The organism is Terrirhizobium terrae (assembly GCF_030323265.1).
GTDB lineage: Bacteria > Pseudomonadota > Alphaproteobacteria > Rhizobiales > Rhizobiaceae > Neorhizobium.
In genome coordinates this window covers 1,818,187-1,933,064 of the sequence record NZ_CP104992.1, presented here as the reverse complement: position 1 = coordinate 1,933,064, position 114,878 = coordinate 1,818,187, and the positions used below count along the sequence as shown (strand labels likewise).

Genomic DNA, 114,878 nt, shown 5'->3' with positions numbered 1-114,878 from the left:
CGATCCGGGAGGGCGAGGCCCGCGCCGTCTCCTCCGCCCATGTCGTCGCGGCCCATATGGAATGGATGATGGAGGCGAGCGACCTTGCGTTGCGCCGCATCGAAGTCGCCATTGGCGGGCGGCCGATCGACAGTTCCGCTGACCTGATCACCGACCTGGAACGGGCGGTCGGCGAGCTTCCGGCCGGCTTCCAATATGCGCTTCTCGATCAGGACGGGCAGATGCGCTATTCGAGTGCTGCCGATTCCAGCCTGCCCGATCATGGCGAGCGAGCCTATTTCCGCCGGCTCAAGGAAGGGCAGGAGCCCTCACCTTCAGCCGCCTGCTCGACAACGAGCGCGCCGGAAAGCCCTCCTTCATCATCGCCCGGCGGATCAGCAACGGTCCCGAATTCAGCGGCGTCGCCTCGATCACCATCCCGAACGACAATCTCGACCGTTTCTGGGCCTCGATGAATCTCGGTCCGAACTCGACGATCTCCGTCATCCGCGACGATGGCTGGCTGATCGCGCGGCGCCCGCCGGCGATGCAGCCGGTCGACCTCAGCAAGACCGAGTGGTATCCGCTGACCCGCGAGAAATCGACCGGATTCTACCACAACCCGGTATCGCAGATCGACGGCTTCTCCCGCATCGTCGCCTTCTGGAAGGTGCCGGACTGGCCGCTGATCGCGCTTGCGGCGATCGAGCGGCAGGAAGTGCTGGACCAGTTCTGGAGCAATCTCTTCTCCGATGCCCTACTTGTCGTGCCGCTGATGGCGATCCTCGTCGGGGCGTCCTTCTGGATCTATGTGCTGCTCTACAAGACCGCGACGCGCAACGACGAACTGGAGCAGGCGCTGGAACGAAACCGCTTCCTGCTGCGCGAAATCCATCATCGGGTGAAGAACAATCTGCAGGCCGTTCTGGCGCTTCTGCGGCTGCAGAAGCTACCGGTCGAAGCGCGGGAGGATATGTCGCGGCGCATCGGCGCGATGATTGCCGTCCACGAGCAGATCTATACGACCGACCAGTTCGAGGAGGTCGAGGTGGCGCCCTATGCGACGCGGCTGATCTCCGACATCGCCTCCGGCTACGACATGCCGGTGGAGCTCGATCTCGACCTCGAGCCGATCGCACTCGACCGCGAACAGGCGCTGCCGCTCGGCATGATTATCAACGAGGTCGTGTCCAACGCCTTCAAATACGCCTTTGACGGTCGCAACGCCGGCAAGCTGACCGTCCACCTCCGACGCGAGGAAAACCAGCTTCGGCTGACCATCCGTGACGACGGGCCTGGTGTCGCCGAGGATGCCCGCACCAATGGCATGGGCACCAAGCTGATCACCAGCTTCGTGCGCCAGCTCGGCGGGCAGTCGTCGATGGAGAACGACGGTGGCGCCGTCTTCACATTGACCGCGCCGCTTGGCGATGTCGCCGAGAAGGACGCCGCCTGAGCGTCCTTTGCCTTACGCGTTGCCGATGAAGATGCCGGCCGCCAGTACCAGTGAACCGCCGAAGACGACCTGGAAGACCGCCCGCATGAACGGGGTTTCCATGTAGCGGTTCTGGATGAAGGCGATCGCCCAGAGTTCGAAGAAGACCACGATCGCCGCTACGATCGTCGCCGTCCAGAAGTGCGGGATGAGATAGGGCAGCGCATGGCCGAGACCGCCGAGCGCCGTCATGATGCCCGAGGCGAGGCCACGCTTGATCGGTGAGCCGCGACCGGAAATTTTGCCGTCGTCATGAGCCGCCTCGGTAAAGCCCATCGAAATGCCGGCACCGACCGAAGCCGACAGGCCGATCAGGAAGGTGGACCACGTATCACCCGTCGCGAAGGCTGCCGCGAAGATCGGTGCCAGGGTCGAGACCGAGCCGTCCATCAATCCGGCAAGGCCCGGTTGAACATAAGTGAGGATGAACTGGCGGCGCGCGCCTTCATCCTCCTCGCTGCGGGTCTCGTCGGAGACGTGCTTCTCGGCCAGCATGCGGGCAATGTCCTCATGCCCCTCTTCGGCCAGCGCCAGATCGCCGAGCAGCTTGCGGGTAGAAGCGTCGGAAACGCGTTTCGTCGCCTCGCGATAGAAGCGTGCCGCCTGCTCCTCCATCGCCTCGGCCTCCGCCCTCACCGTATCGAGGGCCAAATTCTTGCGCAGCCAGGTCGGCTTGCGGGTGTAGAAGCCCTGAACATGCTCGCGCCGGATCAGCGGGATGCGCTCGCCGAAACGCGACCGGAACATCTCGATCAGCATGTTCTTGTGAGTCTGCTCGACCTCGGCCATGTCCTCGAAGACTTGCGCGGAAGCCGGATACTCGTCCTTCAACCCATCCGCATAGCCGAGATAGATGCGCGCATCCTCTTCTTCGGATGCGATGGCAAGGGCGAGGATTTCCGGTTCGGACAGGCTATCGAACGGCCGGCGGGAGGACGGCAGGATGCGGCTCAACATGAATGACTCCACTTAGAATAATTCTAAACTAAGCCGATCGAGCGGATATTTCAACCATCCTGTATTGAGCGAGGTCGCCATCGTTCTGATCATTCAGAGGCTATGCCTGCCGCGCAACTTCCCGAAAGAATTTCGCCCGGTGAAGTAATATATGAGAATTTCTACTTGCTCCCGAAGAAACAAACAGCTTATGAGCAAATCCGATGCGCCGGGATGGGGCGCACGCATTCATGGGGAGGCATTTTATTTCATGAACCGCAGACATTTCTTCCGCCAAGCCGCGACTGCAGGTGTCGGCGCCGCCGCCGCAACAGCTCTGGCTGCACCGGCAATTGCCCAGGAAAGCCCGAAGCTCACCTGGCGCATGACCTCGTCCTTCACCAAGAATACCGATATTCTCTGGTCGGCGAGCACGGACATCGCCCAGAGCGTCAAGGAAGCCTCCGACGGAAATTTCACCATCAACACCTTTGCGGCCGGTGAAATCGTGCCCGGCCTGCAGGCTGCCGATGCCGTGTCCAACGGCACGGTCGAAATGGCCCACACCTGCTCCTACTACTATATCGGCAAGGATCCGACCTTCGCGCTCGGCACAGCCGTTCCTTCGGCCTCAATGCCCGCCAGACCAATTCCTGGTTCACGATCGGCGGCGGCAACGACCTGCTCAACGAATTCCTCGCCGGCCACGGCCTTTACGCCCTGCCTGCCGGCAATACCGGCGCGCAGATGGGCGGCTGGTACCGCCGCGAGATCAACACGGTCGCCGACCTCAACGGCCTCAAGATGCGCATTGCAGGCCTTGCCGGCCAGGTGATGCAGAAGCTCGGCGTGACCCCGCAGCAGATCGCCGGCGGCGATGTCTATGCAGCGCTCGAAAAGGGCACGATCGACGCCACCGAATTCGTCGGTCCCTATGACGACCAGAAGCTCGGCTTCGTCAAGGTCGCCAAATATTACTATTACCCGGCATGGTGGGAAGGCGGCCCAGCCGTCCACGCCTTCTTCAACCTGGAAAAATTCAACGCCCTGCCGAAGAGCTACCAGCGCATGCTCAAGGATGCCTGCGCCAACGCCAACCAGAACATGCTGGCCCGCTACGACGCGCATAACGCCAAGGCGCTGCGCCAGCTCGTCTCCGAAGGCGCGGTGCTGAAGCCGTTCACGTCGGAAATCCTGGAAGCCAGCTACAAGGCCGCCCAGGAAGTCTATGCCGACATCAACGGCAAGAATGCTGCCTTCAAGAAGATCTACGACAGCCAGCAGGCCTTCAAGAAGGACGGCTATCTGTGGAACCAGATCGCAGAATACAGCTACGACACCTTCATGATGACGCAGCAGCGCAAGGGCACGCTGTGATATCTGAATACGGTCTTTTCTGACTGCGAAGCCCGGACATCGCTCCGGGCTTCGTGTTTTTAAGCCTTTGGCGGTAAATCCCTATTTTCAACGGGGTTTCGGCTTGTTCTCGCCAAACCTATGCGATTAACAGACGGCCATAATCTCAAAGGCTTTTCACCACGCACGGGAGGAAGACATCCATGGATCGCAGGCACTTCATCAAGCGGGCGACGACGGCCGGCATCGGCGCCGCGGCATCGACCGCGCTTGTTGCCCCCTTGGCGGCTCCCGCGATCGCTCAGGAGAACCCGAAGATCACCTGGCGGATGACCTCGTCCTTCCCGAAAAGCCTCGACATCATCTTCGGCGCCGGCAACGAACTGGCGCAGATCGTCCGTGATGCGACCGACGGCAATTTCAACATCCAGACCTATGCCGCCGGCGAGCTCGTGCCCGGCCTGCAGGCCGCCGATGCAGTGGCCAACGGCACGGTCGAAATGGCCCATACCTGCTCCTATTACTATATCGGCCAGGACCCGGCCTTTGCGCTCGGCACCGCCATTCCCTTCGGGCTCAATGCCCGCATGACCAATGCCTGGTTCGAAAACGGCGGCAACGACCTGATCAACGAATTTCTGGCGCCGCGCGGCCTTTATGCGCTGCCGGCCGGCAATAGCGGCACGCAGATGGGCGGCTGGTTCCGCAAGGAAATCGTCACGATCGACGACCTCAAGGGCCTCAAGATGCGCATTGCCGGTCTCGCCGGACAGGTTCTCTCGAAGGTCGGCGTCACACCGCAGCAGATCGCCGGCGGCGACGTCTATGCGGCGCTCGAAAAGGGCACGATCGACGCCACGGAATTCGTCGGCCCCTATGACGACCAGAAGCTCGGCTTCGTCAAGGTCGCCAAGTATTATTACTACCCGGCATGGTGGGAAGGCGGCCCGGCCATGCATGCCTTCTTCAATCTGGAAAAGTTCAACGCCCTGCCGAAAGGCTACCAGGCGATCCTGAAGGCCGCCTGTGCCGCTGCCAATACGAGCATGCTTGCCAATTACGATGCGCAGAACGCCACCGCACTGCGCAGGCTCGTCGCCGAAGGCGCGGTCCTGAAGCCGTTCAGCCGCGATATCATGGAAACCTGCTTCAAGGCGGCGATGGAAGTCTATGCGGATCTCTCCGAGAAGAGCCCGGCCTTCAAGAAGATCTACGACCACCAGCAGGCCTTCAAGAAGGACGCCTATCTCTGGTCCCAGGTGGCGGAATACAGCTACGACACGTTCATGATGATGCAGCAGCGCAACGGCGCACTCTGACCATCCTCTCTTTTACGAATAAAGCCCGGCGCACCTCGCCGGGCTTTATTCGTTTCGCTTACCTATTCCCGTCGCGGAGGAATTAATTCCGCTATTTCATTGATATTTCCGGGCGGCACCCCATATTAGCTTCAACGAGATTTCAACGGGCCGCTGCGCCGATCTTCGGCGCATCTTCAGCCGGCATCGTTGAATACCACTCGCTTCTCCTGACCGCGGATGTACCGGCAGTGAGAACAAGCGAGTGGTCCCGGAAAGGTCGGGTCAGCCCGGCCTTTTTGTTTTTCACCGGGCCGTTTCAGACCGGAAAGGATATATTTTGCAGGTAATCGTCAGGGACAACAATGTCGATCAGGCCCTTCGGGCGCTGAAGAAGAAACTGCAGCGCGAAGGCGTGTTCCGTGAAATGAAGGCGCGCAGCGCCTATGAAAAGCCGTCCGAGAAGCGCGTCCGCGAAAAGGCCGAGGCCGTTCGCCGCATCCGCAAGCTCGCACGCAAGAAGATGCAGCGCGAGGGCCTTCTGCCCGCGCCGAAAAAGGCCGCCCGCACGCGCTGACGCTTAATTCCCTATTGTCCGCCAAGCCTTCAGGAAGGAAGAGATCATGACCGCCATCAAGGAAGAACTCGCTACTCCCGTCAAGCTTTCCTCTCGGGAAAAGGCTGCGGTGACGGACGAGACCGCGCGCGCCATCATCGCTGCCGAGGTCAATTCACGCGAGGAAAAGACCGAAAGGCTGAGGCTGCTTCGTCTCCAGCGCGAGGCGGCAGAAGCGGAAAGCGCACCTCCAAAGCGCAAGGCGCGCAATCCGAAGGATCACTGATCCTCATCCCAAAAGGCCCGGCAATGCCGGGCCTTTTGCTTTTTCGGCACCTTGGTCGTCAGCCCTGGGCGGGCTGCAGCTTCCGGTCCTCACGGCCCGGCAGAGGCGGGAAGGCAAGCGCGATCACCACCGCAGCGAGGCCGACCAGCGCCGAGCCCCAGAACAGCCAGTTGTAATTGTTGAAGGCATCGAAGGCCCAGCCGCCGGCGAGCGGTCCGAAGGCCATGCCGATGCTCGACAGCATCGAAGCGGCGCCAAGCACAGTGCCGAGGATCTTCGCGCCGAAATATTCCCGCGCCAGCACCGCATAGAGCGGCATGACGCCGCCATAGGTGCCACCGAAGATGATTGCCAGCAGGTAGAAATGGGTGAGATCGGTCGCCAGCGTATAGGCGGCGATGACAAGCGCCTGGATCAGCAGCCCCGCCATCAACACGGGCTTCACGCCCAGCCGGTCGGCAAGCACCCCGTAAACGATGCGCCCGCCAAGACCCGCCGCGCCCTCGACGCTGTAGATCGACACGGCCGCCATCGGCGTGACGCCGCAGAACATGGCATAGCTCACCATATGAAAAATCGGCCCGGAATGGGCGGTGCAGCAGGCAAAGAAGGTGAAGGCGAGCGCCAGGAATTGCGGCGAACGGAACACCTTGCCGAGCGGCATGCCGGCGCCTTCAGCCTGCGGACCATCGGCGACCTCAGCCTCCGCCGGCGGATTGCGCACCAGAAGCACGGTCGGCAGAAGGATCACCCAGGCGCCGATGCCGATGACCAGCATGGCGGTGCGCCAATCGCCGAATTCGGTGATCAGCAGGCGCGCCAGGGGCGAGATCGTCATCGGCGCCATGCCCATGCCGGCCGAGACGAGCGAGACGGCAAGGCTTCGCTGCGTATCGAACCATCGCATGGTGAGCGAGATCATCGGCGCCATGAAGGCACTGGCGGAGAGGCCGACAAGGCAGCCATAGGTGAACTGGAATGCAAGCAGGCTCTCGACCCGGCTTGCCAGAACCAGCGACAGCCCGGCCAGCAGCGACCCGATCAACACGACGATCCGCGTGCCGTAACGATCGCTCGCAGCACCCCAGAGAAAACTCCCGAGGCCCATGACGATAAAGTTCACCGTCATCGCGCTCGAAATCGCCGCATGGGACCAGCCGGTCTGGCGCGCGATCGGCTCCAGAAACACCGCAAGCGAGAACATCACCCCAACCGCCACGCAGCCCATCAGGCCGCCGGCAAACACGATCACCCAACGATAGCTGCTGCCCATTTTCTGCCTCCCGTTTCGCCATCTTCAAGGCGAGCGATCTCGCCACGATACACCAAGGACGGGTGAGCGGCAGGGCTGCCGACAGGGGACGAGATAATTTTTGAAGCAGCTTGCTATGGTCGCAGCGCCGCCACCTCCTCCTCCGTCATGCTCGGCCTTGTGCCGAGCATCTGCTACGTCTCGGCCGCTGCAACATCGGTAGATCCTCGGGACAAGCCCGAGGATGACGACCTTGGGGAGCAAGGGCCATCCAACGAAAAGGCCCCGCACGCGGCGGGGCCCTTCGAAACTCAATGAGACATGACGTCAACTACCGCTATTGGTCCGGTTGCTGCCGACGTTGTGGTTCATCGACGACGTCTTACCGTCCGGGTTCTGGCCGTAATAGGTACCACCCAAGTGGCCGCCGGCACTGGTGTTTTCCACCTGGCGCTTGGCGCGTTTTACGGCTGTCTGTACGTCACTTTTACTCATATCTGTCCTCCAGCTTTAAGGTTGGTGACACTGGTCCAACCCTTCACATCCAGAACTGTTCCGAATTTTTCTGGCCTTTTGCGCCTCGCCCCCGCTTGACCGGCACCATCATGCGGCCTATTTGGAAACGATCATTTCCAAATTGAGTTTACGCCTATGAGCCTTGGCATCGATATCGGCACGACTGCCCGTTCCGCCGGCCGCCCGCGCGAATTTGACATAGACACCGCGCTCGACAAGGCGATCTCGGTCTTCACCGAACGCGGCTATCACGGCACCTCGATCTCGGACCTGCGCGACGCGATGGGGCTGACAGCCGGGAGTTTGTACAAGGCCTTCAAGGACAAGCGTGCCATCTTCCTTGCTGCCTTCGACCGCTACAAGCAGGTGCGCAACGCCGCACTCGACGAGGAGCTGGCGAGGGCATCGGACGGGCGCGACGCCGTCTATCGCATGCTTTGCTTCTATGCCGAGAACGCCCATGGAAAATCGGGCCGCCACGGTTGCATGGCGGTCGGCGTCGCGGTCGAAATGGCGGTGTTCGACGACGAGGCCGCAGCCAGGGTCGGACGCTCCATGGATCGCTTCGAAGAGACGTTCGAAGCGCTGATCCGTCGCGGGCAGGAGGATGGTTCGGTCAGCCGATCGATCGAACCGAAAGCGACGGCGCGGCTTTATCTTTCCGTCGTGCAGGGCCTTCGCGTGCTCGGCAAGACGAGTCCCAGTCGGGAGGAGACCTTTTCCGTGGTCGATGTGGCGATGAAGCTGCTCGACTGAACCCATTTCCATTGCATGCAAGGACACCCTCCATGACCAGCCCGTCCGTAGCGCTCGATGCGCCGGCAAGACATTCGCAGATGAGCGCCGCGCTCACCTTCATCATGGCCGCAGCCTGCGGCCTGATCGTCGCCAATCTCTATTATGCCCAGCCTCTGGCCGGCCCGATCGCCGCCGCCATCGGCCTGCCCCCGCACCTGACCGGACTCATCGTCACGCTCACCCAGATCGGCTACGGCATCGGCCTGCTGTTCATCGTGCCGCTTGGCGATCTCGTGGAAAACCGCCGGCTGATCATCACCATGATCGGCGCCGCCACGATCGCGCTGATCGCCGCCGGCCTTTCCACGGCCGCCATTCCCTTTCTTCTCGCCTCGCTGGCAATAGGCCTTGCCTCCAGCGCCGTGCAGATGATCGTGCCCTTTGCCGCAAGCCTCGCGCCCGAGGAGCATCGCGGCCGGGTGGTCGGCAACGTCGTCAGCGGCCTGATGATCGGCATCATGATGGCGCGACCGGTCGCAAGCTTCGTCACCGGCCTCTCCTCCTGGCATACGATCTTCTACCTGTCGGCCGCGGTGATGATCGCTCTCGGCTTCATCCTCGCCACCCGCCTGCCGAAGCGCGTACCCCATACGAAAATGTCCTATGGCGGCCTGATCGCCTCGCTCGGCACGCTCTATGCCACGCAGCCGGTGCTGCGCCGCCGCTCCTTCTACCAGTTCTGCCAGTTCGCCGCCTTCAGCCTGTTCTGGACGGTGACGCCGCTCGTGCTCGCCGGACCGGCCTTCCACCTGAGCCAGGCGGGCATCGCCATCTTCGCGCTGGTCGGTGTTGCCGGCGCCATCGCCTCGCCGATCGCCGGACGCCTGGCCGACCGTGATCTCGGCAAGCCGGCCACGGCGCTCGGCATCCTCTCCGTCGCGATCGCCTTCCTGATCACCCATATCGCCCCGGAAGGCTCGACCGTTGCCCTGCTGCTTCTCGGATTTGCCGCCGTGCTCCTGGATTTCGGCGTAGCGATGACGCTCGTCATCAGCCAGCGGGCGATCTATTCGCTCGGCGCCGAGCTTCGCTCGCGGCTGAACGGCCTGTTCATGGCGACTTTCTTCGTGGGCGGCGCGCTCGGCTCGGCTGTCGGCGCCTGGGCCTTTGCGGAAGGCGGCTGGCTCTTCGCCTCCACCATCGGCATCGCGCTGCCGGTCGTCGCACTCGCCTATTTCCTCGGCGAGCGGAAGCCCCGCCGGCACAAGGCCTGACAAAACCCTGCCAATAATTAAACGACCTCGATTGCGTTCGAGGTCGTTTATCCTTTCAGCCTCTCTCATGGTCGCAGCCGTTCTCCAACAAGGCGAGGCTCCCATGAAACTGACAGTCCCTATCTTTGCCCTGGCGCTCTGCGCCTCGGCGGTCACAGCCCCTGCCGCCGATCCCATCGGTGTGCGCAAGATCAGCGTCGTCACCCAGGATTATCCGAGGCCGCTGGCCGTCACCGTCTGGTACCCGGCGAAGGCGGGTGGCGAACAGATCCCCGCCGACGACAATCCTATCTTCGAAAGCTCTTCCGCGCAGAAAGATGCAGCCGTTGCGAACGGTCGTTTTCCGCTCGTGCTCCTTTCACACGGCTCCGGTTCACGAGTTGACGGCATGGCGTGGATTGCCGTGAAACTCGCGGAGGCCGGCTTCATCGTCGCCGGCCCCAACCACCCAGGCACAACCAGCGGCGATTCCACGCCCGCCGCCACGCCTAAGATCTGGGAGCGTGCCCAAGATATCTCGAAGACCATAACGGCTCTGTCCGAAAGTTCTCGGTGGGGGCAGCAATCAATCCGGCTCGCATAGGTCTTCTGGGCTTCTCGCTCGGCGGCTCCACGGCGATGGAACTTGCCGGTGCTCGCGGCTATCTTCCTGCCTATGTCCGTTACTGCGACAAAAACCCCGAGATGATGGATTGCAGCTGGTTTGCCGGCGGCCATGGTTATGCGGCCGGTGAACGGGTGGATGTCGAACCGTTGCAGCTTTCAGGCATCGACAAGACCCGCTTCGAGCAGCAGAACCGTGACGCACGCATCGTCTCCGTCGTCGCGGTGGATCCCGGCCTTGCCACCACGTTTCAAAAGGACAGCGTGGCGGCGATCGACGTGCCGGTCACGCTGATCAATCTCGGTGGTCCGGGGCAAATCCCGCTCGGTGTGCGCTCCGACCGGTTGGCGACAGCGATACCCGGGGCGTCCTATGCGCAGGTTGACGGCGCGGATCACTTCAGCTTCCTGCCAGTCTGCAAGCCGGCTGCCCCGGCATTCTTGAAGTCGGTCGGCGAGGTGGATCCGATCTGCGATGAGACGGCACGTCCCCGCACGGATATTCACGCGGAACTCAGCCGGCTGATTGTCGACGCCTTCAGGAAAACGCTGCAGGCAGACAATTGATTGACGAACGAGGCGGGCTGCCCGCCTTGCTCATCCAATCCGCTTGTAGAACAGCGTCGTGCCACAGAGACCACCCTGCGGCCAGAGCGCGTAATCGGGAATAACGCCGACGCGCTCCCAGCCGAGGCGCGGGTAGATGCCTTCCGCATCGCTGCCGGTCGCGGTATCCAGCACCAGCAGCGTGCGACCGCGGCCGGCCGCCTCTTTCTCCACCGCTTCCGTCAGCTTGCGCGACAGGCCGAGACCGCGGGCGGAACTGTGGACCATCAGCTTCATCAGATCGCCGCGATGGGGCTGGTTCGGCTTCGACGCGAGCCCAATCTGCACCGTGCCGACGATGCGACCATCGACCTCCGCCACGCCGAGAATGATGCCGCCCTTCTCCACCTGGCCGGCTATATCCTGCCAGTAGGCCACCCCATCCTTCGGCTCGAAGGGCAGCATGAAACCGAGCGACGAACCGCCATTGATGCAGTCGGACAGGACTTCGCAGAGATCCGGAATGGCGGCGCGCGCGCCTGTCGCGTCGAGAATGCGGATGATGGCGGTCATGCGGGGTTCCCTTGTCTTTGTCTCAGCGTCCGCGATTCAAAATCACCGCGTAGCGGGCAGGCTTGTCGGATGGATTGTGGAAGTCGAAAGCGTCGCCGATATCCATGAACAGGCAATCGCCGGCTTCGAGATGATAGGTCGCCTCAGGCAGCACCATGTCGAGCCGGCCTTCGAAGACCCAGATATGCTGGGTCATCACCCGGCTCTCCTCACGCGGCGGAAAGCTGACGCGGCTGCCAGCCGGAAAATCCACCTCGACGATATCCACCGGGCTCGGCATGCCGGCGGGGGATACCGAGCGGCGTAGGTAGCCGGTTGCCGGATCGCGCCACAGCTGCTGTGCCTCGCGCCGGGAAAGCCGCGAGGCCGGCCGGTCGTCATCGGCGAAGAAGGCCGACAGCGTCAGGCCCAGCGCTTCCGAAAGCCGGGCCAACAGCGCCGCCGTCGGGCTCGTTTCCGCCCGTTCGATCCGCGAGATCATTGCGCGGCTGACGCCAGAGCGCTCGGCGAGCTGGTCCAGCGTCAGCCCCGCCTTTTCCCTCAGCTGCTTCACGCGAGCGCTGATCGCCTCGGCAATGTCCCGATCCTGATTTTCCATGATCTGAGATTTTCATTCTCATATGATGGAGTCAAGTCCTCGGGTTTGGCGCTTTGGACTTAGCGTCTGAAAATTATCGCCGGTGGCGTTTGTGCGATAGCTCATGGACATATTGTTGAGCTAAGGAGGCGGAACGAACCGCTCTCATGAAGCGGTCCTCCGGAGAGTATCGCATGACGGGTCAGGCCCAGGTCAGAGTTTCGCCCTTGTCGATTGCCAGCATCGTCATTTCCATGACGATCGCCGCGATCGGCAGCGGCATCATGTTCGCCTATGTGCCCTTCATGCTGACCCGCACGGATACGTCCTGGGCGGCGGGCGCGGCCGTCACCGCGGTCGCTTTCGGCGGACTGGTGGGCTGTGTCGTCGGCGGACCGCTGATCAAGCGCGTCGGCCATGCGCGGCTGTTTTCCTGCTCGATGGCCATGGTCATCATCGCCGCCGTACTGATCGCCGCAGATCTGCCCGCCTATGCCTGGATCTTCGCCCGCGGCATCTATGGCGCTGCCGCCAACGTCAATTTCATCATCGCCCAGAGCTGGCTCAACCATGCCGCGTCGAATGAATGGCGTGGCAAGGCCATGTCCTTCTTCTACATGGCTTACGTCCTCGGCCTCGGCTGCGGCGCCTGGCTGTTCGGCCAGATCCCGACTGACGGCAATCTGGCGCCGCTTGCGGTCGTGTTCTTCACCGCCATCGCCATCCTGCCGATCGGGCTCACCCGCCTGCCCAACCCGCCGGCGCCGGCGCGTGTCAATGTCGACATCCCGATGGCCTGGAAGATCTCGCCGGTCGGCCTCGTCGGCGTTCTGGCCTCGGGCGGTCTTTCCATGGTGGTCCAGGGCTATGTGCCGATCTACGCCTCGACCAACGGCGTTTCGCAGACCGATGTCGCGCTGCTGATGTTCGTCATGCAGACCGGCCTGCTCTTCGTGCAATATCCGCTCGGCATGCTCTCGGACCGGATGGACCGACGCTATGTGCTTCTGATCACCTGCATATTGATCGTGATTGCCGGCTGCGGCGCCTTCCTCTCCTCGTTCTCGCATCTCTATCTGCTGATGATCGTCTTCCTGATCTTCGGCGGCGCTGTGGAGACTGTCTATTCGGTCGGCAACGCGCATGCCAATGACCGCGCCGATCCCGGCGATTTCGTGCCGCTCTCCTCGACCCTGCTCGTCGCGTGGTCGACGGCTGCGACGATCGTCCCGCTCGCCGTTACCATGCTGACGCCGGTGCTCGGCGACCGCACCTTCATCGTCGCCGCCATCCTGGTGGCAATTGCCTATGCCGCCTTCATTCTGCAGCGCCTGACGGAACGCGGGCCGGCGCCCGAAGAAGAGCGCGAAAGCCACGAGGTGCGCAGCGCGCAGCTGCCAAATGCCGCCATCCTGACCGAGCCGGGTGCCGCCCAGGCGCAGGCGGAAGCGCAAGCCCAGGCAGAGGCCCAGATAGAGACACAGGCACAAACGGAGGCTCAGGCGGAAGCCCGCGACAGCTGAGCCACCCCTCTGCCCGGGCGGCATCGTCAACAAAGCGTTATCTTTCCCCTTTGCGGCAGGGATCTCGCACTGCTATATGCGCGAGCCATGAGCACCTCGTCCCGCACGCCCCTTGACCATATCCGCAACTTCTCGATCGTGGCCCATATCGACCACGGCAAGTCGACGCTGGCCGACCGTCTGATCCAGACGACCGGCGGCCTTGCCGAACGCGACATGTCGGAGCAGGTCCTCGACTCGATGGATATCGAGCGCGAGCGCGGCATCACCATTAAGGCCCAGACGGTTCGCCTGCATTACAAGGCGAACGACGGCGAGACCTACATCCTTAACCTCATCGACACGCCCGGCCATGTCGACTTCGCCTACGAAGTCTCGCGCTCGCTGTCGGCCTGCGAAGGCTCGCTTCTCGTCGTCGACGCCTCCCAGGGCGTCGAAGCCCAGACGCTCGCCAACGTCTACCAGGCGATCGACAACAACCACGAGATCGTCACCGTCCTCAACAAGATCGACCTGCCGGCGGCCGAGCCAGACCGGATCAAGGACCAGATCGAGGAAGTGATCGGCATCGACGCCTCCCAGGCGGTACTCATCTCGGCCAAGACCGGCCTCGGCATTCCCGACGTGCTGGAAGCAATCGTCCACCAGTTGCCACCGCCGAAGAGCGAGTTCGGCGAAAAGGGCCCGCTCAAGGCGCTGCTCGTCGACAGCTGGTACGACACCTATCTCGGCGTCATGGTTCTGGTGCGCATCATCGACGGCGTGCTGACCAAGGGCATGACCATCCGCATGATGGGCACGGACGCCAAATATCAGGTCGAGCGCGTCGGCGTGCTGACGCCTAAGATGCTGGCGGTGGATTCACTCGGCCCTGGCGAGATCGGCTTCATCACCGGCTCGATCAAGGAAGTGGCCGATACCCGCGTCGGCGATACGATCACCGAAGACAAGCGCCCGACGGCAACCGCGCTGCCGGGCTTCAAGCCGGCCCAGCCGGTCGTCTTCTGCGGCCTCTTCCCGGTCGATGCGGCCGATTTCGAAGACCTGCGTGCGGCGATGGGCAAGCTTCGCCTCAACGACGCGTCCTTCTCCTTCGAAATGGAATCGTCCGCCGCGCTCGGCTTCGGCTTCCGCTGCGGCTTCCTCGGCCTGCTGCATCTGGAAATCATCCAGGAGCGCCTTGAGCGCGAGTTCAACCTCGACCTCATCGCGACCGCCCCTTCCGTCGTCTACCATCTCCACATGACCGATGGCACGATGAAGGAGTTGCACAACCCGGCCGACATGCCGGACGTGGTCAAGATTTCTTCGATCGAGGAGCCGTGGATCAAGGCGACGATCCTGACGCCGGACGATTATCTCGGCGGCATCCTGAAACTCTGCCAGGACCGTCGCGGCATCCAGACGGAACTCACCTATGTCGGCAAGCGCGCCATGCTCACCTATGAGCTGCCGCTCAACGAAGTGGTGTTCGATTTCTACGACCGCCTGAAATCCATCTCCAAGGGCTATGCCTCGTTTGACTATCACCTGCACGGCTATCAGGAGGGCAACCTCGTGAAGATGTCGATCATGGTGAACGGCGAACCGGTCGATGCGCTCTCCATGCTGGTCCACCGCTCGGCCGCCGAAAAGCGTGGCCGCGACATGTGCGAAAAACTCAAGGACCTGATCCCGCGGCACATGTTCAAGATCCCGATCCAGGCCGCGATCGGCGGCAACGTGATCGCCCGCGAAACGATCTCCGCCATGCGCAAGGACGTGACCGCCAAGTGCTACGGCGGCGACGCCACCCGCAAGCGCAAACTTCTGGACAAGCAGAAGGAAGGCAAGAAGCGCATGCGCCAGTTCGGCAAGGTCGACATCCCGCAGGAAGCGTTCATCGCGGCACTGAAGATGAAGGACGATTGAGGCGACCAAAGGCAGACGGCGGATACCGCCGTCTGCCTTGTCGTTCATACGGGACGCAAAGCGCCTCTACCTGGGAAATGGCACAACAAGTTTGGCCAGGCGCTTAGCGCTCGCGCATCGCATAGCCCAGGTTGTTCATCGGCCTCACATCAACCCGCGGTCGGCACCGGGGTGTTGAGCAGCTGCTGCTCCCAGAGATAGGCGATGCCGCTGCCGGCGGCGTGCTGTTTCAGGATTTCCGTCATCTCTCCGGCCGTGCCGAGGCGTGCCCAGTCGCGCTGCCATTCTGCGGCCAGCGCCAGCCATGTCATCATGTTCACGCCCGCCCGGATCATGCGCTGGATGGCAACCTCATGAGCCTCGGTCGAAACCGCGCCCGATGCATCGGTGATGACGGTCACATCCCAGCCCTCACCGGCGGCCTGGATTGCCGGCATGGCGACGCAGATTTCCGTCCACAGCCCGGCAATGATCAGCTGCTTGCGGCCCGTCGCCTTCACGACATCCACCACCTTCTTGTCTTCCCAGGTGTTGATGAAGGTTCGGTCGATCACCTCCTCGCCCGGAAACACGTCGGTGATCTGCGGGAAGATGAGGCCGCCGCGATCGGCGATGACGCTGGTGACGATGGTGGGAACGCCGAAGGCCTTGGCCGACTTCGCCAGCGCCGTCGCATTGTTGACGACCATATGCGGATCGTGACTGTTCACATTGGTCAGCTGGTATGGCTGGTGGTCGATCAGGACGAGGACGGAATCTTCGGGACGAAGAAGCGAAGCCAGGCCGTTGCGAAAGGTCATGAATATATCCTCCACTGTCGATTTACGGGTGTGATCGTTCTGTCGGCAGGTCTGCGCTGACAGCGGCGCCGCCTGCGAGGCGGACACTGTCATTCCGGCTTTCGATACGGTAGCCTCCAATTCTGACAAGCTGTGTTGCAGAATGAGGAACACCGGATGGATATCGAAGATCTAAGGACATTCGTCGAGCTTGCCGATGCGGGCGGTGTCACGCCCGCCGCCCGGCGGCTCGGCATCTCGAAATCCATGGTCAGCCGGCGGCTGGCCCGGCTCGAAGCGGATCTCGGTATTCAACTTGTTGCCCGCACAACGCGCGGTGCCGCCCTTACCGAGGCGGGGACGGCGTTTCGCGAACACGCGGCAAAAGCCTGCGCCGAGATCGATCTCGCCCGGGAAACGATCCTGCCCGCCGGCGATCTCTGCGGCCGGCTGAGGATCGCCGCGCCGCTGTCCTTCGGTCCGAACTACTTTGCCGCGGTGTTCGCGCAGATGGCGCTGCGACATCCGCAACTGCATATCGATGCGGCCTATAGCGACCGCTTCGTCGACCTCATCGCGGAGGGTTTCGATTGCGCAATCCGGGTCGGATACCTGCCGGATTCAAACATGATCGTCCGGCGCGTCGGCCCGCTTTACGGCAAGCTTGTAGCAAGCCCCGACTATATCCGGGCGCATGGCGCACCCGAGACACCGGATGAACTTTCTGCCCATCAGGCCCTGATGCAGGGTATGGAGGCCTGGCAGTTCATGGATGGCGAGAAGACTATCACCGTCTATCCGCGCGGTCGTTTCAAGGCGGACAATGCCATGGCGCTCGCCGCCGCCGCATTGGCGGGAGTGGGCATCGCCTGGATCCCGGACGGCGTGACGCAAGAGCATATCGCATCCGGCGCTCTCGTTGCGGTCATGACCCGCTATCCGCCTCCGCCGGCCGGCATCTATGTCATCCGTCCGCCGGGGCAGCATCCGGCGCGAAAGATCCGGGTTCTCACCGAAATGCTGCTGGAATGTTTCGAGGAAACCGCCTCCCCCATGCAGGCAGGCCCCTAGGGGAGGATCGCCAAATCATTTGGCCAGCTCACTCTCGGTACATGGCTGCACCGCATCGGAGAACGGTTCAGGCCTGCTCCGGACATCAAAGCGCGCGGCGCTCCGGCGGGATCATGCCGTTGGGCGTCAGCCCGTCCACCGCATCCGGCAGGCTTTTTGCCAGCCGCTGCAGCACCTCGTCTTCGGAAAGTCCGGTCTTTTCGGCTATTTCGCGCAAAACGTCCGGTCCCAGCGCCTGCTGCAGATCGCTGTCCTCGATCGGCTCGTTGGCGCCGGTATTCACCCAGCTGTCGGCCTTTTGCCCCTGCCCTGCCTGGCGGAACTGATCGACGAGATCGGTCAGCCCACCGTTGAGGATCGAGCCGAGGCCCGCGCCTCCGAGAATGCTGCCGAGCCCGCCGAGCCCGCCGCTCGAGCTGCCGCCCAAGCCGCCCAAGCCACCCGTCAGGCCACCGAGAATGTCATCCAGCCCGGGCATGCCTGAACCGGATGTGGATTGGCCTGTCGAAGCGGACGAAGTCTGCCCCGGAAAAGGCGATCCCGGAGATGCGGCCTGCCCGCCGCCTCCATTCGGCTGCGGCATGCCGCCTTCGGTCGCTCGTTTGATGAATTCGCCGATCTTGTCCCGGTTCTGGTAGCCGGCGACGGCCAGAACCGCCAAGAGCGCCTTCAACGATCCGCTTGCCATGATGCGCCTCCCTGCGCTTTTTCCTGAGCCCGTTCGGCCCTCCCAGCGGCGGCAACCCGTTATGGACTGCCGCCGCCGCTCCCGGTCCGCCTTGCCTCGTGCCGCCTGCGCGCCGGCTTTCCGGGGGTAACCGCTATAGATCAAAGCGCCCGTCTTTGATGGGCCCTACTTCAATGCGTCTGGGCGCGTGCCGAGCGCGCCTCGAAGACCATGTTGAACGGCGTTTCCGTCGTGCGGCGGAAATGCTGGAAACCGGCATCCATCGCCACCTTGCGCAATTTCATCTCGCCGGCCTGGGCGCCGAGCCCCAGCCCCACATCCTGCGACAGCGAGGCCGGGGTGCAGATCATCGTCGAAGCGCCGTAATAGACCCGGCCGACCGGGTTGAGATTGTCCTTCAGCCGGTCATGGGCAAAGGGTTCGACGATCATCCAGGTGCCTCCATCCGCCAGCGTGTCGCGCACATGCCGCGCGGCGCCCACCGGATCGCCCATGTCATGCAGGCAGTCGAACATGGTGACGAGATCATAGCCGCCATTGCCGTCGCTCTTCGAATAATCAGCGGCCGAACTCTGCCGGAAGGTCACCCGGTCGGCGACGCCCGCCTCCTCGGCTGCCGCGTTGGCCCGGTCGATCGACGGCCCATGATAGTCGAAACCGGTAAAGCGGGCTGCGGGAAAGGCCTTGGCCATCAGAATGGTCGAGGCGCCATGGCCACAACCGACATCGGCCACATGGCCGCCCTGTTCCAGCCTCTCCTTCACGCCGGCAAGCGATGGGATCCACTCGTTGACGAGATGGGTGTTATAGCCGGTGCGGAAAAACCGCTCGGTGCCGCGAAACAGGCAGTTGCTGTGTTCGTGCCAGCCGACGCCCTTGCCGCTTTTGAAAGCCTCCGCCAGCTTCGGTTCGTCCATCCACATGGATTGCACGATATCGAAGGCGCCGACGAAATAGGCCGGGCTGTTCTCGTCGGCAAAGATCATCGCCTGTTCCGGCGTCAGGCTGAATTTTTGGGTGCTGTCGTCGAAGGTGACATAGCCCGCCGCCGCCTGGGCGCTCAGCCATTCCTGCAGGTAGCGCTCGCGCACATCGGTTCTGGCGGAAAGTTCCGCCACAGTGCGCGGCTCGCCGTCCGCCATCGCCTTGTAGAGACCGACCTGATCGCCGAGCACCACGAGCGCACCGGACATCGCGGCGCCGACATCATTGACCAGCCGTCCCACAAGTTCATCGAGTTTCTGCATATCAGGCTCACGCATGGACGCCTCCCCGGCACATGATGAGATAATGGCAGTTTACGCCCTTGCCGCCGATCCGGCAAATCAAACCGTGGACTTACACGCTCCGGTCATCAGCCGAATGGCGTAGGTTCTTCGGCATGTCGTCAAATTCTTAAACACCTCACCCTGTTCGCCAGGCGGCGGGAGATAGAGCTGCCAAGAAGACGGGCCGCAACAGAATTGCGGTGTGAGGCATGATCTCCGCGTGCAGACCTATCCCCCTCACCAACAAAATCTAGCACAAGGGAAGAGGTGAGCGCTGAGAGTGCCACACGTTTTCTCTCCCCTTGCGGGAGAGAATGGGATTTCAAGATCTTAGCCGCAGGCTAAGTCTTAGAAATCGCAAGAGAGGGGCTCAATGCCGGCGGGGACGATCTTGCCCCTCTCCTGAAAAATCTAGCACTTAGCTCGTCAGCTAAGATGCTGATTTTTCTTCCTCTCCCGCAGGGGGAGAGGCAGGCCCGCACAAAATCTCATCCCACTTCATCCACGCCCCTTTTTGCCGTGCCTACAATCCCCCCGTCCCGTCGCGGATACACCGGAAGGCGTTCCGGCGAGGCGGGGCCGGCACTGGTGATGAAGGGACGACGTGAACCTTCCTCATCGGGGTCCGTTGAGAAAATGGTTGCCCTCCGACGACCGGGAGGCGCGGGATGAAAGTCGGACCGACATTCCGCATCACTTCCCTTATGGCGCGTCGGGCGTGCCTGTGAGGCATTAGAGGGTGGCGGGATGGCGCCATGGGGCGTTCGCGAACATTCTCGGATGTTCGGAAACCGTGGCGCAGGTGGATGACGTGGCCCAAGGTCGTCATGGCCCGGGTCGGGTTCCGTAAAAGGGCGTGCATGACACTCGCACATGAGACACGCCCCCATGCCCACTGTCCCGCTCACCGCAGAGCAACCGGAGTTCACGGATAAAAACTGCCGAACGGGGCGCTGAGAGGTGTCACTTTAAACTAACTTTACGAGGCAGCTTTCAGCGCCCCGGCCGACTTCGGGTTAAACCCGAGGATCAAAAAATGCCAGAGATCGCCAAGGGCGGACTCCGTCCCGCGTTCACTGAACACATCGGAAGCAAACCTATGACGACCACCCAGCCGACCACCCTAGATTTTGGACTTGAAACCCCTTGGAAAAAAGCGCTTCTGATCCATATAAGCGCGGCTTATTGCATTCTCATGCGTTTGGGGACTTCATGAACCATCAGGTCGTATCCGCCCATTGGCCGATTGGCGGAGGCGAGGCAGGGGATCTCGTGCGGCAGTTCGACTGGTCGAAGACCTCGCTCGGGCCGATCGATGCATGGCCGCAGAACCTGAGGATCAAGGTCAATTCCATCGTCAACTCACCCATTCCGCAGGTGCTGATGTGGGGTGACGACCATGTTATGATCTATAATGACGGCTATATAGAGATCGCCGGCAACTACCATCCCCGCGCACTCGGCGACACAGTCCCCGGCATCTGGCCGGAGATCTGGGACTGGAACAAGAAAATCCTGCAGGCCGGCTTCCGCGGCGAAGTGCAGGCGTTTCGCGACCAGGTGATGACCCTGCATCGCCACGGCACACCGGAAGACGTGGTCTTCGATCTCTTCTATACCCCGATCTATGACGAGAGCGGCAAGGTCGATGGCGTGCTCTGTACGGTGCTCGAGAATACCGAGAAGGTGAAGGCCGTGGGCGAACTCGCCCAAAGCCGCGAGGAATTGAACCGACTGACCAATGCGCTGCCGATCCTCGTCGGCTTTCTCGACCGCGACCATGTCTACCGTTTCGCCAATGAAGGCTATTCCGAATGGTTCGGCCTGACGGCGAGCGAGGTGATCGGCAAACATGCGCATGATGTCATCGGACAGCGCTATTACGATGCCCGCAAGCCTTTGCTCGACCAGGCCATGGCCGGCGAACGCATCATTACCGACACCATGATCCGCCGCCCCGATGGGGTCGATCGCATGGCCGAGGTCCGTTACCTGCCGCGCCATACTGCCAAGGGCGAGATCGACGGCATCTATGTGCTGATCATCGATATCGAGGATCGCAAGCGCTCCGAGATCGCGCTTCTTCGCAGCAACGAGCGCTTCCGCGCCGCGGTCAATGCAATTCACGGCGTGCTCTGGACCAATACGCCGGACGGTCGCATGGTCGGCGATCAGCCGGGCTGGGCCGCACTGACCGGCCAGAATGCCGACGAGTACCAGAATTACGGCTGGGCAAATGCCGTCCACCCCGAAGATCGGGCAGGTTCGGTCGCCAGCTGGCAGGCCGCCGTCGCGTCCAAGTCGACCTATATCTGGGAACACCGGGTTCGCCGCCATGACGGCGCCTATCGCACCTTCGCGATCCGGGGCGTGCCGATCATCAATGCGACCGGCGAGATCGAGGAATGGGTCGGTGTCCATACCGACATCACCGTGCAGCGCGAGGCGGAAGCGAGCCTGCAGGAACATGCGAGCGACCTGGAGCGCCAGGTTCGCCATCGCCTGCGCGCCGAAGAGCAGTTGCGACAGCTGAACGAGAGCCTTGAGGCTCGGGTCGAGGCCGAGATGGCCGAACGCCGTCAGGCAGAGCGGGCATTGCAGCAGGCCCAGAAGATGGAATCGATCGGTCAGCTGACCGGCGGCGTCGCCCATGACTTCAACAATCTGCTTCAGGTCGTCGCCGGCAACCTGCAACTTCTCGCCAAGGACATTGCCGGCAACGAGCAGGCGGAAAGGCGCGTCGCCAATGCACTCGCCGGCGTCAATCGCGGCGCCAAGCTCGCCAGCCAGTTGCTCGCTTTCGGTCGTCGCCAGGCGCTGGAACCGCGCGTCATCAATATCGGACGTTTCATCGCCGGCATGGACGATCTCCTGCGCCGCTCGCTCGGCGAGGCGGTCGAGGTCGAGGTCATCGCCAGCGGCGGACTGTGGAACACCTATGCCGACCCGAACCAGGTCGAGAACGCGCTCCTGAACCTCGCCATCAATGCCCGCGATGCGATGGCCGGCTCGGGCAAACTGACGATCGAAGTCGGCAATGCCTTCCTCGACCAGGATTACGCCCGCACCCATGCGGAAGTGATGCCGGGCCAATATGTTCTGCTTGCCGTCACAGATACCGGCGCCGGCATGACGTCGGATGTACTGGAGAAAGTGTTCGAGCCCTTCTTCTCGACCAAGCCGGAAGGCAAGGGAACCGGGCTCGGCCTGTCGATGGTCTATGGCTTCGTCAAACAGTCGGGCGGCCATGTGAAGATCTATAGCGAAGTCGGTCAGGGCACGACGGTCAAGGTCTACCTGCCCCGCTCGGTGGCAGACGAGGATCGCGAAGTTCTGGTCCAGGCCGGACCGGTCGTTGGTGGCAATGAAACGGTGCTCGTGGTCGAAGACGACGAGGAGGTCCGCACCACCGTCATCGAAACGCTGACGGATCTCGGCTACCGGGTGCTCTCCGCCAAGGATGCGATGGCCGGCCTCAACGTGGTCGACAGCGGCATCCCGATCGACGTCATCTTCACCGACGTCGTCATGCCGGGGCCGTTGAAGAGCCGTGAAATGGCCCGCCGCGCCAAAGAGCGGCTGCCCAATCTCGCCGTGCTGTTCACCTCGGGCTATACCGAGAATTCCATCGTCCATGGCGGCATTCTCGATGCCGGCGTCGAGCTTCTGTCAAAACCCTATACGCGGGAAGCGCTTGCCCGGCGCATCCGCCATGTGATCGGCAACCAGAAGCAGGTCGAGCAGGCCACGGCGCCGAAAGCGGAAGGCACCACACCCGTCGCCGCTGCATCGGATGAAGCAAGAAAACTGAAAATCCTGCTGGTCGAGGACGATTTCCTGATCCGCACCAATACCGCCGAGATGCTGGCCGAATTCGGCCATGAGGTGATCGAGGCAGGCAACGGGCGCGAAGCACTAGCTGAACTGACGTCTGCCGAGATCGACGTGCTGATCACCGATGTCGGACTTCCCGATATTGACGGCGGCGAACTGGCCCGCCAGGCCGTTGCCCTGAAGCCTGGCCTCGGCGTCATCTTCGCCACCGGAGAGAATCGCAAGCCGGAAGGTTCGCCGCCGGATGCCGGGCTGCTGCGAAAGCCCTATGCGGAGCAGGATATCGCCACGGCGCTGGACGAGGTTATCGCCAAACTCTAAAGACCGGCTATTGCGCGGTGGGATGAGGCAGGTCGGACGGGGTGATCCATACCCTGCCGTCGAAGGCGATCTCGCCATGGTCGAGCTTGCGGCTGGCAATCGTCTCGATCAGGCCGAGCTTGGATCGGACATCACCGATCAGGCAATCATTGACGACACAAATCGCATGTCGCGAAACGTCCTCCTGCATCAGGACGAGTGTATGATGGGCGGTCTCGATAATCCGTCCGGGCAGCGTCACAAGCGTCATGCTCTGCTCCTTGCCAATGGGTTTCTGGAAGACATGGCCAAGGCAGGAGGGTCGGCCAACAGGGTTAACAAAAGGTTAACAATCGAGGCTAGATACAGCCCCTGCGCGCAGACTTGACAATTGTCATAAACCGCAAGTCGAAAAACCTAACCCATTGGATTATATGTATATTAACGGAGTCGATCTAAGCTCTCAACATATGCACGAAGTATCTTTTGCGTCTCTACTCCAGGGTTTTGTCATATGTCGCTGTTTTCATCCAGTTCAGACCAGGTATTGACCGCGCTTGATCTGTCGATGGCCATCATCGAGTTCGATATCGAGGGCCGCATCCTTAAGGCAAACAAGAATTTCTGCGACCTGATGGGCTACCAGCCCGCCGAGATCGTCGGAAAGCACCACAGCCTGTTCGTCGACCCTGCCTACGCCAGGTCACCGGAATACGCAGCCTTCTGGAACGACCTCAGGAAGGGACAATTCTTCTCCAGCGAGTTCAAGCGCGTTGCCAAAGGTGGCGAGGACGTCTTCATCCGCGGCAATTACAATCCGGTGAAGAGCAGCAGCGGCAAAGTGCTGAAGGTCGTCAAATTCGCCAATGACATTACCGAGAGCAGGCTGCATGCGATCGATACCGACGCCAAGATAGAGGCGATTTCCCGTGCCCAGGCGACGATCGAATTCAATACCGACGGCACGATCATCACCGCTAATGAGAATTTTCTGTCGACGCTCGGCTATTCGCTCAACGAGATCGTCGGCCGCCACCATCGTCTTTTCGTCGATGCGAACCATGCGGCATCGACCGATTATGCAAGGTTCTGGGAGCGCCTGCTCTCGGGCGAATTCGTCGCCGGTGAATTCACCCGCGTCGGCAAGGGCGGGCGCCCTGTCTTCATCCAGGCATCCTACAATCCGGTCTTCGGTGCGGATGGCCGGGTGCTCAAGATCGTGAAATTTGCGACCGATGTGACGAGCCGGGTTGAAAATGTCGAACGCCTCGCTGCCTGCCTGACCAACATGGCACATGGTGACCTGTCGCAGGTCATCGACCAGCCGTTCATTACCTCGCTGGAAAAACTGCGCGTCGACTTCAACACGGCATCCGCCAGACTGCGCGCAGCCATGGCTGACGTGGCACGGAACGCCAAGGCCATCGCATCGGGATCGCGCGAAATCCGTAACGCCGCCGACGACCTCTCGCAGCGAACCGAACAGCAGGCAGCCTCGGTCGAGGAGACAGCCGCAGCGCTTGAGGAAATCACCACGACCGTGAAGGATTCAAGCCACCGCGCGGAAGAATCAGGCGCGTTGGTCAATCGCGCGAAGAGCGATGCCGAAAAGTCGGGCGAGATCGTGCGTCAGGCCATCCAGGCGATGGATTCCATCGAGACTTCGTCGCGCGAGATTTCCAACATCATCGGCGTGATCGACGAGATCGCCTTCCAGACAAACCTCCTGGCGCTGAATGCAGGCGTCGAAGCGGCACGCGCCGGCGAGGCCGGCAAGGGCTTTGCCGTCGTCGCCCAGGAAGTGCGCGAACTCGCCCAGCGCTCCGCGGCTGCCGCCAAGGAGATCAAGACGCTGATCAACGCTTCGAGCGATCATGTCGCGAACGGCGTACAACTGGTCAGCAAGGCGGGTTCCGCCCTGCAGGAGATCGGTGGCCATGTCCATCAGATCAACTCCGACATTCTCGCCATCATCGACGCCTCGCGCGAGCAGTCGGTGGCGCTCGGGGAGATCAACAAGGCGGTGAACCAGGTGGACCAGGGCACCCAGCAGAACGCCGCGATGGTGGAGCAGCAAACGGCCGCAAGCCGCAGCCTCGCCCAGGAATCGCAGGCACTGTTCGCATTGCTCGACCAGTTCCGTTTCGGTCAGGCGGTCGGCCATGACCTCGAAGCTGCGCCGCAGTCAGCGCCCGCGTCCATTCCCTTCGCAGCCAGACAGACGGCACGTACCGCCACATCAAGTGCTCCATCGCGAACTGCCGCACCGTTGCGGACATCCGGATCCGCAGCGCTTGACGTCGACCCGGGCTGGGAAGATTTCTGATCCGGCCTGTCGATTAGGAACACAGGATCCGTCACGAGAAAAGGCCGCCCGCAGCAATGCGGACGGCCTTTTTGTTCAGTTCAATGCAGTGACTTACTGCTGCGGGGCGCTGTTGCCACCACCCGTAGCCGGGGCGGCCGGAGCAGCAGGTGTCGCCGGAGCCGGGCTTGCCGGTGCGGCAGGTGCTGCCGGGGCCGGAGCAGGCTCAGCGGCCGGCGCGGTCGTCGATGAGGTCGTGGTCGGATCGGTCGAAGAGCCACCCATCTGAGACCAGACGAAAGCGCCCACGACGATGACCGCGAGGACTGCGACCCAGCCCATCCAGGAAGAGCTGCTCTTGCGCGGCTCTACCGGGGTACGCAGGTCAGGACGGTTGTCATTCGGATTAGGATCATAAGCCATTTCGTTTCCTCCATTTCCGGCAGGTAAAATGCTCGTGACGCGAGATTGTTCCAAGCTGACCCATTTCTTTCGGTTGTAGGATCATGGGAATGGCCTTTGGCGGCCAAAGCGAATAGGACGTTTCCGGTCCCCAATCTGCAGAGGAGTCGTGTCGCATGGAGCCCATTCGTATCGGTATCATCGGCCTCGGACGCATGGGCCGCGCCATGGCGACCCGTCTCGCATCCCAGGGTCTTCCGGTTACGGGCTGGAGCCGCAGCGGCATGCCGGCGGACCTTGTTGACAGCGGCGTTGCCGACGCGAATGACCTCAACACCCTCGCCGAACGATCCGACATTATCATCCTCGCATTGCTGGATGATGCCGCCGTCGATGCAGTCGTCGGCACGCTGGAAACATTCGATCTGGCCGGAAAACTGATCGTCGACACCAGCACCGTCAGCCCCTCACCCTCGCCGCCCACCGGCCGGCGATGGAGAAGGCGGGTGGTCGCCTACTCGATGCGCCAATTTCCGGCGGGCCGGAAATGCTGCTTGCCGGCAAGGCCGGTTTCTATATCGGCGGCGCGGACGAAGATTTTCGCCGCTTCCTGCCGGTCGTCGAGATTCTCTCCGACCGCATCCACCATGTCGGCGCGCTCGGCCATGGCGCGGTGGCGAAGCTGATGAACAACATGATGCTGAGCGGCATGTGGGAGAGCCTCAAGGAAGCCCTGCTGCTCGGCGGCAAGGCAGGGCTCGACCGCGCCAGGATGATCGACGTTCTCTCCGGCAGCCCGGCCGCAAGCCCGGCGATGAAGGGCCGGCTGCCCGTCGTGCTGGGTGAGACCGATGCCGTCGGCTTCCCCGTCTCCGGCGTGATCAAGGATGTCAGCGTGGTGCGCGATTTCGCCGCCGAGATCGATGTGGCCATTCCGGCAATGAAGGCGGCGCTCGCAAGTTTCGAGGGTGCTGCCGCGGCAGGCTTTGCCGATGCGGATCTGGCGACCATGGTAAAGCTTGCGTTCGATGGCGCAGCGTCGGGTGCCAAGGCACCCGCGGCAAATGCCGCAAGCGACAAGTCGCGCATCACCATTCTCTACTGCACCCAGTGCAACTGGCTGCTGCGCGCCGGATGGATGGCGCAGGAACTGCTGCAGACATTCGGCGATCAGCTGGGCCAAGTCGGGCTCATTCCGGGAACCGGCGGGGTGTTCGAGATCCGAGATCGACGGCGCGCTCATATGGGAGCGCAAACGCGATGGCGGTTTCCCCGGTCCGAAGGAGCTGAAACAGCGGGTGCGCGACGTGATCGACCCCGACCGCGACCTCGGCCACCTGGACCGGCATGCCGCCAAAATCGAGGCCGGCAGCGGTCTCTGAGAAGCGGTCCGAAAAGTTTTTCGACAACTGACACAGAAACTTCAAAAACCCGGTTGACAGCGACGGGCAGCCCCCGTACATCGCTCTCCGTCGCCCAGATGGCGGAATTGGTAGACGCGCCAGCTTCAGGTGCTGGTATCCGAAAGGATGTGGAGGTTCGAGTCCTCTTCTGGGCACCATTCCCATTGATAATGCTTAGTAATTGGCCCGCTTGCGGGCCTTTGCTATTTCTGGCTCAGGCTTGGCATGAGCGCCATTTCCAGCCCCGGAAGCAGCCCTCGCGCGTCACACGGCACATCTTGCAAATTCCCCGGAATGACGTCATGGATAGGGTGAAGAACCGATCGATCAGGGGCAGACGGTTGTGACCAACGAGACGCTCAAGGGCCTCTTTCTCGCGCACCAGGGCGAACTCCAGGCCTATCTGATGAAACAGTTGCGGAATGCGGAAGCCGCCGCGGACCTGACGCAGGAGACGTTCCTGCGCTACGCGGAACGTGCGCCGGCCGCCGTCGCATCGATCGCCAACGAGCGCTCCTATCTCTACCGCACGGCCCATAACCTTGCCGTCGATTATGTGCGCCAGCAATCCCGTCGCCGGACCGACCTGACAGCGGGGGAAGCGTTTTCCGATATCGCCGACGACCGGCCGAACCTGGAAGAAGAAACGGCGGCACGTCAGAGGCTGGCGCAGATTTCTGCCACGCTGGCCGAACTGCCGGAGCTGACGCAAAGGATCTTCATCCTGAACCGGGTGGATGGCCTGACCTATGCGCAGGTCGCCGAGCGGCTTTGCATCTCAGACAGCAGCGTGCAGAAGCATCTCGCCAAGGCGCTTGCCCACATCACCAGGCGCTTGCGCGACACAAATTCAAGATAACGGGGCCGGGCGGCTTTCCCTTTACCGGATCAGCGGGCGTCAGACGTCCTATTGCCGGAAGAGGCTCATCACCGGACCAAGACGACATGCAGGACGACAAAGTGGGGCAGAGCGAAGACCGGCAGGAGATGATCGACGAGGAGGCCGCCCGCTGGGTCGTGCTTCTCGGCGGCGAAACCGTGCCCGATACGGACCGGCGCGCCCTGCAGCAATGGCTGGACGCCGACCCGCGCCATAAGGCCGCCTTTGCTGAAGTGAGCGGGACCTGGCAGGAACTCGGGCTGATGGGACAGCTTGGCTCCATCCCTCAGCCGAACCATAAACCAACGTATCAGCGGGCCGAGCGGCCGGTGCGACACATTCCGCCTGCGCCTCGCTCCGTTGCGGCGGGAGCGCCGCAACGTCGGAAACCTGCGATGCTCAAACATGCCTTGGCGCTGGCGGCCTGTCTCGTAGTCGCGGTGACGGCGACCGTCTTCTGGTACGGCAATCCTACCGTGCTGCTGACCGCCAATTACAGGACGGCGCCGGGCGAGAGCCGGACGATTACCCTGTCGGACGGCTCGATCGTAGACCTTGGTTCGGACAGCGCACTTGCCGTCGACTTTTCCGACCGGGAGCGGCGCGTCGAGCTTCTGTCCGGCCGCGCCTATTTCACGGCCGCGCCAAAGGCGGGCCCCGAAGTCCGGCCCTTCGTCGTCGCAAGCTCGATCGGCACGGCGACGGCCATCGGCACGCAGTTTTCCGTCGACCGGATCGACGAGGCCGTCGAGGTGGCGGTTGCCGAGCACAGCGTTTCGGTCGGTCTCGACGACGGCACGAAGGTGAGCGTGATGCTCAACGAGGGACAGTCGGTGCGCTATGCGCCGGAAAGCGGCCTCGGCGTGGTGGAAACGAAGAACATGGACCAGGCGACGGCCTGGCGACGCGGCAAGATCATCTTCAGCGACGTGCCGCTGTCGCGCGTCATCGCCGAGCTCAACCGCTACCGGCGCGGCCGGATCGTCATCGCCTCCGACAGGCTGGCGAGCCTGAAGGTGAGCGGCGTGTTCGACACCAACGATCTGCCAAACGCGCTCGGCCGCATCGTCCGCGAGCTTGATCTCAGCATGTCTTCCGTGCCGCCGCTCGTCACCGTGATCTATTGACGAGTGCCGATAACCAGGCCTCGGAAATTTTTCCGAAAAAATCTTTACTGAAAAAGATGACTGGATTCGTCTTATTTTCAGCGCACCTCAGAATTGAAGGGGTCGCAGGGGATATTCGAGTACCAGGGGCATTTCAGATGGGCATTTTCGGGGAAGGCCGGGCGCAGGTTCCGGCCATGTTGCGGCTGTTGGGGACGGCCAGCATACTGGCATTGACGACAGGCGTAGTGCTTGCGCCGGCGCCGGCAGAGGCCCAAGGGACGACGGGGCGGGTCGCGGCGGCGATGGTGTCGCTCAATATTCCGGCGCAGGATCTCAACGGTGCGCTCCTCTCCTTCGCGGACCGGGCCGGCGTGCAGGTGTTCTACGACACGGTGCGGGTGCGCGGCCTCAGGAGTCAGGGCATCAACGGGACTTATACGGCGGCGGAAGGGCTTTCGCGCCTGCTGGCCGGTACCGGGCTTTCCTACAGCTTCACCGGCAATGCCTTTACCATCGGAACGCCCGGGCAGGCGGCGGATACGGCAGGCGGTGACGCGACCAACCAGCTGCAGCCGATCGTCATCCAGACCGACCGGAAATTCGGCGCGACGGACGGCTATGTCGCCGAACAGTCGCTGACCGCGACCAAGACCGGTGCAGCGCTGATCGAGACGCCGCAATCGATTTCCGTCGTCACCCGCAAGCAGCTCGACGACCAGAATGTCCAGACCGTGTCACAGGCACTGCGCTACACGGCCGGCGTCACGCCGGAATCGCGCGCCGGACGCTACGACTATCCGAACATTCGCGGCTTTGGCGCGCCCGGCGGTTCGGATGCCAATTTCGTCGGCCTGCTGGATGGCATGCGCCTGCCGAAGGGACTGTATTACATCGCGCCGTCGATCGATCCCTATCTGCTGGAACGGGTGGAACTGCTGCGCGGCCCTCCTCCGTTCTCTACGGCGCGATCAATCCCGGCGGTGTGGTCAACCTGTGGAGCAAGCGGCCGACCGAGGAGCCGCTGCGCGAAGTTGAACTGCAATACAGCACATTCGACCGCAAGCAGGCGGGTTTCGATTTCAGCGGGCCGGTGACGGAGGACGGAAGCCTGCTCTACCGCCTGACCGGCGTCGCGCGGCATGCCGACACGCAGATCGACTTTACCGAGGACGAGCGCTACACGATCGCCCCGGCCGTGACCTGGAAGCCGGACGAGGATACGAGCCTGACCGTGCTCGGCCATATCCAGAACGATCCGAGCTCGGGCGCCTTCACCTATCTTCCCTACGAGGGCACCGTCGTTTCGACGCCGGACGGGTTCCGCTTCGACCGCGACTTCTACGAGGGCGATCCGGATTTCGACAAGTCGCATCGCGAGCAGAAATCGATCGGCTACGAGTTCGAGCACCGCTTCAACGATGTCTGGACCGTGCGGCAGAACCTTCGCTACATGGATCTCGACTACCATTACCGCTCGGTCTACGAGACCGGCTGGAATGCCGATTACAGCGAATTAACGCGCGCGACGATCGAATCTGTCGAGAACGCATCGGGCTTTACCGTCGATACCAATGCCCAGGCGGAGTTCGACACCGGAGCTCTGCACCATACCGCTCTCTTCGGCATCGACTATCGCCACAACAAGGCGGATTATCTGGTCGGCATGGGCGGGGCACCGAACCTGAACGTTCGCAATCCCGTCTACGGCGTGGACATCCCTGCCCTCGATCTCATCTATACCAGCGATCAGAGGATCGAGCAGGTCGGGCTCTATGCTCAGGACCAGATCAAGATCGGCAACCTGACATGGCTGGCCGGCCTGCGCTGGGACAGCGTCGACATGGACACCAATTCGGGCACCGTTGGCGGTGGTTCGAGCGGCATGTCTCAATCGGACAATGTCTGGACCTGGCGTACGGGCCTCGTCTACCAGTTCGACAACGGCATCGCGCCCTATGCGAGCTATGCGACATCCTTCGAGCCGGTCAGCGGTGTCGACCTGGAAGGCCGGCCGTTCAAGCCGACGGAAGGCGAGCAGTTCGAAATCGGCGTCAAATATCAGCCGACGGGATGGTCGGGCTTCCTGCAGGCTTCGCTGTTCGACGTGACGCAGACGAACATGCGCACCGCCGATCCGAGAGACCCGATGAATACGATCCAGACCGGCGAGGTGCGCTCGCGCGGCCTCGAACTCGAGGCACATGCGAACATCACCGACGATCTCAGCATGATTGCCAGCTATTCCTATATCGACATCGAGGTGACGAAGGACTCGACCTATCAGGGCAAGACGCCGATCGGGGCGCCGAGCCATCTCGCTTCGCTGTGGACGAATTATGTCGTGCCGACCGGGGCGCTGGAAGGGCTGAGTTTTGGCGCCGGCGTGCGTTATGTCGGCTCGTCGCAGGGTGACCCGACCAATGTGATCGAGGTGCCCTCCTACACGCTGGTCGACGCGGCGCTGCGCTACGACTTCGGCGCGCTGGACCCGAAATACAAGGGCACGACGCTGTCGCTCAACGCGGCCAACCTGTTCGACAAGGAATATGTCGCATCGTGCTGGAACCAGACCTCGTGCTTCTACGGCAACGGCCGGACGATCACGGCCAGCCTGAAGGTTCGCTGGTGAGAGGTATCGCCAGCAGACTAGGAAGACAAGGACCGGGAGGATGCGGAGCGATCCGCGCCCTCCTCTACCTGTTTCTCTGTCTTCTCGGGGCGGGCGATGCGCTTGCCGCACCTGTCGAGTTCACCGATATGGCCGGGCGGCAGGTCAGGCTCACGGACGCCCCGAAGCGGATTGCGCTCGGCGACGGGCGGCTGCTGACGGCCTTTGCGCTCATCACGCCGGAACCGGTCGCCCGGGTGATTGCTTCGACCGACAATCTGAGGCGGTACGACCCTGCGACTTACGACGCCTATCTCTCAAAGTTTCCCGCACTCGCAGATGTGACCGATCTCGGCCCGCCATCGACCGATCTTTCCGCAGAGGGGCTGCTGTCGGTGGCGCCGGATCTTGTGCTGCTGCCGCTCTGGCTGCATAGCGACCGGAATATCGAGGAGACGCTGGCGGCAGCCGGGGTGCCGGTTGCCTATGTCGACTTCTTCTCCGATCCGGTGGCCGGATTGCCCAAAGCCCTGCGCATCATCGGAGCGGTGCTGGAGCGACGGGAGCAGGCGGAGGCCTATCTCGCCTTTGTCGAGCAGCATATGGCGACGATCCGTCAACGGCTGGCGGATGCCGCTCCGAAGAGGCCGAAAGTCTTCCTGCATGCCCGCTCGGCGGACTGGGATTGCTGCTGGTCTGCGACCGGAAAGGTGGGCGAGATCATTGCCTTTGCCGGCGGCGACAATATTGCCAGCGGGATGATGGGTGGGCAGACCGGGCAGCTCAGCCTGGAATTCGTGCTAGGCGCCGACCCGGATGTCTATATCGCCGCAGCAAGCTCGGGAGCCAGCCGGCCGGGGGACTTTCCGATCGGGCAGGGCGTGGCGGAAGCTGATGTGCAGGCGGCGCTGCAGGCCATCCGCAGCGAGCCGGCGCTCGGGACGCTTACTGCAGTGACGAAGGGTAAGGCCCATGCGCTGTGGCTGTTCTTCTTCCAGTCACCGACCTACGTCGTCGCCGTCGAGGCAATGGCGAAGTGGTTTCACCCGGAGCTGTTTGCTGATATCGACCCCGCCCGCACGCTGGCAGATATCAACAGCAGCTATCTGTCGGTGCCTATGACGGGGACGTTCTTGGCGGATATGGAGCTTTAGCGCGATCGCTCAGCGGGGCAGGAAATGGGGGCTGATGCCGGGGACCCATTCGGTGCTGGGCATCTGGGTGCCGGTATAGGTCGTGCCATTGGCGGCCTTGCAGTGATAGAGCCGTGTCGGAACGTTGTCCCAGCGGAAAGGATCGTTCCGGCTGCGCGTGCGGGACGTGTATCCTATGCTGCTGGTGCATTTGTAGTCGTCAGGCTTCACCTGCTGCCCTTGCGGCACGACGCCGGGCAGACTTTCGAAATAGGGGCCCATCGACCGGCCGAAGGGATTGCCGTCCGCGGCGAAGACCACCGAGGGGACGGCCGCCAGGATCAGCACGACGAACATCACGGCGGGCAATATCCAAGCACCTTTGAGCATATGACTGAACTCCATGACCTGATCTGCGATCAATGACCCTGTGACCCGGGGACCCTGTGATCCGGCCCTGCGTCTCATCATAGAGATAGGGGCAAGATGTGGCGGATGCCATGAAGGCCAAGCCAACATTCTCGTGAAGGCCGGTCCTTGACCGCGGCAGTGTGGCCGTATGGCGTCAGGTGACGCGACGATAGCCTGTCGGCTGCTCATAGAGCCAGCCGATGCGTTTGACCGCCGCCTCGAAATTCTCCCGCGAGACCGTCATGGTGTGACCATTGGCATGCAGAAGCGTCGCCTCGTCTTCCATGATGCCGACATGGCCCTTCCAGAAGACCAGATCGCCGCGGCGCAGGTCGCCCCTGTCGATCTGCTCGCCGAAGGAAGCCTGCATGTCGCTGTCGCGCGGCGCCTTTCGCCCGACCATCATCAGGGAAAGCTGCACGAGGCCGGAGCAGTCGATGCCGAAGCCCGAGCGGCCGCCCCAGAGATAGGGCGTCTCGACGAAGCGGGCGGCGACGGCGACGTAGTCTTCGCCGGCCGTTTCGCTGACCGGGATGCAGTGGGCGGCGATGACGGCGCCGCCATCGGCCAGCAGGAAATAGCGGGTGCCGCGGGTTTCCGCCTCGCCGACCACGGTGACGAGGCTTCCCATGGAGAGGGCCTTCGTCACCGGCTTGCGCAGTTCCGCTTCGGGATAGACAAAGGTGCGCGGTGCGGCGATGCGATGGGTCGGTTCGACCGGCGCGCCGATCATCTCTTCCGGCAGATAGCCGACATAGCCGTCGAAATCAGCCTGGACCCAGGCGAAGCCGTTCGCCCGGTCGAAGACGCGCAGGCTTTCGCCGCGCAAAAGCTCGGTATCGATACCGCGGGCGAGATCGGCATGGGGGCGAAGGGCGCGACCGGCCACACGACCGATGCGGGCTCGCCCTTGACGAAGCGGGCCGCCTCGACCCTGCCCTTCAGCGTTTCGGCTGCGAGGTCCGGCCGGAAGGCATTGAGGCGTCTGTCCAGTTCCATGGTGCAATCCTTCAAGAAGCGATGCTTCTTCCTTCGCGCATGATCAGGTCGCCGAGCCGTTCGAGATAGAGGGCGCCACCGACGGTTCGTTTTATCACGACATTGCGGCGATCGCGATCATCCCGCTCGCGGGTGACAAGGCCCATCTCGCCCATCGTGTCGAGCGCACGGGTGATGACCGGCTTGGTGACGCCGAGTGTCGAGGCCAGGCCACGAACGGTGTGGGGCGGCGGAACCATGTAGATATGCAGCAGGATCGCCATCTGCCGAAGGGTCAGGTCATGGGCCTCGCCCCTGACCTGTTGCAGCGATACGCGATACCAGAGCCCCAGGGCTTCCGTCGCCGACAGCTCAACCGACATTTCGATACTCCATACCGATGCCGATCCTAGAGCCAAACTGTTACCGGTGCGTTTTCAACCCTTCTTGCCGGCCATGTCGCGGATGACGCGGTAGAGTGCGCGGATGGCGAAAGCCTCGCCACCGACGGGTGCATGGGGCTTTTCCGCAAGGTTCCAGCCGTAGATGTCGAAATGGATCCAGCTCTGGGCCGCCGTGACGAAGCGCTTGAGGAAGAGGGCCGCAGTGATCGAGCCGGCCATGCCGCCGGAAGGCGAATTGGTAATGTCGGCTGCGCGGGAGCGGATATCCTTGTCGTAGCCCATCCAGAGCGGCATGCGCCAGACGGGGTCGGCCGCATCGCGCGCCGCAACCTGCAGCTTGCCGGCGAGCGTCTCGTCATCGGTGAAGAAGGGCGCAAGTTCGGGGCCGAGCGCGGTGCGGGCAGCGCCGGTCAGCGTTGCCATGTCGATTAAGAGATCCGGCGGTGTCTCGTCGGCATAGGCAAGTGCATCGGCAAGCACGAGGCGGCCTTCGGCATCGGTATTGTCGATCTGGACAGTAATGCCCTTGCGGCTCTTGTAGATATCACCCGGACGGAAGGCATTGCCGGAGACGGAGTTTTCGACCGCCGGCACCAAGACCTGCAGATCGACCGCGAGGCCGGCATCCATGATCATCAAGGCAAGGCCGAGGACATTGGCAGCACCGCCCATGTCCTTCTTCATCAGCGCCATATTGGCGGCGCCCTTGAGGTCGAGACCGCCGGTATCAAAGCAGACGCCCTTGCCGACCAGCGTCACCCGCGGATCGCCCTTCTTGCCCCAGCGCATTTCGAGCAGGCGGGGCGCGGAGACGCTGGCGCGGCCGACCGTGTGGACGAGCGGGAAATTGCGTTCCAGCAGATCATCGCCGACGGTGGAGGTGACGGTCGCGCCGTAATGTTCGCCGAGCGCGCGGAAGGCTGCCTCCAGTTCGGCCGGGCCCATGTCGTTGGTCGGCGTGTTGATGAGATCGCGTGCCAGGAAGATGCCGGCGAGCTGTCGCTCGATATCGGCGGCATCGACGCCCTCAGGCATGGCGAGGCGGACATCCTTCGGCTTTTCCGACTTGTATTTCGCAAACGAATAGGAGCCGAGACCGAAGCCGAGTGCGAGATGTTCGGCATCGACGCCGCTGGCCGTTACCGACCAGTCACCGGACGGCAACTGCTTGAAGAGCTTGCCGGAGAGAAAAGGCATGTCCCGCGCATCGCTGCCGAGACCGAAGAGCGCGCCGGCGACGCTGCCGCCCTCGCCCGGGATAGCGAGCAGGGCTCCGGCATCCGCCTTGAAGCCCGCGGCCCTCGCCCATTCAACAGAGCCGGACGGGACCGCGCCGCCGTCGAGATCGGCGGGCGTTACCGCCGTGACCGGCCTCGTGGCGACACCGGCTGGGCTGAAGACGGACGGGCGGGAGATGTGCTGGAAAGGGGTCATGGCGGGTTGCTCTGGGCTTTCACTGGTGTCCGGTACGCATGTCCGGAATCACTGATCTTAACGGTCCGTTAGGGTTAACAGTTTATTGCTGAAGGTGAAATGCGCCACCCGTTACTGTCGTCACAAGACGGCACCGACATTGGATCGACGAGACCCCGATGACCGCAGCTGCAAAGACCCCGCTTACCACCATGGCACGCGCCGCGATCTTCCTCTGCCTGGCGGTCGCCGTGACTGGCTGCGCCTCGACCAAGCGCGACAATGACAACCTGACGACCGGCTCTATCCCGAAAGTCTCCTCGGCGCCGCTAGACGGCATGAATGCGGCGGAGCTTGCAGCCACCGAAAAGGCGGTCGGCGGCGCCTATGTGAAGGATCCGAAGAACCGGGATGTCGGCCTGCGCTATGCCACCATTCTCGGCATGACCGGCAAGCATGCCCAGGCGCTTGCCGTGATGCAGCAGGTGGCGATCGCCCATCCGACGGACCGCACGGTGCTCGCCGCCTACGGCAAGGCCCAGGCGGGTGCCGGACAGCTGGAACAGGCGCTTTCGACAATCGGCCGCGCCCAGACCCCGGACCACCCGGACTGGCGGCTGATTTCGGCGGAAGGTGCCGTGCTCGACCAGCTCGGCCGCTCCGACGAGGCCCGGCAGAAATACCGCATGGCGCTGCAGACCCAGCCCAACGAGCCAAGCATCATGTCGAACCTCGGCATGTCCTATGTGCTTTCCGGCGACCTGAAGACGGCGGAAACCTATATGCGCGACGCGGCAAAGCAACCGGCGGCCGACAGCCGCGTGCGGCAGAACCTTGCACTCGTCATCGGCCTGCAGGGCCGCTTCTCGGAAGCCGAGCAGATCGCCCGACAGGAACTATCGCAGCAACAGGCCGACGCAAATGTCACCTATCTTCGCTCGATGATGAGCCAGCAGAATTCCTGGCAGAAGCTTGCCGCAAACGACAAGGCCAAGTCGGCGACGAACTAGGCCTGCCCTTCCCGTCCTCCTCAGGCCCTCCCCGCCCGGGGTTGAGCTGAACCACCGCATCGCGCATAGTCGGAAGACACCACGGTTCTCGTCGTGAGCGCCGTGGCCCGCCTTATGCACCAATCACGATGCGGAGCCCTCATGGCCGATACCGAAACGACGCCGATCTCCGGCACCGTCACCCTCAATTCGGCCGACAACTTGCGCATTCTGCTGCTCCAGCTTCCTCGCCTGTCGCTGAGACTGATGATCTTGATCATCATCATCTTCGGGCTCGTGGGAGCGGCCGCAATCGCCTTTGATAACCGCCTCTCTTTCACCGAAGCGCCGTTCGAAGCGATAAGCTTTGCATTTCGGCAGCTCTGGCCCTTTGCGACCGGCAGCTTCTTCTTCGGCCTTTTCATCATGCTGATCACCAGTATGCTCAAATGGAACCGCTTTCCCGAGCAGAACAAGATCATCACATACACTGCCACCGAGCTTGGCATGACCACGACGGATGCTGCCGGAGCTTCGATCCACGTGCCGTGGTCGATGGTCAGGAAATCGAGGCGGACGAGCCGCTATATATTGATGGAAACGAAGCCGGGCGCTTTTCGCTTTGCGCCATTCAGCGCGTTTTCAGCCGATGACGGCGAGAGGCTCTGGCAGCTTGTCCGCGCTCACACGCCGGTCGAATAGATCGCGGCAGCGATCAAGAACGGGAAGCGCGGTGAGAAAGATGTTGAGCGCGTTCGCTATGTCACCATTCTGGGCATGACCGACAAGCACGCCCGGGCGCTTGCCGTGATGCAGCAGGTGGCGATCGCCAATCCGACGGATCGCACGGTGCTCGCGGCCTATGGCAAGGCCCAGGCGGGTGCGGGACAACTGGAACAGGCGCTTGCCACGATCGGCCGCGCCCAGACCCCGGACCACCCGGACTGGCGGCTGATTTCGGCGGAAGGTGCCGTGCTCGACCAGCTCGGCCGCTCCGACGAGGCCCGGCAAAAATACCGCATGGCGCTGCAGACCCAGCCCAACGAGCCAAGCATCATGTCGAACCTCGGCATGTCCTATGTGCTTTCCGGCGACCTGAAGACGGCGGAAACCTACATGCGCGACGCGGCAAAACAGCCGGCGGCCGACAGCCGCGTGCGGCAGAACCTTGCACTCGTCATCGGCCTGCAGGGGCGCTTCTCGGAAGCCGAGCAGATCGCCCGGCAGGAACTGTCTCAGCAGCAGGCGGATGCCAACGTCACCTATCTTCGCTCGATGATGAGCCAGCAGAATTCCTGGCAGAAGCTTGCCGCCAACGACAAGGCCAAGTCGGCGACGAACTGACAGGCGGAAATCTCCGCCTAGCCACGACTGTAAAAGGGCCACAATCGCAGCAGAACGATCCGCCAGACAAGCGGGAACACAAGAGATGCGAACATTTCTGAAGCGGTCTGCAATGGTGGCAGGCGGATCGTTGCTCAGCCTCGGCCTCTATCTGGGCTATCTGCACGCCAGCGGCAACTTCCACGAGGTCATACCCGGCGAGCTCTATCGCTCCGCCCAGCCCTCCGCCAGCCAACTCTCGGCTTATATTTCCCGCTACGGGATCAAGACGGTCATAAATCTGCGCGGCCCAAGCAATCGGGACTGGTACAAGCAGGAAGTCGCGGTCACCTCTGCCTTGGGCGCCCGGCATTTCGACTTCCAGATGTCTGCGGGCCGTCAGTTGACGGCAGCGGAAAGCCAGCAGTTGATCGCGTTGTTGCGCTCTGCGCCGAAACCTCTGCTCATACACTGTATGGCCGGCGCCGATCGGACGGGGCTTGCCTCCGTCGTCTATCTCCAACAGGTTGCGAATGTCGACGAGGAGACGGCCGAGTGGCAGCTCTCGCCACTTTACGGGCACGTCGCCCTGCCCTTTTTTAACGCGTGGGCGATGGACGAGACCTGGGAAGCGCTGGAGAAAGTGATCGGGCTTCCCAGCTGACGGAACTGAGTTGCCTGTTCAGGCGGATCAGAAGCGGTCGGCGACCTGGATGCCGGCCGGGCCGAGAATGACGGCGACGAGGACCGGGAGGAAGAACAGGATCATCGGTACGGTCAGCTTCGGCGGCAGCGCCGCGGCCTTCTTCTCCGCCTCGTTCATCCGCTCGTCTCGGCCTTCCTGGGCAAGAACGCGCAAGGCTTGGGAAACGGGCGTTCCGTAGCGATCAGCCTGGATGAGCGCCTGAGCGACGGCGCGGACGATATCGAGCTGGGTTCGGTTGCCGAGATTTTCCAGCGCCGTGCGGCGATCCTGGAGGAAGGACAGCTCGGCCGTCGTCAGCGCGAGTTCTTCGGCAAGTTCCGGCGACTGCGTGCCGATTTCCTCGGCCGCGCGACGCATGGCGGCCTCGATCGAGATCCCGGATTCAACGCAGATCAGCATCAGGTCGAGTGCATCGGGCCAGGCGCGCTTGATCGAGGCCTGACGCTTGTTCATCCTGTTGGAGACGTAGATATTCGGTGCGTAGAAACCGAGATAGGCGAAGCCGACGACCGCGATGATGCGGATGCCCATGGGCCTGGACGCGAGATTTCCGAGCGCGAAAACCCATATCGCGGCGGCGATCAGGAACAGGAAGGGCAAGAGGAAGCGCGCAGTGAGAAAAATATTGAGCGCATTCTGGCTTCTGAGGCCCGCAGCCCGCAGCCTGTTGATCGTACCCTGATCGACCAGGGCCTCGCGTAGATTGAAGCGTTCGACGATCTTGCGGGCCGAGCGGTTGTTCTGCGTGCGCAGCGTACCTTTGGAACTATCGGCGCTCATGCGGGCCCGCTCGCGGGCACGCAGTTCTTCCCGCTCAGTCGACACGGCCTTCATGCGCTTTCCGAGATCTCCCCGCTCCATGTAGGGCACGGCGAGCGAATAGAATGTCGCGAAGACGGCGACTGCGACGAGGATCGCCAGCAGGGTTGCGGGATCGGTGATGGTTGCTGCCAGATCTTTCATCAACGCCCCCTCAGATGTCGAAGCTGATCATGTTGCGCATCACCAGGATGCCGATCGACATCCAGATGCCGGACACGAGCAGAATGAAATGGCCACGCGGATCGGTGAAGATGATCGAGATATATTCCGGCGACGTCAGGTAGACGAGCAGCGAGACGATGAAAGGCAAGGCGCCGATGATGACGGCCGAAGCCTTGGCTTCCATCGACAGCGCACTCACCTTGGCCTTCATCTTGCGGCGCTCACGCAGGACCTTGGACAGGTTGCCGAGCGCCTCGGACAGGTTGCCGCCCGCCTGGCTCTGGATGGTGATGACAATCGAGAAGAAGTTGACCTCGGAGAGCGGCATGGTCTGTAGCATGCGCGCGCAGCCTTCCGGTATGCTGAGGCCGATCTGCTGGGATTCAACGACGCGCTGGAACTCGCGCTTCACCGGCTCCTGCCCATCGGATGCGATCAGGCGGATGGCATCGTTGAGCGGCAGGCCCGACTTGATCGAGCGGACCATGACGTCGAGCGCGTTCGGAAACTCCTCCAGAAACTTGTTCTGACGGCGCTTGACCAGAAAGCCGATAACCCAGCGCGGCAGCCCGAAGGCAAAGACGAAGCCAATGCCCAGGGCCGGCAGCGGCGCGAGGCCTGCGATGAAGGCAATGATGAAGACGAACAGGCCGAAGCCGATGGAGAAGGCGTAGAAGCGGCCAATGGTCAGCGGCAGCCCCGTCTGGGCCAGCCGCGATTTCAGGCTCTTGTCGCCGATATGCTTGTTCTTTTCCTGCTGCTTCTTCTCGAGATCCTTCAGCGAATCCTGCAGCGACTTGCGGCGCTTCGACAGTTCCTGCACGCGGTCGCGGCTCGCTTTAGCCTTGTTGATGTCGGTCTCGGCGGCCTTCACGCGCGTCAGCCGCGCATCGGCCTTCTTCTCCGTCTCGATGCGGGAGAACATGAGGGCATAGCAGACCGCGGCCGCCGCCACGGCGACCAGCAGCACGATTGCCAGCATGGTCATATCAAGCCCGAACATGCGAACTGTCCCTTAGTCCCTGGCCATTTCCATTGCGTCGAGGGCGGCAGCCAGACGCCGCTCTTCGCCGAAATATCTCACCCGGTCATGGAAATGCGGCTTGGCGATGCCGGTCGAGACATGCTTGCCGATGATCCGGCCATTGGCATCCTCGCCGTCCATCTCGTAGCGCATCAGATCCTGGGTGATGATGACGTCGCCTTCCATGCCGATCACCTCGGTGATCTGGGTGATGCGGCGCGAGCCGTCGCGCAGGCGGGCTGCCTGGACGATGACGTCGATCGAGCCCGAGATGATCTCGCGCACCGTCTTGGCCGGCAGCGTATAGCCGCCCATGGCGATCATCGATTCCATACGGCTCAAGCATTCGCGCGGGGAGTTGGAGTGGATCGTTCCCATCGAGCCGTCGTGGCCGGTGTTCATCGCCTGCAGCAGGTCGAAGACCTCAGGTCCGCGCACTTCGCCGACGATGATGCGTTCGGGGCGCATACGCAGGCAGTTCTTGACCAGATCGCGCATGGTGATCTCGCCCTCGCCCTCGATGTTCGGCGGTCGGGTTTCCAGGCGCACGACATGCGGCTGCTGCAATTGCAGTTCGGCCGTGTCCTCGCAGGTGATGACGCGCTCGTCGGTATCGATATAGCGGGTAAGGCAGTTCAGGAGCGTCGTCTTGCCCGAGCCGGTACCGCCGGAGATGACGACGTTGCAGCGGACGCGGCCGATGATCTGGAGAAGGACGGCGCCTTCCGGCGTGATCGCGCCGAACCGGACCAGCTGGTCGAGCGTCAGCTTGTCCTTCTTGAACTTACGGATCGTCAGCGCCGGACCGTCCAGCGACAGCGGCGGGGCGATGACGTTGACACGCGAACCATCCGGCAGGCGGGCGTCGCAGATGGGCGAGCTCTCATCGACACGGCGGCCGACCTGGCTGACGATGCGCTGGCAGATGGAGAGAAGCTGCGCATTGTCGCGGAAACGGATTTCGGATTCGATCGTCTTGCCGGCGACTTCGATGAAGGTCTGGCCGGCACCGTTGACCATGATGTCGGCGATATCGTCGCGGGCGAGAAGCGGTTCCAGCGGGCCGTAGCCGAGAACGTCGTTGCAGATATCGTCGAGCAGTTCCTCCTGCTCGGAGATCGACATCGCGAAATTCTTGATCGTGATGATGTCGTTGACGATGTCGCGGATTTCCTCGCGCGCGCTCTCAGTGTCGAGCTTGGCGAGCTGGGAGAGGTCGATCGTGTCGATGAGCGCGGAAAAGACCTGGCCCTTGGTATCGTAATACTGTTCGGTTCGCGCCGGGCGCTTGCGGGCGGCGGCCGAAGGAGCGAGCGGCGGCGGCGTGGCCGGCTGGCGTGGCGCTGCCGGCTCGATAGGCGCAGCCGACGCAGGTGCTTCCGGGCGCATCGCGGCGGGCGCGGCCGGCGAATGCGCCGCAGCGGGCGGCGACGTGATTGTCCCACCCTTTCCGAACCCTTCGTTTCCGCGCTTTCCGAACATTTTACGACCTAATTCTTTTCTGGCTTAAATCTACTTGCGACCCAGCATGCCGAGGACCTTGCCGAGACCGCCCTTCTTCGCCTTCTTGACCGCGATGCGGCCGGTGACGACGTGGGATATCTGCGAGAAGGTTTCGGCAATCGGCGACTTGCCGTCGATTTCCGCGATCATCCGACCGCTATTTGACGCATTGCCGAACAGGCCGGCATCGAAGGGAATGATGGCGATCGGTTCGATCTCCAGCGGCTCGATGAAATCGGACGGATTGATTTCCGGGCGCTTGGGCATGCCGACCTGGTTGAGGATCAGATGCGGGGAGCGATCGTTCGGGCGAAGCTTCTTCAACGCATCGAGCATGTTCTTGGTGTTGCGCAGATTGGCGAGATCCGGTGCGGCACAGATCACCACTTCGTCAGCATCGGCGAGGACCGCCCGGGTCCATTCGTTCCACGCATGAGGAATGTCGAGAACCGCCATCGGCGCGCTGCGCTGGAGAATTTCGATCACCGGCTGAAAGGCGCCGTTTTCGAAGTCATAGGCGCGATCGAGAAGCGAGGGAGCCGCGAGCAGCGACAGATGGTCGGAACATTTCGTGAGCAGGCGGTCGAGGAAAACCTCGTCCAGCCGGTCAGGCGCGAACACGGCCTCGGCGATGCCCTGGGTCGGGTCCTGATCGAAATCGATATTGGCCGTGCCGAAGGGCAGATCGAGATCGGCAAGGATCGTTTCCGTCGAGAACAGGCTCGATATGCCGAAGGCGCAGTTGTGGGCGATCGTCGAGGAGCCGACGCCGCCCTTGGCACCGATGAAGGCGATCGACTTGCCGAGCGGCTCGGCATCCGGATCCACGAAGATCGACGATATCGCCGCCATCATGTCCGCCATGGCGACCGGTGCGACGAGATATTCGGAAATGCCGTTGCGGACGAGATCGCGGTAAAGCCCGATATCGTTGTAGCGACCGATGATGATGACGCGCGTCGACGGATCGCAGACCTCGGCCAGCGGCGCCAGTTCCGACAAAAGGTTGCGCGGTTCGGCAGCCGTTTCAAGGACGATGAGGTTCGGCGTCGGCGACGAGGCAAACATGTTTGCGGCAGCCGCGATGTTTCCGTTGGTGACCCGCAGGTTGACCTTGGCCATGCGGCGATCGCGGCCCATCTTGTCGATGGTGCGCTGGACCTGTTCGCTTTCGCAGAAGGCATGGATGGAGATGCGCGGCAGCGGGCGAACTGCTTCCAGCTCGATACCCGACGGGTGATCGTCGCCAAGATCGCCTTCGCTCTTCATATCGTAATTGACGGTGCTGATCATCGCGTCACGCTTTCCAACCGCTAAGCCGGTTCATCAATTACCCCCAGATCGCTGAAGGACTCGCGATAGTTCTCGATGACCTGACCGCGCTGCTCGCCATCCGGCGGCGTCATGACACGGGGGCCGAGCATGTCGCTCGGATTGGCCATTTGGGCCGCGAGGTTGCTCTGGCTGGCACAGCCGAAATTGTAATAGTTCTTGTTGCTGAACGTGTTCAGCGTCATGTCCGCCGGCCATTCGCCGCAGGGGCCCGCCTTGGCGGCAATCGCCACGTAGCTGAGACGGATCGGAGCCGATTCACCGAACTCGGCCTGGAAGCCGGACTGCAGGATCTTGTGCTTCGGGACGCCCATCTTCACCATCAGACGGCGCATGGACGAGGCAGCGGCGGAGGCAGCGCCTTCATTTGCAGAACCACGCGGCGTGACGATCTGGATGATGCCGCTGGAGGAGCGACGATATTCGGCCACGAAGCCTGCGATTACCTCTTCCTGGCCGCGGGTCAGCCTGGAATCACCGGTCGCGATGGGGATATCCATCGTCTTTCGGCTTCGCCGACGACGATCGGGTGGCGTGTGCGGTAATCATCCGGCAGGGAACCGGTGGTCAGGCTGTCCTTGCCCGCGCAGCCGGAGAGCGCTGCGGCAAGGCCGATGACGACGGCAACGGGGAAGGCGCGGCTTCCGGATATGGTCTTTCTGTCTCGCGGATCCATGGAAGGATGCCTCTCCTGCGGGTAAACGTCGCCGAACGGGTAAGGCTTGAGGTTTCTGGTCATTTGTAGATGAACCCGACATTGCCCTGGTAAGGAGCCGGCGGCGGCGCCTCCTTGCGGCCGTAGATCTTGTTGACGCGGCCGAGGAAGACGCTTTCAGCGTCGGAGGCCGGCTGGAAATTGTCGTCCGGGCGGGACAGTTCGTTACGCGCCACCGGGCGAACCAGATAGGGCGTCGCGATGATGACCAGCTCGGTCTCGTTGCGCTCGTAACGCTTCTCGCGGAAGAGAGCGCCGAGCAGCGGGACCTTGGACGCGACCGGCGTACCGTTCATGGTTTGCTGGATGTCGTCACGGATGAGGCCGGCGAGCGCGATCGAGCCGCCCGAGGGCAATTCGACCGTCGTTTCCGCATCGCGCTTGCGATACTCGACGCTGGTGGTGCTGGCGACCGGCTCGGATACGCGGGTCTGGATCTTGAGGCTGATACGGCCGGAAGAAAGGACGGTCGGCGTGAAGCCGAGCGAGATGCCGTATTCGTAGGTCGTGACCGTGGTCACACCATCGACGCCGGTTGTCGTATAGAGGCGTTCGCCGCCGGAATTGAAGGTAGCGGCCTGGCCGGAAATCGCCGTCAGGGTCGGTTCCGCCAGCGTGCGGATGGCATTGGCCTGTTCCAGCGCGCTCAAGACGGTGTCGATGCCGAGCTTGCCGATATCGGCCGAGATGGTGCCGGTGACGCCACCGGCACCGGTGGCGAAATTCAGGACGTCGAGCGCGTGTCGGGACGTGCTGTTGCGGGCGAAATTGTTGTCGAAGCCGAGCTGTTTGATGATCTCGCGGCGCACTTCAGCGACGGTGACCTTCAGCGTGACCTGGTCCTCGCCCTCGACGGTCAGCATGTTCTGGATCTGCGATTCCTGGCGGCGCTCGGCGAAAATCGCGGCGCCCCCGCCATTGCTGCCCGTGGCGGTCTCTGTGCGGGTCGTGGCCTCACCACCCTTGAGGAAGACCGAGGCGAGCTGTTCAGCCTTGGCCGCATCCTGCGGGGTCCTGACGGTGCCGGTCAGGACGATGTTGTCGGAGATGATCTCGACCTTGATGTCGGAGCCGGGCAGGAAGCGGCGCAGATTTTCTTCCAGGCCGGAAATGTCGCGTTCGATCTGTACATCGAGGGTGACGATTTCCTCACCGTTCGGGCCGAAGACGAAGATATTGGTCTGGCCGACGGTCTTGCCGAACAGATAGATGCGGCGCGACGTACGGGTGACGGCATCCGCCATCGATGGGTCGGCCACCAGAATGTCGTGCGCATCGGAGGGAAGGTCGATGACAAGAGCCTTGTTCAAACCGAGCGCCAAGCGGCGCTTGGTCCCCGCGCCGCCCTGGGCGATGCGGATCACACCGCTATCGGCTGCCGCCACATCGCGAACAGCAACGACTTCGTCGAGGAACCCCGGAGCGAAACCTCCTGGAACGCCAGATAGGGCCAGGCAGAGCGCCAGCCCCACTGATACGGTTCCACGAGTTCTGTTTTTCAAGCTACCCACCTGACCACTCCGTTCACTTCGCCTGCTGCGTCGAGCCGGTGATGATCGATCCCGACTTGATGACCTGAATGTCCGACTTGCCCCCGCCATGCAGAAGGTAATCCGCCCCTTGCGTATCCGCTTCCTGGGCGTCGGCGACCGAGCGCAGCGCCAATGTCAGACGCTCGGCCATCTGCTGGGCCACCACGATCACCTTCGTCTGATCCGGCGTCAGCTCCAGCGTGGCCGTGGTGCCGACGACCGACTTGCTGCCGTCGGGCGCTTCCTGGATGTTCTGGTCGATCGCCAGAACGCGGACATTGTTCAGCACGTTTTCGGTAATGTAATTGCCGCTGCCGTCCTTGCTGGAGCGGACCATGATCACGTCGACCCGGTCGTTCGGCAGGACGAAACCGCCCGCACCGGTTGCCACCGAGATTTCGGTGGCCACGGCACGCTTGCCGGAGGGAAGCAGCGACGACATGATGCGGCTTGAGGAGTCCGCGACCTTTTCGGCGCGAACCGGTTCGCCCTTGAAGATCGGAAGGCGGACGACGGAGCCTTCGAGTTCCTTCACCGCGTCCGGACGGGCTTCGCTGGTGATGAAACCTTCGGTAATGCCGTCCTTCGGCCAGTCGAGCCACTCAAGGGTATTTTCGTTAAGCCGGCTGCCGACGGGAAGGTTGTCTGCTGAAACGAGGACCCGCACGGTCGGCGCCCTTTCGACGACCGTTTCCACCAGCTGTTCAGGCCGGTTACCCGTAAGGCTCATGGCCAGCAGGCCAGCGAGGCCTGCAGCCACGACGGCCACCGCGAGGATGATGATGCGAGCGGGCTTCATTGCCTTTTCCTGGGAGAATCTTGAACTTCCCCGCAGGATGGGCCGCAATGGTGTAATTATGGTTAATGGGACGCTTACAATTCTGGTTAACGCAGTATTGCTAGAGCTTTACCTTCAGAATGACTGAAGAGCCATGAGCGTGGTAGGTGCGTTGGGAAATGCCAGAATGCCCCCGATTGCGATGGCGATGCCGTAAGGGATCTTCTTCGCCTCGACGACAGACATAGGCAGCGGAATGCCCATGGCGAGTACGGAAGGCGCGCGCCAGCGCAGAAGAAGGAAAAGCAGCGTCACCACACCGCCGGTATAGGCGACATAGACGAGGAAGCTGATGAGGGCAGGCGTCAGGCCGAACCAGAGGCTCGCCGCGGTCAGGATCTTGGCGTCACCGCCACCCATGACGTTGGCTGCGAAGAGGCCGAAGCAAACCAGAAACACGCAAGCTGCAGCCGCAAGGCTCAAGCCGATTTCACTGAGGGAAAGGCCGAGAGGCAGCGCGAGGATGAGGAAGGCGACGGCCAGCCCGATCGAGATGCGATTGGAAATGGTCATAGTCAGAAAATCTGTCGTCGCGGCCCAGAGGAGCGCGGCGGGAAGGGAGATCAGTGCGGCTATGGCTACCAATTCACCCATGGACGGATCTTTCTGAAACGTGGCGTGGGTCATAAAGCGGATAAGCCGCCCCTTAAGGCGGCTTTCACCGTTGTCATGTGCCGAACCGACGGCAAATCAAGGATTGCGGGCAGCACCGGCAGTGTTTGCAGCACCCATCTTACCAGAGATGGTGTTGAATGTGCCGCTGATGTTGTTGCCGAGTGCGCTTGCACCGGCGATGAGGGCGACCGAGATCAGAGCGGCGATCAGGCCATACTCGATGGCGGTCGCACCAGATTCATCCTTACGAAAACGAGCGAAAATCTTGGACATGAGGTTCTCCTATTTCCAAACTTGTTGTTCAGCACTTCCCGACAACTGTTGCCGTTGCTCGGATGACGGAGAACTACATTAGGACGATTGCGATCCACTTAAAGAACAGGCTTAACAATGCCTTAAGTGAACCAAGTCACTTTGCATGGTGAACGATTCATCATCGAAATAGATCAAATGCGTTGCGTGTGCCAAACACCGTTTAGTCGCTGTAAACGCGATATTTTATCACGATTTTTGACGCGCCGGCATGCACAAGAAGCCATAGTATTAGATGTATCTAATATATTAAAATCAAACGATTTCGGGACAGTCCGGCGGACTTAAAGCTTCATTCACCATTGCGCGTCATCCTCGTTAATCAAAGAATATCGTCTAAGGACTTTTCATGGCGCTCCGTCGCATGCTGACCGCCTTTATCGCTGCTACCTGTGCCATCTCGACCGCCTATGCCGCCGAGGAACAGGATCTGCTACGCGTATTCATGAATCACGCGCGCGTACTCAAGCTCGATCGACCGGTCGCCAAGGTGATTGTAGGCAATGCGGACGTGGCGGATGCGACCGTGGCCGATCCGACCACCATCGTGGTGACGGGCCGCAGCTTCGGCACCACCAACCTGGTCCTGCTCGATATCGACGGCAATGCCATTGCGGACGAGCGCGTGCTCGTCTCCATCGACGAGGGCAATACGGTGCGCATGTTCAAGCAGACGCAGCGGACGGTGCTCTCCTGTACCCCGAACTGCGAGCAGCACGTGGAAGCCAAGAGCGGTACGCCTTAGAGCATCGTTGCATTATCGCATGTCGTCGCCGCAGAACCGCTGGATACGTTTGCGCGACATGCTTTGAGCATTGATTTTGCACCAATTTGCATCAGTCGGGAAACGGATTTTCAATATTCGTTGAGTATGGTCCATGGCTACTCCCGCCGTTCGCCGGAAGGAAGATATGCAGCAGGATCATAAGGGAACGGCCGGCGGTCTTTCCAGGAAAAGCGGCTCGAGAACCGGGCTCCGGCGCCTGTTCCGTTCGAAAGACGGCGCGGCGGCGATCGAATTCGCGCTGCTCGCCATCCCCTACTTCCTGATCGTCTTCGCCATTATCGAGACCTTCGTGGCCTATACGGCCGAGCAGCTCGTCGCCAACGCGGTCGATACCATGGGACGCAAGCTGCGCACCGGCAATATCACCTACGCCCACGGCAACAGCAGCACCGACAAGAGCGCGGCCGAGTTCCGTACCGCCTTCTGCGGCGAGATATCCATTCTCATCCAGTGCGGGACTGCGGAAATCACCACGCCGAACAAACTCTGGATCGATGTGAAGAGCTATTCGAATTTCTCCGACATGCCGGCGACCGTTCCGATCAAGGCAAACGGAGATCTCGACACGACCTCCCTGGCATATTCCCCCGGTGGGCCGAACACGAAGAACATGCTGCGGGTCTACTACAAGTGGGAGATCATCACCGATCTGCTGCGCCCCTACATCACCAATATCAAGCCCACAGACAGTTCCCGGCCGAACTACTTCCTGATCGTGGAAACCTCCGTCTTCAAGAACGAGGAATATCCATGACCGAGGCTGCTCCCAAAACCCTGTTCGCCAGGATCCGGCGCCTGCGAGATGACGTCCGTGGTGTGGGCGGCGTGGAATTCGCCCTGATCGCGCCACTGCTGCTCAGCCTCTACATCACCTCCTTCGAACTGACGATCGGCCTCAGCGTCTCCAAGCGGGTGACGCGCACGGCAAGCACGATTGCCGACCTCGTGACGCAGTCGTCAAAGGTGACGCCGAGCGACCTGCAGCAGATGATCAACGTCACCAACGGGATCTTCACGCCCTATACGCCGAAGAACCTGTCACTGAAGATCACCGGCGTTGCACTCGACACCTCCGGCAATCCGACCGTCGCATGGTCATGGGCCCAGAATGGGTCCCGCCCCTACAGCAACGGTTCCGCCGTGAACGTGCCGACCGACATGCGCTCCCCGAGCACCTTTCTGGTACGCGCGGAAGTATCGGTCAGCCACCAGTTGCTGATGTTCATGCCAGGCCTCCTTCCCGCCAATCTTCAGACGATCACGTTGAGACGCGAATTCTACTATCGCCAGCGCGTCGGCTCCAACATCATCTGCGAGGGTTGCTGAGCAACACGCCACCTTTGCCAAGCGCGTCGCGGAGCTATATGTATCGCGATTCAATTCGATCATCAGATCGGGCAATGAGATAGCGGTTGCAGATGGCGCGTGCCTTCCTCTTCGTACTTGATTCCTTCGGCGTCGGCGGCGCCCGTGATGCGGCAGATTACGGCGACCTCGGGTCGAATACGCTCGGTCATATCGCCGAGTTCTGCGCTGCGGGTGCGGCAGACAGAACCGGATTGCGGCAAGGGCCGCTGAAGCTGCCCAACATGTCCTCGCTGGGGTTGCTGGAAATTGCCAAGCTCTCAAGCGGCAACTATCCGGTGGGAATGTCGCTTCCGGAACGCCTCTTCGGCCTCTATGGCGCGGCGAACGAATTGTCGAACGGCAAGGATACGCCATCGGGGCATTGGGAGATCGCCGGAACGCCGGTCATGTTCGACTGGGGGTATTTTCCGACAGAAGGCGACGCCTTCTCTCCGGAACTTGTCGAGGCGATCTGCAGCGAGGGCGACATTCCGGGCATTCTCGGCAATTGCCATGCCTCCGGTACGGACATCATCGCGCAGCTTGGCGAGGAGCATATCCGGACCGGAAAACCGATCTGCTACACGTCGAGCGACAGCGTCTTTCAGATCGCGGCGCATGAGAGCCATTTCGGCCTCGAGCGGCTGATCGTGCTCTGCCAAGTGGTGCGCCGGCTGATCGATCCGCTCAATATCGGCCGCGTCATAGCCCGCCCCTTCGTCGGCGAGACGCCGGAAACATTCGAGCGGACGGGCAACCGCCGCGACTTTTCCGTCCTGCCGCCGGAGCCGACGCTGCTCGACCGGCTGGTCGAGGCCGGGCGCTCCGTCCATGCCGTCGGCAAGGTGGGCGATATCTTCGCCCATCAGGGCATTTCGCGTGTCATCAAGGCGAATGGCAACAACGCGCTGATGGACGCGACACTTGCCGCCATGGATGAGGCGGCGGATGGCGATCTGGTCTTCACCAATTTCGTCGATTTCGACATGATCTACGGCCATCGCCGGGACGTGCCGGGTTACGCGGCGGCGCTCGAAGCTTTCGACATGCGGCTTCCCGATGTGCATCGCCGCCTGAAGCCGGGCGACCTCGTGATACTGACCGCCGATCATGGCTGCGACCCGACATGGCGCGGCACCGACCATACACGCGAGCGCGTGCCGATTATGGCCTTCGGCCCCGGCATCCGCACCCGCTCGGTCGGCGTCAGATCCTCCTATGCGGATATCGGCGAGACGATCGCCGCGCATCTTTCCATACCTTCCGGCCGCCATGGATGGAGTTTCCTGTGACCCAGCATCTCCTGAAAGCCGAGATCCATTGTCATATCGAGGGTGCAGCGCCACCCGCTCTGACGAAGTCGCAGGCGGAGAAATACCGCGTCGACACCAGCGCGATCCTGCGCGACGGCGCTTATGTCTGGCGCGACTTCGCAGAATTCCTCGTGGCCTACGATGCGGTGGCGAGCCTGTTCCAGACGGCGGGCGACTATGCGCTGCTGACCGAGACCTATCTTACCGAACTTGCAGCTATCAACACGATCTATAGCGAGATCATCGTTTCACCCGACCATGGCGACCGGATCGGGCTCGGTGCCGACGCCTATCTCGCCGGCATCTGCGACGGTATCGCGGCGGCCAAGGAGAAGACCGGCATCGAGGCGCGGATCATCGTGACCGGCGAGCGGCATTTCGGGCCGGACAGCGTGATTGCTGCGGCGGAATACGCGGCGCGGGCGAAAAACCCTCTGGTGACCGGCTTCAACATGGCGGGTGAGGAGCGCATGGGGCGGGTTGCGGACTATGCCCGCGCCTTCGACATCGCCCGTGATGCGGGCCTGGGCCTGACGATCCATGCCGGCGAAGTCTGCGGTGCGTTCAGCGTGGCCGACGCGCTCGATCTGGTGAAGCCGGCCAGGATCGGCCACGGGGTGCGGGCGATCGAGGATGCGGCTCTCGTCGAGCGGCTGGCCGAGCTCGGCACCGTGCTCGAAGTCTGCCCCGGTTCGAATATCGCGCTTAACGTGTTTCCCGATTTCGACAGCCATCCGCTGAAGAAGCTCAAGGCGGCGGGTGTAAAAGTCTGCATCAATTCCGACGATCCTCCCTTCTTCGACACGTCGCTTGCCCGCGAATACGAGATCGCCTCCAAGACGATGGGCATGAGCGATGCCGAGATCAATGCGATGACCCGCACCGCGCTCGAGGCGGCCTTTCTGGACGAGGCAACCAAGGCCGCGCTTCTCAAACGCTTCGAGGGCCAGATTGGGGATCACGGGCCGGCGACGATGTGAAGACTTGCGAAAGCGGCCGTTTTTCGGGAAGAAGAAGCAAGCAACGAAAAAGGAAAAAGCCATGAACGGCGTCACAGTCATCGAACACCCGCTGGTGCAGCACAAGCTGACGATCATGCGCAAGAAGGAGACGTCGACCGCGGGCTTCCGGAGGCTTTTGCGCGAAATCTCGATGCTGCTCTGCTACGAGGTGACGCGCGATCTGGACCTGACGCTGGAGACGATCGAAACGCCGATCACGCAGATGCAGGCGCCGATCGTGGAAGGCAAGAAGCTCGTCTTCGTCTCCATCCTGCGCGCCGGCAACGGCCTTCTGGAAGGCATGCTGGAACTGGTGCCTTCGGCCCGCGTCTCGCATATCGGCCTCTACCGTGACCACGACACGCTGCAGCCGGTGGAATATTACTTCAAGGCGCCGGATGATCTGGACGAGCGCCTGATGATCGTCGTCGATCCGATGCTGGCAACCGGCAATTCGGCGATCGCCGCAATCCAGAAGCTGAAGGAACGCGGCGCCAACAACATCCGCTTCCTCTGCCTGCTGGCCGCCCCGGAAGGCATCAAGAATTTTCAGGAAGCTCATCCGGATGTGAAGATCTACACTGCGTCGATCGACAGCCATCTCAACGAGAAGGGCTATATCGTGCCCGGCCTCGGCGATGCCGGCGACCGGATGTACGGCACGAAATAGGCAATCCGGAGCATTTCCGGACGCAAAACCGGTTCCTACTTCTGCTGGAATTGCCTTTAGCAATTCCTTACCAAGACTGAAGAAGGCGGCCGACCGAAAGGTTGGGCCGCTTTTTTCGTAAACCATTGTCGCTAGCATGGATGTCCTGAACCCGAGGACCGACCATGCTTCTCAGAACCGCGATCTTTGCGGCCATCGTCGCCGTGCTGGCAACGCAGATCCCTGCCCTGCTGCATCAGGAGGATGGCGGAACCTCACCCGAGGCGACACGGCAGGCTCAGCGGACGCCACAGGCGCCGCAGGCGACCGCGCCGCAGGTCGCGGCCCTCACTCCGGGCAGTACGGTTCTCGCTGCGGACGGACGCGGCCACTTTACCGGCACGTTCCGTCTCAACGGCAAGTCGGTGCCGGGCATGGTCGATACCGGCGCCTCGCTGGTGGCGATCAACGAAAGCACGGCCCGCAAGCTGGGCTATGGCGTGAACGGGCTCGATTTCCGCTATGAAGTGAATACCGCCAACGGCAAGACAGATGCAGCGCTGATCGTGCTAGACCGGGTCGAGATCGGCAATGTGCGGGTGCGGGACGTCGAAGCCTTCGTGCTGCGCGACAAGGCGCTGGCCGACACGCTGGTCGGCATGAGTTTTCTGAAGAAACTCAAATCCTATCAGGTAAAGGGCGAGAGCCTGACGCTCGCCAACTGATCATCCATTTTCTCAGCCGATCCGCTCGATGATGACCGGCGAAGGTTCCGGTGCTTGCGCATCGATGCGGTAGCTGGCCAGCACCGTTTTCACCGTCTGTTCGGCCTGCTCCTGCGAGGCGGCATGCACGCGGGCGATCGGCTGGCCTTTCGAGACCGGTGAACCAAGCGGCAGGAGCGCGTTCAGGCCGACGCGGTGGTCGATCGGGTCCGACACCTTGCGGCGACCGCCGCCGAGATCCACGACTGCGAGACCGAGGGCGCGGGCATCGCAGGCGGCGAGATAGCCATCCTGAGGGGCCAGTACATCCAGAACGATCGGCGCCGATGGCAGATAGGCTTCAGGGCGATCGCAGAAATCCGTGGGGCCGCCGAGGGCGTGGACCATGCGGGCAAAGGTTTCCATCGCCCGGCCGGATGTCAGAGCCTGGCGTGCGAGGCATTCGCCCGCGGATGCACTTGAGACCAGCCTTGCCTGGAGGAGCATTTCTGCGGCCTCGGCGAGAACCACGGTTTCCAGCCGCGTGCCGGACTTCTGGCCGGCGAGGAAACCGACGCAGTTGGCGATCTCGAGTGTATTGCCTGCGGCATCGGCCAGCGGCTCGTTCATGTCGGTGATCAAAGCGGCCGTAGGCACCCCTGCCCCACCGGCAACTTCGACCAGCGAACGGGCAAGTACACGGGCTTCCCCGATATCCTGCATGAAGGCGCCGGTGCCGACCTTCACGTCCATCAGCAGGGTCCGGAGGCCTGCCGCCAGCTTCTTCGACAGGATGGAGGCGGTGATCAGCGGCACGGATTCGACCGTCGCGGTGACGTCGCGGATCGCATAAAGGCGGCGGTCGGCGGGAGCGAGATCTGCCGTCTGGCCGACGATGGCGCAGCCGACATCCCTGACCGTCCTGACGAAGCGCGCTTCATCCGGCGCGATGTCGTAGCCGGGGATGGACTGCAGCTTGTCCAGCGTGCCGCCGGTATGGCCGAGGCCGCGGCCGGAAATCATCGGGACGGCAAGGCCGCAGGCGGCTGCAATCGGCGCCAGCATCAGCGAGACATTGTCGCCTACGCCGCCGGTCGAATGCTTGTCGGCGATCGGGCGATCGATACCGGACCATCGCAGGACGGAGCCGGAATCGCGCATGGCAAGTGTCAGAGCCACCGTCTCGTCACGGGACATGCCGCGGAAGAACACTGCCATCGCGAAGGCTGCAACCTGGGCTTCTGATATCCCCTCGCCGGTCACGCCCTCGATAAAGGTCGCGATCTCATCCCGCGACAGGGACTGTCCGTCCCGCTTTCGGCGGATGATCTCCTGCGGGAGCACCATTCAGTAATTGCCGGCAGCGGCGCGCGGCGCAGTGGTGCCGCCGAGAACCGCCAGGATATCGTCCAGCAGGCTGGACGCGCCAAAGCGGAAGGTCGAGGGCATGATCCAGTTGGGACCCATGATGGTTTCGGCCAGCCGCAGATAAAGGTCCGCATCGGCGACGGTGGAGATGCCGCCGGCCGGCTTGAAGCCGACCTTGCCTTTGGACTGGCGGATGGCCGTCAGCATGATGTCAGCGGCTTCCAGCGTCGCATTGACCTGAACCTTGCCGGTCGAGGTTTTTATGAAATCGGCACCGGCCGCGATCGCAAGCTCGGATGCGAGACGCACAAGCTCCCGGCTTCTGATCTCGCCGGTTTCGAGGATCACCTTGAGGCAGGAATTCGGGCAGGCGGCGCGGACTGCCTCCACCATGGTGGTCACGACACTTTCATCACCGGCGATGAAGGCCTTGTAGGGAATGACGAGATCGATCTCGTCGGCGCCGTCTTCAACCGCCTTGCGGGTTTCCGCGACGACTTCGGCGACGGGAAGTTCGCCGGACGGGAAGTTGACGACGGTGGCGATCCGCACCGGATGACCTTCGCCGAGGATCTGGCGGGCATGGGCGACGAAGCGCGGCCAGATGCAGATCGCGGCGGTGTTGCCGTAAGGCGTCTGCGCGCGCAGGCACAGGTTGTCGATCGCGGCATTGTCGCAATCATCACGCAGGTTGGTCAGGTCGAGAAGAGACAGGGCAAAAGCCGCCGCCTCGCGCGGGCTCTGGAGTTCCATTGCGTCCTCCGCTTCTGATTGAGGGCTCATCTTTAGCGTTCAACCGATTTGATGCAACCCACGCATTCGAGGGTATGGGGCCGATTGTCGCTACGGTTTTGATAAATCAGCCGTTGTTTGCAATCATTTCGTACAAAACACCGGCCAGGCGGGCGCCGCCGATGGGCGCCATGTCCTTGGTTTCCTCATGGCTGAGTTCTGCGCCGGTCATGCCTGCCCCGTAATTGGTGATGACGGAGGCGGCTGCAACCTTCAGCCCGAAATAGCGGGCGAGGATGACTTCCGGCACCGTCGACATGCCGACGGCATCGGCGCCCAGCGTGCGCGCCATGCGGATCTCCGCCGGCGTTTCGAAGCTCGGGCCGGAGAACCACATATAGACGCCGTCGAAGAGCGGCACGCCGGCGCGGATCGCGGCATTGCGCATCTTCAGCGCCAGATCGGCGTCATAGGCGCTGGTCATGCCGACGAAGCGGCCGTCGCCATGCTCGCCGATCAAAGGGTTCATGCCGGAATAGTTGATATGGTCGGTGATCTGCATGACGGAGCCGGGCGGCATGTCTTCGCGCACCGAACCGGCGGAATTGGTGAGGATCAGCGACTGGACGCCGATGCCCTTCAGCACCTCGAGCGGGAAGCGCATGGCCCGCGCGTCACCCTTTTCATAATAATGCGCCCGGCCGGAGAGCATGATCACCGGCTGGCTGCCGAGATAGCCGGCCACCAGCTCGCCCGCATGACCGGTGACGCCGCTGACGGGGAAACCATCGAGTTCGCTGTAGGAGATGCGCACCTGATCGGTGATGCCATCGACAAGCGAGCCGAGGCCGGAGCCGAGTACGATCGCAACCCGTGGCACGAGGACGCCCAGACGCTCTACGAGGTGGTCGGTGACCGCGCTCATCCGATGACATCCGTCTCAAAGGCGTAGGGCAGCAGTTCCGCCATGGTGACGGTCTTTGCCACGCCGGTCTCGTCGCAGAGATAGATGCGGGTGTCGGCCGAGGCGAATTCGGAAATCTTCTGCCGGCAGCCGCCGCAGGGAGTGCAGAGCGGCAGCTTTTCGGCGATCACCGCCAGTTCGACGATCTTCTTTCCGCCACCCATGACCATGGCGCCGATCGCCGTCGGTTCGGCGCACCACCCTTGGGGAAACGAGAGGTTCTCGATATTGGCGCCGAGATAGACCTTGCCGTCATCCGCCTTCAGGGCGACGCCGACCGGGAATTTCGAATAGGGTGCGTAGGCCTTGGTCATGGCCTCGCGGGCGGCTTCGAACAGCTCATGGGACATTGGTTCAACGTTCCTTCGAATAGGCGACACCGCCGGCCTTGGGCGGGCGGGCGACGCCGATGAAGCCCGCAAGCAGGACGCAGGTGAGGATATAGGGCAGCGCCTGGAAGATCTGCACCGGCACTTCGCCGATCAGCGGCAGGGACTTGCCCTGCATGAAGTTGGCGAAGGCATCGAGGAAGCCGAACAGAAGGCAGGCGAACATGACCGGCACCGGCTTCCACTTGGCGAAGATCAGTGCTGCTAGCGCGATATAGCCCTTGCCGGCCGACATGTTGTTGATGAAGGCGGCGGACTGGGCGATCGCCAGATAGGTGCCGGCGAAACCGGCCAAGAAGCCCGTGACGATCAGGGCGCGGTAGCGCAGCCAGGTGACCGAAATGCCGGCGGTATCGACTGCACCCGGATTTTCACCCACTGCACGCAGGCGCAGGCCGAAGCGGGTGCGGTAGAGCACCCACCAGGAAATCGGCACCATGAGGAAGGCGATATAGGTGAGGATGTTGTTGCCGGAGATGACATTGGCATAGAGCGGTCCGATGATCGGCACCTCGCGCATCATGTCGGCGCCGGGCAGGACGATGCCGGAGAAGCGGCCCTCCGGCGGCACCTGGCCGGTACGGCCGCCCTGGTTGAACCAGGCCTGGCCGAGCACGATCGTCAGGCCCGCTGCGACGAAATTGAGCGCCACGCCGGAGACGATCTGGTTGCCGCGATTGGTAATCGAGGCAAAGCCGTGCAGCATGGAGAAGATGATCGAAACCACGATGCCGGCGCCGAGACCCGCCCAGGCATTGCCGGTCCAGTAGGCGACGCAGGCCGCGGCAAAGGCGGATGCCAGCATCTTGCCTTCGAGCCCGATATCGAAAATGCCGGCGCGTTCGGAAAAGAGACCGGCGAGTGCCGTGAACAGCAACGGGATGGAGAGGCGGATCGCCGAGCCGAGGATGCTGACGAATGTATCGAAATATTCCATGGCTTATCTCCCCTTCGCCGTCTGGTAGAGCCTGACCATGGCCGGACGCAGCATGTATTCCAGCGCGCCGGCAAAGAAGATGACGAGGCCCTGGATGACGACGATCATGTCGCGGGTGATGCTCGGCATTTCGAAGGAAAGGTCGGCGCCACCCTGGTAAAGGATGCCGAACAGGAGTGCGGCGAAGATGATGCCGACCGGGTGGCTTCGTCCCATCAGCGACACGGCAATGCCGACAAAGCCGGCACCGGCGACGAATTCCACCTGCAGGCGGGCCGAGGCGCCCATGACGGCATTGAGCGACATCATGCCGGCGAGACCGCCGGAAATGAGCATGGCGATGATGACCGTGCGGACGTAAGGGATGCCGGCATAGACGGCAGCCGTCGGGCTGATGCCGAGCGTGCGCATCTCGTAGCCGAGCTTGGTGCGCCAGATCAGCAGCCAGACGAGGTAGCACATGACGAGCGCGATGATGAACGACACGTTGAACGGCGCCGGACCGAGCTTCAGGCCGAACAGCGCCATCAGCCAGTCGAGCTTCGGCAGCTGGCCGCCCGGCAGGAAGGTGCGGGTTTCCGGTGCCATCTTGCCCGGCACGATCAGCACATGCACGAGCAGATAAACCATCAGCGCCGCGCCGATGAAGTTGAACATGATGGTGGTGATGACGATGTGGCTACCGCGCTTGGCCTGCAGCCAGGCCGGAATGAAGGCCCAGGCTGCGCCGAAGACGGCCGCGCCGACGATGGCAAACGGCATGGTCACGTACCACGGCACGTAATGATCGAGCGAAAGCGCCACCAGAGCCGCGCCGAGGCCGCCGACATAGGCCTGGCCTTCCGAGCCGATGTTGAACAGGCCGGCATGGAAGGCGACCGCGACGGAAAGGCCGGTGAAGATGAAGCTGGTGGCATAAAAGAGCGTGAAGCCGATCGCGTCACCGCGGCCGAGCGCGCCCTGGATGAGGAATTTCAGCGCCTCGAACGGGTTCTCGCCGATCGCCCAGACGACGAGGCCGGAGAAGAAGAAGGCAAGGACGAGGTTGAGGAGCGGGATGACGCCATAGGAAATCCAGCCGGGCAGTGGAACGGAAGCCGTGCTCATGCGTCCCTCCCCGCCGATCCGACAACCATTCGTCCGTCAGTCATTCCAAACTCCAAAACTCTAAAGGTGACGGCGGCTAGGCTCATGCCGCGATCCCCGCCATCATCAGGCCGAGCGACTGCTCATCGGCATCGGACGGCTTTTCGCCAACCACCTTGCCGGCAAACATCACCAGGATGCGGTCCGAGAGCGAACGGATCTCGTCGAGTTCGACCGAAACGAGAAGCACCGCCTTGCCGGCATCGCGCATCTCGATGATGCGCCGGTGGATGAATTCGATCGCGCCGATATCGACGCCGCGGGTCGGCTGGCCGATCAGCAGCATTTTCGGGTCACGCTCGATCTCGCGGGCGACGACGATCTTCTGCTGGTTGCCGCCGGAGAAATTGGCGGTCTTCAGCCGCGGATTCGGCGGGCGTATGTCGTATTTCGCGATCTGTTCCTCGGCGCTTTTTCGGACGGCGTCGAGATCCAGCATGGCGCCGCGGCCATAGCGCGGGTCGTGGTGATAACCGAGGATCGAGTTTTCGTATTCCTCGAATTTCAGTACCAGACCCATGTGATGCCGGTCTTCCGGGATATGGGCTAGGCCGAGCTGGCGCAGCAGCGCCGGATCGGCGGCCTCGACGACCTTGCCGTCGACGAGGATCTGGCCCGATACCGGTTTGCGGATGCCGGCCAGCGCTTCCAGAAGCTCCGACTGTCCGTTGCCGGCAACGCCTGCAATGCCGACGATCTCGCCGGCGCGGACATCGAAGGAGACGTCGTCGACCATGGTGACGCCACGGCCGTCCTTCACCGTCAGGTTTTTTACCGACAGGAGAACCGGGCCGGGATTGGCATCGCCCTTTTCGACGCGCAGAAGCACGCGGCGGCCGACCATGAGTTCGGCAAGTTCGGCAGCGCTCGTCTCCGACGTCTTGCGGGTCGCCACCATCTCGCCGCGGCGCATGACCGATACTTCATCGGTGATCGCCATTATCTCGCGCAGCTTGTGGGTGATGAGAATGATCGTCTTGCCCTGGTCGCGCAGGACTTCGAGGATGCGGAAGAGATGATCCGCCTCGGCCGGCGTCAGCACGCCCGTCGGCTCGTCGAGGATGAGGATATCGGCCCCGCGATAGAGAGCTTTCAGGATCTCGACGCGCTGCTGGCTGCCGACCGGCAATTCCTCGATCAGCGCATCCGGATCGACTTCCAGGCCGTAATCGGTTTCCAGCCGCTTCAATTCCTTGCGGGCACCGGCCACGCCCTTCGCCAGAAGCTGGCCGCCTTCGGCGCCGAGCATGACGTTTTCCAGCACGGTGAAATTCTCGACCAGCATGAAGTGCTGGTGGACCATGCCGATGCCGGCCGCGATCGCCGCCTGGCTGTCCTTGATCGTCACCGGCCTGCCCTGGATGCGGATTTCGCCCTCGTCGGCGTGATAAAAGCCGTAGAGGATCGACATCAGCGTCGACTTGCCGGCACCATTTTCGCCGATAATGCCATGGATCGAGCCCTTGGCGACAGAGAGGTTGATGTTCTTGTTCGCGTGGACGGCGCCGAACTTCTTGTCGATCCCGACTAGTTCGATGGCCGGCTCTTTCGCGGGCTCATGGGAAGATTGGAGGCTCAATGGTCGACCTTTCGCCTGATACGCAAAAGGGCGCATGGCGGAAACCGCCACGCGCCCCTTCGATAATAGGCTTAGTTCGGGCAGGCGTTGTCCGACATGTAGTCGTGTACCTTGACGGTGCCTGCGATGATGTCAGCCTTGGCCTTTTCGACTGCCGCCTGCATTTCCGGCGTGATCAGCGACTTGTTGTTGTCGTCGATCGCAGCGGTGACGCCATCTTCCTTGATGCCGTTCGCCTGGACGCCGGCGGTGAACTTGTCTTCGGCGGTGTCCTTGTAAGCGTTGTAGACGGCGAGGTCGACGCGCTTGACCATCGAAGTCAGCACTGAACCGGGATGCAGGTGGTTCTGGTTCGAGATCGACGCCGATCGAGAACTTCTTGTTGTCGGCTGCGGTCTGCAGCACGCCGAGGCCGGAGGCGCCGGCAGCCGCATAGACGACATCCGCGCCCTGATCGATCTGGTTCTTGGCAAGTTCGCCGCCGCGAACCGGGTCGTTCCAGGCTGCACCGGTGGTGCCGACCATGTTCTGGAAGACCTCAGCGTCAGACTTCACCGCCTTGACGCCCTGGGCGTAGCCGCAGGCGAACTTGCGGATCAGCGGGATATCCATGCCACCGACGAAACCGACCTTGCCGGTCTTGGACGCCATGCCGGCGAGGATGCCGGTGAGGTAGGAGCCTTCCTCTTCCTTGTAGACGACCGAGCGGACATTCGGCAGATCGACGACGGAATCGACGATGACGAACTTGGTGTCCGGGAATTCGGCTGCAACCTTTTCCATCGCGGACGTCCAGGCGAAGGAGACGGCGACGACCGGGTTGTAGCCGCGGCTTGCGAAGTTGCGGATCGCCTGCTCGCCCTGCGTGTCGCTGGTCGGCTCGAAATCGCGGTACTCGGTGCCGGTTTCCTTCTTGTAGGCCTCGGCGCCGGCATAGGCGGCTTCGTTGAAGGATTTGTCGAACTTGCCGCCGGTGCCATAGACCAGTGCCGGCTTGATCTCGGCGGCCAGAGCGGTCGTCGACATCGCAGCCACGGCAAGAAGGCTCAAAAGGGTTTTCTTCATCATGCAGCCCTGTTTTTTAGTGTTTAGGTCCTCCCGCGGGTCCATCCAGAGGACACCATGCGGTCACCTGCCCCCTCTTAGAAGGCTTGGCTGCCTCTACTCTTGCATGCGCCGCTGAAAAATTCACCAGATTTTTTTCAACTGGTAAAAACGCCTATCCCTTTGGCAGCCTGCATGAATTCGCCGCGGACTTTGCATAAATCCGCGGCGCTATTCATTTGCTCAGACTACTTTCGAGGGGTGTTTAGCCCACCGGGCAGGACACGCCAGTGCCCTTCAGGCCGCAATAGCCGCCGGGATTCTTGGCGAGATATTGCTGATGATAGTCCTCGGCGTAATAGAAGTCCGGAACCGGGATGAGCTCGGTCGTGATTGCCGTATCGCGGCCGGCCTTGGTCAGCGCGTCCTGGAACGCGCCCAGTGCTTCGCGAGCTTCCGTCGCCTGGGCATCGCTGGTCGTGTAGATGGCCGAGCGGTAGGTCGTGCCGATGTCGTTACCCTGGCGCATGCCCTGGGTCGGATCATGTTCCTCGAAGAAGATCTTCAGCAACTGCCGGTAGGACACGACCGTCGGATCGAAGACGACCTTGACGATCTCGGCATGGCCGGTCTGGCCCGTCGTCGTTTCATGATAAGTCGGGTTCGGCGTGATGCCGCCGGCATAGCCGACCGCCGTCACGTAGACGCCGGGCGTCTTCCAGAACAGGCGTTCGGCGCCCCAGAAGCAGCCCATGCCGAAATAGGCGACTTCGAGGCCTTCCGGGTAGGGCTCCATCAACGGGCGGCCGTTGACGAAATGGATATCCGATGTCGGGATTGCTTCGGGGCGTCCCGGCAGGGCAGTTTCAACGGACGGCATGGCCGTCTTCTTGGAGAAGATGTCGATCAGGTTCATGTCTTGCCTCCAAATCCGGCGGGTTCGCCCTCGCCTGCGGCCCGGTCACGTCGACTGACGGATCAGGCCGAGAACCGTCCGGCAAAGGATGTTCTCTTGTAGCCGATGATCCAGAAAACGAGCGCCAGCAACAGAAACACGGCAACGGCGGGCTGAGCCAGGACCGGTGCCACGAAGGGTCGCCATATATCGGCGCTGATATAGTCATTCGCTGCGAATTCTGCCAGTGTCAGGCTTTCGGCATCGAGATTGAGCCAGGCATTGCCGAGGCTGGTGAGCACGATTTCCGAGGTCGAGACCGACTGAATCGAATCGATCGTGCCGACAAGAATGGCGGCGGCCAGAGCCAGGAAGCTCAGAAAGTGGAAAACCGCCCGCAAACCGCTCATCGCGCCGATCTTCCTTCTTCGCGTAGACTGCCTTGTTCGGAAAAAGAATAGCTTTGGCACCCCTGCTTTGCAACGCGCGGACGGCATTTCGTGGAGATGTCAAAAATCCTTCAGAATCGGGTTGATCCTTCAGCAATGATCGGTATATATCGCGGCCGTTCCAACGTTTTGCCTCGAATAGGGCGCAAGACATCCTAAAGGACAGGTGGCCGAGTGGTTTAAGGCGCACGCCTGGAACGCGTGTGTGCGTGAAAGCGTACCGTGGGTTCGAATCCCACCTTGTCCGCCATTTCTCCAAACCAGATATTGCAATATTCGGCCTGCCTCTCGGCAGCGGAAAAGAGCAAGATTCTGCCAGGAGCCTTCTGGCTCAACCGCCGACCGGGCGGAGCGGGAAGAGCTTGCCGCGCAGCAAGAGGCCGAGCGTCATTACCACGAGAAGCGCAATCAGCGCGTTGACGATCACAAAAACCGGCACGGCAAGGGCGGGGACAAGCCCGGCATCGCCGCGCTCGGACATTCGCACGACGGCGGTAGCAAGAGCGGTCAGGCCGAAGGAAAAGGCCCAGTAGCCCGCGGTGAAGGGCTGTTTCAAAAGCCAGGGCAGGATGCGGATCATCAACAGCGCCTGCAGCAGGCCATAGCCCAGCATGGCATGCGCCAGCATGTCCGGCATGCCGGTGGTCGCGCTCAGATAGGCGACGGTGCCGACGGTTGGCGGCGCGAGCTGAATGCCCATTGTCGGGCGGATCGGCTCGTTCATCTCGCCCGCTGTCAGGAGGCGGTTGAGCAGCACCGATTCAATGGCAAGCCATGAAAAGAAGCCGGCACCGAAAGCGAGCTGGCTAAGCCCCTGATAGCCCAGCGCGCTTCCCACGATGCCCGTGACATAGGAGCCCGCGACTGTTGGGAGGTAGAGGACCGCAGTGGTGGTCGAGGGGTCGCGGCCACCGCGCCACAATGCACCGGTGCGCCACAGTGCGAAGAGCGCGGTCCAGGAGAAACCCAGCCAGAAGACGATAGCGGCCAGCACATAGGAGGACGGCAACATCACGTTGGCCACCAGCATGGTCGCGACGCCGACAAGGCCGACGAAACAGCATTGGACCGGATGCTCCAGCTCCTGAACTGCATCCTGGCGAAAGACTATCCATTTCAAGGCATAGCAGAGGACCAGAAGCAGCCATATGGCGGCGCCGATCATCCCGATGACTTCACCGACCACAGCGGAGACGCCCCAATAGGCGGTTGCGGCCCGCCAGCTTCCCGAAAGACCGACAACGCCAAGCACCAAGCCGAATGCGGCAGCCGGTACCACCGGCAGCCGCATACCAACGGAAGCGGAAGCGGGCTGAGAACTGCTATCTGACACCATGACCTGTTCCTCGGATAACGTGGCGGCGTGGCAGATCCTACCGCTCTTGCTAGCTTGAATATCCGCAGGAACGCCCGAACGCTTGCATGATCGGGCTGATAAATTGATGCCGCGGTCTTCAGCCCAGCCAGTGGACGTCAGACGCCTTCATAAACGAGCTTGGTGAAGAAATCGGGCCCGATGACGAACTGGCCCCATTTCGCGTCGAAAGCCTTTGTCGGCTTCTCCGCCTGAGTTTGAGCCAGCGTCATGCCTTTCGCCTTCAGCCTCGCAACATTATCGCGGATCGCAACGAGCATGTCGTGAAACTCCAGCATTTCAGCCCTGTTGCTGACCGGCATGCCGTGGCCTGGAATGATGATCGTATCCCGGTCGGCCAAAGCCAGGTTCTTCTCCAGCGCGCGGATCGTACCGTCGATGCTGCCGCCGGTCGAATAATCGATGAAGGGGTAGATTCCGTTCCAGTAGGTGTCGCCTACATGCAGCACGTTGTTCTTCTCGAAGAGAACATAGATGTCGCTGTCGGTATGGGCGCCGCCCTCATAGTGGACCAGCTTCAGGGTTTCGCCATTCATCGCCATGTCATGGCTGGCGCCGAAAACCTCTGTCGGCAGGGCCTTGGGCGGCGCGGGAGGAAAATCGAAATCCCAGTCTTCAACGCGCTGCGCTTCGTGCAGGTGCCGAAGAGTGTTCTGCTGAGCGATGATATGGGCACCGTCACGCCCCATCCATTCGTTGCCGTCTGCGTGGTCGAAATGCCAGTGAGTATTGATGAGCTGGCGAACCGGCGCGGCTTTAAAGTCGGCAAGCGATTGTTTGATGCGGGGTTCAGAGGCGGTGATACCGGCATCCACCAGCAATGTACCGTCGGCGCCCGGCAGTGCGAGAATATTGCCTCCCGAGCCCTCCAGCACGGCGAAGCCGCCGCGGATCTTGTGCGTGGTGATCTCCGCCGTAGCGGCCGCGCCGCGCATCTTGTCGACGATGCCTTGGGCCTTGGCAAAAACCTGGCTGGGTGACAGTGAAACGCCGCTCGCCGCCAGCGCGCCCATACCGACGCAGCAGAGGCAGAAATTGCGACGAAGAATTCCTTGAGAATGAATGGACATTTGCAAATCTCCCTGGTGATAGAAACGTTGCAGCGCAACGGATCTCCAAGCCGCAAAGCTGTTCGAGAGCGATGCGATCCTGGCAGATCGAATTGGGCAAACCGGGTTGCTGGGGTGCGCTGATAGGGAGAGCTTACCGGCTCAGAAATGAGCCGCTTGTACGTTCCATCCAAAAACACGTGGAGCGTGCATTTCCGCGGGTTCTCGGTCGAAGAAGCCTATAGGCTGACGGACCGAAAGATCCGCGATTATCTTATGCCATCGCAGGCGCACCCTCATCGCCCCGTGCAATCATGATCCTGCAACTCTTCGGCAGATGCCAGATTGAGGTCGAACAGATCCCGTTCGGTTGCCAGCAGGATCACCTCTCCGTTTGTGGCCGCCGCCATGGCGATGGACATGCGATCCATCGCCATGGCGGCGCGCGGCATTCCCAGCGCTACGACACGAAAGGCTCCGACTTCCTCGAACTGGGTGAGGCTGATGCGGCGGACGAAATATTGATGCCCTTCCAGATCCACCGGGAATGGCGTCCAGGTTTCGCTGATGTTGCCGTCAAATCGCGCGAGAAGCTGCCCGACCTGCGGCTTGGCGCAGGAAATATGAATGTGAAGCTGGCCCTGCGACCTGCCGAATTTGGAGTTTATCGCCAGGAGCACATCCTGATCGGGCAGCGGGGCAGCACGTCCGATGGAGAGCACCTTCCTGGTGGACCAGGCAAGCTCGAAATAGTTGGGAAGCGTGCCCGACAGGAGTTCGTCATTCTCGATGCCGGAGACGCGTTTTGTCGGAAGCAGCAGATAGTGGCTGCTGCCCTTGCGGTCCTTGATCAGGACGTAACCTTCGAACGGGTCGGCCAGTATGCAGGGAGGATCGGCCGTTCCGGCTGGACTTGCGAGACATGCCTGCTCGATCCGCCACAGCGCATTCGATTCGAGATTGAAGATGGTGGAACCGAATATCATCCATGCGATGAAGGCGGCCAGAACAACCGACAGCGAGGCTGAAATAACGGCCCATACATATCCTCTTCTCAAGATTTTTCCCTGCCTGTTTTCTGAATGCCGATGGATCGGACGGTGGTGAAAATCGTGCGCAGCGCCGCAATGCCATCACTGCGAAGGCGTGAGCTAATCCAGAAGCTGGATGCCCACTCTCTCTGATGCAGCCTCTACCCTCTGCATCAAGTCCTGGGTGACATTAACCGGTCTGGCTTCGGTTGCCGTATCCGGCAGCCGCTCACCGAGCTCACGCAGGAATTTCACATGCCGGCCACCCGGTACCGATGTGCAGATCATTCGTACACATGTTGATGTCTCGTTGCGAAAAGCATGCGGCACGCCGGGTATGCCGATCACGAAGGTGCCCGGATGCGCATGGATCGTCTCCTCCCCAGATTGAAGGTGACCACACCGTCAATGACATAGAAAGATTCGGTCTCGACCGAATGAACGTGTCGCGGAGTACCGCCACCAGGCGGCACGGTGACATCGAAGAGATCACTTCCTGGGTCGACCCGGCATCCCGGACGATGCGTACGAAAGTGCCGAGCACATTCCAGTTCTCTATCTTCAACTTGTCCAAGATGCCTCTCTGCGCAAATCCGATCGTCGCGGGGAAAGCTCCTCGGTATCGATGACAGGTTCGTTTCCGGGCAGGAGGCATTCGTTACAATTGTCGTGCGGCCGCAGGATACTCCGCTTATGGCATGCCATGGACCCTGAGGCGCCGCACACTATCTTCGGGTCGGGACGATACCCTGCCGGTCCGGCAGAATTCGATGTGAGCCGATTGCGAGGGTTTGGATTGATATTACGGCTTCTGGGATCATTGTGTGCAACGGGCACACTCTTGGCACTTCTCTTTTCGCGGGCTCGCTGACGCCGAGCCTGATGCCGCGCTCCTATCTCGTCCAAGGGCTGCTGTCGGGGGTCTGTGCGGCCGCCGGATATGCGATCGGCGTCTTTCTCAGCTGGCTATGGCGCTATCTCGAACTGCCCTGGCTATCGCGACATGCCCTGCCGATGCGTGCCTTTACGCTGGTGGCGGCCATCATCATCGCCAGCATCTTTCTCTGGCATGCGGTTGGATGGCAGAACTCGATCCGCTCGCTATGGGGCATGGAGCAGCTCGACAGTGCCGATCCGGTGCGTCTGGCCGCCATCGCAGCTGCCACGTTTGCGCTGCTGTTTGCCATCGGCCGGCTGTTCCGTCTTTCCGCCAACCGGCTCTCCGACCGGCTGGATGCGATCATGCCGCGCAGGGTGTCCAACGTGATCGCATTTGCGCTGGCGATCATCCTGTTCTGGTCCATCGGTCAGGGCCTATTGCTGAGATGGGGCCTGAATGCCGCCGACGCGTCGTTCCAGAAGGCGGACGAAATGATCGTGCCGGACGAGAAGCCTCCCGCGGGCGTCGATGTTACCGGTGGAGATCAATCGCTCGTCGCCTGGGACGATCTCGGCAGGCAGGGGCGGTCATTCGTCTCCAGCGGGCCACGCGCCCGGGCAATCGGCGACTTCTGGAAGACGCGGGCACTTAATCCGATCCGCGTTTACGTCGGGCTCAACAATGCCGAGACGGTCGAGGATCGTGCGAAGCTGGCGCTGAAAGAACTGCAGCGGCAGGGAGGGTTCGAACGATCGCTGCTCGTGGTGATCGCGCCCACGGGAACCGGCTGGGTCGATCCTGCCGCGATCGATACGCTCGAATATCTCCACAGGGGCGATGTCGCGAGCGTCGCTCTGCAATATTCCTATCTCACCAGCTGGCTTTCCCTGCTGATCGAGCCGGAAAGCGGCCAGGACGCGGCAAAAGCCATGTTCCAGGAGGTCTACAAATACTGGAAGACACTGCCGGCCGATAAGCGCCCCCGGCTCTACCTCCATGGCCTAAGTCTCGGGGCGCTGAACTCCCAGCTCTCGACCGATATTTACGACATCGTCGGCGATCCGTTCAACGGCGCTCTCTGGAGCGGGCCGCCGTTTCGAAGCCAGACGTGGAATTACATAACCGCGGCGCGGGAACCGGGCTCTCCGGCATGGCTGCCGCGTTTCAGAGACGGGTCCGTCGTCCGCTTCGCGAACCAGAACACCACCGCGAGCGGCGACTTTGCCCCTTGGGGAGCGATGAGGATCGTCTACCTACAGTACGCGAGCGATCCCGTCGTGTTTTTCGACCCGTCGTCGTTTTTCCGCGAGCCGCAATGGCTGAAGGGCGAACGCGGTCCGGACGTATCGCCCGATTTCACATGGCTGCCGATCGTGACGGCACTGCAGCTCGTGGTCGACATGGCGATCGCGACCAGCTCGCCGGTGGGATATGGCCACGTCTACGCGCCTGAGCACTATATCGATGCGTGGATTCCGCTGACAGATCCGCGGGATGTCTCGCCAGCCGACATCCCGCGTCTCAAGGAGCATCTGAAAACGATCGTCGACTGATCTCAGTCGACGTCCGTTACTTGTCGAGGCCGGTCGCGACGACGGAGACGCGGAACTTGCCGTCGAGATTGCGGTCGAAGATCGCGCCGACGACGATGTCGGCTTCGGCTTCCACTTCGTCACGAATACGGCTCGCGGCCTCATCGACCTCGAACAGGGTCATGTCAGAACCGCCGGAAATCGAGATCAAAACGCCCTTGGCGCCTCGCATCGAAATGTCGTCGAGCAGCGGGTTGGCGATCGCGGCTTCCGCCGCTGCCATGGCGCGGCCGTCGCCCGAGGCTTCGCCGGTGCCCATCATCGCCCGACCCATGCCACGCATGACCGATTTCACGTCGGCGAAATCGAGATTGATCAGGCCTTCCTTGACGATCAGGTCGGTGATGCAGCCGACGCCGGAGAAAAGAACGCGGTCGGCGATCATGAAGGCATCGGCAAAGCTGGTCTTGGCATCGGCGATGCGGAACAGGTTCTGGTTGGGAATGACGATGACGGTGTCGGCTGCATCACGCAGTTCCTCGATACCCGCCTCTGCCGTTTTCATGCGGCGCTGACCTTCGAAGGTGAACGGCTTGGTGACGACGGCGACAGTGAGAATGCCGGCTGCACGGGCGGCACGGGCGATCGCGGGTGCCGCACCCGTGCCGGTGCCGCCGCCCATGCCGGCGGTGACGAAACACATATGCGAACCGGCGAGATGATCCATGATCTCGTCGATCGATTCTTCCGCCGCCGCGCGCCCGACATCCGGCAGGGAGCCGGCGCCGAGACCTTCCGTCACCTGGGCGCCGAGCTGGATGCGGCGCGAGGCCTTTGAGGTAGCGAGAACCTGCGCGTCCGTGTTGGCCGCGACGAATTCCACGCCTCTCAGGTTCTCGTCGATCATGTTGTTGATCGCATTGCCGCCGCCGCCGCCGACGCCGATCACGGTAATCTGCGGCTTCAGCTCGACCAGACCGCTTCCAAACTCCGCCATCTTCGTCTCCTTCGACTGTCTCTGATCGCCCTCGCTGCGGGGCGACGAATCAGGCGACAGGCTATCCGCCCAAGACGTCAGAAACTAGGAGATCATCGAGCGTATATGCGAAGGAATGCGGACTTTCGGAAACCGCCGCGGGTTTAGGCGACAGCCTAGTCCTGCAGCGCGGCCCTGATCGCCTGCCAGGACGCCTTGTCCGGCGCCGTCAGAAGGTGGCCATCGGTCATGGTCGGCCGGTAGACCTCGCCCGCCATCGTGGCCGCGTGACCGCCCGCTTCGGCATGAATGAGCACACCGGCCGCATGGTCCCAGGGCTTGAGGCTTTCGTTAAGGCAGAAGCTCATGGCGCCGGTGGCCAGCATGCGATATTCCCAGGCCGAGCAGCGCCAGGTGGTGATGCGCAGGAAGCGCAACAGGCGCGGCGCGAGCTTTTCCCGTAGTTCCGGCTCGAACATATGCAGCGGGATGAAACCGTGCATCTCATCGACCGGTGTCGGTTCCGCCACGGAAAGCCGCGTCTGCGTGCCGTCGGCAGCGACATGCCAGGCGCCCTGCCCGGGTCTCGCGACAAGGAAGTCACCGAGAACCGGGTAATGGATCAGGCCGGCGATGGTCTGGCCGCCGGAGACGATCGCCAGAATGCTGCCGAACATCGGCGTGCCGTGGGCGAAATGCCAGGTGCCGTCGACCGGATCGATGACGGCGGCAAGTTCCGCTTCTGCAAGACGCGTCAGGATGGAGGCATCGTCCGAGACCGCTTCCTCGCCGATGATGGTGATGCCCGGCAGGCGCGCATTCAGTTTCTCGCTGATGACCTGTTCGGCGGCGATATCGGCATCGGTGACGATGTCGTCGGCCATGGTCTTGGCGCGGATCGTGTCCGAAGTGACGGAGCGGAAGCGCGGCAGAATCTCGTTCTCCGCCGCCTCGCGCATGTCGGCCATCAGGGCATTGAGCAGTTCGTCGCTGACGGTCTTCATGCACGGCGTCCTTCGATATAGGTCTGGAGCGGTTCCGGTTATCAGTCCGGAAGACGCTGGCGCCGGCATTCATCAACCGACCCCGGTGCTGTCTGGATGAACGCGGGCCGTCTTGTCCAGCCATATGCCGCTCGCCCATGCAGCTTATTCACTGATCCCTGACGTCCGGATGCACAGTTTCCGCCAATTTCTGTTTCAAGGATTTGGGGAGAACCAAGGTCTTCCAGATCAGCCGCCGAGAAAGGCGCTCCTGTTCTCGTGGACGACTGCGGTCAGGTAATCTGCGACGGCTCTCACCCGCGGGATTCGGCTCATGTCCCGGTGCCTGACGAGGTAATAATGCCGTGTCAGCTGCACGTCATCGGCCAGGACCATCTCCAATTCCGGCTGCCGGCAGGCAATGAAATGCGGAAGGATGCACAGGCCCTGGCGCTGGAGCGTCGCTGTCATCTGCGCGGAAATACTGGAGCTCTGGAAGCGCGGCTTGATGCCGGGATGCACGTCGCCGAGATAATCCAGCCCCGGCGCGAAGATCATGTCCTGAATGTAGCCGATGAAGGGATGGAGAAGCAGATCGTCCCGCCTTCTGATCTCCGGCCGCTCGGCGAGATAGGATTTTGCGCCATAGATGCTGAGACGATAGTCGGTGATCTTCTCGATCTCGTAGGGCCCGCCCTTGGGCGGGTCCAGCGAGATCGCGATGTCCGCCTCCTTGCGGGACAGCGACATGATCTGCTGGATCGTTACCAGTTCGAGCGCGAGATTGGGGTGCTGGGCGGTGAAGTCGCCGATCTGGTGGGCGAGAAAATAGTTCGCAATGCCTTCCGGCGCGCTCAGCCGCACGACGCCCTGATGGGCTGCGCTGCCCGACGCGATATCCAGTTGCAGCCGGTCGGCTTCCGCCTCCATGCGCTCTGCCGCATCAATGAACCGCTGGCCGACGCCGGTCAGCACGTAACCGCGCGGGTTGCGCTCGAAGAGCTTCACCTTGAGCGTGAATTCAAGGCGATCGATGCGGCGGGAAACGGTGGCATGGCTGGTGCGCAGATGCCTTGCGGCGACCGAAAGCTGGCCGGTACGGGCTACCGCCAGGAAATACTGCAGATCATCCCAGGTAAAACCGGGATGGCCGAAACTGGAATTGCCCGTCACTCGCTCACCCGTTCGATCCCTCCACCGATCTGTTCAGAAATGAACAGATGCTGTCCGCAATTAATAATGCGACACTGCTTGCGTCAACGGCCGTTTTACTGAACCATGCCGCATGGAAGGGCTGCTTTGAGGAGGGCGACCCGCCAATTTTGAACAGATTCTGCAGCCTGCAATCTCTGGGAGGAGAACTTATGCGAAAGACGATTTTGACGTCGCTTGCCCTGATGCTGGCGAGTGGCACCGCATTTGCCCAATCTGCATCCGACGGCAAGGTGAAGATCGGCATCCTGAACGACCAGTCGGGCGTCTATGCCGACTTTGGCGGCAAGTCGTCGGTCGAGGCCGCCAAGATGGCGGTGGAGGATTTCGGCGGCAAGGTGCTCGGCGTGCCGGTCGAGATCGTCGATGCCGACCACCAGAACAAGCCGGACGTTGCCTCCAACATCGCCCGCCAGTGGTACGACACGCAGCAGGTCGATGCGATCATGGACCTCACCACCTCGTCGGTCGGTCTCGCCGTGCAGGCGTTGTCCAAGGACAAGAAGAGGATCACCATCAATACCGGTGCCGCCACGGTCGACCTGACCGGCAAGGCATGCACGCCCTATGGTTTCCATTGGGCATACGACACCCATGCGCTCGCCGTCGGTACCGGTGGCGCCATGGTCAAGCAGGGCGGCGACAGCTGGTACTTCCTGACGGCAGACTATGCCTTCGGCTATTCGCTGGAACAGCAGACCGGCGACTATGTGAAGGCAAACGGTGGCCAGGTGCTGGGCTCGGTGCGCCATCCGCTGTCGACCCAGGATTTCTCGTCCTTCCTGCTGCAGGCCCAGTCTTCCGGCGCCAAGGTTATCGGTCTTGCCAATGCCGGCCTCGATACGGCGAACGCGATCAAACAGGCCGCCGAATTCGGCATCGTGCAGGGCGGCCAGAGCCTTGCCGCGCTGCTCTTCACCCTCGCCGAAGTGCATGGTCTTGGCCTGGAAGCGGCCCAGGGCCTGACGCTGACTGAAGGCTATTACTGGAACCTCGACGACCAGAGCCGCGAGTTTGGCAAGAAGTTCTTTGCCCGCACCAACAAGATGCCGAACATGGTTCATGCCGGCACCTATTCCGCCGTCACCCATTATCTGAAGGCGGTCGAGAAGGCCGGTTCGGATGACGCCGACGCGGTAGCGAAGGCGATGCGCGAAATTCCGGTCGACGATTTCTTCGGCCGCGGTGGAACGGTCGCCGCAAACGGTCGCATGATCCACGACATGTATCTCCTGCAGGTCAAGAAGCCGGATGAAAGCAAGGAGCCGTGGGACTATTACAACGTGCTCGCCACGATCCCCGGCAAGGACGCCTATCTCGACCCGGCCAAGGCCGGCTGCGAGCTGGTGAAATAATGGCAGTCGCCTCATCAGCACTGCACGAGGAGCCGCGGGTGGTCTTGTCCGCCCGCGGTCTCTCCAAGAGTTTCGGCGCCTTTTCGGCAGTGAGAAATGTCGATCTGGACATCCACCATGCCCGCGTCCATGCGCTGATCGGCCCGAACGGCGCCGGCAAGACGACGGTCTTCAATCTCCTCACAAAATTTCTGCAACCGACGGCGGGTTCGATCACCTTGCTCGGCACGGATATCACCAAGACCCCGCCGGACAAGGTCGCCCGCATGGGGCTGGTGCGATCGTTCCAGATCTCGGCGGTGTTTCCGCATCTTTCGGTTCTCGACAACGTGCGCGTAGCACTACAGCGCCCGAACGGGCTCTCGACGCAGTTCTGGCTGCCCTCCTCCTCGCTCGATCGGCTGAATGAACAGGCCGATGCACTGATCGAGACGGTAGGCCTCAAACGCGAGCGTGACGCCGTGGCGGCCGATCTTTCCTATGGGCGCAAACGGGTGCTTGAAATAGCGACGACACTGGCGCTCGATCCGATGGTTCTTCTGCTCGACGAGCCTATGGCCGGCATGGGCCAGGAGGATATCGGCGCAGTCTCCAACATCATCCGCGAGGTCGCCAAGACCCGCGCCGTGCTGATGGTGGAACACAATCTCTCGGTCGTATCCGACATCTGCCACCAGGTGACGGTGCTCCAGCGCGGCGAGATCCTGGCGGAAGGCGACTACGAGACGGTTGCAAAGGACGAGCGCGTTCGCCTCGCCTATATGGGCACGGAGGACGCGTGATGGCTCAGCCGCTTCTGCAGGTCTTCAATCTCAATGCCTGGTATGGCGAAAGCCATGTCCTTCACGGCGTCAACATGACGGTCAGGGAAGGCGAAACGATCACCATTCTCGGCCGCAACGGCGTCGGCAAGACCACGACGCTGCGCACGATCATGGGCATCATCCGCGAGCGCAAGGGCGAGATCCGCTTTGCGGATAAGGACATGCTGTCGGTGCCGCTGCACAGGACGGCTCATGCGGGCCTCGGCTTCGTGCCGGAAGAGCGCGGCATCTTCTCGACGCTGACGGTGGAAGAGAATCTGATGCTCCCGCCCGTCGTCTCAAAGGGCGGCATGGCGATCGGCGAGATCTACGAGCTTTTTCCGAACCTCTACGAACGCCGCTCCAGCCCCGGCACGAAACTCTCCGGCGGCGAGCAGCAGATGCTGGCGATCGCCCGCATCCTGCGCACCGGCGTGAAGCTTCTCATCCTCGACGAGCCGACGGAGGGCCTGGCGCCCGTGATCGTCCAGCGCATTGGCGAGGTTCTGAAGACGCTGAAGGAGCGCGGCATGACCGTGTTGATGGTGGAGCAGAATTTCCGCTTCGCCAGCCGCGTGGCGGATCGCTTCTATCTGATGGATCACGGCAAGATGGTTGCCGATTTCCCGGTCGGCGAACTGCCGCAGCGCATGGAAACGCTGCACAAGGTATTGGGGGTTTGAGCATGAGTATTACGATCGCCAACCCCTTCCTCATTCCTGTTCTTCTCACAGGAATCCAGGAGCGTCGTGTCAGCGGCGCAAGGGAGCTTTCTCGGCCCAAAGACCTGGGCCGGCTGGATTCCTGTGACAAGCACAGGAATGAGGGGAGAAAAAATGACGATGATCTTCGGCATTCCGCTGCAGGCCTTCATGGGCCAGCTTCTGATCGGCCTTATCAACGGTTCCTTCTACGCGCTCTTGAGCCTCGGTCTCGCAGTCATCTTCGGCCTGCTGCGCGTCATCAATTTCGCCCATGGCGCGCAGTATATGCTCGGCGCTTTCGTTGCGATGCTGATGCTGCAGTATTTCGGCATCAATTATTGGTTTGCGCTGCTGCTGGCGCCGATCGTCGTCGGACTGTTCGGCGCGGTGATCGAGCGGCTGCTCCTGTCGCGGCTCTACAAGCTCGATCACCTTTATGGCCTGCTCTTCACCTTCGGCCTGGCGCTGACCATCGAGGGCACGTTCCGGTATCTCTACGGCTCGTCCGGCCAGCCCTATGCGCCGCCGCCGCAACTGACGGGGGCCACCAATCTCGGCTTCATGTTCCTGCCCAATTACCGCGGCTGGGTGGTCGTCGCCTCGCTGGTCGTCTGCATCGGCACGTGGCTGCTGATCGAAAAGACCAAGCTCGGCGCCTATCTGCGGGCGGCGACCGAAAACCCGACCCTGGTGCAGGCCTTCGGCGTCAACGTGCCAATGCTTCTGACGCTGACCTACGCGCTCGGTGCCGGACTTGCAGCCTTCGCCGGCGTGCTGGCCGCACCCGTCTATCAGGTGTCACCGCTGATGGGCTCGAACATCATCATCGTGGTCTTCGCGGTCGTCGTGGTCGGCGGCATGGGCTCGATCATGGGCGCAATTATCACCGGCTACATGCTGGGCATCGCCGAGGGCCTGACCAAGGTGTTCTATCCGGAAGCGTCGAGCATCGTGATCTTCGTGATCATGGCGATCGTGCTTCTCATCCGGCCAGCCGGCCTGTTCGGCCGGGATGCGTAAGGAGGATGCCCCATGAGTGACGTGATCCAGACCACCTCCACCGCGCGAACCGGACGTTCCGCCACGGCATCGAGAACCTATGCGGCCTTCCTTGGCATCGGGCTCGTATTGCTGGTCGTCGCCCCACTTTTTCTACCCAATCTTCCTGATGAAGCTGCTCTGCTTCGCGCTTTTCGCCTGCGCCTTCAACCTGCTGCTCGGCTATACCGGGCTGCTGTCCTTCGGTCACGCGACCTTCTTCGGCGGGGCGGCCTACTTCACCGCCCATGCCGTCAAGGAATGGGGCGTGACGCCGGAGATCGGCATTCTCGTCGGCGTCGCGGGTGCCGCGGCGCTCGGCCTGATCATGGGCTTCTTCGCCATCCGCCGGCAGGGCATCTATTTCGCCATGATCACGCTGGCGCTGGCGCAGATGTTTTCTTCTTCTGCCTGCAGGCGGAGTTCACCCATGGCGAGGACGGCATCCAGTCCGTACCGCGCGGACATCTTTTCGGTCTCGTCGATCTCAACGATACAACCAGCATATATTATTTCGTGCTGGCCGTATTCCTGATCGGCATGATCGTCATCTGGCGCTTCATCAACTCGCCCTTCGGCATGATCCTGAAATCGATCCGCGAAAACGAGCAGCGCGCCATTTCGCTGGGTTATTCGGTGGCACGCTACAAGCTCGGCGCCTTCGTCATGTCGGCGGCACTTGCGGGTCTTGCCGGCGGCACGAAGGCGCTGGTCTTCCAGTTCGCGACGCTGACGGATGTCGGCTGGCAGATGTCCGGCGAAGTCATCCTGATGACGCTGCTCGGCGGGATCGGCACGCTGATCGGGCCGATCTTCGGCGCGGGCCTCGTCGTCACACTGCAAAACTATCTGGCGACTTCGCAATTCCCGGTCACGATCATCACCGGCGTCGTCTTCATGGTCTGCGTTCTGGTCTTCCGGCGCGGCATCATCGGCGAATTCTATGCCTCCAGGCTCGGACGAAAATTGGGCTTCGAGCACAGGCGCTGATCGGCGAGCATCATGGAAACCTACGACTACATCATCATCGGTGCCGGCAGCGCCGGCTGCGTGCTTGCCAACCGCCTGTCGGCCGATCCTCGCAACCGTGTCCTGCTGCTGGAAGCCGGCGGCAACGACAATTACCATTGGGTGCATATTCCGGTCGGTTATCTCTACTGCATCAACAACCCGCGCACCGACTGGTGCTTTACGACCGAGAAGGAAGAGGGGTTGAATGGCCGATCGCTTTCCTATCCGCGCGGCAAGCTGCTCGGCGGCTGCTCATCGATCAACGGCATGATCTACATGCGCGGCCAGGCGCGTGACTATGATCTCTGGCGCCAGATGGGCTGCGCCGGCTGGGCCTGGGACGACGTGCTGCCCTTCTTTCGCAAGAGCCAGGATTTCTACAAGGGCGCCGACGACATGCATGGCGCCGGCGGGGAGTGGCGGGTGGAAAAGGCGCGCGTGCGCTGGGCCGTGCTGGACGCCTTTCAGAAGGCTGCGGAAGAGGCCGGAATTTCGCCGATCGATGATTTCAACCGTGGCGACAACGAGGGCTCCAGCTATTTCGACGTCAACCAGCGCTCCGGCATTCGATGGAACACGTCCAAGGCATTTCTCCGCCCCGCAATGAAGCGGGCGAACCTCAATGTGCTCACCAAGGCCCATGTCAGGCGGCTGCTCGTCGAGAATGGCGAGGTGAAAGGCGTCGAGTTCCAGCATGACGGCGTGACGAAGATCGCCCATGCGCGACGCGAGACGGTCCTATCGGCTGGCGCGATCGGCACGCCGCATGTGCTCGAACTATCGGGTATCGGCCGCGGAGACGTGCTCTCAGGCGCGGGTGTCGAGGTGGTGAAAGAGGTCAAGGGCGTCGGCGAGAACCTGCAGGACCATCTGCAGCTTCGCCTCGTCTACAAGGTCACCGGCGTGCCGACGCTGAATGAGAAAGCATCGCGGCTGCTCGGCAAGGCGGCGATCGGGCTGGAATATGCGCTGAAGCGCTCCGGTCCGATGTCCATGGCACCGAGCCAGCTCGGTATCTTCACGAAATCAGGGCCGGACAAGGATACTGCCGACCTCGAATATCACGTCCAGCCGGTGTCGCTCGACCGGTTCGGCGAACCGGTTCATGCATTTCCGGCAATGACCGCGAGCGTCTGTAACCTGAGGCCCGAAAGCCGTGGCTCCGTGCATCTGAAAGGCCCGGATTTCGCGGCCGCGCCGGCAATCCACCCGAATTATCTGTCGACGGCTGCAGACCGGGATGTGGCGGTACGATCAATCCGGTTGACGCGAGAGATCGTGACAAAGCCTGCCTTTGCCCGATATCATCCGGAGGAATACAAGCCGGGTCCGGGCTACGAGACCGACGCCGATCTGGAGCGTGCGGCCGGCGAGATCGGCACGACGATCTTTCACCCCGTCGGCACCGCTCGTATGGGCGCTGACGCCGACAGCGTCGTCGATCCGCGGCTGAAGCTCAGGGCGCTCGGGCGGCTGCGCATCGCCGACGCCTCGATCATGCCGACCATTACCTCCGGCAACACCAATTCGCCGACGATCATGATTGCCGAGAAGGCAGCTGAAATGATCCTCGCCGACAACAGATGAGGAGAAACGACATGGCCAGCATCGCTTTCATCGGTCTTGGAAACATGGGCGGGCCGATGGCAGCCAATCTGGTGAAGGCGGGACACACCGTGTCCGGCTTCGACCTTTCCGAGACCTCCGTGAAAGCGGCCGCAAAGACTGGCGTGAGGCCGGCGACAACGCTTGCCGACGCGTTGCGAGATGCGGAATGCGTCATCACCATGTTGCCGAAAGGACAGCATGTCGTCTCCGTCTGGTCCGCGCTGATCGCGCTTATTCCAGAAAATACGCTGCTGATCGACTGCTCGACCATCGATGTGGAAAGCGCCAGGCGGGCTCACGAGCTGGCGGATGAAGTGAACTGCCTCTCGCTCGATGCTCCCGTCTCCGGCGGCACTTCAGGTGCTGCGGCAGGAACACTGACCTTCATGGTGGGAGGATCGGATGATGCCTTTGCCGCCGGACGCACGATCCTTGAGGCGATGGGTCAGAAGATCGTCCATTGCGGTGGCGATGGCGCGGGGCAGTCGGCCAAGATCTGCAACAACATGATCCTTGGCATTTCAATGATCGGCGTCTGCGAGGCCTTCGTGCTGGCGGAAAAGCTCGGTCTGTCGCACCAGGCGCTGTTCGATGTCGCCTCGACCTCTTCCGGCCAGTGCTGGTCGCTGACCACATATTGCCCGGTGCCCGGCCCGGTTCCGACCTCGCCGGCCAATAAAGAGTACAAGCCGGGTTTCGCTGCGGCGCTGATGCTGAAGGATCTGATGCTGTCACAGGAGGCCGCGAAGCAATCGGGAGCGGCAACACCACTGGGGGCGCACGCGGCCGAGCTTTATGCGGCATTCGAGAATGCCGGTCACGGTGGGGAAGACTTTTCAGCCATCATTCGGACATTGCGCGACCAGTAGAGAGACGGGTCGCGCAAGCCGAGCGAGCCGGCTCAGTTCGCCTCGATATAGCCGATCAGCATGGCGACGGTCAGCGCCGCCAGATAGGAGGTGGCGCCGGTCTTGACGTCGAGCGGCGGATTGACCTCGACGAGATCACAGCCGACGACTTTGAAATTGCCGGCGATGACTTCGAGGATCGACCGCATTTCGGTGAAGGACGGGCCGTCCGGCTCTGCGGAAACGCAGCCGGGCACGAGCGGTGCGTCATAGGCATCGATATCGATGCTCAAATAGACGGATGCCCCTTCCGGAATATGGGACACGGCGGAGATCGGGCCGCGTTCGCGCAATTCGGGCATGGTGACGATGCGACTGCCATCGGCCTTGGCCTTGTAGAAATCGGCCGGATTGGTGCGATAGCTGCGGATGCCGATCTGGGTGAGGCTCTTCACGTTGGGCTGCTCGTTGATCTGGCGAAAGCCCTGGCCGTTGCCGTAGCGGAACTCGTTATCATAAACGCCGTAGTCGATGTGGGAATCGAGCTGGATGACATGGATGTCCTCCTCAAAGGCGCGTACAGCCGGGAAGCTGACGGCATGGTCACCGCCGAGCATGACCGGGATGGCGCCTTTTGCGCGGAGCTTCTTCACCGTTTCGGTCAGGCCTGCGAAGGTTCTCGCCGGGCTGCTCGGGACGATATCGATATCGCCGATATCGACCAGCTTTCCCTGACGGATGACGTCGGTGAGATAGGACGTTTCGGTCGCCGGATCGAAGATGCCATCGGGGCTGAAGCGCAGTGAATGCTCGCGGATGGCGCGCGGCCCGAAACGCGAGCCGGGCAGGAAGGAGAGCCTTCGTCATAGGGAACGCCGAAGACGGCGTATTTCGCATCGAGTGCCCCGATATCCGCGCAGTAATTGCTGCGCAGGAAGGTGGGAATTCCGACATAGCCACGATTGAGACGGCCGTCTTCGCCCAGCATGTTCATTTCGCTCTCCTGCAGTCTGTCGTCATCAATGGGCCATCATGCCGAGCAGGCTCTGCAGCTGCTCGGTCTTCGGTGCGCTCATCACGTCCTTGGGCGGGCCGGCTTCGACGATCTTGCCCTTGTCCATGAAGATGAGGTGATTGCCGAAATTGCGGATGAAGCCCATTTCGTGGGTCACGCAGATCATGGTCATGCCGTCGGCCACGAGATCCTGCAGCACGCCGAGCACTTCGCGCACCAGTTCAGGATCGAGCGCCGAGGTCGGCTCGTCGAGCAGCATCAGTTCAGGCTTCATCACCAGCGCGCGGGCGATCGAGACGCGCTGCTGCTGGCCACCGGAAAGTTCGCTCGGATAGGAACCGGTCTTTGTCCCGAGCCCGAGCTTGGTCAGCATGTCCGAAGCGCTCTGGCGCGCTTCCGCCCAGGACTTCTTTTGAACGCGGACCAATGGGAGCGCGACATTGTCGAGCGCGGTCTTGTTGGCCCAGAGGTTGAACTGCTGGAAGACGAAGCCGATGCGGGCGCGGAACTGGGTCAGTTCCCGCTCCGACTGGTAGCGCCAGCGACCCTCTTCCTGCGGCACGCGGCCGATGAACTCGCCACGCAGATTGACCGAGCCGTCGTCGATCTTTTCCAGACCGTTGATGCAGCGAAGCAGCGAACTCTTGCCGCAACCGCTGCGGCCGATAATGCCGACAACGTCGCCGGAGCGGACTTCCAGGCTGACGCCGTTGAGGACACGGGTCGGACCGTAGGACTTGACCAGATTGTCGATCGTCAGGATCGGGGCCTTCATGCGCGCCTCCCGGCATCGAGCGTCAGATATTTGCGGGCGATCGGGCTGCGGTAGACGGCAGCCAGTTCGGACGAGCCGAGATGCTTTTCGGCCCGCTTGAAGAGGTGGGAGAGGATGGCCGTATAGATCCAATAGAGAGCGGCGACAGCGAAGAAGACCTCGAAAGGCGCAAAGGTCATGCCCTGAACGATGAGGCCCTGATAGGTGAGTTCGGCAACCGTGATGGTGCTGAGAATGGAGGATTCCTTCACCGTCATGGTCGTCGTGCCGGCCATCGGCGGCAGGGCGAATTTCCACATCTGCGGAATGATGACGTCCCTCAGGGTCTGCGGGAAGGTGAAGCCCATGGCGCGGGCCGCCTCGACCTGACCGCGCGGCACGGCGGCCATGGCACCGCGGATGATCTCGCCGTAATAGGCAGACGCGAACATCGCCAGCGCGATCGTGCCGGCCACCTGGCCCGGCAGGCGGATGCCGGCAAAGGGCAGGCCGTAGAAGAAGATGAACAGCAAAATGACGAAGGGGATGTTGCGCAGCACTTCGACATAGACGCTTGCCGCGATGCGCAGCACGCGGAAGCGGCTGGTGCGGATGAGAGCGATGCAGAAGGCGATGCAGAAGCCGAGGACGATCGCCGCGAGCGACACCTGGATGGTCATCCAGATGCCCTTGGCGAAGAGCGGCCAGTTGTTGGTGACGACGGTATAATCCATATCTTTTCCCTCAGAGCCTTCCTCAGACGCCGCGACGCAGCGCGAAGCGGCGCTCGAGCCAGAGCCCGAACTGGCTGATGACGAGGCTCATGCAAAGGAAGACCAGGCCGGCGGCAACGAACGTCTCGAACGGGCGGAAGCTGCTGGAGCCGATCTGCTGGGCAGTGCGGAATACTTCCACCACGGTGATGACGGCGAGCAGAGCGGTGCCCTTCACGACGATCGTGCATTCGTTGATGATCGCCGGAAGCGAGCGCATGTAGAGCTGTGGCAGGATCACCTTCAGCCAGATCGCCCGCGACTTGAGGCCGAGAGAGGCGGAAGCCTCGATCTGGCCGGGCGGGATGCTGGCAAGCGCGCCGCGGAAGATTTCCGTCATGAAGGCCGCGTTGTTGGCGGTGATCGCCAGAACGCCGGCGGTGACCGGGCCGAGCTTGATGCCGATCGCAGGCAGCGCGTAGAAGGCGAGGAAGATCTGCACCAGAAGCGGGGTGCCGCGAATGAAGCTGATGTAAAGCTCGATCGCCATGTTGACGGGCCTGATCTTGAAGGCCCGGATAATGGTGAGAAGCGTGCCGACGGTGATCGACAGGACGATTGTGATCGCCGCCACACGGATCGTTACGCCTGCTGCCGAGAGCAACGCCGGTATGGTTGAAAACATGAACTCAAAGCTGAATTCCATGGTGTTGCTCCGCAGTCGGCAAGTTCGCGCGAAGGGCGGGCTCATGAGCCCGCCCCCGCCTTGCGTCGGTTATCTTAGAGGGCGCCTTCGGGGAGATAGCCGCTGTCCGGCGTATCCATCTTGAAGCCGAACCACTTCTCCTGCAGCTTGCCCATTTCGCCGCTCTTGTTGAGCTCGGTGAAGAACTTGCTGACGAAATCGCGGAAATCGCCGTCTTCAGGACGGGCAACCCAGGCGAGGAAGCTCTTCTGGTCGGTGAGCGGGCCCATCAGCTTGAACACGCCTGCGCGTTCCTTGACGAGAACGGCAAGTGCCGGACCGGACTGGACGACGGCATCGACGGAGCCGTTGGCGAGCGCCACATAGGTTTCCGGATAGGATGTGAAGAGCTTCAGTTCGCCGAGACCCGGCTTGCCTGCGGCCTTCATCTTCTCGTCGAAACCGCGGGCGACCGGCTCGCTGGCCGATGCCATCTGGGTGCCGATGATCTTGCCGTTCAGGTCTTCCGGCGTCTTCAGCGTTTCGGCATCACCGGCGCGGATCATGACGGTCTGGGCCGAGACGGCGATCGGGCGGGTATAGGCGTAGCGCTTGGCGCGATCGGCATTGATGCCGACCGAGGTGGCGACGAAGTCGAACTGACCGGCGCTGAGGCCCGGCAGGATGCCCTGGAACGGCAGGTCAAGCTGCTCAAGCGTGACTTCCTTGCCGACTTCCTTGGACAGGGCCGCCATCAGGAGGTCGAGCAGGTCCTTGCCGTAACCGACGATCTTGCCGTCCTTCGTGAATTCGAAGGGAGGGTAGGATGCCTCGGTGGCGACCGTCAGCTTGCCGGTCTCCTTGACCTTGTCCATGACCGGGCCGGCGAGTGCGGCGACCGGGAGGGCGAAGAGAGCAGCCGCGACACCGGCTGCCTTGATGAAATTCGGGAATGCCATCGTGTTCTCCTGTGGGGTTTATCTTATTGTTTCTTATCGAAGTATCCGGCCCGCACGGCGGCGCCGATCATGTTGAAGTAGAAGCGACCGGCGGCAATCAGCGTGCGGCGGTTATGGTCGCGATCCGGAGCGATCTCGACGACATCCATGCCGACCACGCTGCCCTTCTTAACCAGACCGCGGATCAGCGTCAGCATCTGCGGATAGAGCAGACCGCCGAAGGCCGGGCCGAGAACCGCCGGCATCAGCGACGGATCCATGCCGTCGGCATCGATGGTCAGGTAGTAGTTGCCGCCATCGGGGATGCGATCGAGGATCGCCTGCATGCCGACGTCGTGCACTTCCTGGGCGGTGATCAGGTTGGCACCGTAGGCAACAGCCGCCTCGTATTCCTCGGTACGGCCGCTGCCGGAAGCGCGTAGGCCGATCTGGAAGATGTCGCCGAAATGATCCATTTCAGACGCGCGGCGGATCGGGCTCGACAGACCTTCATCGACGCCGTTGATTTCCATGCGCCAGTCGAGATGGGCATCGACCTGGATCAGCGTGATCGGCTTGCCGAGTTCCTCAAGCGCCTTGAAGATCAGGAATCGGCGTAGAGTGATCGCCGCCCATGACGATCGGCATGGCGCCGGCCTTGAGGATCTTGCGAACGGCAAGTTCGGCATTCTTCTGGTGAACGGTCGGGTCGGCCGGGTGGCCTGCGACATTGCCGCAATCGACCATCTTGATCGGCTTGTTGTCGAGCAGCGTACCGCCGATGTCGAAGTCATAATGATCGAGGCCGCGCACGATGCGGTCGGTTGCCTTGCGCATGGCATCCGGGAATTTCGACTGTTCGCTGGAGACTGCGAACTGGTCGTAGGCCGCACCATAAGGAATGCCGAGGAACGCGATGTCAGCATCGAGCTGATCGAGATCGTAGCACGGGGTGGAATAGAGCAGCGTGTCGTGGGTCGGTGCGGGTTTTACGGTAGGCAAGGCATTCTCCTTCTCGAAAGTGGCTCCAGCATGAGGAGAATGAACGAAGTTGCAACAATCCCATTTCAGGCTTTGCTACTAGAGCAAATACAGCACTTCCTTCGCTCTGAGTCCACAAACGCCGGAAAACAAAGGACTTTCTAAGGATGCGGCGGATCACCGCGCCCCGAGACGATACATCCGGATGGCCAAAATAACGGGTTATCTTGAAATAAATTCATTCTACCTGCATAGTGCCACTGCATCTGCCTATTTTTTAGGACGCTTACTTCCATGCAAACAACACGCGATTTCGACCTTGCGGATCTCGATGCCTTCATCGCCGTCTGCGAGACCGGCAGCATGACGGAAGCCGCGCGGCGGCTGGGCCTGACGGAATCCGCGGTCTCACACCTCATTCGGCGCATGGAAAAGCGGATGGGTGTGATGCTGTTCGACCGCTCTTTCCGGCCGCTGAAACCGACGGTGATCGGCACGCAGCTCTTCAGCCGCGGACAGCAATTGCTGCAGGATGCCACCGGCATAAATCAGGAGCTCAGGACCAAGGGGCGAGTGAAGCACGCCCATCTCGGCATCGGCCTGATCGAGACGCTTGGCACCTGGTTCGCGACGAACCTGATAGAACAACTTGCCGCCAATTCGCGCTCATGGAACGTCGTCAGCGGCAGTAACGCGAAGCTTTGGGAGCGTTTCTATGCGCGCGAACTTTCCGCGCTCATCGTGCTGGACGACGACGAGCGGCGCGACGGGGCGACCAAATTGAACCTTTTGACGGAGTCGGTGGTACTGATCACGCCGCCGCTTCTGAGCCATCTTTCGCTGGCGGAGCTCGCGGCCGGCGTGCCGATGGTCGGCGCCCACAAGGATTCAGGCTTCGGCCGCCTGACGGCCGCCTATCTGTCGCGTCTCAAGATCGACGTCACTCCGGCGGCGACCTTCGACATTCTCGATTCCGTGCTGATGATGGTGGCGCACGGGTTCGGCTGGGCGCTGGTGCCGTCGCTGCTTCTGCTGCGCGAGACGCCGGAGCGGCACCAGGTCAATATCAGGCCGCTGGACAAATCGGCGATTTCCCGCCGGATCACGCTCGCCACCCGCCAATACGAGTTGGGGGCGCTGACCGATCTCATCCAGCAGAGCGCCCGGCAGGTGTTCGAGACACAGCTGATCCGAACCCGGCAGCAGCACCCCGAACTCTATGGAAGACTGAGCTTCAGCTTCGAGAGTTAGAGCATTTTCCGCCTTTCTTCGAAACGCGAAACCGCTCTATCTCCTTGTTTCCGCGCAATTCCGGACACAAAACCGGTTCCCACTTTTGCTGGAATTGCTTTAGCCGATGCCGGCGCCGATCGCGGCCGTATAGACGGCGTAGAGCGAGCGGGTGGCAGTGATGAACAGCCGGTTGCGGCGCGGGCCGCCGAAGGTGACATTCGCCACCGTCTGGGGAATGAGGATCTTGCCGATCAGCTTGCCATCCGGCGCGAAGCAATGGACGCCGTCACCGGCACTCGACCAGACATTGCCGTCGACATCGACGCGAAAACCGTCCGGCAGACCCTTGTCGATAGTGCAGAATTCGCGGCTTTTGGCGAGCCTCCGGCCATCCACGACATCGAAGGCGCGGATATGGCGTGGTGCGTTCGGATCATGGCTGGAAGAGGAATCCGCGACATAGAGGATCTTCTCGTCCGGCGAAAAGGCAAGCCCGTTGGGCTGCCCCAAATCGGTGACGACGGCCTCGATTTCGCCGGTCTCGGGATCGAGCCGGTAGACGTTACGGGTCTTCTGCTCGGGATCGGCGCGAAAACCTTCGTAGTTCGACATGATGCCGTAGGTCGGGTCGGTGAACCAGATGCTGCCGTCGGAGCGCACCACGACGTCATTGGGCGAATTCAGCCGCTTGCCCTCGAAACTGTCGGCGAGCACGGTGATCGAGCCGTCGATCTCGGTGCGGGTCACCCGGCGCGTGCCGTGCTCGCAGGTGATCAGCCGGCCCTGCCGGTCCCGCGTGTTGCCGTTGGAGAAATTGGAGGGGCTGCGGAAGGTGGAAACGCCGCCGCCTTCGACCCAGCGCAGCATCCGCTCGTTGGGATTGTCGCTCCAGATCAGGCAGCCAAGATCGGAGAACCAGACCGGCCCTTCCGCCCAGCGGCACTCGGAATAGAGTTCGTCGAGCGGCGATGTCGGGACGATCAGATACCGGAAGCGGTCGTCGTGGATTTCGTAGATGGATGGTGTCTCGGTCATGGCATTGCGTCCGCTTGGTTTGCGTCGAAAATTGAAGGACTATCGCGTGGCCTGTCGGCCACCGGCGAGAAGGATGACGGCGATGATGATGAGGCCGGTCAGGATGAGGCGGAAACCGGCGCCGAAGCCGTAGGTGTTAAGCATCGACACGACGAGGAACATGAAGAGCGAGGCGCCCCATATGCCCGGTATGTTGGAGTTGCCGCCGGCCACCGCCGTGCCGCCGATGACGACGACGGCGATCGACATCAGGAGATATTCGGAGCCCATGTTGAGCGCCGCACCGCCGGAGAAGCTTGCCAGAAGATAGCCGCAGACGGAGGCCAGCACGGCGCAGAGCATGTAGGTGACAAGACGCGTGCCATCGACCGGGATGCCGGTCATGCGGGCGGCAAACGTGCTCTGGCCGATCGCCGAGATCCAGCGTCCGTAGATGGACTTTTCGAGCAGCACCCAGGCGACAATCGAAAGCACCAGCGCCACGAGCGCCACGTTGGGGATGCCGAACAGGCCGGATGTGGCGAAATTCGCCAGCGTTTCCGGCGGCTTGATGCGCAGGCCGCGATTGCTCCAGATCGCCACCGACTGGACGATGAAGCTCATCGACAGGGTGGCGATGATCGGCGGGATGCGCAGCAGCTTGATCAGGATGTAATTGCCGAGCCCGATGACGAGGCCGATGCCGATCGAGGCCAGAAGCCCGATGACGATCATGCCGTCCTGCACATCCATCAGCTTGAGAGCCAGCGTGCCGGAGAGCGTCATGGTCGCCGGCACGGAGAGATCGATATTGCCCGGCCCGAGCGTGATGACGAACATCTGGCCGATGCCGACGATGACGGAGAAGGCGGCGAAGGTAAGTGCGGCCTGGGACAGGCCGAAGGAACTGGCGCCGCCGGTAAAGAGAACGGTGACGACCCAGACGACGATGGTTGCGGCAAAGGACCAGATCCAGGGTTTTGCCATCAGAAGCCGGTGCAGGGTCATTGGCTCTTCTCCCGCTTTTCCAGACGGTTGAGCGCGAGGCGCAGGGCAAGGACCACGATCAGGATAGCGCCCTGGGCGCCGATCTGCCAGTCCGGCGAGATGCGCATGAAGGACAGGAAGGAACCGGCGAGCGTCAGGGTCAGCGCGCCGATGACCGCGCCGATGGGCGAGACCTTGCCGCCGACGAACTGGCCGCCGCCGAGAATGACGCCGGCGATCGACAGAAGCGTGTAGCGCAGCGCGATATTGGCATCTGCCGAGGTGGTGAGGCCGACCAGCGCGATCCCGGCAAGGACGGCGAAAAGGCCGGCCAGAGCATAGGTCGCGGCGCGGATGCCGATCACAGACCAGCCGGCGCGTTCGACCGAACGATCATTGCCGCCGACGCCGCGCATGACGACGCCGAAGGAGGAGCGCATGACGATGTAATGGGTAACAGTTGCGATCAGCACGCTGGCGACGATCGCCATCGGCACGAGCGGCGGCTTGGCCGTCATCAGCCAGCGCGCCCAGGTGGGCGCCGTACCGCCGGGGGACGGCAAGATGAGAACAGCGAGCCCGCCCCAGACAAAGCTCATGCCGAGGGTGACGACGATCGAGGGCAGTTCGCGCAGGTGGATGACGACGCCGATTACTGCGTAGGTGGTGATCGCGCCGAGAAAGATGAGGATGCCCAGCGCCGGCTGCGCCTGCAGGAAGGTGGCGGTGACGCAGGCGCAGAAGCTGACGAAGGTGCCCATCGACAGATCGAGATCGTTGACCGACATGATCAGCATCTGGGCGATGGTGGCGAGCGCGATCGGGACGGCCAGATTGAACAGCAGGTTCAGCCCCGTATAGCTCATCGCGCGCGGCTGCATGTAGAAGACGGCGGCGAGCAGGAGGACGAGCGAGGCTGCAGGAATGATCAGGCGGATCGCGCCGGAGGAGAGCTTCATGCCGCCTCCCCTTCGCTGAAGGATGCGGCGAGCACATTCTTCTCGCTGATCTCCTCGCCTTTAAGTTCGGCGACGATCGCACCTTCGCGAAAGACATAGACCCGGTCGCAGAGGCGGATCTCGTCCATTTCGGTCGAGTACCAGACAAAGGTCCGGCCATTGGCCGCCTCCGAGCGGAGGATTTCATAAACCTCCTGCTTGGTGCCGATATCGACGCCACGCATCGGGTCGTCCATCAGAACCGTGCCGGCGGTGGTCGCCAGCGCACGGGCGAAAAGTACCTTCTGCTGGTTGCCGCCGGAGAGCGACAGGATGCGGTTGTCCATGTCGGGCGTGCGGATCTCGATGCGCTGTTTCCAGCTTTGGCCGAGCGTCTCCTCCCGCGCCCTATCGACCATGCGGTTTGTCGACAGCTGACCGAGCGAGGCGATGGAGAGGTTTTTCAGGATGCTCCAGAGCGGAAACGTGCCGTTGAGGCTGCGGTCACCGGCAACGAAGGCGATCTCGCGTTTTCTTGTCGGCCACCAGTTGCTGTTGCGATCGAGATAGAGGTCGAGCAGCGCTTCGGTCTGACCATGGCCGCCGAGGCCGGCAAGGCCGATCATCTCGCCGCGAAAGGCCTCGAAGGCTAAGCCGTGGCCACGGCGGGGCGGCATGGAGAGAACCGGCTGGCCGATCCCTACAGTCGAGGCGCGCGAAAACTCCTGTTCGCGCACGACATTGCCCATCGCTTCGACAAGGCTGCGGGTGGTGAAGTCCGTGGCACCGCGATCGGCCACCACCCGGCCGTCCTTCATCACCACGATGCGGTCGGAGGTGGAGAGGATTTCGCCGAGAATGTGCGAGATCAGCAGGACCGAGCCGCCCTCCCCGACAAACTTGCGGATATAGGCCATGAGCTGCGCCGCAAGGCCGGCATCGAGCGACGAGGTCGGCTCGTCGAGAATTACGAGCTTCGGCCGGGCCTCGATGCCGGCGAAGCTGATGGCGATCTCGACCATCTGACGCTCGGCGATGGAGAGGTCATCGACGCTTGAATCGCAGTCGATCGCATGGCCGGGAAAGATCGCCTTGAGCTGGGCTTCCACCAGTTTCAGCGCGCGGCTGCGCCAGTTCCACCCCTTCAGTTCCGCATGCATGATGCGGGCGTTCTCACCAACCGTCAGATTGGGGCAGAGCGACAGTTCCTGAAAAACGCAGCGCACGCCGCTGGCGCGGGCGGCCGAAATGCCATGGCCTTCGCTGTCGCAATAGGTGAGCGACCCGTCATGCGGGGTCAGCCCGCCATTGATGACGTTGACGATGGTGGATTTGCCGGCGCCGTTATGGCCGACCAGCCCGACGCATTCGCCGGCATGGATGACGAGATCGGCGCCATCCAGCGCCTTGACGGCACCGAAGGTCACCCGGATGCCGCGCGCGGCTACCACCTTTTGTCGCTTCAAGGTTTCGGTCATGCAATCGCTGTCGAGTTGAATGGTGAGCTGAAAAACATGCCGGAACGCAGGGGTTGGGTCTCTGCGTTCCGGCACTCGGGAGGCGCCGTCACTTGGCGGCGATCACCTTCTGAGCGTCTTCCAGCGAATATTCGACATTCGCCACGCCACCCTTTTCGGTGGTTTCGAGGTTCTGCTCCAGATTGGCCTGATCGATCCTGAGGAACGGCACGACGAGGTCCTTCTGTACCTCCTTGCCGTCGAGGATCTGCTGGGCCACCCAGAAGGCGAGCGTCGAGACGCCGGGGGCGATCGAGACCGACATGGTCTCGTAGCCATCCTTGTCCTTCTGTTGTTTCCACCAGACGAGCTCATCCTCGCGGTTGCCCATGACGATGGTGGGCGTCGGGCGCTTGGCGGCGGCGAAGGCCTGGGCGGCACCATAACCGTCACCGCCCTGGGTGACGACGGCCGCCACTTCCGGCAGGCTCGGCAGGATGCCGGCGACGGCGCGCTGGGCGACGTCCTGCGCCCAGTCACCATTGACCGAGCCGACGATCTTGAACTGCGGGTTTTTCTTCACGCCCGCCTCGATGCCGGCATGGATCTCGTCATCGACGGAGACGCCGGCAAGGCCGCGGATTTCCAGCAGGTTGCCGCCATTCGGCATTTTCTTCGCAAGATAATCGACCTGGCTTTCCCCCATCGCCTTGAAGTCGACCGCGATGCGCCAGGCGCAGGGTTCGGTGACGATGCCGTCGAAGGAGACGACCGTGATGCCGGCGTCGCAGGCCTCCTTGATCGCGCCGTTCAGTGCCGTCGGAGAGGCGGCGTTGATGACGATCGCGTCATAGCCCTGCAGGATCATGTTCTGGATCTGGGCAGCCTGTTCGGTCGCCTGGTTCTCGGCCGTGGTGAACGGATCGGCAGCGGCGACCACGCCCTTGGAGACCGCCTCCTTGGTGATCTTGTCCCAGCTGGTCAGCATCGCCTGTCGCCAGGAATTGCCTGCGTAATTGTTGGAAAGCGCGATCTTCTTGTCGGCCGTATCGGCCTGCGCGGAACCGCCAAGGCACGCGAGTGCCACGGATGCCGCAAGCATCATCCTGATGGTCATGATTTCCTCCCAAAAGCTCCCTGCATATCGTCCGGGCCGCTCCTCAACGGTGATCCGGAGATAATGATTGCCCTGAGCCCCTTTTGCTCAGTAAATCGAGAATGGAGGAGATTTCAGATGTTGTACAGGCGCATCCAAGCACGCTTTCTGCGGGCTTCCGCGCAAGATCTGCGGGTTCCCGCAGGACAGCGAGGCAGACGAAACGCTTAGATGAAGCCTTGAGGACTTGGAGGAGGTCTTCGCATGCTCAACCCGGCGCGCAACGCGCTGTTCGACCGCTATCTCGGGATCTCCCGTCTGCTGGCGGGCCAGCTCGATTTCAATTCGATCATCAAGGCGGTGGCCGAAGAGGTCAGCCACATCATTCCGCACGACCATCTGGATGTCTGCATCAAGATGGTCGATGGGAAATACCATATCGCCTATGAGAGCGGACTGGAAACGGCCTGGAGCAAACACCCGCCGGCGCTTCTGACGGGAAGCCCGATCCGTACGCTGCTTGCCGGCGAGGTCGATTATCTTCTGTCGGCCGACGCCTGTGCCGATCCGCGCTTTCACTTCGACGGCGCCTTTTCGAGCCCGATCATCGAGCTTTCGCTGCATAGCCGCGTGCATGTGCCGCTCCGGGTTCAAGGCAATGTCATTGGCGCGTTGAGCTGTTCCAGCCGCGAGCTGGACTGCTACACATTGGAGGATGTTGAAAATGCCCGGGCGGTGGCGGACCTGCTCGCGCCTTACTTCTTCGCGCTGCGTGCCGCCGAACAAGCCAAGCGCTCGGCCGTGATCGAGACCGAGGCGAGCGCGCGCGAGGAAGGGCTTCGCCTCGGCGCCCTCAAACTCACCGAGGCACTGGAGGCGGAGCGCCAACGGATCGGCATGGACCTGCACGACCAGACGCTGGCCGACCTCACACGCCTGACGCGCCGAATGGAAAAACTGCGGGACGGGCCGGCCGTTTCCGGCAATGCGCTGGAGCCCTTCTGCCGCGCCCTACAGCAATGCATGCACGATCTTCGCCAGATCATCGAGGAAGCCAAGCCGACGGTGCTGCAGCTTTTCGGCGTGGCGGAGGCGATCGAAACGCATCTGGAGCGATCGGTGCGCGAAAGCGGCCAGGCGATCGACTGGCAGATGACCGACGAAAGCGATGGTGCACTTGGCAACCTCGATCCGACGGTCTCCGTCGCGTTGTTCCGGATCGCCCAGGAAGCGATCAACAACGCCATTCGCCACGGGCAATCGGAGAGAATAGCGGTTCGGCTCGGGCAGGCCGGCGATGCCCTTTCCATCGAAGTTGAAGACGATGGCCGGGGTATCGATGGTGGAAATGGCGGCTGGTCGGGACATGGCATCGATAACATGAAGACCCGCGCCCGGCTGATTTCGGCCCGTTTCGAGATCGGGCGACCATCCCCCGGAAGCGTCGGGACGCGGGTCCGCGTCGTATTACCGATTGAACATCTCAAGCCTGCGGAGGCGATGGAATGGACGTCCTGATAGTCGAGGATGACGCGCTTCACCGCTCTTTCCTGCAGGAGGCGGTGCGTGCCGCGCTGCCGGAATGCGGCCATGTGATCGAGGCGGAGAATGGCGCAAGCGGCGAGGTGCAGGCGCGTTCGGCGCGTATCGAAAATGTCGTCATGGACCTGCAGATGCATGAGCGCAACGGCATCGAGGCGGCGCGCACCATCTGGCGCGAGCGGCCGGATACAAAAATCCTGTTCTGGTCGAACTATTCCGACGAGGCCTATGTGCGCGGCGTGGCGCGGATCGTGCCCGAGGGCGCGACCTATGGCTATGTGCTGAAATCCGCTTCCGAGGAGCGGCTGAAGCTCGCGCTACGCAGCGTCTTCATCTTATCCCAATGCGTCATCGACCGCGAGGTGCGCGGGATCCAGCAGAAGAGCCTCGGCAATTCTCTGGGCTTGTCGGATGTCGAATACGAGATCCTCGTCGACGTGGCGCTGGGCCTTACCGACAAGGCGATTGCGCAGCGCAAGCATTTGTCCTTGCGCAGCGTGCAGAACCGGCTGCAGCAGCTCTATGAGAAGCTAGGCATTTACGAAACGTCAGGCCATGGCAACGAGGGCTGGTTCAACCTGCGCACCCGCGCGGTCGCCGTTGCGCTGTCCCGCCGGGTGCTGAATGCCAGTGCGATCGAGAGGGCGGAACGCGATCTCAAGGAAGCGTTCGGCTCCCACTGACGCGGTCTCATTCCTCGCGGAACGTCTGGGCCAGTTGGTCAGTGAAGGGCTTGACGAAATAGGAGATCGCCGAGCGGTCGGCGACCCTGATGAAGACATCCGCCGGCATGCCCGGATAGAGCGCCAGGTTGCCGAGCTTCGAAAAGCTGTCGGCATCCGGCTTGATCCGAACCGGATAATAGCTGACGCCGGTGCGCTCGTCGGCGACAATATCAGGTGACATGGATACGACCTCGCCCGTGACTTCCGGCGTCGTGCGCTGATCGAAGGCGCTGAAACGGATGTCCACCGACTGGCCCGGCTGCACCTGGTCGATATTGCGAGTGGCGATCTTCGCTTCCACCGTCAGATCCCGTGAATCAGGCGCAAGCAGCATCAGCGGTTCGCGGGCATCGGCCACGCCACCGACGGTGTGAACCGCAAGCTGGTAGATGCGGCCATCCATCGGGGCACGTAGATCAAGTCGGCTCAACTGGTCGAGTGCGGCGATGCGGCGTTCCGCCATTTCGGCGATACGCGCTTCGACATCGGTCAGGTCCTTGGCATTCTCGTTACGGCGATCCTCGTCGAGCTGCAGGATCTGGAGGTTGATCTCGTTGATCCGTCCTTCGGCCTGGGCACGGGCGGACATGCGCTCGCCGCGATTGCCGTCAAGTTCCACCCTTTGGCGCTTCAAGGCGTTGACACGCTGCATTGTGGTCAATTGCTGCTGGTAGAGCGAGTTGATCGACCGAAACTCCTCGTCGATCAGCTTGATCGCCTCGTCGGTCGCCTGGATTTGCAGCGTGTTGCCGGCAATCTCCTCGATGAGCTGGCTCTTGCGCTCCTCCAGTTGCTTCTTCATGCCGGCGATCGAGGATTTTCGGGTCGTGAAGAAATGGATCTCGCCATCGACAAGCTTGCGGTTCGCCTCGACATCGATGCCGCTATCGGCGAGATCGGCGACGGAAAAACTCTCCCGCCCCAGCCGCTCGGCCTGAAGCCTGGCGCGACGGGCGTAAAGCTGCGCGAGCGTGCTGTCGACGATGGCGAGGTTGGCGCGCATCATGGTGCCATCCAGCCGAAGCAGGACATCGCCCGCTTTTACATGCGATCCTTCCCTAACATTCAGTTCGGAAACGATGCCGCCGGTCAGATGCTGTATCTTCTTGACGTTCTCGTCGATGATGACGGTCCCCTCACCGACCACGGCATTGGAGAGCGTGGTGGTCGCAGCCCAGCCGCCGACCCCGCCGACGAGGCAGGCGCCAAGCACGCCTACGAAGAGCATATGACGGCGCAAGGATCGTTCAGATGGCAGGGCCGTCATGATCTACTCCTTCTTCTCGCGGACCACCTTGAGAGGGGCGGAACGCGGCTCGGCCGCCGGCGCTGTCGGCGCATCCCGGCGAATGATCCTCGGCAGGATCTCGTCTCTCGGGCCGAAGGCGGCCATGCGGCCTTCGGTCATCATCATGATCAGATCGACACTCGCCAGCGCGCTCGGGCGATGGGCCACGACAATCGCGATCCCGCCGCGTTTGCGCACGCTGATGATCGCCTCGCTGAGCGCCACTTCCCCTTCGGCGTCGAGATTGGAATTCGGTTCATCGAGGATGACCAGGAAAGGATTGCCGTAGAGCGCCCGGGCCAGCGCGATACGCTGCCGCTGGCCCGCCGAGAGCATCGAGCCGCCCGGCCCGATTTCCGTCTCGTAACCGTTCGGCAACTTCAGGATCAGCTCGTGGACGCCGGCATCACGAGCGGCCTCTATGATCGTCTCGGCATTGGCGTCCGCCCTGAAGCGCGCGATGTTCTGCGCGACCGAGCCGGAAAACAGCTCGATATCCTGGGGCAGATAGCCGACGTGGCTGCCGCGCTCGGCGTCGCTCCACTGGTCGAGCGTTGCGCCATCCATGCGCACCGAGCCGCGATGGATCGGCCAGATGCCGCTCAACGCTCTCGCCAGCGAGGATTTTCCGGACGCGCTCGGGCCCACGACGCCGACGGCACTACCGGATTGCGCGGTGAAGCTGACATTGGAGATGATTATTTCCTGCCTGCCGGGAGGACCGCTCGCCACAGAATCGACCGCAAGCCGCTCTTTCGGTGCGGGCAGAGCCAGCGATGCCGGCGCCTCTTTCAAGCTATCCAGGGCCTGCTTGAGGCGCCCCCAGGATTGGCGCGTCGAGACGAAGCCGCGCCAGTTGGCGATTGCCTGTTCGACGGGGGCCAATGCGCGCGATATCAGAATGGATGCCGCGATAATGATGCCGCCGGTGGCCTGGTTCTCGATGACGAGCACCGCGCCGGCCGCGAGCACGCCCGACTGAAGAGCTATGCGGAAGATCTTCGAGACGGTCGAATAGCCGCTCGCGGTGTCGGAATTGGCGCGATAGGCGGTACGATACGTGTCATTGACCTCCGACCATGAGCGGGCGAGGTCGTCTCCCATGCCCATCGCCTCGACAACCTCGGCATTGCGATAGGCCGCGTTGAGGCGATCGTGGCGTTCATTGCCGATCTCATAGATCTGCCGTGTCGTATTCCTGGTGCTGCGGTTCGTCAGATAGGTCAGGAGGACAAGGATCAGAGCGCCACCGACCGCGATAAGACCGATGACGGGATGGATGAGGAAGCAGATCGCGATGTAGAGCGGGAGCCAGGGCAGATCGAAAAAGGCGGCCGGGCCGGGACTTGAGAGAAACGTGCGGACCTGATCGAAGTCCCGCATCATCGCCAGGCCATCCGTTGTTCCGCTGGACCTGAGCGGGGCCTTGAGAACCGCCTTGAACACGCGCTTGCTCATCACCTCGTCGAATATTCCGGATATGCGGGCCAGCATGCGGCTGCGCGCAAACTCGAACGCCCCTTGAAAGAGATAGAGCATGAGCGCCAGGAGGCTCAGCGCGACGAGCGACGGGATGCTGCGGCTCGGAATGATCCGGTCATATATCTGCAGCATGAAGAAGGAGCTGGTCAGGTAGAGAAGATTGATCAGGGCACTCGCCAGCCCGACGGAGAGAAATCCCGCACGACTACGCTTCATGGCATCCTGCGCAAGATCTCTTTGCGGATGCTCGGCAGAACTCACGCCGGTATCGCCCATTCATCAACTCTCGAACAGGTGTTTAAACAAGGTGAGCAGAGTGAAGGCACGGAATCGCTCCGAACCTCTCCCTGGGCTCACATGAAACCCAAATCCTTCGTGAAGATGGCCGCACCATCCGGTTTCGAGGCGAGAACGGCATCGGCCGGCAGCCTCTGAAAGACATTCGCATTGAAATCGGCATGCAAGAAAGCATGCTTCATCGCGGCCATAGAACGGCTTTTTGGTCGATCCTGCAAGGAATATAATTACAAATTACAAATCGCGGGGCAGTCGTGACCGCCCCGCAAAGAAGCTTGCCTAGCGCTTTGCCGGCACTTCCACCGTGTCGATCGTGCGGCTCAGAACCAGAGCAAGGATCGTACAGATCGCGCCCGAAATCAGATAACCGCCGATGAAGATGATGCCGAAATTGCTGGCGAGACCCAGGGCAACCAGCGGCGCGAAACCAGCACCGATCAGCCAGGCAAGGTCGGATGTCAGAGCCGAGCCGGTATAGCGATAGGTCTGGGTGAAGCGCGACGAGACCGAACCGGAAGCCTGGCCGAAGGAAAGGCCGAGGATCGCAAAGCCGAGGATGATGAATGCCGCCTGCCCCGCGCTGCCTGCATCAAGCAGGAATGGTGCCGAGAAGCTGAAGATGGCAATGATGATGGCTCCGATCAGCAGCTGCTGCCGGCGTCCGAAGCGATCTGCAAGAAAGCCCGACAGGACGATGGTGGCAAAACCGACGAGCGCACCGAGCACCTGCACGAACAGGAAGGCCGCGGGCGACTGTCCGCCATAGAGCGTCACCCAGCTCAGCGGGAAGATCGTCACCAGATGGAACATGGCGAAGCTCGCAAGCGGGGCGAAGGCACCGATGACAACATCGACACCATGGACGCGCAGCATCTTGGTGATCGGCTGAGCTTCCAATTCATGATTTTCCAGCGCTTCCCCGAATTCATGCGAGGCGACGATGCGCAGACGGGCAAAGAGCGCCACGACATTGATCGCGAAGGCGACGAAGAACGGATAGCGCCAGCCCCAGCTCAGGAAGTCGGCATCCGAGAGGCTGTAGACGAAATAGCCGAACAGGATGCTGGCGAGCGCAAAACCGATCGGGGCGCCCAATTGCGGGATCATCGCGTAAAAGCCGCGACGGTTCTGCGGTGCACTCATAGCCAGGAGCGAGGCGAGTCCGTCCCAGGCGCCGCCGAGCGCGAAGCCTTGGCCCAGCCGAAAGAGAGCCAGAAGTGCTACCGCCCACATGCCGATCGACTCATAGCCAGGAAGGAAGGCGATGGATGCGGTCGAACCGCCGAGAATCAGCAATGCCGTTGTCAGCTTCGTGCCGCGACCATAATTGCGGTCGATCCACATGAAGACGAAAGAGCCGACCGGGCGCGCCAGAAAGGCAAGAGAGAAGATGGCAAAGGAATAAAGTGTCCCGGTCACCGGGTCGGGCGCAAAAGGAAAAAGAGCCTGGGGAAGACAAGTACGCAACCAAGGCCGAAGACGAAGAAATCGAAAAATTCGGATGTTCGTCCAATAATGACGCCGATCGCGATGTTACCTGCCGATACCGGCTTGTCGTCATGCATATGCCGGGCGTCTCGTTCCAGCGCTGCCGACGACGGGTGAATTGCTGCTTCTGCCATGACTAACGTCCTCCTTCGCGTCACTGCATCATGAGAATGTTGGCGCGGCTCGCTGTCAATCAAGACTTTGGACCTGCAAAATATGATTTCGAGAGTTTTTGATAATCATGCTGCAGATTTTCGCCGTTAATTTTAGCGTTTTCTAACCTGCATCTGTCGGCGATTGAATTAATGGGTTAAATTGGCCTCGGCTCGGATATCCGATTTTTTGCGGGGCACAGTCTGCCATTGCAATGCCAACAAAAATGCTGCACTGCGACGATACACCTCATGGAGAAGCTGCTGGCGCTCCGATAGGCGAACTGAACAAAAAGCAAGTTTGAGCAGACCAATGTCCCCAATTTTACGGCGTCTTTGCCAACTTTCCCTCCTACTGATCCTTCCGCTTATGTCGGGCTGCGACCTCGTCGTGATGTCGCCTTCCGGCGATATTGCCCAGCAGCAGGCCGATCTCATCGTCATATCAGTGGTACTGATGCTGCTGATCATCGTGCCGGTGCTGTGTCTCACCCTCTATTTCGCCTGGCACTATCGCCAGTCGAACACGGCGGCCAAATATGATCCCGAATGGCATCATTCAACCCGCCTCGAAGTCGTTATCTGGGCGGCGCCTCTTGCGATCATCATCGCTCTCGGTGCCATCACCTGGGTGAGCACCCACAGGCTCGACCCCTACCGGCCGCTCGATCGCATCGATGCAGAGCGCTCGATCCCGGAAAACACGCAGCCTCTCGAAGTCGAAGTTGTCGCACTCGACTGGAAGTGGCTCTTCTTCTACCCGGAATATGGCATTGCCACGGTCAATGAAATGGCCGCTCCGGTGGATCGTCCGATCACCTTCAAGCTGACGGCATCGTCGGTGATGAACTCCTTCTACGTTCCGGCTCTGGCAGGCATGATCTACACCATGCCGGGCATGGAGACGAAGCTTCACGCCGTGATCAACAAGGAAGGCGTCTTCGACGGCCTGTCCTCGAACTATTCGGGCGCCGGCTTCTCGCACATGCGCTTCAAGTTCCACGCGCTGAACAACGAAGGCTTCGACGGCTGGGTCGCACGCGTCAAGCAGAACGGCACCGCGCTGAACCGCAACGCCTATCTGACACTTGAAAAGCCGAGCGAGCGTGAGCCAGTTCGTTACTTCGCTACCGTTGAGGATGGCCTTTACCGCCGCGTTCTCAATATGTGCGTCGCCGAAGGCAAGATGTGCATGGACGAGATGATGCATATCGACATGATGGGCGGCGCCGGCGTGGAAAGCCATGAGAACGTCGAGCGTCTGACGCATGACGATCGCCATGCGGACCTGAGCAACGCCCATAGTGACGCTCCGGGCGCAACGGTTCCGGCCACCGGCGAACCGGCCAAGAGCGACGTCGCTCCGCACGAAGGCAACGCGCATGAGGGGAATTCGGCCCCCGGCGCTGGAACTGGTAGCGAAGGGGCCGCGCCGGCCCAGCTCAACAATTGAACCTGGCGCTTTGCGTCGTACGACATCAATGAACGGGTTGTCCCATGTTTTCCAATCCTGACCTCCTGAAGTTCATCTTCGGTCGGTTGACACTCGAGTCCTTCCCCTATCACGAGCCAATCCTGGTCGTGACCTTCTGTGCCGTCGTGCTCGGCGGCATCGCCGTGCTCGGTCTCATCACCTACATGAAGTGGTGGGTTCCGCTCTGGAAGGACTGGATCACCAGTATCGATCACAAGAAGATCGGTATCATGTACATCATCCTGGCGATCATCATGCTGCTGCGCGGCTTTGCCGACGCGATCATGATGCGTATCCAGCAGGCCATCGCCTTCAACGGCAACGAGGGTTACCTCAACCCGCATCACTACGACCAGGTCTTCACCGCCCATGGCGTGATCATGATCTTCTTCGTCGCGATGCCTTTCGTGACCGGCTTCATGAACTATGTCGTGCCGCTGCAGATCGGCGCGCGCGACGTTTCCTTCCCGTTCCTGAACAACTTCTCGTTCTGGATGACGACTGCCGGCGCGATCATCATCATGATCTCGCTCTTCGTCGGCGAATTCGCCCGGACCGGCTGGCTCGCCTATCCGCCGCTTTCCGGCGCGGACTACAGCCCCGGCGTCGGTGTCGACTATTACATCTGGGGCCTGCAGGTCGCGGGTGTGGGAACGACATTGTCGGGCATCAACCTGATTGCCACGATCGTTAAGATGCGCGCGCCCGGCATGTCCTTCATGAAGATGCCTGTCTTCACCTGGACCTCGCTCTGCACCAACATCCTGATCGTCGCCACCTTCCCGATCCTGACCGCAACGCTCGCGCTGCTGTCGCTCGACCGTTACGTCGGCACGAACTTCTTCACGAACGACCTCGGCGGCAACCCGATGATGTACGTGAACCTGATCTGGATCTGGGGCCACCCGGAAGTCTACATCCTGATCCTGCCGGCATTCGGCATCTTCTCGGAAGTCGTCGCGACCTTCTCCGGCAAACGCCTGTTCGGCTATGCCTCGATGGTCTACGCAACCTGTGTGATCATGGTCCTGTCGTACCTCGTATGGCTGCACCACTTCTTCACGATGGGCTCGGGCGCTTCGGTCAATGCCTTCTTCGGCATCACCACGATGATCATCTCCATCCCGACAGGGGCGAAGATCTTCAACTGGCTGTTCACAATGTATCGCGGTCGTATCCGTTACGAAGTACCGATGCTGTGGACGATCGGCTTCATGATCACCTTCGTCATCGGTGGTATGACCGGCGTCATGCTGGCGGTTCCGCCGGCCGACTTCGTGCTGCACAACTCGCTGTTCCTGATCGCCCACTTCCACAACGTGATCATCGGCGGCGTGCTGTTCGGCCTGATGGCCGGCGTCACCTACTGGTTCCCGAAGGCCTTCGGCTACAAGCTCGATCCTTTCTGGGGCAAGATGAGCTTCTGGTTCTGGTTCGTCGGCTTCTACTTCGCCTTCATGCCGCTCTACGTGCTCGGCCTGATGGGCGTCACCCGCCGCGTGTCGCAGTTCGAAGATCCGTCGCTGCAGATCTGGTTCATCATCGCCGCCTGTGGCGCCGGGATGATCGCGATCGGTATTGCGTCGTTCATCATCCAGCTCGTCGTCAGCTACTTCAAGCGCGAACAGCTGAAGGACGAGACGGGCGACCCGTGGAACGGCCGTACGCTGGAGTGGTCGACCTCGTCGCCGCCGCCGGAATACAACTTCGCCTTCACGCCGATCGTCTACGACCATGACGGCTGGTACGACATGAAGAACCGCGGTCACGCCCGCAAGGTGGGAGGCTACAAGCCGATCCACATGCCGAAGAACACCGGCACCGGCGTCATCATCTCGGGTCTCAGCGTCGCGCTCGCCTTCGGTCTGATCTGGTACATGTGGTGGCTGGCAGCCCTGTCGTTCATCGCCATCCTGGCGGTCGCGATCGGCCACACCTTCAACTACAAGCGTGACTACTACATTCCCGCGGATGCGGTGGAAGCCGAGGAAACCCGGCGCACCGAACTGCTGGCGAAGCAGGTGTAACAATGAGCAAGATTGAAGCCCAAACCGCGGAAAACCCGCAATTCTACGTCGATGAAGAGCCTCACGTAGAGAGCAGCACGAACCTCGGGTTCTGGCTGTACCTGATGAGCGACTGCCTTATCTTCGCAATGCTGTTCGCCACCTATGCCGTCGTCGGCCGCAACTATGCGGCCGGCCCTTCGCCGGCTGACCTGTTCGACCTGAAGCTCGTTGCGATCAACACCGCGATGCTGCTCTTCTCGTCGATCACCTACGGCCTCGCGATGCTGCAGATGGAACGCAACGCCAAGGCGGAAACGCTCTTCTGGCTTGCGATCACCGGCCTGTTCGGCCTCGCCTTCCTGGGTATCGAACTCTATGAGTTCTATCACCTGATCCACGAAGGCGCGACGCCGCAGCGCTCGGCCTTCCTGTCGGCCTTCTTCACGCTGGTCGGCACCCACGGTCTGCACGTCACCTTCGGCATCATCTGGCTCGTCGTTCTGATGGCGCAGGTCAAGATGCACGGCCTGATCCCGGAAAACCGCCGTCGCCTGATGTGCCTTTCGATGTTCTGGCACTTCCTCGACGTCATCTGGATCGGTGTCTTCTCTGTTGTCTATCTCATGGGAGTTGTCGGATGACCGCTAAAACCCCATCGCATGAAGATGCGCACGAAGCGCATCACGGCCACAGCCATGGTCACGAAGCCGGCCACGGCACGTTGAAGAGCTATGTGACAGGTTTCGTCCTGTCGGTAATCCTGACGGCCATTCCGTTCTGGCTGGTCATGGGTGACGTTCTCGACAGCAAGGTTGCGACCGTTGCCGCAATCATGATCCTCGGCGTCGTCCAGATCGTCGTTCACATGATCTACTTCCTTCACATGAACACCCGTTCGGAAGGCGGCTGGACCATGATGGCACTGATCTTCACGATCGTCATCGTCGCCATCGCGCTGGTCGGCTCGCTCTGGGTCATGCATCACCTGAATGCGAACATGATGGTGATGTCGCCCGAGATGATGAAGAACATGCCTTAAGCCAGCCAGGGGCCGCGCCAATCGCGGCTCCGAGGCGAACGAACTAACTGACAAGGCCTATAGACAATGGAAAAGCCCGCAAAATCGCACCTCGCATTGCGGGCTTTTCTGCTTTTGCAGCGCTCGTGTTCATCGCGCTCGGCTCATGGCAGATACAGCGGCTGTTCTGGAAGCTGGACCTGATTGCCCGCGTTGACGCACGCGTCCATGCGGAGGCCGTTGCTCCGCCGGCGCAGGCAGAATGGAGTTCGCTGCAGCCGAGCGAAATCGAGTATCGGCATGTCGCGCTCAAGGGCGTATTCGATCACAGCCGGGAAACGCTGGTTCAGGCGGTAACCGAACGCGGCGCAGGCTTCTGGATTCTGACCCCCTTACGCAGGCGGATGGCGTCACCGTCATCGTTAATCGCGGCTTCGTTCCGCAAGACCGCCGTGATCCGCAGACGCGCACTGAAGGCCAGATCGGCGGTGAGGTCAGCGTCAGCGGCCTGTTGCGCCTCAACGAGCCGGGCGGCGCCTTTCTGCGCAGCAATGACCCTGCCAAGGGCAATTGGTATTCCCGCGATGTCGTCGCAATCGCGGAAGAAAAGCGGATTTCCAATGCCGCTCCTTATTTTGTCGATGCGGATGCAACTGCCAATCCAGGCGGCCTGCCCGTCGGCGGCCTGACCGTCGTCCAGTTCCGCAACAGTCACCTTGTCTACGCTTTGACCTGGTTCACGCTGGCGATCATGTCGCTGGTGCTCGCGGCCATGATCCCGAGACTGCTGACCCGCGACCCCTGATCCTAATCCTGATCAGTTACGATTGCATCCCGACTGGGCGAACCTGCAACATGCGGGGAATAATTCAGCGCTTGTCTTGAACCGGCGCATCTTCGACACGAAGTTGCCGATACATGCGACTCGGGTAGGCTGCGAGGGGTGGTTGCCGCCGGGGCTCAAGGGGATTACCGAAAATTTGGCGAGCAGCTGCGCCGTATCGACTGTCTGACGCAGACGCTCACCGAGCTTCCGTTTCCAGAAAAGCAGGAAAGCGAACTGCGGATACCAAGAATACTCGTTAAAACTGTTAAGACGCGCTATACATTGCCGGATGCAGCTTATCCGACACGGAGTTGATAACGCTGTCGCTTTGGTGAAGGTCTAATGCAGAAGACTTTGCTACGCTACATCTGGACGCATACGCGCCCCAGCAGAGCTGGATTCTCTTCATCGTAGCGTTATCGATGATACCTTACTTCTTGGCCTTCGATCTGCCCAAGCAGATCATCAACGGCCCTATCCAGGGTGAAGGCTTCGAAGACCTGAATGCGACCCAGAATTTTCTGGACTTCTCCTTCAACATTCCGCTGATCAACCAGACCCTGGCCTTTGACGGCTTCCCGCTTGACCGTATGCAAACGCTCGTCGCCCTCAGCGGCGTGTTCCTGCTGCTGGTCATCATCAATGGCGGCTTCAAGTATTACATCAACACCTACAAGGGTCGACTCGGCGAACGCCTGCTCCGACGCATCCGCTTCGAGCTCTTCGACCGCGTCCTGCGCTTTCCGCCTCGCTATGTAAAGAGCCTGAACGGCGCAGAAATCGCCAGCATGGTCAAGGACGAGGTGGAGCCGTTCGGCGGCTTTACCGGCGATGCCTTCGTCCAGCCGGCACTGCTTGGCGGCCAGGCGCTCGCAGCTCTCGTGTTCATCATCCTGCAGAACTTCTGGCTCGGCATGGTGGCCGCCTTCATGGTGGCGATCCAGGTGATCATTATCCCGAAGATGCGCCGCCGGCTGATCGAGCTCGGCCGCCAGCGGCAGATCACCGCCCGCCGGCTCGCCGGCAAGGTCAGCGAAGTCGTTGAAGGCCTCGGCACCATTCACGCCTATGATACGTCCAATTACGAGCGCGCCGACGTGGCGAGCCGGCTCGGCGAGATCTTCCGCATCCGCTACGACCTCTATCAGTGGAAATTCCTGGTCAAGTTCCTCAACAACTTCCTGTCGCAGCTGACGCCCTTCCTTTTCTATCTCATCGGTGGTTACCTGACGCTGCGCGGCACGCTCGACGTCGGTCAGCTCGTCGCCGTGATCAACGCCTACAAGGACCTTCCGGGGCCGCTGAAGGAACTGATCGACTGGGACCAGGCGCGCCAGGACGTGCAGGTCAAATACGAACAGGTGGTCGAGAATTTCGAGATCGAGGACATGATCCCGGTCGGACTGCATGCGCTCACCCGAGAGAGCGCCCATCCCAAGGGCGAAGTGCTGCAGGCTGCGGCGATTTCAGTCAACGACGATAGCGGCGCCAAGGTTGTCGACCACGTGACCATGAAGGTGGAACGTGGCGAGTCAGTCGCCATGATCGACCATACCGGTCGCGGCGCCGAGGCCATGGCGGAAGCCCTAGGCCGCGTAACCTGGCCTTCGAGCGGACGCGTTTGTCTCGGCGACACCGACATACGGGAACTTCCAGAATCCGTCACCGGGCGCCATATTTCCTACGTCTCGACCGACAGCTATTTCTTCCATGGCACGCTGCTCGACAACCTTATCTACGGCCTCAAGCATGCGCCGGTGAACAAGGTCGAATATACCGGCAAGGATGCGCGGCAGCGAAACTGGGAGGTCCGCGAGGCCAAGATGGCCGGCAACCCCCATCTCGATATCCGCGCCAGCTGGGTGGACTACAGTTCCGCTGCGCTTGGCGGCGGAACCAAGGAAGATCTGAAAAAGTCCCTGCTCGCGGCGTTGGACGTCGTGCAACTTACAGACGATATTTTGGAACTTGCACTCCACTCAACCATTAATCCGAAGGAAGATCCGAAATTCGCAGCGAGGGTCGTTGAAATGCGACACGCTTTGAGAGAGCGCATGCAGGAACTGGGAATGGAAACGCTCGTCGTCCCGTTCGAGCCCAATGCCTACAATGCGGAAGCGACCGTCGCCGAGAACCTGTTGTTCGGCGCGACCCTTGAGCCACTGACGCCGGAAAGCGAACTCCTCTCCAGCGAACATTTCTACGCGGCACTGCGCAAGGTCGGCCTGCAGCGGTCGTTCATCGAAATCGGCAGAACGGTGGCAAAGAACCTCGTCGAGATCTTCGGCGGTCTGCCGGCGGACCACCCGTTCTTCCGGCAAGTTACATCGCTGTCGGCCGAGGACATCACCTATTATCAAAGCCTGCTGCAACGCCGGACGGAGCCGAAGCCGGCCAATTTCCGCCTCTCGGATCCCGACAAGGCATTCATCCGCCTGACCCTCGAATATATCGAGCCTCGTTTCCGTCTCGGCATCCTGACGAGCGAGTTGCAGGACAAAATCGTCGGCGCGAGAGAGCTTTTCTACACGGAACTGCCCTCGCATCTGCGCGAACTCGTCGAGCGCTATGATCCCGACAGGTATGTGTCGGTTGCAACGCTGCGGGAAAACATCGTGTTCGGCAAGCTCAGCAATCGCAACGCCGACGGCGTAGCCGAACTGCGCGCTCTGGCGGCAAAGGTGTCCCAGGAGCTTGGTTTCAGCGATCAGCTTGTAAGAGCCGGGCTGGACTACGATATAGGTGCAGGAGGGCGGCGCCTGACGCCCATCCAGCGCCGTAAGCTCAATTTGGCCCGTGCGTTGCTGCGCCGCTCAGACTACTACGTGTTCAACAAGCCTTTACCGGGACTTGAGCGACACGCACAGGAAGAAATCGTTCAAAACGTACTTGCATTTCTGCGGCAACAGGAGAATGATCCCGCGGTGATCTGGGTTTTGTCAAACATCTCTTTGTCACGTTTGTTTGATAGGGTGGTGATGTTTGATAGTGGTGCTATACTGGAAGAAGGGTCTTACGAGACCCTCGAACAGGAGAGCGGTACTTTCAAAGCTCTGGTAGCTTAGCGATCGATCCGACGGGAAAGGAAAGGCGGTAAGAGCAATGTTGCTATGTGATGAAGTCCAACTGCTACGGAAGCTTCCGTACTTTGCGGAAGTCGACACGTGCAAGCTGAAGCTCCTCGCATTCGCGTCGGAACGCGTGTCGTTCAAGGCCGGTCAGCGCCTCTTCAATCAGGGTGAGAGTGGCGATTTCGCTTTCTTCATTCTGAGCGGCACAGTGGAATTCATGGTCACCACGCAGGAAGGCCCGGTCAAGGTCAGCGAGCGGGGCGCCAATTCGATCGTGGGCGACATTTCCATTCTGTGCGACGGCCCTCGCAGTTCCACAGTACAGGCGGCTTCGCCGGTGGAAGCTCTCAAGATCAACAAGGATTACCTGTTCCGGATCATGGATGATTGTCCCGGAATGACCATGAAGGTAACCCGCGCGCTGGCGGAGCGACTTCGCCTTACATCCTCCGAACTGGACAAAGTCCGCGCCCTGCAGAAGGCCTGACAGGGCGCATCAGGCTCAGATTTTCTGATACATGAAGTAGCGACCTTCCTCGACTGTGGGCAGACGGGGAAGCTCACTGAGATTTGCGTGCGCGAGAGGTAATCCGCTGACCGCGTAACCTCCTTGCCGAAGCATGTCAGCCACGATCTGCGGCAACCACGACTTGATGATCGCCTCACTGTCGGGATAGCCAGTGCCGATGTCGGCGTGAACCAATGCCGCATTGGCGCCGGCAAATCCCTTGCCGGTCTCGCTGATCTCGCCGAGGACGAAATCCTCGCCTTCCGGAAGGATGGTGCGGTGCGCGTTGAGAGCCCGGTCAAAGGCGACCACGCGGCGATCAGGGAAAAGCTGCAGCAGATGGCTGTAAGTGCGACCGTTACCAAGCCCTACCTCCAGGATCGCACCTTCAGGCGGCAATCCCAAATCGTGGGCGACGTGGTTCAGGATATCCCGTTGGGCGGACATACGGCTAATGAAAGTGTCGAGACGGCTCATTACTTTTCCGGTTCCTCAGGCTTTGACAATAGCATCGGATTCAATGCCCTTACGGGCAAAGACGTTGCGGGTATCGACGATCAGGGGCGCGACGCGGGCGATAGCCTCGTAGTCGACATTGTCGTGATCCGTGGCGATCACGACCGCGTCGAAAGAGCTGATCGTTTCCAGATCCCAGGCGAGCGAGCGTCGACCCTTCAGTTCGGCATATTCCCGCGTCGATGGAATTTCCGGCACGTAGGGGTCGAAATAGGTGGCGGATCCGCCGCGACGCTCGATCAGTTCCATCAACCTCAGCGAGGGCTTTCGCGGATATCCGGCACGTTCTTCTTGTAGGCCAACCCGATCAGCAGCACTTTCGAGCGGCTAAGCGCCTTGCCGGAACGAATGTCGAGCGCCTCGGCCAACCGCGTGACGATATGGTGCGGCATGGCAGTGTTGATTTCGCCAGCCAGCTCGATGAATCGCGTCGGCACTTCGAACTCGCGGGACTTCCAGGTCAGGTAGAAGGGGTCAATCGGGATGCAATGGCCACCGAGACCCGGGCCGGGATAAAGGGCATGTAGCCGAAGGGCTTGGATTTGGCTGCGTCGATGACTTCCCATACATCGATGCCCATGGCGTCGTAGACAAGCTTCAGCTCGTTGACGAGGGCGATGTTGACGGCGCGAAAGATGTTTTCGGTCAGCTTCACGGCCTCAGCGGTCGCCGTGGTCGAGACCGGTACGACGGAGGAGACGGTCGCGCCATAGAAAGCCTGCATCATGGAAGCGGCGGCCTCGCCGTCGCCGGCAACGACCTTCGGGATGGTGGCAGTCTGGAACTGGCGATTACCGGGGTCTTCGCGTTCCGGCGAATAGCCGAGGAAGAAATCGACGCCGGATTTCAGGCCGGTCTTCTCCAGGATCGGCTTGACGATCTCGTCGGTCGTGCCGGGATAGGTGGTCGATTCCAGCACGATGAGTTGGCCCGGCCGCAGGGTTTTCGCGATCGCCTCGGCGGTCTTCGCCACGAAGGACAGGTCGGGGTCGCGATGGGCGGTGAGTGGCGTCGGCACGCAGATTGCGATGATATCGCACTCGCGCAGCGCATCGAAATCGCAGGTCGCAGAAAAGCGGCCAGCCTCGCATTCAGCCTTGAGAACCTCTTCCGGCACCGCCTCGATATAGCTCTCGCGGCGTTCGATGTGCTCTATCTTCGACGGATCGATATCGAAACCGGTGACCGTAAATCCCGCCGTTGCAAAGGCCATTGCGAGCGGCAGGCCGACATAGCCGAGACCCACGACGCCCGCCTTGGCCGTGCGTGCATCGATCATCGCCTGAAGCGCGGAGGAAAGGGAGGTATCGGTCATGGCGGGAGAGTTCCTTGCGGTAGGCAATAGGCGACAGTTGTGATGGAAGCGCCGACGTGTCAAGAGTGGGTCACGGGGACATGATCCCGCCGCACGATGCCAGGTCTATGAAAATCCTGTTCTATTCGCCTCTCAAGTCCCCCAATCATCCCATCCCTTCGGGCGACAGGCTGATGGCGCGGCTCATCATCAGGGCGCTTGGACTGCTTGGCCATAATGTCGCAGTGGCATCGGAAATGCGTAGCTTCATGCGATCATCCGACATGGATGGCCTGCTCATCGAAAACATGACTGCGGCAGATGAGGAAATCGAGCGCATCGCGGCGGAGAGCGAGGTTTCGGGCAGGCCGGATCTCTGGTTCACCTATCATCCCTATTACAAGGCACCGGATCTGCTGGGGCCAAAGATGGCCCGGCGTTTCGGTATTCCGCTGATCAATGCCGAGGCGTCCTATTCCACCCGCCGCAATATCGGCACATGGCAGCAGTCCCAGGACATGCTGCTGCAAAGTCTCGAAACCGCGGCCGTTAATCTCTGTTTTACCCGTCGCGATCTGGATGGCCTGCAGGCCGCCGCATCTGGCGCCCGCCTCGAACTGATCCAGCCCTTCATAGACAGTGCGCCCTATCGCGCGCGCTCCCGCTCACCAGAGCCGATGCGCCTCGTCACCGTCGCGATGATGCGGCCCGGCGACAAGCTGAGCAGCTACAAGGCGCTCGCCGACAGCCTGAAGCTGATCGCCGACCTGCCCTGGACGCTGTCGATCGGCGGCGATGGCGAATGCCGGCCGGAAGTCGAGGCAGCCTTCGCATCGTTCGGTCCCGGCAGGATCGAATGGCTGGGCGCTCTTTCGGAGGATGCGGTCGGGGACCTGCTCTCACGCGGCTCCGTTTTCGTTTGGCCGGGTCACGGCGAGGCCTATGGTCTTGCCTACCTGGAGGCCCAAGCCATGGGGTTGCCGGTCGTGGCCGAGGCCATTGCTGGCGTGCCGGAGGTCGTGGAGCACGATCGCACGGGCCTGCTGACGCCAGCAGGCGACCGGGACGCCTTCGCGGAAGCCATCGCATCCCTGCTGACCGATGAACCGCTCAGGTCCCGCCTCGGGCAGCAGGCGCGGCATTTTGCGACGGAAGAAAGATCCATCGTCGGCGCGGCGGAAGCCATGCGCCAGATTCTCGATCGATATGTGAGATAGCCTATGAGCCGCGACCAGTTCCTGCAGATGCTTGATGCCTATTCCCGCGACGGCCGGACCACGCAGCTATGGTTGCGTGACGATGACGCGATCGAACCGACGGAACCGCTGTCCCGCCTTCTCGATCTTTCGGCACGGTGGAATGCGCCGATGACGATCGCAGCAATTCCGGCCAATGCGACCGATGCCCTTGCCGATCTCTTGAAGCCTCTGCCGGCGATCTCCGTTGCCGTTCACGGCTGGGATCACGTCAACCATGCGCCTGCTTCCGAAAAAACAGGAACTCGGCCTTCATCGCGGCGAGGAAACCGTGCTCGCCCGGCTCGCCGACGGGCTGACGCGCATCAATGCTCTTTTCGACGGCAGGGCCGTTCCGCTTCTCGTGCCGCCGTGGAACCGCATTGCGACCGATCTCATCCAGCATCTGCCGGGTCTCGGATACAAGGCGCTCTCAGTCTTCGGGCCTGAGCGGGGCGAAAGCCCGCTGCCGCTTGTCAATACCCATGTCGATATCATCGACTGGAAAGGAGCCGCGGCGGGCGATCGATGTATGTACTCTATGCCGAGGCTTCAGCGCATCTGCAGACAGCGAAGACATCTCAGGTGCCGCTCGGCATCCTCACCCACCATCTCGTGCATAACGCGGCGGCCTGGGAGTTTCTCGACGACCTGTTCGCGACTACGGCCAACCATCCAGCCTGCCGCTGGGTTTCAGTCGGCGAGTTGATGGGTCGCGACTAAAACTACCAGGGTTTCCAAGGGATCAGGAGGCCGCCGCCCTTCGCTTCGTTATCCGCGGCCAGCTTTTCCAGGTCTGCCAGCAGAGCTCCCTTCGGCGGCGCAGGCGCCACGAAATCAGCATCAGCGAGAGTGACCGGACCCGAGCGCGCGACAACGGTGAAGATCAGCGGCCCCGTCGACCACCAGGCCGGCACATCGCCGAGATCTTCGACGACCGATGTCAGCGCATCGCAGAGCCTTGCGAGGACAGGGTTGCCCGGCGGGGTCGCGATGAAGGAGTTGGCCAATAGCGTGCTGCCCCTCCCCGTATTGCGCGGCGTTTCTTCGGCGAAGGCGCATAGGCCGGTCATCGGCAGGAAATCGTGGAAGCTGACGTCCGAACGTGCGGGAAACCAGTCACAATCGAGATAGACGCCGCCAAGATCGCGCAGGATCATGTAGCGCGCGGCATCGACCGCGCCCGGAAAATCGCCTTCGTCGAGCATATGCCGCAGGGCTGGATGATCGTCATAACCGGATTGAGCAAGATCGGCTTCACGCCACAGCCTATGCCGATATCCGTGGGCGGCGGCATGGGCCGCCCAGGCATCGACGGTCGGAGGGACGGGTCTTGAACCGAGCCATATCTGGTGAATGTAATGGGGAACGGGCGTTCGTGACAGCTCGACCATCGTTCTTCGCTCTTCAGCCGAGAACACGGCATGATGCGCTAGCCTTTCCGACGGCGGTACGAGGTGAAACTGATAGGCAATCCGGCTTATGGCATCGCCTTCGGCCTTGGCGAGCTTCAGCCTGGCGGACTGCAGCCGTCGAGGCAGGCCGAGAGACGTCGCCGGATCGGCGTTTCCGAGGTTTTTCGCCTCGATCTGCCGCAGAAGATCGCGCGCCGCGTCCAATTCACCCGCCAGAATCAGCTTCCTGGCCTCTGCAAGCATCTTTTTGTAGTCTGCGTCGTTTATCATCGGTAGCGTTACAGCAACCTTCTCGTGCCATGGACTAACTTCACCGCTCTGCGCTACGCTCTTTATCGTTTTGGCGTCAACCCGAACAGGTAATCACATGTCTCAGCCATCGAAAGGCGTTTGATGACGATCGTGCCCGACCTTCTGCGTATCGAAAACCTCAGTGTCGGCTTTTCCGTCTTCGGAGGCACCATTCAGGCCGTCAAGAACCTGAACATGCGGATCCAGCCCGGCAAGGTGACCGCGCTGGTGGGAGAGTCGGGATCGGGAAAGTCCGTGATCGGCCGCACCATCGTCGGTATAGAAAGCCCGCTCGCCACCACGCAGGGGCGCGTCCTGTTCAATGATCCGCTGACGACGGAAGGTCCGGTCGACCTGCTGAGGCTGCCGCAGGACGGGCGCCAGATCCGTGCGATCCGTGGCAACCGGATCGGCATGATCTTCCAGGAGCCGATGACGTCGCTCTCGCCGCTTCACACGGTCGGCAACCAGATCGACGAGGCGCTTCGCATCCATGATGCATCGTCGGCTGCCGAACAGCGCGAGCGAGTGGAGGAGACGTTGTCGCTTGTCGGGTTCAAGGACCCGGCCAAGGTGCACCGGATGTATCCGTTCGAGCTTTCCGGCGGCATGCGCCAGCGCGCCATGATCGCCATGGCGCTTGTCTGCCGTCCTGCCCTATTGATCGCCGACGAGCCGACGACGGCGCTCGACGTCACCATTCAGGCGCAGATCCTGAAGCTGCTCCGAGACCTGCAGTCGCGCTTCAACATGGCGATGCTGCTCATCACCCATGACCTTGGGATCGTGACCAATCTCGCCGACGAGGTGGTGGTCGTCTATCGTGGAGAGGTGATGGAGGCCGGCTCGGTGGACGATATCTTCCGCCGCCCTGCCCATCCCTACCCGAAGGGGCTGATTTCGGCGATACCGACATTTGAAATGTCCCGCGACCAGCGCCTTAAGCCGTTGCGAGAAATCGCCGTCGACACCGCCGACCTGATGGGCAAGTCGAAGAAGACCGAAGGTGGCGATCCGGTCATTCTTTCCGTGCGCAATGTCAGCAAGACCTTCAAGGCGAAAAAGAAGAAAATCGGCAGCAGCGAAAGCAGCGTGACCGTGGCGGTCAACGATGTCAGCTTTGACATCCGGCGGGGCGAAAGCCTCGGCCTCGTTGGCGAAAGCGGCTGCGGCAAGACTACGCTCAGCAAGATCCTGATGCGCGGCCTGACGGCGGATAATGGCTCCGTCACCTTCAACAGCGAAAGAGGCCCGATCGACGTCCTTTCGGCCAAAGGCGACGATCTGGAACTGCTGCGCAAGCGGGTGCAGATGGTGTTCCAGGACCCGATCTCGTCGCTGTCGCCACGCATGACCGTTCGCGAGATCATTGCGGAGGGCCTGGAGATCCACGGGCGCGGTGACAGACAGACGCGCCTCAAGGCTGTTAGCCGGCTATTGCGCACGATCGGTCTCGACGACAGCGCGATGAACCGGTACCCGCACAGCTTCTCCGGCGGGCAGCGACAGCGCATCGGTATTGCGCGCGCACTGGCACTCGGCCCCGAGCTCATGATCTGCGACGAGCCTGTGTCGGCCCTGGACGTCTCCATCCAGGCGCAGATTCTCAACCTGCTCAAGGACCTGAAGAAGGACCTCGGCCTTACCTACCTCTTCATCTCCCATAACCTCGCCGTGGTGAACTACATGGCCGACCGTGTCGCCGTCATGTATGCAGGGCAGATCGTCGAGATAGGCCCCTGCGAAGTCATCATGCGCAATCCGATCCATCCCTATACGCGCCGACTGATTGCCGCCGTGCCGATCCCAGATCTCGACCGTCCTCTCAACCTCGACACGCTGGAAATTCCCAAGAAGCCGACGCAGAACTGGAATCCGGTCTTTGTCCAGGACGAGGGTGGCGCGCATCTGACCCATCTCGATCTCGGCGAGGGCCATCTGGTACTCGCAAAACCCCAGGCAGACATGCGGGAGCTACGCCCATGATCTTGCGAAGAACAATGCTCGCGCTGATGGCGGCGGCATTCAGCCCATTCAGCGCCAAGGCCGCATTCACCGGTTCCGGGATACTCGACGATGCGGTCAAGGATGGCTCGATGCCGGATGTAGCGGCGCGACTGCCGCGCAATCCCCGGGTCGTCAACCTGTCTGCGGCAAACAAACAGCCGGGCCGGCACGGCGGGGTCGTGCGCATGCTGATCGGCGGCCAGCGCGACATTCGCCTGATGCCCATCAACGGGTATTCAAGGCTCGTCGGCTACGACGAGAAACTCAACCTGCAGCCGGATATTCTCGAAAGCTACACGGCGGAGGAAGACCGGATCTTCACCTTCAAGCTGCGCGAAGGCCACAAGTGGTCCGACGGCTCGCCGCTGACGACGGAGGATTTCCGTTACAGCTGGGAAGACGTGATGAACAACCGGGACCTCCATAAGGGCGGCATCCCGGT

The 114,878-nt window shown here is 61.7% G+C and carries 99 protein-coding genes, 2 tRNA genes and 17 pseudogenes (2 of these 118 only partly in view); 58 read left to right on the top strand and 60 right to left on the bottom strand.

Going from position 1 to position 114,878, the window contains the following annotated elements; all coding sequences use genetic code 11:
* Positions 1-455, top strand: the 3' portion of a protein-coding gene (locus N7E02_RS17155; RefSeq protein ID WP_286583506.1) for a PDC sensor domain-containing protein. 127 nt of this gene lie to the left of the window's left edge; only the last 455 of its 582 coding nucleotides appear in the window; the start codon falls outside the window, past its left edge; it ends in the stop codon at positions 453-455.
* Positions 452-1,435, top strand: a complete 984-nt coding sequence (locus tag N7E02_RS17150; protein ID WP_286583504.1) for a sensor histidine kinase — start codon at positions 452-454, stop codon at positions 1,433-1,435. The genes N7E02_RS17155 and N7E02_RS17150 overlap by 4 nt, the downstream gene beginning before the upstream one ends.
* 12 nt (positions 1,436-1,447) lie before the next feature.
* On the opposite strand, the gene mbfA is transcribed toward N7E02_RS17150, so the two are convergent.
* Positions 1,448-2,431 carry an iron exporter MbfA gene (mbfA, locus tag N7E02_RS17145; RefSeq protein WP_286583503.1) on the bottom strand — a complete coding sequence of 328 codons (984 nt, stop codon included), beginning with the start codon at positions 2,429-2,431 and terminating at the stop codon, positions 1,448-1,450.
* Positions 2,432-2,681: 250 nt separating this feature from the next.
* Here mbfA and N7E02_RS17140 point away from each other — a divergent pair.
* The 4 genes and pseudogenes from N7E02_RS17140 to N7E02_RS17125 all read left to right on the top strand — a co-directional run bounded on the left by N7E02_RS17140 (position 2,682) and on the right by N7E02_RS17125 (position 5,906).
* Positions 2,682-3,787 (top strand): annotated as a pseudogene (locus N7E02_RS17140) (TRAP transporter substrate-binding protein).
* A 182-nt stretch (positions 3,788-3,969) separates the two neighbouring features.
* On the top strand, positions 3,970-5,085 hold the full coding sequence (locus tag N7E02_RS17135) for a TRAP transporter substrate-binding protein (protein WP_286583502.1): 1,116 nt from the start codon (positions 3,970-3,972) through the stop codon (positions 5,083-5,085).
* Between the two features lie 319 nt (positions 5,086-5,404).
* Positions 5,405-5,641 carry a 30S ribosomal protein S21 gene (rpsU, locus tag N7E02_RS17130; protein ID WP_286583501.1) on the top strand — a complete coding sequence of 79 codons (237 nt, stop codon included), beginning with the start codon at positions 5,405-5,407 and terminating at the stop codon, positions 5,639-5,641.
* 46 nt (positions 5,642-5,687) lie between these two features.
* Entirely contained in the window at positions 5,688-5,906 is a 219-nt protein-coding gene (locus N7E02_RS17125) for a hypothetical protein (RefSeq protein ID WP_286583499.1), read from the top strand.
* 58 nt (positions 5,907-5,964) lie between these two features.
* On the opposite strand, the gene N7E02_RS17120 is transcribed toward N7E02_RS17125, so the two are convergent.
* Positions 5,965-7,179 carry an MFS transporter gene (locus N7E02_RS17120; protein WP_286583497.1) on the bottom strand — a complete coding sequence of 405 codons (1,215 nt, stop codon included), beginning with the start codon at positions 7,177-7,179 and terminating at the stop codon, positions 5,965-5,967.
* A 306-nt stretch (positions 7,180-7,485) separates the two neighbouring features.
* The gene (locus N7E02_RS17115) at positions 7,486-7,653 is read right to left on the bottom strand and encodes a hypothetical protein (protein WP_286583495.1); all 168 of its coding nucleotides are present in this window, start codon (positions 7,651-7,653) and stop codon (positions 7,486-7,488) included.
* A gap of 156 nt (positions 7,654-7,809) precedes the next feature.
* On the opposite strand from N7E02_RS17115, the gene N7E02_RS17110 reads away from it, so the two are divergent.
* The 3 genes and pseudogenes from N7E02_RS17110 to N7E02_RS30070 all read left to right on the top strand — a co-directional run bounded on the left by N7E02_RS17110 (position 7,810) and on the right by N7E02_RS30070 (position 10,856).
* Positions 7,810-8,430, top strand: coding sequence for a TetR/AcrR family transcriptional regulator (locus tag N7E02_RS17110; RefSeq protein WP_286583493.1), 621 nt, complete (start codon positions 7,810-7,812; stop codon positions 8,428-8,430).
* A 32-nt stretch (positions 8,431-8,462) separates the two neighbouring features.
* A complete protein-coding gene (locus N7E02_RS17105; protein WP_286583491.1) occupies positions 8,463-9,686 on the top strand; it encodes an MFS transporter in 1,224 nt (407 codons plus the stop codon).
* 103 nt (positions 9,687-9,789) lie between these two features.
* Positions 9,790-10,856, top strand: a pseudogene (locus N7E02_RS30070) (alpha/beta hydrolase family protein).
* 30 nt (positions 10,857-10,886) lie between these two features.
* Here N7E02_RS30070 and N7E02_RS17095 read toward each other — a convergent pair.
* Together N7E02_RS17095 and N7E02_RS17090 are read right to left on the bottom strand one after the other, a co-directional pair.
* Complete coding sequence (locus N7E02_RS17095) at positions 10,887-11,408, bottom strand: GNAT family N-acetyltransferase (protein ID WP_286583489.1); 522 nt, start codon at positions 11,406-11,408, stop codon at positions 10,887-10,889.
* A gap of 22 nt (positions 11,409-11,430) precedes the next feature.
* Positions 11,431-12,006 carry a helix-turn-helix domain-containing protein gene (locus tag N7E02_RS17090; protein ID WP_286583488.1) on the bottom strand — a complete coding sequence of 192 codons (576 nt, stop codon included), beginning with the start codon at positions 12,004-12,006 and terminating at the stop codon, positions 11,431-11,433.
* A gap of 173 nt (positions 12,007-12,179) precedes the next feature.
* On the opposite strand from N7E02_RS17090, the gene N7E02_RS17085 reads away from it, so the two are divergent.
* The gene (locus N7E02_RS17085; RefSeq protein WP_286583487.1) at positions 12,180-13,508 is read left to right on the top strand and encodes an MFS transporter; all 1,329 of its coding nucleotides are present in this window, start codon (positions 12,180-12,182) and stop codon (positions 13,506-13,508) included.
* A gap of 87 nt (positions 13,509-13,595) precedes the next feature.
* Complete coding sequence (gene lepA, locus N7E02_RS17080; protein WP_286583486.1) at positions 13,596-15,419, top strand: translation elongation factor 4; 1,824 nt, start codon at positions 13,596-13,598, stop codon at positions 15,417-15,419.
* Positions 15,420-15,568: 149 nt separating this feature from the next.
* On the opposite strand, the gene N7E02_RS17075 is transcribed toward lepA, so the two are convergent.
* Positions 15,569-16,219 carry a hydrolase gene (locus N7E02_RS17075; RefSeq protein ID WP_286583485.1) on the bottom strand — a complete coding sequence of 217 codons (651 nt, stop codon included), beginning with the start codon at positions 16,217-16,219 and terminating at the stop codon, positions 15,569-15,571.
* A gap of 156 nt (positions 16,220-16,375) precedes the next feature.
* Here N7E02_RS17075 and N7E02_RS17070 point away from each other — a divergent pair, with 156 nt between their 5' ends.
* Positions 16,376-17,269, top strand: a complete 894-nt coding sequence (locus N7E02_RS17070; RefSeq protein WP_286583483.1) for a LysR family transcriptional regulator — start codon at positions 16,376-16,378, stop codon at positions 17,267-17,269.
* Between the two features lie 85 nt (positions 17,270-17,354).
* On the opposite strand, the gene N7E02_RS17065 is transcribed toward N7E02_RS17070, so the two are convergent.
* Together N7E02_RS17065 and N7E02_RS17060 are read right to left on the bottom strand one after the other, a co-directional pair.
* Positions 17,355-17,957, bottom strand: coding sequence for a YidB family protein (locus tag N7E02_RS17065; RefSeq protein ID WP_286583481.1), 603 nt, complete (start codon positions 17,955-17,957; stop codon positions 17,355-17,357).
* Between the two features lie 170 nt (positions 17,958-18,127).
* A complete protein-coding gene (locus tag N7E02_RS17060; RefSeq protein WP_286583480.1) occupies positions 18,128-19,219 on the bottom strand; it encodes a class I SAM-dependent methyltransferase in 1,092 nt (363 codons plus the stop codon).
* Positions 19,220-20,261: 1,042 nt separating this feature from the next.
* On the opposite strand from N7E02_RS17060, the gene N7E02_RS17055 reads away from it, so the two are divergent.
* Both N7E02_RS17055 and N7E02_RS17050 read left to right on the top strand, forming a co-directional pair.
* Positions 20,262-20,441, top strand: a complete 180-nt coding sequence (locus tag N7E02_RS17055) for a hypothetical protein (RefSeq protein ID WP_286583478.1) — start codon at positions 20,262-20,264, stop codon at positions 20,439-20,441.
* Positions 20,438-23,380 carry a PAS domain-containing protein gene (locus N7E02_RS17050; protein ID WP_286583476.1) on the top strand — a complete coding sequence of 981 codons (2,943 nt, stop codon included), beginning with the start codon at positions 20,438-20,440 and terminating at the stop codon, positions 23,378-23,380. Before N7E02_RS17055 ends, N7E02_RS17050 begins: the two co-directional genes overlap by 4 nt.
* Before the next feature lie 7 nt (positions 23,381-23,387).
* Here the strand turns inward: N7E02_RS17050 and N7E02_RS17045 are convergent, their stop codons facing one another.
* Positions 23,388-23,630, bottom strand: coding sequence for a hypothetical protein (locus tag N7E02_RS17045; RefSeq protein WP_286583474.1), 243 nt, complete (start codon positions 23,628-23,630; stop codon positions 23,388-23,390).
* Between the two features lie 243 nt (positions 23,631-23,873).
* Between N7E02_RS17045 and N7E02_RS17040 the strand changes: the two genes are divergently transcribed.
* Positions 23,874-25,685: a methyl-accepting chemotaxis protein gene (locus tag N7E02_RS17040; RefSeq protein ID WP_286583472.1), complete on the top strand. Its 1,812-nt coding sequence runs from the start codon at positions 23,874-23,876 to the stop codon at positions 25,683-25,685.
* Positions 25,686-25,778: 93 nt separating this feature from the next.
* Here N7E02_RS17040 and N7E02_RS17035 read toward each other — a convergent pair whose 3' ends face one another.
* Positions 25,779-26,087, bottom strand: coding sequence for a hypothetical protein (locus N7E02_RS17035; RefSeq protein WP_286583470.1), 309 nt, complete (start codon positions 26,085-26,087; stop codon positions 25,779-25,781).
* Between the two features lie 155 nt (positions 26,088-26,242).
* Here N7E02_RS17035 and N7E02_RS17030 point away from each other — a divergent pair.
* The 9 genes and pseudogenes from N7E02_RS17030 to N7E02_RS16990 all read left to right on the top strand — a co-directional run.
* Positions 26,243-26,476: pseudogene (locus N7E02_RS17030) on the top strand (NAD(P)-binding domain-containing protein); the annotation flags it as partial.
* 83 nt (positions 26,477-26,559) lie between these two features.
* Positions 26,560-27,027 (top strand): annotated as a pseudogene (locus N7E02_RS17025) (NAD(P)-dependent oxidoreductase); the annotation flags it as partial.
* Positions 27,028-27,075: 48 nt separating this feature from the next.
* A pseudogene (locus tag N7E02_RS17020) lies at positions 27,076-27,448 on the top strand (Rdx family protein).
* A gap of 92 nt (positions 27,449-27,540) precedes the next feature.
* Positions 27,541-27,627: transfer RNA gene (locus N7E02_RS17015), tRNA-Leu, on the top strand.
* A 185-nt stretch (positions 27,628-27,812) separates the two neighbouring features.
* Positions 27,813-28,328 (top strand): RNA polymerase sigma factor, encoded by a 516-nt coding sequence (locus tag N7E02_RS17010; RefSeq protein WP_286583469.1) that lies wholly within the window; start codon positions 27,813-27,815, stop codon positions 28,326-28,328.
* Positions 28,329-28,414: 86 nt separating this feature from the next.
* On the top strand, positions 28,415-29,476 hold the full coding sequence (locus tag N7E02_RS17005; protein ID WP_286583467.1) for a FecR family protein: 1,062 nt from the start codon (positions 28,415-28,417) through the stop codon (positions 29,474-29,476).
* Between the two features lie 137 nt (positions 29,477-29,613).
* Complete coding sequence (locus tag N7E02_RS17000; protein ID WP_286583466.1) at positions 29,614-30,552, top strand: TonB-dependent receptor; 939 nt, start codon at positions 29,614-29,616, stop codon at positions 30,550-30,552.
* Positions 30,441-32,087: a TonB-dependent siderophore receptor gene (locus N7E02_RS16995; RefSeq protein ID WP_286583465.1), complete on the top strand. Its 1,647-nt coding sequence runs from the start codon at positions 30,441-30,443 to the stop codon at positions 32,085-32,087. Before N7E02_RS17000 ends, N7E02_RS16995 begins: the two co-directional genes overlap by 112 nt.
* Positions 32,015-33,220, top strand: coding sequence for an ABC transporter substrate-binding protein (locus N7E02_RS16990; RefSeq protein WP_286583464.1), 1,206 nt, complete (start codon positions 32,015-32,017; stop codon positions 33,218-33,220). Before N7E02_RS16995 ends, N7E02_RS16990 begins: the two co-directional genes overlap by 73 nt.
* Positions 33,221-33,229: 9 nt before the next feature.
* Here N7E02_RS16990 and N7E02_RS16985 read toward each other — a convergent pair whose 3' ends face one another.
* From N7E02_RS16985 to N7E02_RS16970, 4 genes and pseudogenes are all read right to left on the bottom strand, one after another.
* Positions 33,230-33,589, bottom strand: a complete 360-nt coding sequence (locus tag N7E02_RS16985) for a hypothetical protein (protein WP_286583462.1) — start codon at positions 33,587-33,589, stop codon at positions 33,230-33,232.
* 175 nt (positions 33,590-33,764) lie between these two features.
* Positions 33,765-34,609: pseudogene (locus N7E02_RS16980) on the bottom strand (C40 family peptidase).
* An 11-nt stretch (positions 34,610-34,620) separates the two neighbouring features.
* A complete protein-coding gene (locus N7E02_RS16975) occupies positions 34,621-34,971 on the bottom strand; it encodes a MarR family transcriptional regulator (RefSeq protein ID WP_286583460.1) in 351 nt (116 codons plus the stop codon).
* Between the two features lie 54 nt (positions 34,972-35,025).
* Positions 35,026-36,426, bottom strand: coding sequence for a leucyl aminopeptidase family protein (locus N7E02_RS16970; protein ID WP_286583459.1), 1,401 nt, complete (start codon positions 36,424-36,426; stop codon positions 35,026-35,028).
* A gap of 158 nt (positions 36,427-36,584) precedes the next feature.
* Here N7E02_RS16970 and N7E02_RS16965 point away from each other — a divergent pair, with 158 nt between their 5' ends.
* The 4 genes and pseudogenes from N7E02_RS16965 (at position 36,585) to N7E02_RS16950 (ending at position 39,381) form a co-directional block, all read left to right on the top strand.
* Positions 36,585-37,415: a tetratricopeptide repeat protein gene (locus tag N7E02_RS16965; RefSeq protein ID WP_286583457.1), complete on the top strand. Its 831-nt coding sequence runs from the start codon at positions 36,585-36,587 to the stop codon at positions 37,413-37,415.
* A 141-nt stretch (positions 37,416-37,556) separates the two neighbouring features.
* Positions 37,557-38,096, top strand: coding sequence for a YcxB family protein (locus N7E02_RS16960; RefSeq protein WP_286583455.1), 540 nt, complete (start codon positions 37,557-37,559; stop codon positions 38,094-38,096).
* 24 nt (positions 38,097-38,120) lie between these two features.
* Positions 38,121-38,738 (top strand): annotated as a pseudogene (locus tag N7E02_RS16955) (tetratricopeptide repeat protein); the annotation flags it as partial.
* A 130-nt stretch (positions 38,739-38,868) separates the two neighbouring features.
* Positions 38,869-39,381: a dual specificity protein phosphatase family protein gene (locus N7E02_RS16950; protein WP_353622898.1), complete on the top strand. Its 513-nt coding sequence runs from the start codon at positions 38,869-38,871 to the stop codon at positions 39,379-39,381.
* A gap of 27 nt (positions 39,382-39,408) precedes the next feature.
* Here the strand turns inward: N7E02_RS16950 and N7E02_RS16945 are convergent, their stop codons facing one another.
* The 9 genes and pseudogenes from N7E02_RS16945 to N7E02_RS16905 form a co-directional block, all read right to left on the bottom strand.
* The gene (locus tag N7E02_RS16945) at positions 39,409-40,389 is read right to left on the bottom strand and encodes a type II secretion system F family protein (RefSeq protein ID WP_286583452.1); all 981 of its coding nucleotides are present in this window, start codon (positions 40,387-40,389) and stop codon (positions 39,409-39,411) included.
* Between the two features lie 7 nt (positions 40,390-40,396).
* Positions 40,397-41,410 carry a type II secretion system F family protein gene (locus tag N7E02_RS16940; protein ID WP_286583450.1) on the bottom strand — a complete coding sequence of 338 codons (1,014 nt, stop codon included), beginning with the start codon at positions 41,408-41,410 and terminating at the stop codon, positions 40,397-40,399.
* Between the two features lie 12 nt (positions 41,411-41,422).
* Positions 41,423-42,913, bottom strand: coding sequence for a TadA family conjugal transfer-associated ATPase (locus tag N7E02_RS16935; RefSeq protein WP_286583448.1), 1,491 nt, complete (start codon positions 42,911-42,913; stop codon positions 41,423-41,425).
* A 30-nt stretch (positions 42,914-42,943) separates the two neighbouring features.
* Positions 42,944-44,155: pseudogene (locus N7E02_RS16930) on the bottom strand (CpaE/TadZ family protein); the annotation flags it as partial.
* A 92-nt stretch (positions 44,156-44,247) separates the two neighbouring features.
* Positions 44,248-44,942 (bottom strand): annotated as a pseudogene (locus N7E02_RS16925) (CpaD family pilus assembly protein).
* 59 nt (positions 44,943-45,001) lie between these two features.
* A complete protein-coding gene (locus N7E02_RS16920; RefSeq protein ID WP_286583444.1) occupies positions 45,002-46,492 on the bottom strand; it encodes a type II and III secretion system protein family protein in 1,491 nt (496 codons plus the stop codon).
* A gap of 13 nt (positions 46,493-46,505) precedes the next feature.
* Entirely contained in the window at positions 46,506-47,312 is an 807-nt protein-coding gene (cpaB, locus tag N7E02_RS16915; RefSeq protein ID WP_286583442.1) for a Flp pilus assembly protein CpaB, read from the bottom strand.
* A gap of 114 nt (positions 47,313-47,426) precedes the next feature.
* Positions 47,427-47,936, bottom strand: coding sequence for an A24 family peptidase (locus tag N7E02_RS16910; RefSeq protein ID WP_286583885.1), 510 nt, complete (start codon positions 47,934-47,936; stop codon positions 47,427-47,429).
* A gap of 105 nt (positions 47,937-48,041) precedes the next feature.
* Positions 48,042-48,239 carry a Flp family type IVb pilin gene (locus tag N7E02_RS16905; RefSeq protein ID WP_286583438.1) on the bottom strand — a complete coding sequence of 66 codons (198 nt, stop codon included), beginning with the start codon at positions 48,237-48,239 and terminating at the stop codon, positions 48,042-48,044.
* Between the two features lie 403 nt (positions 48,240-48,642).
* Between N7E02_RS16905 and N7E02_RS16900 the strand changes: the two genes are divergently transcribed.
* The 7 genes from N7E02_RS16900 to N7E02_RS16870 all read left to right on the top strand — a co-directional run bounded on the left by N7E02_RS16900 (position 48,643) and on the right by N7E02_RS16870 (position 54,100).
* The gene (locus N7E02_RS16900) at positions 48,643-49,023 is read left to right on the top strand and encodes a pilus assembly protein N-terminal domain-containing protein (protein WP_286583884.1); all 381 of its coding nucleotides are present in this window, start codon (positions 48,643-48,645) and stop codon (positions 49,021-49,023) included.
* Positions 49,024-49,189: 166 nt separating this feature from the next.
* Positions 49,190-49,819 (top strand): TadE/TadG family type IV pilus assembly protein, encoded by a 630-nt coding sequence (locus N7E02_RS16895; protein ID WP_286583436.1) that lies wholly within the window; start codon positions 49,190-49,192, stop codon positions 49,817-49,819.
* Positions 49,816-50,391, top strand: coding sequence for a TadE/TadG family type IV pilus assembly protein (locus N7E02_RS16890; protein WP_286583434.1), 576 nt, complete (start codon positions 49,816-49,818; stop codon positions 50,389-50,391). Before N7E02_RS16895 ends, N7E02_RS16890 begins: the two co-directional genes overlap by 4 nt.
* Positions 50,392-50,483: 92 nt before the next feature.
* Entirely contained in the window at positions 50,484-51,704 is a 1,221-nt protein-coding gene (locus N7E02_RS16885) for a phosphopentomutase (RefSeq protein WP_286583431.1), read from the top strand.
* Entirely contained in the window at positions 51,701-52,705 is a 1,005-nt protein-coding gene (locus N7E02_RS16880; protein WP_286583430.1) for an adenosine deaminase, read from the top strand. The genes N7E02_RS16885 and N7E02_RS16880 overlap by 4 nt, the downstream gene beginning before the upstream one ends.
* Before the next feature lie 61 nt (positions 52,706-52,766).
* Entirely contained in the window at positions 52,767-53,396 is a 630-nt protein-coding gene (upp, locus tag N7E02_RS16875; protein WP_286583428.1) for a uracil phosphoribosyltransferase, read from the top strand.
* Positions 53,397-53,560: 164 nt separating this feature from the next.
* Entirely contained in the window at positions 53,561-54,100 is a 540-nt protein-coding gene (locus N7E02_RS16870; protein WP_286583425.1) for a TIGR02281 family clan AA aspartic protease, read from the top strand.
* A gap of 12 nt (positions 54,101-54,112) precedes the next feature.
* Here the strand turns inward: N7E02_RS16870 and deoA are convergent, their stop codons facing one another.
* From deoA to N7E02_RS16820, 10 genes and pseudogenes are all read right to left on the bottom strand, one after another.
* Positions 54,113-55,426, bottom strand: coding sequence for a thymidine phosphorylase (gene deoA / locus N7E02_RS16865; RefSeq protein WP_286583423.1), 1,314 nt, complete (start codon positions 55,424-55,426; stop codon positions 54,113-54,115).
* Positions 55,427-56,200, bottom strand: a complete 774-nt coding sequence (gene deoC / locus N7E02_RS16860) for a deoxyribose-phosphate aldolase (RefSeq protein ID WP_286583421.1) — start codon at positions 56,198-56,200, stop codon at positions 55,427-55,429.
* Between the two features lie 106 nt (positions 56,201-56,306).
* Positions 56,307-57,104 carry a purine-nucleoside phosphorylase gene (locus N7E02_RS16855; protein WP_286583418.1) on the bottom strand — a complete coding sequence of 266 codons (798 nt, stop codon included), beginning with the start codon at positions 57,102-57,104 and terminating at the stop codon, positions 56,307-56,309.
* Positions 57,101-57,493 (bottom strand): cytidine deaminase, encoded by a 393-nt coding sequence (locus tag N7E02_RS16850; protein ID WP_286583416.1) that lies wholly within the window; start codon positions 57,491-57,493, stop codon positions 57,101-57,103. Before N7E02_RS16850 ends, N7E02_RS16855 begins: the two co-directional genes overlap by 4 nt.
* A gap of 4 nt (positions 57,494-57,497) precedes the next feature.
* On the bottom strand, positions 57,498-58,469 hold the full coding sequence (locus tag N7E02_RS16845; protein WP_286583413.1) for an ABC transporter permease: 972 nt from the start codon (positions 58,467-58,469) through the stop codon (positions 57,498-57,500).
* Positions 58,470-58,472: 3 nt separating this feature from the next.
* A complete protein-coding gene (locus tag N7E02_RS16840) occupies positions 58,473-59,576 on the bottom strand; it encodes an ABC transporter permease (protein ID WP_092995859.1) in 1,104 nt (367 codons plus the stop codon).
* Positions 59,577-59,658: 82 nt separating this feature from the next.
* Positions 59,659-61,194 carry an ABC transporter ATP-binding protein gene (locus N7E02_RS16835; RefSeq protein ID WP_286583409.1) on the bottom strand — a complete coding sequence of 512 codons (1,536 nt, stop codon included), beginning with the start codon at positions 61,192-61,194 and terminating at the stop codon, positions 59,659-59,661.
* A gap of 71 nt (positions 61,195-61,265) precedes the next feature.
* Positions 61,266-62,259: pseudogene (locus tag N7E02_RS16830) on the bottom strand (BMP family lipoprotein).
* A gap of 244 nt (positions 62,260-62,503) precedes the next feature.
* A complete protein-coding gene (gene msrA, locus N7E02_RS16825; protein ID WP_286583408.1) occupies positions 62,504-63,154 on the bottom strand; it encodes a peptide-methionine (S)-S-oxide reductase MsrA in 651 nt (216 codons plus the stop codon).
* Between the two features lie 62 nt (positions 63,155-63,216).
* Entirely contained in the window at positions 63,217-63,543 is a 327-nt protein-coding gene (locus tag N7E02_RS16820) for a hypothetical protein (protein WP_286583407.1), read from the bottom strand.
* Positions 63,544-63,742: 199 nt separating this feature from the next.
* On the opposite strand from N7E02_RS16820, the gene N7E02_RS16815 reads away from it, so the two are divergent.
* Positions 63,743-63,832: transfer RNA gene (locus N7E02_RS16815), tRNA-Ser, on the top strand.
* 81 nt (positions 63,833-63,913) lie between these two features.
* Here the strand turns inward: N7E02_RS16815 and tehA are convergent.
* The 4 genes from tehA to N7E02_RS29775 all read right to left on the bottom strand — a co-directional run bounded on the left by tehA (position 63,914) and on the right by N7E02_RS29775 (position 67,510).
* Positions 63,914-64,918: a dicarboxylate transporter/tellurite-resistance protein TehA gene (tehA, locus tag N7E02_RS16810; RefSeq protein WP_286583405.1), complete on the bottom strand. Its 1,005-nt coding sequence runs from the start codon at positions 64,916-64,918 to the stop codon at positions 63,914-63,916.
* 137 nt (positions 64,919-65,055) lie between these two features.
* Positions 65,056-66,027, bottom strand: coding sequence for an MBL fold metallo-hydrolase (locus tag N7E02_RS16805; protein WP_286583402.1), 972 nt, complete (start codon positions 66,025-66,027; stop codon positions 65,056-65,058).
* A gap of 275 nt (positions 66,028-66,302) precedes the next feature.
* On the bottom strand, positions 66,303-67,064 hold the full coding sequence (locus N7E02_RS16800; protein ID WP_286583400.1) for a CDP-diacylglycerol pyrophosphatase: 762 nt from the start codon (positions 67,062-67,064) through the stop codon (positions 66,303-66,305).
* A 317-nt stretch (positions 67,065-67,381) separates the two neighbouring features.
* Positions 67,382-67,510 (bottom strand): cupin domain-containing protein, encoded by a 129-nt coding sequence (locus tag N7E02_RS29775; protein ID WP_353622897.1) that lies wholly within the window; start codon positions 67,508-67,510, stop codon positions 67,382-67,384.
* A gap of 409 nt (positions 67,511-67,919) precedes the next feature.
* Between N7E02_RS29775 and N7E02_RS16795 the strand changes: the two genes are divergently transcribed.
* On the top strand, positions 67,920-69,470 hold the full coding sequence (locus tag N7E02_RS16795) for an alpha/beta hydrolase (RefSeq protein WP_353622896.1): 1,551 nt from the start codon (positions 67,920-67,922) through the stop codon (positions 69,468-69,470).
* 16 nt (positions 69,471-69,486) lie between these two features.
* On the opposite strand, the gene ftsZ is transcribed toward N7E02_RS16795, so the two are convergent.
* From ftsZ to N7E02_RS16780, 3 genes are all read right to left on the bottom strand, one after another.
* On the bottom strand, positions 69,487-70,446 hold the full coding sequence (gene ftsZ / locus N7E02_RS16790; RefSeq protein ID WP_353622895.1) for a cell division protein FtsZ: 960 nt from the start codon (positions 70,444-70,446) through the stop codon (positions 69,487-69,489).
* A 155-nt stretch (positions 70,447-70,601) separates the two neighbouring features.
* Complete coding sequence (locus N7E02_RS16785) at positions 70,602-71,429, bottom strand: inositol monophosphatase family protein (protein ID WP_286583398.1); 828 nt, start codon at positions 71,427-71,429, stop codon at positions 70,602-70,604.
* A 228-nt stretch (positions 71,430-71,657) separates the two neighbouring features.
* Positions 71,658-72,581 carry a LysR family transcriptional regulator gene (locus tag N7E02_RS16780; protein WP_286583396.1) on the bottom strand — a complete coding sequence of 308 codons (924 nt, stop codon included), beginning with the start codon at positions 72,579-72,581 and terminating at the stop codon, positions 71,658-71,660.
* A 191-nt stretch (positions 72,582-72,772) separates the two neighbouring features.
* Between N7E02_RS16780 and N7E02_RS16775 the strand changes: the two genes are divergently transcribed.
* From N7E02_RS16775 to mmsB, 7 genes and pseudogenes are all read left to right on the top strand, one after another.
* Positions 72,773-73,975 (top strand): ABC transporter substrate-binding protein, encoded by a 1,203-nt coding sequence (locus N7E02_RS16775; RefSeq protein WP_286583393.1) that lies wholly within the window; start codon positions 72,773-72,775, stop codon positions 73,973-73,975.
* Positions 73,975-74,757 (top strand): ABC transporter ATP-binding protein, encoded by a 783-nt coding sequence (locus tag N7E02_RS16770; RefSeq protein WP_286583390.1) that lies wholly within the window; start codon positions 73,975-73,977, stop codon positions 74,755-74,757. The genes N7E02_RS16775 and N7E02_RS16770 overlap by 1 nt, the downstream gene beginning before the upstream one ends.
* Positions 74,757-75,461: an ABC transporter ATP-binding protein gene (locus N7E02_RS16765; protein ID WP_286583388.1), complete on the top strand. Its 705-nt coding sequence runs from the start codon at positions 74,757-74,759 to the stop codon at positions 75,459-75,461. Before N7E02_RS16770 ends, N7E02_RS16765 begins: the two co-directional genes overlap by 1 nt.
* Before the next feature lie 153 nt (positions 75,462-75,614).
* Positions 75,615-76,502: a branched-chain amino acid ABC transporter permease gene (locus tag N7E02_RS16760; protein ID WP_286583386.1), complete on the top strand. Its 888-nt coding sequence runs from the start codon at positions 75,615-75,617 to the stop codon at positions 76,500-76,502.
* 12 nt (positions 76,503-76,514) lie between these two features.
* Positions 76,515-77,510: pseudogene (locus tag N7E02_RS16755) on the top strand (branched-chain amino acid ABC transporter permease).
* A gap of 12 nt (positions 77,511-77,522) precedes the next feature.
* Entirely contained in the window at positions 77,523-79,118 is a 1,596-nt protein-coding gene (locus N7E02_RS16750; RefSeq protein WP_286583385.1) for a GMC family oxidoreductase, read from the top strand.
* An 11-nt stretch (positions 79,119-79,129) separates the two neighbouring features.
* On the top strand, positions 79,130-80,008 hold the full coding sequence (gene mmsB / locus N7E02_RS16745) for a 3-hydroxyisobutyrate dehydrogenase (RefSeq protein WP_286583384.1): 879 nt from the start codon (positions 79,130-79,132) through the stop codon (positions 80,006-80,008).
* A gap of 32 nt (positions 80,009-80,040) precedes the next feature.
* Here the strand turns inward: mmsB and N7E02_RS16740 are convergent, their stop codons facing one another.
* The 6 genes and pseudogenes from N7E02_RS16740 to N7E02_RS16715 form a co-directional block, all read right to left on the bottom strand.
* Positions 80,041-80,790 (bottom strand): arginase family protein, encoded by a 750-nt coding sequence (locus N7E02_RS16740; protein WP_286583880.1) that lies wholly within the window; start codon positions 80,788-80,790, stop codon positions 80,041-80,043.
* Positions 80,791-81,006: 216 nt separating this feature from the next.
* Complete coding sequence (locus N7E02_RS16735; RefSeq protein WP_286583382.1) at positions 81,007-81,777, bottom strand: amino acid ABC transporter ATP-binding protein; 771 nt, start codon at positions 81,775-81,777, stop codon at positions 81,007-81,009.
* A complete protein-coding gene (locus N7E02_RS16730; protein ID WP_286583380.1) occupies positions 81,774-82,490 on the bottom strand; it encodes an amino acid ABC transporter permease in 717 nt (238 codons plus the stop codon). Before N7E02_RS16730 ends, N7E02_RS16735 begins: the two co-directional genes overlap by 4 nt.
* 22 nt (positions 82,491-82,512) lie before the next feature.
* On the bottom strand, positions 82,513-83,175 hold the full coding sequence (locus N7E02_RS16725; RefSeq protein ID WP_286583377.1) for an amino acid ABC transporter permease: 663 nt from the start codon (positions 83,173-83,175) through the stop codon (positions 82,513-82,515).
* Between the two features lie 74 nt (positions 83,176-83,249).
* Positions 83,250-84,113 (bottom strand): transporter substrate-binding domain-containing protein, encoded by an 864-nt coding sequence (locus N7E02_RS16720; protein WP_286583376.1) that lies wholly within the window; start codon positions 84,111-84,113, stop codon positions 83,250-83,252.
* A gap of 23 nt (positions 84,114-84,136) precedes the next feature.
* A pseudogene (locus N7E02_RS16715) lies at positions 84,137-85,094 on the bottom strand (agmatinase).
* Positions 85,095-85,367: 273 nt separating this feature from the next.
* Here N7E02_RS16715 and N7E02_RS16710 point away from each other — a divergent pair.
* The gene (locus tag N7E02_RS16710; RefSeq protein ID WP_286583373.1) at positions 85,368-86,324 is read left to right on the top strand and encodes a LysR family transcriptional regulator; all 957 of its coding nucleotides are present in this window, start codon (positions 85,368-85,370) and stop codon (positions 86,322-86,324) included.
* Positions 86,325-86,423: 99 nt separating this feature from the next.
* Here N7E02_RS16710 and N7E02_RS16705 read toward each other — a convergent pair whose 3' ends face one another.
* From N7E02_RS16705 to N7E02_RS16685, 5 genes are all read right to left on the bottom strand, one after another.
* Positions 86,424-87,341, bottom strand: a complete 918-nt coding sequence (locus N7E02_RS16705; protein WP_286583370.1) for an SMP-30/gluconolactonase/LRE family protein — start codon at positions 87,339-87,341, stop codon at positions 86,424-86,426.
* A gap of 39 nt (positions 87,342-87,380) precedes the next feature.
* Entirely contained in the window at positions 87,381-88,328 is a 948-nt protein-coding gene (locus tag N7E02_RS16700) for an ABC transporter permease (protein ID WP_286583367.1), read from the bottom strand.
* A complete protein-coding gene (locus tag N7E02_RS16695; RefSeq protein ID WP_286583364.1) occupies positions 88,325-89,266 on the bottom strand; it encodes an ABC transporter permease in 942 nt (313 codons plus the stop codon). Before N7E02_RS16695 ends, N7E02_RS16700 begins: the two co-directional genes overlap by 4 nt.
* A complete protein-coding gene (locus N7E02_RS16690) occupies positions 89,263-90,723 on the bottom strand; it encodes an ATP-binding cassette domain-containing protein (protein WP_286583363.1) in 1,461 nt (486 codons plus the stop codon). Before N7E02_RS16690 ends, N7E02_RS16695 begins: the two co-directional genes overlap by 4 nt.
* Before the next feature lie 88 nt (positions 90,724-90,811).
* The gene (locus N7E02_RS16685; RefSeq protein WP_286583361.1) at positions 90,812-91,819 is read right to left on the bottom strand and encodes an ABC transporter substrate-binding protein; all 1,008 of its coding nucleotides are present in this window, start codon (positions 91,817-91,819) and stop codon (positions 90,812-90,814) included.
* 243 nt (positions 91,820-92,062) lie between these two features.
* Between N7E02_RS16685 and N7E02_RS16680 the strand changes: the two genes are divergently transcribed.
* Together N7E02_RS16680 and N7E02_RS16675 are read left to right on the top strand one after the other, a co-directional pair.
* Positions 92,063-93,316 carry a GAF domain-containing sensor histidine kinase gene (locus tag N7E02_RS16680; RefSeq protein WP_286583360.1) on the top strand — a complete coding sequence of 418 codons (1,254 nt, stop codon included), beginning with the start codon at positions 92,063-92,065 and terminating at the stop codon, positions 93,314-93,316.
* Complete coding sequence (locus N7E02_RS16675) at positions 93,304-94,023, top strand: response regulator transcription factor (protein WP_286583358.1); 720 nt, start codon at positions 93,304-93,306, stop codon at positions 94,021-94,023. The genes N7E02_RS16680 and N7E02_RS16675 overlap by 13 nt, the downstream gene beginning before the upstream one ends.
* Positions 94,024-94,030: 7 nt before the next feature.
* Here N7E02_RS16675 and N7E02_RS16670 read toward each other — a convergent pair whose 3' ends face one another.
* From N7E02_RS16670 to N7E02_RS16655, 4 genes and pseudogenes are all read right to left on the bottom strand, one after another.
* Positions 94,031-95,332, bottom strand: a complete 1,302-nt coding sequence (locus N7E02_RS16670) for an HlyD family type I secretion periplasmic adaptor subunit (RefSeq protein WP_286583354.1) — start codon at positions 95,330-95,332, stop codon at positions 94,031-94,033.
* Between the two features lie 3 nt (positions 95,333-95,335).
* Positions 95,336-97,111, bottom strand: coding sequence for a type I secretion system permease/ATPase (locus N7E02_RS16665; protein ID WP_286583352.1), 1,776 nt, complete (start codon positions 97,109-97,111; stop codon positions 95,336-95,338).
* A 77-nt stretch (positions 97,112-97,188) separates the two neighbouring features.
* Positions 97,189-97,323, bottom strand: a complete 135-nt coding sequence (locus N7E02_RS16660; RefSeq protein ID WP_286583347.1) for a hypothetical protein — start codon at positions 97,321-97,323, stop codon at positions 97,189-97,191.
* Positions 97,324-97,411: 88 nt separating this feature from the next.
* Positions 97,412-98,754 (bottom strand): annotated as a pseudogene (locus N7E02_RS16655) (MFS transporter).
* Positions 98,755-99,142: 388 nt separating this feature from the next.
* Between N7E02_RS16655 and cyoA the strand changes: the two are divergent.
* The 7 genes and pseudogenes from cyoA to N7E02_RS16620 all read left to right on the top strand — a co-directional run bounded on the left by cyoA (position 99,143) and on the right by N7E02_RS16620 (position 107,657).
* Positions 99,143-100,225: a ubiquinol oxidase subunit II gene (gene cyoA / locus N7E02_RS16650; protein ID WP_374730708.1), complete on the top strand. Its 1,083-nt coding sequence runs from the start codon at positions 99,143-99,145 to the stop codon at positions 100,223-100,225.
* 44 nt (positions 100,226-100,269) lie between these two features.
* Complete coding sequence (gene cyoB / locus N7E02_RS16645) at positions 100,270-102,273, top strand: cytochrome o ubiquinol oxidase subunit I (RefSeq protein ID WP_286583342.1); 2,004 nt, start codon at positions 100,270-100,272, stop codon at positions 102,271-102,273.
* 2 nt (positions 102,274-102,275) lie between these two features.
* Positions 102,276-102,896, top strand: coding sequence for a cytochrome o ubiquinol oxidase subunit III (gene cyoC, locus N7E02_RS16640; protein ID WP_286583340.1), 621 nt, complete (start codon positions 102,276-102,278; stop codon positions 102,894-102,896).
* Positions 102,893-103,294: a cytochrome o ubiquinol oxidase subunit IV gene (gene cyoD, locus N7E02_RS16635; protein ID WP_286583338.1), complete on the top strand. Its 402-nt coding sequence runs from the start codon at positions 102,893-102,895 to the stop codon at positions 103,292-103,294. Before cyoC ends, cyoD begins: the two co-directional genes overlap by 4 nt.
* Positions 103,295-103,341: 47 nt before the next feature.
* Positions 103,342-104,078 (top strand): annotated as a pseudogene (locus tag N7E02_RS16630) (SURF1 family protein).
* A gap of 363 nt (positions 104,079-104,441) precedes the next feature.
* Positions 104,442-107,164 (top strand): annotated as a pseudogene (locus N7E02_RS16625) (ABC transporter transmembrane domain-containing protein).
* Positions 107,165-107,300: 136 nt separating this feature from the next.
* Positions 107,301-107,657 carry a Crp/Fnr family transcriptional regulator gene (locus N7E02_RS16620; protein ID WP_353622894.1) on the top strand — a complete coding sequence of 119 codons (357 nt, stop codon included), beginning with the start codon at positions 107,301-107,303 and terminating at the stop codon, positions 107,655-107,657.
* Positions 107,658-107,672: 15 nt separating this feature from the next.
* On the opposite strand, the gene N7E02_RS16615 is transcribed toward N7E02_RS16620, so the two are convergent.
* The 4 genes and pseudogenes from N7E02_RS16615 to N7E02_RS29760 form a co-directional block, all read right to left on the bottom strand.
* Entirely contained in the window at positions 107,673-108,155 is a 483-nt protein-coding gene (locus tag N7E02_RS16615; protein WP_286583332.1) for a class I SAM-dependent methyltransferase, read from the bottom strand.
* A 15-nt stretch (positions 108,156-108,170) separates the two neighbouring features.
* Positions 108,171-108,443 carry a UDP binding domain-containing protein gene (locus N7E02_RS29770; protein ID WP_353622893.1) on the bottom strand — a complete coding sequence of 91 codons (273 nt, stop codon included), beginning with the start codon at positions 108,441-108,443 and terminating at the stop codon, positions 108,171-108,173.
* 5 nt (positions 108,444-108,448) lie between these two features.
* Positions 108,449-108,631, bottom strand: coding sequence for a hypothetical protein (locus N7E02_RS29765; RefSeq protein WP_353622938.1), 183 nt, complete (start codon positions 108,629-108,631; stop codon positions 108,449-108,451).
* An 18-nt stretch (positions 108,632-108,649) separates the two neighbouring features.
* Positions 108,650-109,407 (bottom strand): annotated as a pseudogene (locus N7E02_RS29760) (nucleotide sugar dehydrogenase); the annotation flags it as partial.
* Between the two features lie 209 nt (positions 109,408-109,616).
* Here N7E02_RS29760 and N7E02_RS16605 point away from each other — a divergent pair.
* Together N7E02_RS16605 and N7E02_RS16600 are read left to right on the top strand one after the other, a co-directional pair.
* Complete coding sequence (locus N7E02_RS16605) at positions 109,617-110,705, top strand: glycosyltransferase family 4 protein (protein WP_286583329.1); 1,089 nt, start codon at positions 109,617-109,619, stop codon at positions 110,703-110,705.
* A gap of 3 nt (positions 110,706-110,708) precedes the next feature.
* Positions 110,709-111,446 (top strand): annotated as a pseudogene (locus N7E02_RS16600) (polysaccharide deacetylase family protein).
* A gap of 2 nt (positions 111,447-111,448) precedes the next feature.
* Here N7E02_RS16600 and N7E02_RS16595 read toward each other — a convergent pair.
* Complete coding sequence (locus N7E02_RS16595) at positions 111,449-112,381, bottom strand: glycosyltransferase (protein WP_286583325.1); 933 nt, start codon at positions 112,379-112,381, stop codon at positions 111,449-111,451.
* A gap of 150 nt (positions 112,382-112,531) precedes the next feature.
* On the opposite strand from N7E02_RS16595, the gene N7E02_RS16590 reads away from it, so the two are divergent.
* Positions 112,532-114,415 carry an ABC transporter ATP-binding protein gene (locus N7E02_RS16590; RefSeq protein ID WP_286583323.1) on the top strand — a complete coding sequence of 628 codons (1,884 nt, stop codon included), beginning with the start codon at positions 112,532-112,534 and terminating at the stop codon, positions 114,413-114,415.
* Positions 114,412-114,878: the 5' portion of an ABC transporter substrate-binding protein gene (locus N7E02_RS16585; protein ID WP_286583321.1), read on the top strand. It continues 1,438 nt past the right edge of the window; the window shows 467 of its 1,905 coding nt (coding positions 1-467); its start codon is at positions 114,412-114,414; its stop codon lies off the right edge, out of view. The genes N7E02_RS16590 and N7E02_RS16585 overlap by 4 nt, the downstream gene beginning before the upstream one ends.

Excerpts from the sequence above, each read along its gene's own strand:
- N7E02_RS16805 (WP_286583402.1), bottom strand. The coding sequence starts at position 66,027 with ATGTCCATTCATTCTCAAGGAATTCTTCGTCGCAATTTCTGCCTCTGC.
- N7E02_RS16850 (WP_286583416.1), bottom strand. The coding sequence starts at position 57,493 with ATGTCCCATGAGCTGTTCGAAGCCGCCCGCGAGGCCATGACCAAGGCC.
- N7E02_RS16685 (WP_286583361.1), bottom strand. The coding sequence starts at position 91,819 with ATGACCATCAGGATGATGCTTGCGGCATCCGTGGCACTCGCGTGCCTT.
- N7E02_RS16975 (WP_286583460.1), bottom strand. The coding sequence starts at position 34,971 with ATGTCGGTTGAGCTGTCGGCGACGGAAGCCCTGGGGCTCTGGTATCGC.
- N7E02_RS17150 (WP_286583504.1), top strand. The coding sequence starts at position 452 with ATGAATCTCGGTCCGAACTCGACGATCTCCGTCATCCGCGACGATGGC.
- N7E02_RS29770 (WP_353622893.1), bottom strand. The coding sequence starts at position 108,443 with ATGGAACTGATCGAGCGTCGCGGCGGATCCGCCACCTATTTCGACCCC.
- cpaB (WP_286583442.1), bottom strand. The coding sequence starts at position 47,312 with ATGAAGCCCGCTCGCATCATCATCCTCGCGGTGGCCGTCGTGGCTGCA.
- N7E02_RS16660 (WP_286583347.1), bottom strand. The coding sequence starts at position 97,323 with ATGGCCGCGATGAAGCATGCTTTCTTGCATGCCGATTTCAATGCGAAT.
- N7E02_RS17120 (WP_286583497.1), bottom strand. The coding sequence starts at position 7,179 with ATGGGCAGCAGCTATCGTTGGGTGATCGTGTTTGCCGGCGGCCTGATG.
- N7E02_RS16795 (WP_353622896.1), top strand. The coding sequence starts at position 67,920 with ATGCCGCGCTCCTATCTCGTCCAAGGGCTGCTGTCGGGGGTCTGTGCG.
- cyoA (WP_374730708.1), top strand. The coding sequence starts at position 99,143 with ATGTCGGGCTGCGACCTCGTCGTGATGTCGCCTTCCGGCGATATTGCC.
- N7E02_RS16960 (WP_286583455.1), top strand. The coding sequence starts at position 37,557 with ATGGCCGATACCGAAACGACGCCGATCTCCGGCACCGTCACCCTCAAT.
- deoA (WP_286583423.1), bottom strand. The coding sequence starts at position 55,426 with ATGGTGCTCCCGCAGGAGATCATCCGCCGAAAGCGGGACGGACAGTCC.
- N7E02_RS17125 (WP_286583499.1), top strand. The coding sequence starts at position 5,688 with ATGACCGCCATCAAGGAAGAACTCGCTACTCCCGTCAAGCTTTCCTCT.
- N7E02_RS16700 (WP_286583367.1), bottom strand. The coding sequence starts at position 88,328 with ATGACCCTGCACCGGCTTCTGATGGCAAAACCCTGGATCTGGTCCTTT.
- N7E02_RS16775 (WP_286583393.1), top strand. The coding sequence starts at position 72,773 with ATGCGAAAGACGATTTTGACGTCGCTTGCCCTGATGCTGGCGAGTGGC.
- N7E02_RS17070 (WP_286583483.1), top strand. The coding sequence starts at position 16,376 with ATGGATATCGAAGATCTAAGGACATTCGTCGAGCTTGCCGATGCGGGC.
- N7E02_RS17135 (WP_286583502.1), top strand. The coding sequence starts at position 3,970 with ATGGATCGCAGGCACTTCATCAAGCGGGCGACGACGGCCGGCATCGGC.
- N7E02_RS16965 (WP_286583457.1), top strand. The coding sequence starts at position 36,585 with ATGACCGCAGCTGCAAAGACCCCGCTTACCACCATGGCACGCGCCGCG.
- deoC (WP_286583421.1), bottom strand. The coding sequence starts at position 56,200 with ATGGAACTCCAGAGCCCGCGCGAGGCGGCGGCTTTTGCCCTGTCTCTT.
- N7E02_RS17055 (WP_286583478.1), top strand. The coding sequence starts at position 20,262 with ATGCCAGAGATCGCCAAGGGCGGACTCCGTCCCGCGTTCACTGAACAC.
- N7E02_RS17085 (WP_286583487.1), top strand. The coding sequence starts at position 12,180 with ATGACGGGTCAGGCCCAGGTCAGAGTTTCGCCCTTGTCGATTGCCAGC.
- N7E02_RS17065 (WP_286583481.1), bottom strand. The coding sequence starts at position 17,957 with ATGGCAAGCGGATCGTTGAAGGCGCTCTTGGCGGTTCTGGCCGTCGCC.
- cyoC (WP_286583340.1), top strand. The coding sequence starts at position 102,276 with ATGAGCAAGATTGAAGCCCAAACCGCGGAAAACCCGCAATTCTACGTC.
- N7E02_RS16705 (WP_286583370.1), bottom strand. The coding sequence starts at position 87,341 with ATGACCGAGACACCATCCATCTACGAAATCCACGACGACCGCTTCCGG.
- cyoD (WP_286583338.1), top strand. The coding sequence starts at position 102,893 with ATGACCGCTAAAACCCCATCGCATGAAGATGCGCACGAAGCGCATCAC.
- N7E02_RS16870 (WP_286583425.1), top strand. The coding sequence starts at position 53,561 with ATGCTTCTCAGAACCGCGATCTTTGCGGCCATCGTCGCCGTGCTGGCA.
- mbfA (WP_286583503.1), bottom strand. The coding sequence starts at position 2,431 with ATGTTGAGCCGCATCCTGCCGTCCTCCCGCCGGCCGTTCGATAGCCTG.
- N7E02_RS16680 (WP_286583360.1), top strand. The coding sequence starts at position 92,063 with ATGCTCAACCCGGCGCGCAACGCGCTGTTCGACCGCTATCTCGGGATC.
- N7E02_RS16735 (WP_286583382.1), bottom strand. The coding sequence starts at position 81,777 with ATGAAGGCCCCGATCCTGACGATCGACAATCTGGTCAAGTCCTACGGT.
- N7E02_RS16855 (WP_286583418.1), bottom strand. The coding sequence starts at position 57,104 with ATGAGCGCGGTCACCGACCACCTCGTAGAGCGTCTGGGCGTCCTCGTG.
- N7E02_RS16590 (WP_286583323.1), top strand. The coding sequence starts at position 112,532 with ATGACGATCGTGCCCGACCTTCTGCGTATCGAAAACCTCAGTGTCGGC.
- N7E02_RS16695 (WP_286583364.1), bottom strand. The coding sequence starts at position 89,266 with ATGAAGCTCTCCTCCGGCGCGATCCGCCTGATCATTCCTGCAGCCTCG.
- N7E02_RS16845 (WP_286583413.1), bottom strand. The coding sequence starts at position 58,469 with ATGGAATATTTCGATACATTCGTCAGCATCCTCGGCTCGGCGATCCGC.
- lepA (WP_286583486.1), top strand. The coding sequence starts at position 13,596 with ATGAGCACCTCGTCCCGCACGCCCCTTGACCATATCCGCAACTTCTCG.
- N7E02_RS16725 (WP_286583377.1), bottom strand. The coding sequence starts at position 83,175 with ATGGAATTCAGCTTTGAGTTCATGTTTTCAACCATACCGGCGTTGCTC.
- N7E02_RS16890 (WP_286583434.1), top strand. The coding sequence starts at position 49,816 with ATGACCGAGGCTGCTCCCAAAACCCTGTTCGCCAGGATCCGGCGCCTG.
- N7E02_RS16970 (WP_286583459.1), bottom strand. The coding sequence starts at position 36,426 with ATGACCCCTTTCCAGCACATCTCCCGCCCGTCCGTCTTCAGCCCAGCC.
- N7E02_RS17090 (WP_286583488.1), bottom strand. The coding sequence starts at position 12,006 with ATGGAAAATCAGGATCGGGACATTGCCGAGGCGATCAGCGCTCGCGTG.
- N7E02_RS16895 (WP_286583436.1), top strand. The coding sequence starts at position 49,190 with ATGCAGCAGGATCATAAGGGAACGGCCGGCGGTCTTTCCAGGAAAAGC.
- N7E02_RS16670 (WP_286583354.1), bottom strand. The coding sequence starts at position 95,332 with ATGACGGCCCTGCCATCTGAACGATCCTTGCGCCGTCATATGCTCTTC.
- N7E02_RS16770 (WP_286583390.1), top strand. The coding sequence starts at position 73,975 with ATGGCAGTCGCCTCATCAGCACTGCACGAGGAGCCGCGGGTGGTCTTG.
- N7E02_RS16595 (WP_286583325.1), bottom strand. The coding sequence starts at position 112,381 with ATGCTTGCAGAGGCCAGGAAGCTGATTCTGGCGGGTGAATTGGACGCG.
- N7E02_RS16785 (WP_286583398.1), bottom strand. The coding sequence starts at position 71,429 with ATGAAGACCGTCAGCGACGAACTGCTCAATGCCCTGATGGCCGACATG.
- mmsB (WP_286583384.1), top strand. The coding sequence starts at position 79,130 with ATGGCCAGCATCGCTTTCATCGGTCTTGGAAACATGGGCGGGCCGATG.
- N7E02_RS16765 (WP_286583388.1), top strand. The coding sequence starts at position 74,757 with ATGGCTCAGCCGCTTCTGCAGGTCTTCAATCTCAATGCCTGGTATGGC.
- N7E02_RS17110 (WP_286583493.1), top strand. The coding sequence starts at position 7,810 with ATGAGCCTTGGCATCGATATCGGCACGACTGCCCGTTCCGCCGGCCGC.
- N7E02_RS16940 (WP_286583450.1), bottom strand. The coding sequence starts at position 41,410 with ATGTTCGGGCTTGATATGACCATGCTGGCAATCGTGCTGCTGGTCGCC.
- N7E02_RS16615 (WP_286583332.1), bottom strand. The coding sequence starts at position 108,155 with ATGAGCCGTCTCGACACTTTCATTAGCCGTATGTCCGCCCAACGGGAT.
- N7E02_RS16675 (WP_286583358.1), top strand. The coding sequence starts at position 93,304 with ATGGACGTCCTGATAGTCGAGGATGACGCGCTTCACCGCTCTTTCCTG.
- N7E02_RS16820 (WP_286583407.1), bottom strand. The coding sequence starts at position 63,543 with ATGAGCGGTTTGCGGGCGGTTTTCCACTTTCTGAGCTTCCTGGCTCTG.
- N7E02_RS16730 (WP_286583380.1), bottom strand. The coding sequence starts at position 82,490 with ATGGATTATACCGTCGTCACCAACAACTGGCCGCTCTTCGCCAAGGGC.
- N7E02_RS17060 (WP_286583480.1), bottom strand. The coding sequence starts at position 19,219 with ATGCGTGAGCCTGATATGCAGAAACTCGATGAACTTGTGGGACGGCTG.
- N7E02_RS16710 (WP_286583373.1), top strand. The coding sequence starts at position 85,368 with ATGCAAACAACACGCGATTTCGACCTTGCGGATCTCGATGCCTTCATC.
- N7E02_RS17050 (WP_286583476.1), top strand. The coding sequence starts at position 20,438 with ATGAACCATCAGGTCGTATCCGCCCATTGGCCGATTGGCGGAGGCGAG.
- N7E02_RS16605 (WP_286583329.1), top strand. The coding sequence starts at position 109,617 with ATGAAAATCCTGTTCTATTCGCCTCTCAAGTCCCCCAATCATCCCATC.
- ftsZ (WP_353622895.1), bottom strand. The coding sequence starts at position 70,446 with ATGGCGGAGTTTGGAAGCGGTCTGGTCGAGCTGAAGCCGCAGATTACC.
- N7E02_RS17105 (WP_286583491.1), top strand. The coding sequence starts at position 8,463 with ATGACCAGCCCGTCCGTAGCGCTCGATGCGCCGGCAAGACATTCGCAG.
- msrA (WP_286583408.1), bottom strand. The coding sequence starts at position 63,154 with ATGAACCTGATCGACATCTTCTCCAAGAAGACGGCCATGCCGTCCGTT.
- N7E02_RS16760 (WP_286583386.1), top strand. The coding sequence starts at position 75,615 with ATGACGATGATCTTCGGCATTCCGCTGCAGGCCTTCATGGGCCAGCTT.
- N7E02_RS17000 (WP_286583466.1), top strand. The coding sequence starts at position 29,614 with ATGGGCATTTTCGGGGAAGGCCGGGCGCAGGTTCCGGCCATGTTGCGG.
- N7E02_RS17005 (WP_286583467.1), top strand. The coding sequence starts at position 28,415 with ATGCAGGACGACAAAGTGGGGCAGAGCGAAGACCGGCAGGAGATGATC.
- N7E02_RS17035 (WP_286583470.1), bottom strand. The coding sequence starts at position 26,087 with ATGGCTTATGATCCTAATCCGAATGACAACCGTCCTGACCTGCGTACC.
- N7E02_RS17115 (WP_286583495.1), bottom strand. The coding sequence starts at position 7,653 with ATGAGTAAAAGTGACGTACAGACAGCCGTAAAACGCGCCAAGCGCCAG.
- N7E02_RS16900 (WP_286583884.1), top strand. The coding sequence starts at position 48,643 with ATGCTGACCGCCTTTATCGCTGCTACCTGTGCCATCTCGACCGCCTAT.
- N7E02_RS16935 (WP_286583448.1), bottom strand. The coding sequence starts at position 42,913 with ATGTTCGGAAAGCGCGGAAACGAAGGGTTCGGAAAGGGTGGGACAATC.
- cyoB (WP_286583342.1), top strand. The coding sequence starts at position 100,270 with ATGTTTTCCAATCCTGACCTCCTGAAGTTCATCTTCGGTCGGTTGACA.
- N7E02_RS16885 (WP_286583431.1), top strand. The coding sequence starts at position 50,484 with ATGGCGCGTGCCTTCCTCTTCGTACTTGATTCCTTCGGCGTCGGCGGC.
- N7E02_RS16750 (WP_286583385.1), top strand. The coding sequence starts at position 77,523 with ATGGAAACCTACGACTACATCATCATCGGTGCCGGCAGCGCCGGCTGC.
- N7E02_RS17045 (WP_286583474.1), bottom strand. The coding sequence starts at position 23,630 with ATGACGCTTGTGACGCTGCCCGGACGGATTATCGAGACCGCCCATCAT.
- N7E02_RS17095 (WP_286583489.1), bottom strand. The coding sequence starts at position 11,408 with ATGACCGCCATCATCCGCATTCTCGACGCGACAGGCGCGCGCGCCGCC.
- upp (WP_286583428.1), top strand. The coding sequence starts at position 52,767 with ATGAACGGCGTCACAGTCATCGAACACCCGCTGGTGCAGCACAAGCTG.
- N7E02_RS16840 (WP_092995859.1), bottom strand. The coding sequence starts at position 59,576 with ATGAGCACGGCTTCCGTTCCACTGCCCGGCTGGATTTCCTATGGCGTC.
- tehA (WP_286583405.1), bottom strand. The coding sequence starts at position 64,918 with ATGGTGTCAGATAGCAGTTCTCAGCCCGCTTCCGCTTCCGTTGGTATG.
- N7E02_RS16985 (WP_286583462.1), bottom strand. The coding sequence starts at position 33,589 with ATGCTCAAAGGTGCTTGGATATTGCCCGCCGTGATGTTCGTCGTGCTG.
- N7E02_RS17040 (WP_286583472.1), top strand. The coding sequence starts at position 23,874 with ATGTCGCTGTTTTCATCCAGTTCAGACCAGGTATTGACCGCGCTTGAT.
- N7E02_RS16690 (WP_286583363.1), bottom strand. The coding sequence starts at position 90,723 with ATGACCGAAACCTTGAAGCGACAAAAGGTGGTAGCCGCGCGCGGCATC.
- N7E02_RS16665 (WP_286583352.1), bottom strand. The coding sequence starts at position 97,111 with ATGGGCGATACCGGCGTGAGTTCTGCCGAGCATCCGCAAAGAGATCTT.
- N7E02_RS16905 (WP_286583438.1), bottom strand. The coding sequence starts at position 48,239 with ATGTCCAAGATTTTCGCTCGTTTTCGTAAGGATGAATCTGGTGCGACC.
- N7E02_RS17075 (WP_286583485.1), bottom strand. The coding sequence starts at position 16,219 with ATGACCTTTCGCAACGGCCTGGCTTCGCTTCTTCGTCCCGAAGATTCC.
- N7E02_RS16720 (WP_286583376.1), bottom strand. The coding sequence starts at position 84,113 with ATGGCATTCCCGAATTTCATCAAGGCAGCCGGTGTCGCGGCTGCTCTC.